Origin of the sequence: Methylosinus sp. Ce-a6, assembly GCF_009811655.1 — a bacterium.
GTDB lineage: Bacteria > Pseudomonadota > Alphaproteobacteria > Rhizobiales > Beijerinckiaceae > Methylosinus.
Window position 1 is genome coordinate 1 of the sequence record NZ_BGJX01000017.1, and the last position, 92,744, is coordinate 92,744.

A 92,744-nucleotide genomic window follows, 5' to 3' on the forward strand; every position below is an offset into this window, starting at 1 on the left:
GGGCAGCATTGTTATCTGGCGCGGCCTCGCGCGCCTAACCGATATCGCTGAGTGCATTTGTGGGTAATTGAAAGCCGCCGTGGGCCGTCTGGCGACAGGGGAATCGCTTGAAACTCAGCGCCAGGGCCGAGTTATTGCTCGGAAGAGGTAGTCGTCGTTCCAGGCGGCTGTTTTCTTTTTGATTTTGAGGCTGGCCTTATCGGGTATGTCCTTGATGAGGTTGAGAGCCGCGTGTTTGATCGTCGCCATGTTGGCGGGTCCGTTCTCGGTGCGAAGACGCATCAGGTCCAGGCCGCTTTGGCCGACGGCATAAGCGACGGCGACGCGGAATGCTCAGAGGCGATCCGGGACTTGGTCGAGACCGTCACCGTCTTTCGGGACGGCGCGCGTCCCGGCGGCGTCCAGGTCGAAATCTCCGGTCGCCTGACCGCCTTGCTCGGCGAGCAGGCGTTTCCCAATCGGGTCAAAGGAGTGTGGGGTAAGATGGTAGCGGAGGAGGGATTCGAACCCCCGACACAAGGATTATGATTCCTCTGCTCTAGCCGACTGAGCTACTCCGCCTCCATGACCGAATTCGGTCGGGCGTCGGCGATATAGTCAACCGCAGCCAAAAGTGTCAAGCCGTCCCAACTCCGCGAAAAGTCCGCGACCCGTGTGGGTCGTCGCCGGCGCGGGGCGGCGCAAGCGCTGCCGGGCGCGGGCGCGGAGATTCTCGAGGGAGGCGAGGGATCCGCTGAGCGGCGGCTCGGGTTCTGCGCCGCCGCTCGACATTCGGAGACAAGCGGCCTGATCGCGCCCTCGGCGCCCCTCGAGAATCGATCGGGGGCCGCTTCGGTGTTGACAGGCCCGTCGCTCGGCTGTCAGCTCGCGTCGCTTCCCGGCCGTCATCCGCGCCGGGGGCGTCGACCGCCGAAAGCCATGCTCCAGTCCTTGCCGGCGCGCGCGGCGCGCGCGCTCATCCTGCTCTATCGGCTCAGCCTGTCGGCGTTCGTCGGCCGCGACTGTCGCTATTTGCCGAGCTGCTCCGAATATGCCGATGAGGCCATCGGCCGACATGGCCTCTGGGCCGGCGGCTGGATGGGTTTCGCGCGCCTCTGCCGCTGCCGGCCGGGCGGCGGCGAGGGATATGATCCGGTCCCCGAAACGACGCCCGCGTCGGCGCATCCGCTCGCGCCCTGGCGTTATGGCGCGTGGCGGCGGCCGGCCGTCTGCGAGGCCGTCGAGCCCGATTGATCAGGAGCGCGCCATCAGCTCCACGGCGAGGCCGTAGATGCGCAGGCGGATCGGCTCGGGCAGCGCGCGCAAGGCCTCGAGATAGGTCTGGCCGAGGGCGCAGGTCTTCTTGTCGTCGAAGGGCGAATCGGGCGTCTTGCCGTCGAGCAGCGAGTCGATCTCCGGCTTGCGCAGCCCGCGCGCGGCGAGCGCCTTCTCGAGCGCGCGAAAATCCTCCTCGCTGGGAGCCGAGCGCTCGAGCTGGCTGGCCCGGCCGCTGGCGATCGCCTCGAGGCCGACCACCGCCATCTCGGCGGCGAGCGCGCGCCGCCGCGCGGCGAAGCTGTGGAAGTCTTGATCCACGCCGCCATAGAGAAACGCCGCGCACAGCTTCTCGTTCTCGGCGGAAATGGCGCGCAGCACGTCGAGCTGCAGATCGAAGACGCGGGAAAGGGCGACGGGCTCCGCCTTGGCGGCGAGCACGCCGCGCGCCTGGCGCAGCCGGCGCACCGATTCGGCGAGATAGAAATCGACGCTCGTCGTCTGCGCGCCCTCCGCCGCCCGTTCATCCGCGAAAGCCTCTATGGCGGCGGCGTAATCGGCCGGAAAGGCCTGACGCAGGCGCAAAAAAAACATCCGATATTCCTGCGCGGCGGCGATCGCCTGCTCGACGCGCGCGCGCGCCGCGAGGCGCGGGTCGACCGGCTCCGGCGCCGGGGCAACGTCGGCGATGGGGATTTCCGGCGCCGGCCCGGCGGCCTTCTTGCCGGGTCCGAGCGCCATCATCACCAGTCCGAGGCCGAGGCAGATCGCGACGATCGCGCCGGTCGCCAAAGCGAGCAGCCTTTCCAAGAACATGGTCGGTCTCTCGATAGCCCGCTCGGCGGGGAATGGGACTTAAGTCTTACGCAATCTACGAACCGAAAGGCTTTTTTAGCCTAATCCTGCGGGGCGGACAAAGGTCGGCGCGCCGCCGCGCCGCGCCACGAGGCTCGAGGCGCGCGCCTGCTTGGCGCGATAGGCGACGAGAAGGGCGATGTGCCGCGTGAGATCATAGGTCCAATGGCCGGCGCGGGCGCGCTCGGCGCGCAGCGCGCGCTCGAGCTCCCTCAGCACGGCGGCGGCCGCCTCCGGCGTCTCGGCGGCGATGGCGGCCGGAGTCAGGCGATGGAAAGAGCGCAGGAAATTCTCGCGGCGATAGGCGCTCGCCTTCTGGCGCAAGGCGATCTGCAGGCTTTCCCGCGCCGCGGCGCGCATACGCTCGGGCGCTCCGGGGCGGTCGGGCTTTCTCGATGTCGGGCGGGGCATGGCGGTCCTCCAACGCGCGAGCATGATCGAGGAGGGGGAACCGGGGATAAGTATTTTGTCCGTTGAATAGGATTAAATTCATGATATCGTCGCCGCAACCTCGGCCGAGGGCCGTGACCTTTCGAACAAGCGATTTGACGAGATGCGCGGCCGACGAAACGCTCCTGTCCGCTCTTCCGCGCTCTGCTCCGCCGCCGCGGCGGCCGCCTGCGGCGTCGCTCCCCGCGAATTGCGCGCGTCGACCCGCGGCCGCGCGCCCGTCGCCGCGGCGCGCCATCTCGCTCTCTATCTCGATCATGTCGCTTTCGGCGCGAGCCTTTCGGCCTGCGCGCGCGCCTTCGCGCGCGACCGCGCGAGCGTGCGCCACGCCTGCGCGCGCATAGAGGATCGCCGCGACGACGAAGATTTCGATCGCGCCGTCGCCGCGCTGGAACAAGCGCTCGGCGCGCAGAAACGGCTCCTCGAATCGCTCGCCCTTTCCTTCACCCTCGATCCGACAGGAGACGATTCATGAGCTTGAACCAGCGGCGAATGAACGAGGATTATGAGCGCCCGCTTCGTCGCCTCCTCGAGGCGATGAGCGAGCCCGGCGCCGAGGCGATGCCCGATCGGCTGGGCGGCGGCTCCGTCGTGATCGCGGCGCCGCGCAAGGGCGTCACCGTCGCGCGGGCGCGGCTTCCCGGAAAGATCGCCGCAGAGGCGGCGGCGCGAGGGCTCGCGCATTGGGAGGGTGTCGGAGAGGCGCGACGGCTTCGGCTGACGCAAGAGGGCCGCGCTCATTTGAAGCGCCTCGCCGCGCCCGCGCAGGCCGATCCGTTTCGCGCGCAGCACGGGGCTCTGACGCCGCGCGTCGTGGAGAAAGGCGCGCGTCCGACGCTCGTCGACGAGGGCGAGAGCCCGCTCGCCTGGCTCGCGCGCCGCAAGGACCGCGCCGGGCGCCCCTTTCTCGCGCCGGAGCAGATCGAAGCCGGCGAACGCTTTCGGCGCGATGTGACGCAGGCCAATATTCTCCAGCGCGTCACCGCCGATTGGGAGGCTTCGATCGGCTCCGCGCGCCAAGGGGGCGCCGGCGCCAATGTCGCCGATGTGGCGATCGACGCGCGCCGGCGCCTGGCGCGGGCGTTCGACGCGGTGGGGCCGGAGCTCGCCGGGCTGCTCACCGACGTCTGCGGCTATTTGAAAGGCCTCGAGCTCGTCGAGAGCGAACGCGGCTGGCCGCAGCGCTCCGCCAAAGTGGTGCTGAAAATCGCGCTGGAGCGCCTCGCGCAGCATTATGGTCTGGCGAGCGAGGCGCAGGGGCCGGAGCGCGCGCATCGCCTGCTGCATTGGGGAACCGAGGACTATCGTCCGCGCGTGTCCTGAGCCGAGGGAAACCGAGCGAAAGCGGCTCGGTTGACAGAGCAGCGCTTTCGGCGCATGAATTGCGTCATATTGCAATGCAATATGACGCGTCGCGCCGCGATGCGGTCGTCACTCTGATCGGGGAGTCGCCATGATGAAATTCATCATGTCTCATCGTTCCCCGGGCCGCGCCTAGAGAGTTCAGGCAATGAGCCCGGTTCTCAGAATTCCGGGCTGTCCTCTCTCGCGCGCCATCCGGCCGACCCCGTCGGTCCCGACGGCTCTCTCACGAAAGACTTTCCGGAACGAATAGCGACAAGGGCCCCGCGCCCCCCTCGCCATTCATCGTTTCTCCATACCAGGGATCGGGACGTTCGCGCGTCCCGCGCGATTCATGTCCGCCTATTTGACCACGTTGCGCTTCGCGCTCCGCTATTGGCTCCTCTCGCCGCGCCTGCTGGCCGCGATGCTCGTCGCGCGCCTTCTCTCCAATATCGTCGACGTCTTCGTTCCCGTGGCGTCCGGCCGCCTCGCCGATGTCGTCGCCGGCGAGCCGCGCGACCTCGGGACGGCGCTCGCCGCTCTCGCGGCGTTTCTCGGCACGGTGCTGCTGTTTCATTGCCTGCGCAATTTCGTCGCCTTCTCTGTCTGCCATGTCGCGGCTCACGCCATGGCGGCGCTGGTGCGCGACGCCTTCGCGCGTGTGCAGCGCTTCTCGGCCGATTGGCACGCCAACGCTTTCGCCGGCGCGACGGTGCGCAAGATCACGCGCGGCGTCTGGGCCTTCGATACGCTGACCGACACGCTCATCTTCGGCATGTTGCCGGCGGCGACGGTCATTGTCGCGATCACTTGCCTCTTGTCCTGGCGCTGGCCGCTGCTCGGCCTCGTCGTGACGATCGGCATATCGCTGTTTCTGGCGCTTGGCGTGGGCCTCTCGCTCGGCTGGATCAGCCCGGCCGCGCAGATCTCGCAGGCGCTCGACTCCACGGTGAGCGCGCGGCTCGCCGATTCGATCACCGGCAATCAGATCGTCAAAGGCTTCGCCGCCGAAGCGCGGGAGGACGAGAGCTTCGCGGCGCTCATCGCCGAATGGCGAAAACGCACGCTCGTCTCCTGGTATCGCGGCTCCACGGTCGGGCTGTTGCAGGCGATCGTGATGATCGCGATGCAGGCGGCGCTGCTCGGCTGTGGGCTCATGCTGTGGTCGCAGGGCGGCATGTCGACGGGCGATGTGGTGAGCCTCATCGGCATACAAGGGCTCATCAACGGCTATTTGCGCGACATTGGCGAGCATGTGCGCAATCTGCAGCGCGCCGTGAACGAGATGGAGGATGTCGTCGAATTCGCCGCGCAGGAGCCCGACGTCGTCGACGCCCCGGGCGCGACGCCGCTCGTCGTGAAGCGCGGCGAGATCGTCTTCGACGATGTGACCTTCGGCTATCCGAATGCGCGCAAGCCGCTCTATGAGAATTTCTCGCTGACGATCCGGCCCGGCGAGCGCGTCGGCCTCGTCGGCGCCTCGGGCGCCGGCAAGACCACCTTCGTCAAGCTGCTGCAACGCCAGTTCGATCTCGACAAGGGCCGCATTCTCATCGACGGGCGCGATATCGCCATGGCGACGCAGGCGTCGCTGCGGCGCGCGATCGGCATCGTCGCGCAGGAGCCGATCCTTTTCCACCGGCCGCTCGGCGAGAACATCGCTTACGGTCGGCCGGAAGCGGCGGCTTACGAGATCGCGGAGGCGGCGCGCCTCGCCCATGCCGACATTTTCATCGAGCGTCTGCCCGACGCTTATGAAACGCTCGTCGGCGAGCGCGGCGTGAAGCTCTCGGGCGGCGAGCGCCAGCGCGTGGCGATCGCGCGCGCGATTCTCGCCGCGACGCCGATTTTGGTGCTGGACGAGGCGACCTCCTCGCTCGACTCCGTCTCCGAATTCCACATTCGGGCGGCGATCGAGCAATTGTCGGCGGGACGCACGACGATCGTCGTCGCGCATCGTCTGTCGACGGTGCGGCGGCTCGACCGCATATTGGTGTTCGACCACGGCCGCATCGTCGAGGATGGCTCGCATGAGGAGCTGATGCGCCTTTCGGGCGGCGTCTATCGCCGTCTGTTCGAGACGCAGATCGGCGCGGGCGACACGCTGGAAGCGGCGATCGAGCGGGCGGGGTGAGACGCCAGCGACGGAAGGGCGCTCATCGCGAGCGGAGCGATCCAGGGGCCGGCCTTGCGGCTCTGGATCGCGTCGCTCCGCTCGCGATGACAGCCGCCTGATCAAACCCACAGGATCGGCGTGGCGTATCGCTCGAAGGCGCGGTCGTGGGTGACAATGGTCAGCTCGCGGCGTCGCGCCTGGGCGATGATCATGCGGTCGAAAGGATCGCCGTGATGCGGCGGAAGGCGCGCGGCCGCGACGGCGTCCTTCGCCTCGATCGACAGAAGCTCGCAGCGGAGCGCGGCGACCGCCTCCAGGAAGTCGAGATTTCCGGGCAATCGGCCGGAGGCCGACTTGATCTCGAACTCCCATACGGAAGCGACGCTCACGAAGAGCATCTGCTTTTCCGCGATCGTCTCGACCGCCTCGGGTGGAAGCCGCGGCTCGCCGAGCATCCACCACAACACGACATGGGTGTCGAGGATCAAGGACAGTCCTTCTCAGCCGAGGCGCCGAAGAACGCTTCTATATCGGCGTCCATCCGCTTCCACGCCTCCCATCCGGGCCAGGCGGCCCGACCCGCCCATGCGCCGATGATCGCCTTGCGGTCGAATTCAGCCGGCGCAGGCTCGACCGCGACGATTTTGACGAGCGGCTTGCCGGCCTTGGCGATGACGACCTCCTCACCTCGCAAAGCCGCATCGATCAGCTTCGAAAGGTTCGTCTTGGCCGCATGGATGTTGGTGACGGACATATAATAAACATAGCATCCGAGCGGCGCATTGTCTAGCTAGGTTAGCTAATACAGGTCAAGCGTCGGTTCCGCCGTCGCCGCCGCCCCAGTCGCTTCCCCCGGAGCCGGAGCTACGCTCGGAGCCGCCGATCGGCCACGACACGCCGACGCCGCCGCCCGACGAGGGCATGCGCGAGGCGATCGCGCCGGCGAGGCGCGAGAAGGGCATGGATTGCAGCCACACATGGCCCGGCCCGACGAGCCGCGCGAAGAAGAAGCCCTCGCCGCCGAAGAACATGGATTTGACGCCGCCGACCGGCACGACGTCGAAGGAGATGCCCGCGGTCTGCGCGACGAGACAGCCCGAATCGACATGCAGCTCCTCGCCCGGCGCGAGCTCGCGCTCGACCACCGTGCCGCCCGCGTGGACGAAGACGATTCCGTCGCCCGAAAGGCGCTGCATGATGAAGCCTTCGCCGCCGAAAAGGCCGGTCATGATCTTCTTCTGGAAGGCGATGTCTATGGCGACCCCGAGCGCGCCGGCAAGAAAAGTGTCGCGCTGGCACATGAGCTCGCCGCCATATTGCGAAAGCTGCAGCGGCAGAATTTTGCCCGGATAGGGCGCGGCGAAAGCGACCTGCGCGGGGCCGTAGCCATTGTTGGCGAAACGCGTCATGAACAAGGTGGAGCCGGAGAGCGCGCGCTTGGCGCCGCGCCAGAGCTTGCCGAGGAGGCCGCTGTCCTGATCGGCGCCGTCGCCGAAGATCGTCTCCATGGCGACCGCGCCGTCCTTGAACATCATGGCGCCGGCTTCGGCGATGCAGGCCTGGCCGGGATCGAGGGCCATCTCGACGAATTGCATCTCATGGCCTTTGACCTCGAAGCGCAGCGCCTCTGCGGGCTCCGAGCGCGCCGGCTCCGCCGAAACCGAGGGCACGGATTGGTAAGGCCCCAGAATACCGCCGCCGCCGAGAAAACCGCCGCCGTCGTTCGAGCTCATGCTGCCCCCTCATCGAGTTGCGACGCTGGAGCTTGCCAGACATTCGCGACCTTTTCAAAGCAAGGGCGCTCTCCTTCTCCCACTCGTGGGAGACGGTGGCCCGCGCAGCGAGGTCGGATGAGGGCGGCTGAGGTTTGCATAGCGGACAGAGGTTTCGAGATCGTCGCCGCGGCTCGAACCCTCATCCGACCCTCGCTGACGCGAGGGCCACCGTCTCCCGCGAGCGGGAGAAGGAAGCGCGCGGCGCGATTACGCTATAGCGGCCGTCTTGCCGCGCGCGCGCTTGCGCTCGTTCGGATCGAGGAAGGTCTTGCGCAGGCGGATCGACTTCGGCGTCACCTCGACGAGCTCGTCGTCCTCTATATAGGCGAGCGCCTTCTCCAGCGTCATCTTGATCGGCGGCGTCAGGCGCACGGCCTCGTCCTTGCCGGCGGCGCGGATGTTGGTGAGCTGCTTGCCCTTCAGCACATTGATCTCGAGGTCGTTGTCGCGCGTGTGCTCGCCGACGATCATGCCGCGATAGACCTTCCAGCCCGGCTCGATCATCATCGGGCCGCGATCCTCGAGCTTCCACATGGCGTAGGCGACCGCCTCGCCCTGCTCATTGGAGATCAGCACGCCATTGCGGCGGCCGGCGATCTCGCCCTTGTGCGGCGCATAGGCATGGAACAGGCGGTTCATGATCGCCGTGCCGCGCGTGTCGGTCAGCAATTCGCCCTGATAGCCGATGAGGCCGCGCGTCGGCGCATGGAAGACGAGACGCAGGCGATTGCCGCCCGAGGGGCGCATTTCGATCATCTCGGCCTTGCGCTCGGACATTTTCTGCACGACGACGCCGGAATGCTCCTCGTCGACGTCGATGACGACCTCCTCGATCGGCTCCAGCGCGTCCCCGGCCTCGTCCTTCTGAAACACGACCTTGGGACGCGAGACGCCGAGCTCGAAGCCCTCGCGGCGCATCGTCTCGATCAGAATGGCGAGCTGCAATTCGCCGCGGCCGGAGACGATGAAGGATTCGCCGCCGGGCGAATCTTCCACGCGCAACGCGACATTGCCTTCCGCCTCCTTGAAGAGACGGGCGCGGATCATGCGGCTCGTGACCTTGTCGCCCTCGGTTCCCGCCAGCGGGGAATCATTGACGAGGAAGGTCATGGACAGCGTCGGCGGATCAATCGGCTGCGCCTGCAGTGGCTCGCTCACCTCGAGCGCGCAGAGCGTGTCGGCGACGTTATATTTCTCGAGGCCCGCTATGGCGACGATGTCGCCGGCCTCCGCCTCGTCGATCGGCTGGCGCTCGATGCCGCGGAAGGCGAGAATCTTCGAGACGCGGCCCTGCTCGACGACCTTGCCAGCGCGGTCGAGCACCTTCACCGCCTGATTGGGCTTCACGCTGCCGGCGAAGACGCGGCCGGTGATGATGCGGCCGAGATAGGGATTGGCCTCGAGCAGCGTGCCGAGCATACGGAAGCCGCCCTCCTCGATCTTGGGCTCGGGCACATGCTTGACAACGAGATCGAACAGCGGCGCCATGCCGTCCTGGGGGCCGGTGGGCTCCTCGGCCATCCAGCCCTGCTTGGCCGAGCCGTAGATGATCGGGAAGTCGAGCTGCTCGTCGGTGGCGTCCAGCGCTGCGAAAAGATCGAACACCTCATTGACGACCTCGCTGATGCGGGCGTCGGGCTTGTCGACCTTATTGATGCAGACGATCGGCTTGAGGCCGATCTTCAGCGCCTTGCCGACGACGAATTTCGTCTGCGGCATCGGCCCCTCGGCCGCGTCCACCAGCACGATGGCGCCGTCCACCATGGAGAGGATGCGCTCCACCTCGCCGCCGAAATCGGCATGGCCGGGGGTGTCGACGATATTGATGCGCGTGTCCTTCCAGGCGATGGAGGTCGCCTTGGCCATGATGGTGATGCCGCGCTCTTTCTCGAGATCGTTGCTGTCCATCACCCGCTCGGCGACGCGCTGATTCTCGCGAAAGGCGCCCGATTGCTGGAGCAGCCGGTCGACGAGCGTCGTCTTGCCGTGGTCGACGTGGGCGATGATGGCGATGTTGCGCAGCTTCATGGGATTAGAGCCGATCGGTTCGCGGGCGAAGCGCGACCCGGCGCTCCTTTCAGGGCGCGAGGCAGGCCGCAGCTTTTTGCAGTGCGGCATCTCATACAGGAGCGCGGCGCGAATGGGAAGCGTGACGGGAGGGCGCGCAATGATTCACCCGCAGGACCGGCTCACTCCGCCGCCGGAACCTCGCGCAGCCCCGGAAAGGCGGTCACCTCCCCCCTCGCCTCGCAGAGCGCGCGGCGACGCGCTTGGATGGCGAAACGCGCCTGGTCCAGCGCCAGCGACACCACATGCAGCGCGGTCCCGTCCATATTGCGCAGCCTCAGGTCCGCGACGGAGCTGACCAGCGCCTGGTCCAGCTCGCGCTCATAGCCGTCGAGCTCGGCGATATCCTGCGCGACGCGGGCGGCGGGCGGGATCTGGAGCAGGCGCTCGATCAGCTTCTCGGAACGCTCATGTGTCTTCGTCCGCATGCGGCTCGCGAGCGCCGCGGCGGCCGAGCCGACGAGCGACATCAGCATCGCGCCGAGATAGAAGAAGTCGCTGTATTTATCGAAGAATCCGTGCTCGTTGCCGTCGATGAAGTCGATCGCGCCCTGATGCGCCGGCACGGCCGAATTCTTGTCGGTGGACGGCGCCTCGATATAATTGGCGAGCGGCGCGAGCGCGGCGATCGTCGATCGATGGACCAGGAATTGGCGCGTCGCCTCGCCGGCCGCGCTCGCCGGTATGGAGCCCCGCCCGACCAGCATCACGGCGACGCTCGTGGTCTCGACCGCCTGAATCGGACGCGGCGGGTCGCCGCCGAAGGCGCCATGGACGATCTCGACGGCATCGAGCGTCGGATAGCGCTTGGCGATGGCCTTGGCCTCCGCCACGGGGAGGAAGACGGGCGGCTTGCCGCCGACGGCGAGCTGATGGAGCACCTCGCTCGCCGGGCCGATCTGGGGAATCGTCACCAGAAAGACCGCATCGATCTTGCGGGCGCGCAGCGCCGCCTCGACCTCGGCGGGCTGGAGCATGACTGTCGTGACGCTCTGCTCGTGAATTTCATATTGGGCCAGGATCGTCTCGAGCAGGCGGACATTGCCGCGCGCGCCGGCGATCTCCTGGACGACGCCGATCCTCTTGCCGCGCAGATCGGCGACGCGCTTGATCTTGGAGCCCCCCGGCGCGACGAGCACGGCGGCGTTGCGGTGCAGGACGACGAGCGCCTGCGCCGAGGGCGGCAGCGCGTCGCTGCGCGCCACGGCGAGCTCGGCCGAGCCCTGCCCGAGCGCCGCCGCGGCCGCCGCGGTGTCGGCGACCGGCACGACCTTCAGCCGCACCGGCTCGTGATGATGGGAGAAGACCTGCGCCGCCGCAGTGAGCAGGCGCAAATCCTGCGTCCCTTGCGCGACCGCGACGCGCAGCTCCGCCGGCCGGTTGTAGAGATAGAGGGCCGTCGCCGCCCCGCCGACGAGGACGAGGCAGGCGATCAGGACCGCCAGAACGGTTCGCAGCATAGGATCAGCCTCGGTTGCGAAGCCGAATGTGCTCATATAGTGCGACCAATTCTCGTTTTCACCGCGGCGAAGTCGTGGAGCCTGGAGCATTTCCGTTCGAAAATGCTCCATTTTCGTCCTGAGCGAATTCTGATCGCTCGAACGTTTCCATTCGAGCGAAAAGCAGCTCTAAGACTTTTCCTTCGCGCCGCGGGCGCTGCGCTTGGCGAGCGTGCGCAGGCGTAGCGCATTGAGCTTGATGAAGCCCTCGGCGTCGCGGTGGTCATAGGCGACCGCGCCCTCCTCGAAGGTGACGAGCTCCTTGTCGTAGAGCGAATAGGGGCTCTCTCTGCCGACGACATGGGCGCTCCCCTTGTAGAGCTTCAGCCGCACGCGGCCGGTGACCAGCTCCTGGCTCTTGTCGATCAGCGCCTGCAGCATCTCGCGCTCGGGCGCGAACCAGAAGCCGTTGTAGATCAGCTCCGCATAGCGCGGCATCAGCTCGTCCTTGAGATGCGCCGCGCCGCGGTCGAGCGTCACGCTCTCTATGCCGCGATGGGCGACGAGCAGAATGGCTCCGCCGGGCGTCTCGTACATGCCGCGCGATTTGATGCCGACGAAGCGGTTCTCGACGAGATCGAGCCGGCCCACGCCATGGGCGCGGCCGAGCTCGTTGAGCCGGGTCAGCAGCGCCGCCGGCGAGAGCGCCACGCCGTCCACGGCGACGGCGTCGCCTTTCTCGAAGTCGATCGTCACATATTGCGCGACGTCCGGCGCCTTCTCCGGATCGATGGTGCGGGAGCAGACGTAGTCGGGCGCCTCTTCCGCCGGGTCCTCGAGCACCTTGCCCTCGGAGGAGGTGTGCAGGAGATTGGCGTCGACCGAGAAAGGCGCCTCGCCGCGCTTGTCCTTGGCGATCGGAATCTGGTTCTTCTCGGCGAAATCGATGAGCGCGGTGCGGGAGGTGAGGTCCCACTCGCGCCAGGGGGCGATGACGTTTATGTCCGGCTCCAGCGCGTAATAGCCGAGCTCGAAGCGCACCTGGTCATTGCCCTTGCCGGTCGCGCCATGGCAGACGGCGTCGGCGCCGAGCTTCCTCGCGATCTCGATCTGCTTCTTGGCGATGAGCGGCCGGGCGATCGAGGTTCCGAGCAGATAGAGCCCCTCATATTGGGCGTTGGCGCGGAACATGGGGAAGACGAAGTCGCGGACGAACTCCTCGCGCAGATCCTCGATGAAAATATGCTCGGGCTTGACGCCGAGCAGCTCGGCCTTGGCGCGGGCGGGCTCCAATTCCTCGCCCTGGCCGAGGTCGGCGGTGAAGGTCACCACCTCGCAGCCATAGGTCGTCTGCAGCCATTTGAGGATGATCGAGGTGTCGAGGCCGCCGGAATAGGCGAGAACGACGCGTTTGATGTCTTTCTTGGAGCGGGTCATTCGAGAATCTTCTTTCGGCGCCGCCTCGCGCGGGCGCAGGTCACACTTCGCATGTCGCGCCGCGACTATAGAGACGCGCCGCCCGCGCGCAAGCCGGAGCGCGCCGTGAGCAGAGCGGATCGGGTGAAGGTTTCCTCATCCTGAGGAGGCGGCGCAGCCGCCGTCTCGAAGGACGAGGAAACCTTCATGCGCCGCCTTCTGGAACTCGCCCTCGTGCTTTTAAGACGGCTCCTGCGGAGCCTCCTCAGCATGAGGGCGAGGGTCGCCGTCCTTCCCCGATCAGCCCGGCGCCGTTAGCCATCGGTCTCGTCATCGCCGTCCCGGCGCGCTACAATGGATCATGAGCACGAAGCGAGTCGCGCCGCGGGCGGCGGCGCGGGGCCTCACGCCGGCGCGCCGCGCCGCGCTGGATATTCTCACCAAGGCAAATCGGCCGGTCGGCGCCTATGAGATGATCGATCTTCTCGCCGACGAGAAGGGAAAACGGCCGGCGCCGATTTCCGTGTACCGGGCGCTCGGCTATCTGCTCGATCAGGGCCTCGCCCATCGGCTGGCGTCCCGCAACGCCTTCGTGGTCTGCGGTCACTCCCATGAGGCGGGCGAGCCGGTGATCTTCCTCATCTGTGACGAATGCGGCGAAGTGAGCGAGGCGACCTGCCCCGAGCTGACTCGCGGCCTCGCCGCCCTCACCGCCTCGGCCGGCTTCGAGCCGCGAACGCGCGTCGTCGAGATCGCAGGGCTTTGCGGGCGCTGCGCCGCAGCGCCGGGAAAGGACGGCCGAGGCGCTCTCGTCGAGTGACTTGCCGAGTGACTTGCCGAGTGACGTGCCGAGCGACTTGCCGAGCGACCCGCCGAGTGAGAACTTTACCATCGGACAAAGGATTGGTGTCGACGCCGTCGCCGATCTTCGTCAATATCGGCGATCGCGCCCCAAGTGATGGGGGGAATCAACCGTCACGTCTACCCTGAGCAGACATCGATGCTCATATTGACTGGAGACAGGCTTCCCGCCGCGGCCGGCACAATCTTTGCCTCGCATGTCCTGAACTCGGTCTTGGACCAGTCGACAGGGGTGGGGCGGTCGACGGCGAAGACGAGAGGCGGCCCGATCGGTTTCGCGCCGCCGGGAATCGTGAGCCATAGCGCTCGAGCGACAGGTGCCCCATGACGAACTCGGACGTTTTTGCGGATTTTGCGCGGTCCTTCAGAGGAAGACGGGCCGTGGAGATGACGCTCTCCGACTACCTCGACCTTTGCCGCGAAGATCCGAAAACCTATGCGAGCGCCGCGGAGCGTATCCTCGACGCCATCGGCGAGCCGGAGCTCATCGACACATCGCGCGACCCGAGGCTCGGCCGCATCTTCATGAACCGCACCATCCGCGTCTATCCGGCCTTCGCCGAATTCTTCGGCATGGAGGAGACGATCGAGCGGATCGTGAGCTTCTTCCGCCACGCGGCCCAAGGCCTCGAGGAGCGCAAGCAGATTCTCTATCTCCTCGGCCCGGTCGGCGGCGGCAAGTCCTCGCTCGCCGAGCGGCTGAAGGCGCTGATGGAGGTCGATCCGATCTATGTGCTCAAGGCGGGCGAGGAGCTCTCCCCCGTCTTCGAGAGCCCGCTCGGGCTCTTCGATCCGGCGACCGCGGGCGAGATGCTCGAGCAGCGCTATGGCATACCGCGCCGGCGCCTCAACGGGCTCATGAGCCCCTGGTGCCTGAAGCGTCTCGACGAATTCGGCGGCGACATCACCCGATTCACCGTGGTGAAGCTCACGCCCTCGCGTCTGCGCCAGATCGGCATCGCCAAGACCGAGCCCGGCGACGAGAACAATCAGGACATCTCCTCCCTCGTCGGCAAGGTCGATATCCGCAAGCTCGAGAGTCTCGCCCAGGCGGACCCGGACGCCTATAGCTATTCGGGCGGCCTCAACCGCGCCAATCAGGGACTTCTCGAATTCGTCGAGATGTTCAAGGCGCCGATCAAGATGCTTCATCCTCTGCTGACGGCCACGCAGGAGGGAAATTACATCGGCACCGAGAACATCGGCGCAATTCCCTTCTCCGGCATAGTGATGGCCCATTCCAACGAGGCGGAATGGCAGAGCTTCAAGAACAATCGCAACAATGAGGCCTTCATCGATCGCATCTATGTGATCAAGGTTCCCTATTGCCTGCGCGTCACCGAGGAGCAGCACATCTATGAGAAGCTCCTGCACGGCTCCGAGCTCGCCGAGGCGAGCTGCGCGCCGAGCACGCTCGAGATGCTCGCCCGCTTCATCGTGCTCTCGCGCCTGAAGCCGCACGAGAATTCGAACCTCTTCTCGAAGATGCGCGTCTATGACGGCGAGAGCCTTCGCGAGGTCGATCCGCGCGCGCGCAGCATGCTCGAGTATAAGGATGCGGCCGGCGTCGACGAGGGCATGGACGGACTCTCCACCCGCTTCGCCTTCAAGGTTCTGGCGGCGACCTTCAACCACGACACGGTCGAGGTGGCGGCGGACCCCGTGCATCTCATCTATGTGCTAGAGCAGTCGCTGCGCCGAGAGCAGCTGCCGGCGGAGACGGAGAAGCGCTATCTCGAGTTCATCAAGGCCGAGCTCGCGCCGCGCTACGCCGAATTCATCGGCAACGAGATTCAAAAGGCCTATTTGGAGTCCTATCAGGATTACGGCCAGAATCTCTTCGACCGTTACATCGACTACGCCGACGCCTGGATCGAGGACCAGGACTTCAAGGACCCGGACACCGGCCAGCTTCTGGATCGTGACCTGTTGAACCAGGAGCTGACCAAGATCGAGAAGCCCGCGGGCATCGCCAATCCCAAGGACTTCCGCAACGAGGTGGTGAAGTTCGCGCTGCGCTGGCGCGCCGCCAATGAGGGACGCAATCCGTCCTGGGCGAGCTACGAGAAGATCCGCGACGTCATCGAGCGGCGCATGTTCTCCCAGGTCGAGGAGCTGCTGCCGGTCATTTCATTCGGATCGAAAAAAGACACGCAGACAGAAAAAAAACATGCAGAATTCGTAAGCCGCATGATGGCCCGCGGCTATACGGAGCGGCAGGTGCGCCGTCTGGTCGAATGGTACATGCGCGTAAAACAGGCCGGCTGAGCCTGAAAGGGCGAGCCGGCTAAGAACGGGTGATGAAACGATGCACATCGTCGATCGTCGGCTGAACCCCGGAGGCAAGAGCTTCGCGAACCGCCAGCGCTTCCTGCGCCGCGCCAAGGACATGGTGGAGAAGGCGGTTCGCGAGGCGAGCAAGGACCGAGCGATCGGCGATCTGGAGAGCCCCGGGGAGATCACCATTCCCTCCGAGGGCACGCGCGAGCCCACCTTTCGTCACACGACGGGCTCGCGGCGCGATCTCGTGCTGCCCGGCAACAAGGATTATGTCGAGGGCGATCTCATCGAGCGCCCGCAGGGCGAAGGCGAGGGCGACGGGGCCGGCGGTCAGGTCGGCCGCGGCGACGGGCAGGAGGACGCCTTCCGCTTCATCCTCACGCGCGACGAGTTCCTGAGCATCTTCCTGGACGATCTCGAGCTGCCCGACCTCGCCAAAAGGCGAGTCGCCCATACGGAGAAAGAGGGGCTGCGCCGCGCCGGCTTCACCACCACCGGAACGCCGGCCAATCTCGCGCTGCATCGCACGCTGCAGACCTCGCTCTCCCGCCGCATCGCATTGAAGCGCCCGAAGCAGGGAGCGATCGACGACCTCGAGCGCCGGCTCGAGGAGGCGCGGCGCCGCGACGACGCGCAAGACGACGCGACCCGAGGCGACGCGACCCGAGGCGACGCGACCCGAGCCGACGAGACCCGAGGCGACGGCGCGCAAGTCGAGCGGCTCGCCGCCGAGCTCGAGGCGCTGCGTCACAAGAGGGCGCGCATCTCCTATCTCGACCCCATCGACCTGCGCTATCGCCGCTTCGAGCGTTTTCCGAAGCCGGTGACGCAGGCGGTGATGTTCTGCCTGATGGACGTCTCCGGCTCCATGACCGAGCATATGAAGGACCTCGCCAAGCGCTTCTTCATGCTGCTGCACGTGTTTCTGGCGCGCCGCTACAAGCGGGTCGAGATCGTCTTCATCCGCCACACGGATCGCGCCGGCGAAGTGGACGAGGAGACCTTCTTCCGCTCCGCCGAGACCGGCGGGACAATGGTGTCCTCCGCCTTGCAGGAGATGCTGAAGGTCATCCGCGAGCGCTACGATCCGGGCGTCTGGAACATTTACGCCGCGCAGGCGTCGGACGGCGACAATCTCTCCAGCGACAATCCGCAGACGCGCGATCTGCTGCAGAACCACATACTGCCGCTCTGCCAATATTTCGCTTACGTGGAGGTGAGCGGGCCCAACGCCGAGACGCATGGCTATGTGCCCCATCACGGCCAGAGCTCGCTATGGCTCACCTATGCCGCGCTGCAAAAGGAGAACGAAAAATTCCAGATGCGGCGCGTCTCGCGGCGCGAGCACATCTATTCCGTCTTCCGGCAATTGTTCCAGCGGCGCGCCGCAAAGACCGCGGAGGCTCCCTGATGCGCGGCGAACTGCTCTATGAAGGCAAGGACTGGGATTTCGGCACGATCCAGCGCGTGCATGACGCGATAGAGACGATCGCGCACAAGGAGCTCGGCCTCGACACTTTCCCCAATCAGATCGAGATCATCACCGCCGAGCAGATGCTCGACGCCTACGCCTCGACCGGCATGCCGCTCTTCTACAAGCATTGGTCGTTCGGCAAGCGTTTCGCCCAGCACGAGGGCATTTATCGCATGGGGCTGCAAGGCCTCGCTTATGAGATCGTCATCAACGCCGATCCCTGCATCAGCTACATCATGGAGGAGAACTCCGCCACGATGCAGACGCTGGTGATCGCGCACGCCGCCTTCGGCCATAATCATTTCTTCAAGCACAATTACCAGTTCCGCCAATGGACCGATCCCGAAGGCATTCTCGACTATCTCTCCTTCGCCAAGGCCTATATCGCCAATTGCGAGGAGCGCTACGGCCATGCCGAGGTCGAGCGCCTGCTCGACGCCGCCCATGCGCTGATGCCGCAAGGCATAGACCGCTATCCGCGCAAGCGCCCGCTCAATCTGCATATGGAGGAGAAGCGCGAGCAGGATCGCAAGGAGGAGCGCGAGCGCCTCTATGACGATCTCTGGCGCACCGTGCCGGGCCGCGCGCGCGGCGCCAAGCAGATGGCCGGCGACAAGCGCCGCGCCCTGCTCGGCCTGCCGCAAGAGAATATCCTCTACTTCCTCGAGAAGGCCGCGCCGCGTCTGAAGCCCTGGCAGCGCGAGGTGCTGCGCATCGTGCGGCTCATCGCGCAATATTTCTATCCGCAGCAGCAGACCAAGGTGATGAACGAGGGCTGCGCCACCTATTGCCACTACCGCCTGCTCAATCGCCTGCACGAGAAGGGGCGGATCGACGACGGCAGCTTCCTCGAATTTTTGACATCGCACACCAACGCCACGCGCCAGCCCTTCTACGACAGCCCCGCCTATAGCGGCGTCAATCCTTATGCGCTCGGCTTCGACATGATGCGCGACATAGAACGCATCGTGCGCGAGCCGACCGAGGAGGACCGCTATTGGTTCCCCGAGATCGCCGGAACCGGCGACGAGATGGAGGTGCTGCGCAATGTCTGGGCGAATTACCGCGACGACAGCTTCATCGCGCAGTTCCTGAGCCCGCAGCTCATCCGCAAATGGCGGCTGTTCCATGTCGTCGACGATCGTGAGCAGCCGCATCTCGAGGTGACGGCCATCCACAATGAGCGCGGCTATCGCGATCTGCGCCGCAGCCTCGCGGCGCAATACGAGGTCGGCGGATATGCGCCGGACATTCAGATCGTCGATGTCGATCTCGCCGGCAATCGCAAGCTGGTGCTGCATCATCGCGTGCGCGACGGCAAGATGCTGGAGCTGACCAACGCCGCCATGGTGCTCGGCCATCTCGCCAATCTCTGGGGCTATGAGGTGCTGCTGCAGGAGATCGACGCCGGCACGGAACAGGTGCTGAAAGAGCATATGGTGCGGCCGGAGGCCGGTTGAGCGTTGGCCCCCGGCCATTGCGGTCGTCATTGCGAACGCAGCGAAGCAATCAGGGCCGCGGGGCCGCTCCTGGATCGCGTCGTCGCTGCGCTCCCGCGATGACGCTCGGGAGACATCTTCCCTTTCCCGCGAGTCTGTGCGACGGCTGCGTGAACGCCACGCCTCCACGCACGCCGCCCCGATGACCATCAAGCGCAAATATCATCACGGCGCCCTGAAAGAAGCGCTGGTCGAGGCGGCGCTCGAGCTTCTGGCGGAAGGCGGGCCGGCCAATCTCAGCCTCGGCGAGGCGGCCAAGCGCGTCGGCGTGACCGCGGCCGCGCCCTATCGCCATTTCGCCAGCCGCGACGAGCTGCTGAACGAGGTGGCGCGGCGCGGCTTCCTCTCCTTCGGCGCAGCGCTCGAAAAGGCCTGGGACGAAGGCAGGCCCGACGCGGCGACGGCCATGTGGCGCATGTGCGCCGCCTATCTCGCCTTCGCCCGCGCGGAGCCCGGCCTCTACGCCGCCATGTTCGGCTCGGCCGCCTCGCTCGCCAGCGAGCCGTCCGCCGACGCCGCCGATCATGCGCTCGAGATTCTCTGGCGCTCCGTCGTCGCCTTTCTCCAGCAGCGCGGCGCGCCGGCGCAGGGCGCCCGCAAGCTCGCTCTCCAGCTCTGGGCGCTCGCCCATGGCGTCGCCATGCTGGCGATCTCCGGCCATCTCGACGCGGCGAAGGGCCTCGATCCCGGCCCCGTGCTCGACGCGGCCGCGCGCAATCTGATGGAAGCCGCCGTCCGCCGCGCGGAGACCGCGCCGGGCTGATCTCACGTTTCCGCCCGCCGCGCGAGGCGGGCGGAGCGATCCTTCAGCGCGTCGTAGATCGGCTCGTTGCGGATGGCCGCGGCGATGGACATGGCCGCAAAGCACGCCGCCAGCATGGGCAGCAGCAATTGCGAATTATCGGTCATCTCGGTGATGAGGATCATGCCGGTGAGCGGCGCGCGCACGACGGCGGCGAAAAAGGCCGCCATGCCGACGAGCGCGAATTTCATTCCCGCGGCCGCCGCGTCCTCGCCCGGAATCAGCAGGCCGAAGAACAGCCCGATCTCGGCGCCGAGGGCGAGCAGCGGCGCGAACAATCCGCCGGGCGTTCCCGCCGCATAAGAGACGACGCCGAGCGCGAAACGCAGCGCGAAGACGAACGGCAGGACCTCGAACGCGAAGGCTCCGTCCAGCGTGCGCTGCGTGAGGACGTCGCCGCCGCCGACGAGATCGGGCGCGAGAAAGCCGAGCGCGCCGACGCCGGCGCCGACGAGCGCGGCTTTCGCCTCCGCCGGCCAGGCCGAGCGATCGGCTATGTCCAGCGCGCCGAGAATGGCGCGATTGTAAGCGAGGCTCGCGAATCCCATCGCCGCGCCGAGGGCGAGGCTCAGCGGAACGTCGAGAGGGCCGGTCGGAAAATGAGCGGCGACGGTCAGCTCCGGCGCCGGCCCGAGCATGAGACGCACGACGGAGATTGCCCCGACCGAGGCGCCGAGCGCGATCGTCGCATGGCGCATGTCGAAGCGGCGCAACAGCTCCTCGAGCACGAAAGCGGCGCCGGCGAGCGGGGCGCTGAAGGCCGCCGCGAGCCCCGCCCCGGCGCCGGCGGCGAGCAGGGACTGCTGGCCGCTCCAGTCATAGCGGAAGAAGCGGCCGAGCCGATGCGCGAGGGTAGCGCCCATCTGCACCGACGGCCCCTCGCGGCCGAGCGCGAGGCCGGCGCCGATCGCCAACACGCCGCCGACGAATTTCACCGGCAGCAGCAGAGGCGGCGCCGGCGGCTCCTGCCCGTCTATGACCGATTCGACATGCGGAATGCCGCTGCCGACCGCCGCCGGCGCGAAGCGCCGCACGAGCCAGGCCGCGAGCGCCGCCGCCAGCGCAGCGCCGAACGCCATCGTCGCGAAGCCGAGAACGGGGCGGCCCTCGAACGCGCCGGGCAGGGCGGCGCGCAATCGCTCTGCCGCATCGAGAATGAGCCGAAACGCGCCACAGAGCGCGCCGACCGCGACCCCGGCCAGCAGAGAGACGAGGCCGAGCGGAAACAATCCCGGCAGTTGCGAAGGTTTTGTCTCGGCGATCTCCTCCGCCGGCCCGGCGTAGGCGGCGACATCGGCTTCGAGGACGACATCGGTTTTATCGCCCAGCAGAAGCAGGCGCTCCGCCCCCGCGGCGTCGAGCAGCACCAGGCGGCGCGTCCGGCCGAGCGCCAGCGCGACCGAGGCGGCGTTGCGCCGCCGGCCTCGGCGCGGGCGGCGCCCGAAGGCGAGACGGCGCAGAAATGGCAGCGCCCCGGCGCCGAGGATCGTCGCCAGGACGAGGAGCGCGCGCCCGTCCTCCTCGGAAATGTCGAACATGCGACCGATTCGCGAAAAAAGACCGGGCGCAGCATAGCGCCGGGGCTTGGCGGAAACGAAATAGCGGAGAGGACGAAATAGGGGAGGCCCTTGGCGAAACAGCGATGTTAATGTATATTACATTCACATCGCGGCAGCGTCGCGCGGATTGTCCGCCCGAGCGCGCGATGAGCGAAGGAACTGGAGAGTCCGATCATGGGCTGTCATCGTCACTACCGCACGGGCTATGATTCGCGCGATCGTTTCGGGGACTGCGGACGGCCGTGGAAGCCGCTCGAGCTTCTCGCAATGATTCTCGGCTTCATCGTCTTCTGGCCGATCGGCCTCGCCATCGTCCTCTTCAAGGTCTGGCAGCGAAAATTTGGCTATGAGGGCGATCTCTTCGCCTTCGCGCAGGAGCGCGCCGCCGATGTGCAGGCGCGTTGGAAGGAGGCGACCGGCGAGGCCCGCGCGGCCGGCGGCTGGCGCGGCCCGGGCTTCATGCGTTCTTCCGGCAATGTCGCCTTCGACGATTGGCGCGAGAGCGAGCTCGCCCGCCTCGAGGAGGAGCGCCGCAAGCTCGCCGAGGCCGAGCGCGAATTCACCGAGCACATTGAGGAGCTGCGCCGCGCGCGAGACCGCGAGGAATTCGAATCCTTCATGCGCGCCCGCCGCGACCGCGGCCAGCCGCAAGGGTGAGCGCAGGAATATCATAAACCACGCCGCGACCGGACAGGGCCGCGGCGTTCTTGTTATTGCTTCACCACACCCACTCGCCGCAACTTCTCCCCCGGTTGAGGCGAGGGGAGTTCAGGGCCTCCTAACACATTGATTATGATTCGAAATCTCGCTTAAAAATCAAACGGTTGCTTTTCAACTCGCGCATGCTATAATTTTATTCGAGGGAAAAGTCCATGCAGTTCGACGTCGAAAAATTAGAAAACTTGGTTATTTATGCCTGTCGTAAGGCGGAACGTTCCGCCTTGGGCGCCGTCAAGTTGCACAAGGTGCTGTATTTCTCAGATATGCTGTTCTATGCGGAACATGGGACCGCGATTACAGGTGCGACATATCGCAAACGTCCTTTCGGGCCGACATGCGACGTTCTGCTCAGCAGCCTTCGTTCCTTGGAAAAGCGCGGCGCAATCCGTATTCATGAGGTTGACTATTTTGGCTATCTAAAAAAAGAGTTCGAGTCGCTCACCCAGCCGGAGCTGTCGCGATTCTCGGAGTTGGAAATCGCGCTCGTCGACGAAGTGGTAGATTTCGTCTGCAATGAGAATTCCGCGAAGACAATTAGCGATTTCAGTCACAATCGAGCGTGGGAGAGTGTAGAGTTCGGCGATGTGATTCGCTATAATAGCGTTTTTTCAATATTCCCTACAGATGTATCGCCAGAAGCTATAGAATGGGCCAAGGCAGAGGTAGAACGTCTTGCAAGTGCGCGATCGTCAAAAGCATCCGTGGCGCGTCACGACTTCAGAGATTTTCGAGACCGCGTTCTTCAGGCGCGGGGCGCATGACGTATTTTATGATCTTTTGGATGGTCTCGAGGATCAGTTAAAGATCGATCCGAAATCCTGTGGAGTTCGGATTCCGGGCCACCCGGCAAATTGCTGGATATATCAAAGCCCTCCATTAAAGCGTTTGCCAATGATCTACGTGATGTACGAAATTGACGACGAAGAAAGAATTGTAACGTTATGGAGCTTTTCTGTTATCTGAGCTTTTTTGTCGAGCCGTTTCCTACTCCGGGGTGCCGCCCTGCTCCGATGTGAGGCCCTTCGATTCCTCGCGTTAACCAAGCTTCTCGACGCCCCGTTAACGCTCCCTCGCCATTGTCGCGGCCATGGCTCGTCGCGTTACGCCATTGCCGCTCCTCGTCCTGACGCCGCTCGTCGCGGCGGGTCTGTCGGGCTGCGGATTTCTGGCGAAGCCGCAGCGCCCGGCCTGGCGCGCGCAGGCGGAGAACGCCTGCCTCGCCGAAAAGCGCGTGCAGCCCTCGGCATACGTACAATTCGCGCAGGAGATCGACGGCCCCGGCATATGCGGGCTCACCCGGCCGCTGAAAGTCACGGCGCTGCAGGGCGGCGCGGTCGCCTTCAACGCCAGGGCGACGCTCGACTGCTCCATGGTCGCCGAGCTCGACCAATGGCTGAACGATGTGGTGCAGCCGTCGGCCATGGCGCGCTTCGGCCAGCCGGTGGCGCAGATCAACTCCATGGGCTCCTACGCCTGCCGCGGCATGAATGCGCAAGCCGGCGCGCCGCTATCGGAACATTCCTTCGGCAATGCGCTCGACATAGGCGGCTTCGTGCTCGCCGACGGGCGCGAAATCTCCATCGTCCGCGACTGGACGCATGGCGACCAGCCGACCAGGGATTTTCTCGCCGAAGTGCACGGCGGCTCCTGCCGGCATTTCACCACCGTGCTGTCGCCAGGCTCCAACGCCTTCCACTACAATCACATCCACGTCGATCTCGCCATGCATGGGCGCAATGGCGACCGGCGCATCTGCAAGCCGGTCCCGCGCGACGTCGCGCCGGCGCCCGGGCAGGACCCGCCTATGACGGACCCGCAGCTCGTCGCCCATGGCCCCGACGACGACGATGTGGATACGCCCGGACCGCCGCCGCTCGCCGCCTTCCAGGCGCAGGCCTCGCGCGGCGTCGACGACAGTCTCATTCTCGCCGCGCCGCTGCCGCCCGTGCGGCCCCCGGCGCGCGCCCTGCAACCGGAAGGCGCCCCCAAGGATTGGGATGTCACTTCGAGCATTGCTCGGCGCGGCCGCTGATCGGAGAATTTTTCCCGAGCTCGACGACTAGAGCCATTTGAATTCGCATGTTCTTTTCCGAAAACCGCTTCGCACTTTTGGGGAGCATGCTCTAAGGAGCGGCGGCCCAGCCTTCAACTCCAGATCATCTCATTCGACTTTGGGCCGCAGCGCATCGCGAGCCGTCGCGAAAGGCAGGACGAGGGAGAGCGGCGCGTCGAGGAGACGCACCGCGTCGTAGAGTTCGCACCAACGGGCGGCGTCTTCATTCTTCGCGTCGATGAGCAACGCCACGCCGCCCGCTTCTTCGGCCACCGCCATGCAGCGTTCCGCGGCGCGGAGAAGCAAGCGTCCGCCCAGCCCCCTCCGCTGGACGCTGCGATCGACCGCCAGCCGTCCGAGCCGATAGACGGGAACTTCGTAACGCCCGAGGCCGCGCGTCGCATTCGCCGGGACGCGGGCGAATGCGAGAGAGGCCGGGCCGAGCGTGTAGAATCCGAGAACGCGCGTCGGAGCGCCCAGTGGCGCCGCGACGAAACATTTCGCTCCGCCGCGCTCATGATTCTGTCGCGCGTAGCGCTTCAAATAGACGTCGAGATTTTCGTCGCCGCAATCGAAGGCGTTCCGATCATGAATTTTCGAAAGGGCGCTGTCTTCCCAGACCGGCGCCGTCATTCGAGCGTGAATCCCGCCTTCGCGGCGCGGCGAAGACGCACGCCCGCTCTCGGGGGATTTTCCAGCAGATCGAGAATATGCGACGTGTCCCGCTCCGAAAGCGCCAGCCTTTCGGCTTCCGCGATCACAGCCTTGGCGTGGGGAAGCGCCAACCGCAGGATGAAGCCTGTCAAATCGACCCGCTCCAATGCGGCCGCGCGGGCCAACACCGCCTTGTCCTCACGCTTCAGCCGCAGCTCGATGCGGCCGCTGTCCGCATGTTCTCGAGGCATAATCTTCTCCCTCGGATTCATTCCGTACAATGCAAGGGCGACATGGAGGCCCAGCGACGGCCTTTTCATCGTACGCTCGATTGCGCGCCATGCATGTTTGTCGATATGAATATAAATGCAGTAGACTAATTGAATATCGGCATTCGAGGAGCGACATGCAGACGACGTCCGGCCTCTTTCCGTCTCGCGCCGTCTCGCGCGCGATCGGCTTGGCCTTTTCCCTGATTTTCGGCGTCGCGGCGCGCGGCGAGACGCTGCTCAACGTCTCCTACGACCCGACGCGGGAATTGTTCAGAGCCGTCGACAAGGCCTTCGCCGCCGAGTGGAAGAAGCAGACCGGGCGGGACATTCAGATCCAGGCGTCGCATGGCGGCTCAGGCGCTCAGGCGCGCTCCGTCATCGAAGGGCTTCCCGCCGACATAGTGACGCTCGCCCTTGCCCACGACATCGACGCGATCGCCGGCAGGACCGGCAAGATCCCGGCCGATTGGCAGAAGCGCCTGCCGAACAACTCCTCGCCCTACACGTCGACGATCGTGCTGCTCGTGCGCAAGGGCAATCCCAAGGCGATCAAGGATTGGGACGATCTCGCCAAGCCCGGCGTCGTCGTCGTCGCGCCCAATCCCAAGACGGGCGGCGGCGCGCGCTGGAACTTCCTCGCCGCCTGGGCCTTTGGTTTGAAGAAATTCGACGGCGACGAGGCCAAAACGAAGGAACTGGTGAAAGCGATCTACAAGAACGCCCCGGTTCTCGATTCCGGCGCGCGCGGATCGACGACCACCTTCGCCCAGCGCGGCTTCGGCGACGTTCTCATCGCCTGGGAGAACGAGGCCTTTCTCGCACTCTCCGAATTCAGCAAGGACAAATTCGAGATCGTCGTTCCGTCGCTCTCGATTCTCGCGGAGCCGGCGGTCGCCGTCGTCGACGGCAATGTCGACGCCAAGGGCGCGCGCAAGGCGGCGGAAGCCTATTTGAATTTTCTCTACACGCCGGCCGGCCAGGCGCTCATCGCCAAGCACTATTATCGGCCGGCGCATCCGGAATTCGCGGCGCCCGACGATTTGAATCGCTTCCATAAATTGGAGCTGGTCACGATCGACGAGAGATTCGGCGGCTGGCCGGCGGCGCAGAAGAAATTCTTCGTCGACGGCGCGCTCTTCGACGAGATGCAGAAGCCCTGACGAAAGCGTTTCCAGCCGAAGTGGACGCCGATTCGGCGTCGGAAACGCGTTAAAATAAGAGCTCAGTGGCTTACGTCGATGAAAGTGAAGACGCTCGAGCCCCTCCCCGGCCCTCCCCCGCTGCGCGGGAGAGGGAGCAGATTCGGCGCTTCATCGAGAGTGCGCGTAGCGTTTGCCGCCCCCTCTCCCGCGCAGCGGGGGAGGGTGAGGGAGGGGGCCTTCAGTTCGGGTGAGGCAGGCCAAGACTCGATCCGCGCACTCATATGAGCGATCCAGAGCCTGCCCGCGACTCTGGATCACTCACATGGGGACGTTCTGGTCAAGAGTTCATCGTCGCATGATCGGCGGGCTCCATTGGTCGGCGGATCCTGGGTCCGAGCCTTCCTCGAGGTTCTGGTTCTCTGGCCAGAACAAACTCACATTCGGTCGTCGCGGCTTTGCGACCGCACCCAGATTCCGCGTTCGGCGGGCAAGGCTCGGGAGGGCGAGACCACTCTTCGCTGCGGCGTCGTGAACGCCATGCGATCCATCGGATCGCCCGCCCCGGATCGGGCCGAGGCCATTTTGCCTCGGCTATTCATGTTCCGCTCGGCCGATCTTCGTCCGGCCGGCGCTCGCGACGGGAAGCGGTCAGGCGGCCTTGGCGACGACGGCGCCCTCGATGACGGCTCCCTGCGTCGCATATCTCCACAAGGCGACCAGCAGCTTGCGCGCCAAAGCGACGATCGTCGTCTTGCGGCGATTCGCGATGACGCCTCGAGGCCCGCCCTCAGCGGAACTTCACCGTCAGATCGGTGCCGACGGCGCCGGTCTCCGAGCTCGGCCCCTGATCGGAGACGATGATCGAGCCGCCGAGCCACAGGCGATCGGCGATCTTCTCGCGCACATCGTCCGAGAGCTCGACGCGGTCCAGAGCGTCGGCGGCGCTGGAGGCCGGGCCGAGCGGCGCCGCGCTGCGCTCCTCCACCATGCCCTTTTTCTTGCCGGCCCGCGCCATAGCGACACGCGGCGGCATCGAGAGGACCGACCATTTGAGCGCGCCGTCGTCGCCGGCCGCCGAGGCGATGTAGAGATGCGAGCCGAGCGGGCGCTCCGGCTCGCGGATCGTCGCCGGCGCCTCGAAGATCGGCGTCAGGCCCTGGCGCACATAGATGCGCTGATTCTTCTTGCTCACCAGTATGGAGATCGGGGCGATCCGCAATTGCGCGTCCTTCTCCGCCTTGGCGGCGGCGGCCGAGACTTCCGCCGCCTCGCGGGAGAGGCGGGCGGCCTCGGCATAGGCCGCGTCGCTGGCGTCATAGGCGGTCTTGGCGGCCTCGCGCCGCGCCTCGGCTTCGGCGAGGGCGGAGCCGGCCTTGGCCTTCGCGGCTTCCGCGGGCGTGGTTTCGGGGGCGGGCAGATCGGGCTTGGCGGCCGCCGCCTCCTGCCGCTTGACGGCGGCGCTCTCGGCGGCCTTTGTCGCGGCCTCCGCCTTGGCGCGAGCGGAGGCTTCGGCGACTTCGGCCGATTTGAGCTCGGCCGAGGCGCGCGCGGCCTCCTGCCGCTTGGCGTTCAGCGCGACGGAGGCCTCCGTCGCCGCTTTCGAGGCCGCCGCCGCATCCGCCGCGGCCTTGGTCTTCATCTGCTCGGCGTAGCGCCGAGGATCGACGAGCGGAGCGGAGCTGTCGGCGAAGCCGTCGCGCAGTCCGGCGTCGGCGAACGTCGCCGCCGAAGCTTCCGAGGGCGAGCGCATCTTGGGCGAAGGCAGGGCCGGATGCGAGATCTCCGAGGGCGAGAGATCGTAAGGCGCGATGACGACGCGCTCGCCGATGCGCGTCATGCCCCAGAGCTTCTGCGCGAAGGCGCCGGGAAGGCGGATGCAGCCATGCGAGGCCGGACGCCCCGTCACATGGCCCTCGTGCATGGCGACGCCCGACCAGGTGACGCGCTGCATGAAGGGCATGGGCGCGCCGGAATAGAGGTTGGAGCGGTGGAAGCGCTCGCGGCCGAGAATGGTGAACACGCCCTCCGGCGTCGGATGGCCGGGCACGCCGGTCGAGATCGTCGAGCGCTCGACGAGGCCGTTGTGATTGTAGATGGAGATATGCTGGCCGCCGAGCGACACCACCGCGAACAGCGGCCGCGCGAGGCTCACATTCTCGCTCGTTCTGGGCGCGGCCGATTTCGCGCGTTTCGCCTTGCGCGGGGCGCGCGGCGCATCGCCGCCTGCCGCCGAATAGCCGAGCGCGGCGGCCGGCGTCGGCTCGAGCGCCAGGGGGAAGGCGAGGGCGGCGACGCTCGCGGCGCAGACCGCGGAAAAAGCACGAGCGCAGACCCTGCGGCTGCGGACCACGGCGACTTGCGACATGACTCGAAAACTCCCCAGGACGCATGAACACGTGCTCGAGCAAATAACGCCCTGATCCGAACCGGACAGAGCGTCGCCCTCGCCTGCATTGCTCTTATTGGTTAACGGGCGGCTGACGCGACATGCGCGGGCGCACGCTGCGATCACATTCGTCGCATTCGAGGCGAAAGCGACGGTTTCGCGCTACCGCGCCTCGAGGTTGTTCGCGTCTTTTTGCTTCGCCCGCGCGGCGCGACCCGGCGCCTGCGCCTTATCTCCTTTCTCGATTCGTCATCGGAGAGAAGCATCGTGGCGGCCCCATTTCGAAAAATGCTCGGCTGGCTCGCGGCCTTGCCTTCGGCGCTCGCTCTGGCGCTCGCGCCGCCGGCCGGCGCCTGCACCAGCTTTCTCCTGAAGGCGGCGGACGGCTCGCGCGTCTATGGCCGCACGCTGGAGTTCGGCTTTCCGCTCGAATCGGAGGCGATCGTCATTCCGCGCCATTACGCCGCGCGCGCGACCGGGCCGGACGGCAAGCCGACTTGGAGTTGGAAATCGCGTTATGCGATCGCCGGGCTCAACGCCTTCGGCCTGCCCGTCGTCGTCGACGGATTGAACGAAAAAGGCCTCGCCGGCGGCATTCTCTATTTTCCCGGCTTCGCTGGCTACGCCGATCCCGAGACGGCCGATCCCAAGATGGCCGATCCCCGCCATGCGCTCGCGCCCTGGGACTTCCTCACCTGGGCGCTCGGCAATTTCGCCAGCGTGGCGGAGCTGCGCGCGGCGCTCGACACGATCAGCATCGTCGATGTCGTTCAGCCGACGCTCGGCGTCGTTCCGCCCTTCCATTACACGCTGCATGACGCGAGCGGGGCCTCGCTGGTCGTCGAGCCGATCGGCGGTCGTCTCGAGGTCCGTGACAATCCGCTCGGCGTCTTGACCAACGCCCCGACCTTCGACTGGCATCTGACCAATCTGCGCAATTATGTGAAGCTCTCGCCCGTCGAGGCGCCGGCGCTGAAGATCGGCGGCGAGACCTTCGCCCCGCTCGGCGCGGGCTCCGGCCTCCTCGGCGTTCCCGGCGATACGACGCCGCCCTCGCGCTTCGTGCGCGCGGTGGCCCTCACCCTCGCCGCCGCGCCGCAGAAGGACGCCGCCGAGACGGTTCGCCTCGCCGAGCATATTCTCAACAATTTCGACATTCCCCTCGGCCAAGCGCGCCCCTCGCCCAAGGAGACGTCGCGTTTCGAATATACGCAATGGACGTCGATCGCCGATCTTTCCGGACGCGTCTATTATGTGAAGAGCTACGACAACCAGACGCTGCGCAGCATCGATCTGGGGAAGGTCGAGCTCGAGGGCCGCAGCGTCCGCGCGGCGCCGCTGCGGCCCTCTTCCCGGGCGGCTCCGGTCGAATTTCCAAAACATTGAGGCCGAGACCCGTGAGAAGCCTTGTCACGGGAAAGTCTTTTTGTTAGACGGGCCGCCTGCCGGCGCTTCTGTTTCGACGGAGGGGCCCCGGCGCGGTCGTGGCGGAATTGGTAGACGCGCTAGCTTGAGGTGCTAGTTGGGCAACCAGTGGAGGTTCGAGTCCTCTCGACCGCACCAAGTCTAAGGGCGAGCCCCCGAGCTGTCGGATGTTGTCGCGAGTCTCGTCCCGCGAGAGCCCCCATCCGAAAATTCCTTAAAAATCGAGCCGTCGCCGCGCGAGCCCCCTCCCCGGCCCTCCCCTGCTGCGCGGGAGAGGGAGCAGACTGGGCGCTTCATCGAGAGTTCGCGAAGCGCCGGCCGCTTCCCTCTCCCGCGAAGCGGGGGAGGGGGAGGGTGAGGGAGGGGGCCTTCGTGTCGTCGGGGCGATTGACTCAGCCCACTAAAAACGTCGCGCGGGCGAAGATTCGGACAAACTCCCGCATCCGCGCGCTGCTAATCTCTGATTTCGAGCGCCGGCGTCGGGTCGGCGGCCGATGAAGCGCATGGATCGAGAGAAATGTCGGGTCGTGTTTTCGATTGGGACCGATTGCTGAAGAGATTTCGCGGCAAAGACCGGACTTTCGATCGTTACGTCGACGCTTTGCCCTCTCACCAGAACGCCATAGACGCGATTCCCGGCTGGAGCACCGCCTTTCCGCAGGATCTCGATTTGAAGGCGGGGATCGTGCCGACCTACGCCGATGCGCGCATCTATTGGGCCGCCGAATGTTTCGGCTCGCTCGAGGGGCGAAAAGTGCTGGAGCTCGGCCCGCTCGAAGGCGGCCACACCTATATGCTGGAGGCGAGGGGCGCCGAGGTGGACGCGGTGGAGGCCAATCAGCTCGCCTTCATGCGCTGCCTCGTCGCCAAGGAGATATTGCGGCTGCAAAAAGCCCGCTTCTGGCTCGGCGATTTCGTCAAATGGCTCGAGCACGCCGACGAGAGCTATGATCTCATCGTCGCCTCCGGCGTGCTGTATCATCTCCATGATCCGCTGCGGCTGCTCGAGCTCGTCGCCCAGCGCGCCTCCGCCGTCTATATCTGGACGCATGTCGTGTCGGATGCGATGCCCGTCTCCGATCCGCGCCGCAGCGTGCTCGCCAATGAGCCAGAGCATCATTCCTTTCACGGCGTCGCCGTGCGCGCCTATCCGCGCAGCTATGTGAAGACGCAGTCCAATCCGGCCTTTTGCGGCGGAATGCGCGACGACCATCGCTGGCTCGACAAGGACGATCTGCTCGCGGCGCTGCGGGCGCTCGGCTTCGACGACATTCGCACCGCCCATGACGATCCCGATCATTTCTTCGGCCCGGCCATATCGATCTTCGCGCGCAAATCGTAGTATCGGGCGGATCGATCGAGTGAAGGACAAAGATGTGCGAGAGGAGGCGCTTCCACCTCCCCTCGAGGGGTGAGACGCGCGAGGCGGCGACAGGGCTGGAACGCGATATGAGAGTGCTGCTGCTCGGCGGATCCAACGCCGGGGTCTATTTCGGCTGGGCCGCCCAATTGCAGGGCCTCATGCCGGAGCATGACATCACCAACAGGTTTCTCGGCGCCGTGGGCTCGCTCTACGGCCTCGCGCGCCTGCAGGAGGCGGAGCGGCGCGGCGAGGCTCCGCCCGATCTCGTCGTCTTCGAATATGCGCTGAACGACGTCATTCTGCTCGACGCCGGTTTTGCGACGACGGCCCTCGTTCACGACGCGCTGACGAGCGTCGCGCAGCATTGCGCCGAGCGCGGCGTTCCGCTGCTCTTCCTGTGCCTGCGTCCGCGGCCGACGGGACGAGCGCGCGTCTACTCCTGCGTGCGGCGCGTCGAGCGCATCTATGACGGCGTCGCGAAGGCGCATGGCATGGCGCGCTGCGTGACGCTCGCGACGATATTCGGGGCCGAGCGTTCCGAGGATTTCGTCGACGCGCATCATCTGACCGCAGAGGCGTCGTCGCGATGCGCGGCGGTCGTGGCGGGGATCATCGCAAGCGGCGATATTCCCGTTCCGAAGCGCAGCCCGTTTCACGCGCCCGTTTTCGATTATGTTCCAGCGACGGAGGCGCAACAGCAGGGACGCTGCCGCAACGTCGAGATTGCGTCGACCGTCTTCTCCGGGACCTTTCTCGAGCTCGCCCGGCCCGGCTCCTGCCGCTGGCCCGGCCGCGGCCGGCTCGCCGGCGCGATGCTGCGCTCGACCGAGGCGAGCGGCGCCTATCGCGTCTCGGCCGGAAGCCGCGCCTACGCCAAGACCGCGCAATCGAGCATGCGCGAGATCGTGCCCAATCTCATTCTCCTGCATTATTCGACGCGCCGGCCCTGGGCCGATGGCGATCTCGAAATCGCCATGCCCGACGACGAGGGCGTCCTGACCGCCCTGCCGGAGGAAAAGACGCTGCTGCCGGCGGAGCCGACGGTCCCCTTCGCCGAGCAGACATTGCAGATCGCCGGGGTCATGTTCTGGCGCCCGTCCTTCCGGCGGCGCTGGCTGATCTTTCTCCAGCTCCGCCTGAGCCCTGTACGGTGAAGCCGCCGCTAGAGCGTTTCCAGCCGAAGCGGACCCCGGTTCGGCGTCCGGAAACGCGTCAAAACAAAAGCCAGGCGTCTCCAGCCGAAGCGGACGCCGGTTCGGCGTCGTAAACGCGTCAAAAACAAAAGCCTAAAGTCTCTCCGTGGTTCAATGAAACATGGAAAGACTCGAGGTCTCGGGCCCGAGGCGCGCGCGGCCAATTCGCGACCACAATTGGGCGGCAGTGTCCGCCGCGCTGACGCGAAACCAAAAGGTCCTGTCATTCATGTCCGACGAGACGAACGACCACACGGTCGATCTGAGCGACCCTTCCGAATATGACGACATCGTCTCTCAGCGCGCCATCGCCTTCTGCCATTTGGCGAAAGTCGCGGATTCGGTGCGTGACGAGCTGGTCAGGGAACAATGCCTCATCATGCTGCGCAAGCTCAACGCCAGCATAAGGGCGCCCTCCACCGCCGAGGTGCGGTCGATCGACGGCGGGCAGGCCTGATCCCACGCGCTCCCTCAGCCTTGCGCGAGCCGGGCGGCGATTGCCTGCTGCGTCTCGAGGAGGCGCGCGTCGAGCGCGCGCAGCCGGTCCGGCGCTTCCACCGTCGCGACGGCGGACTCGTATTCTTCCGCCGCCTGCCCGAGGGAGAAGGCGCCGATGGCGCGGGCCGCGCCTTTGAGCGTGTGGGCGAGGTCGCGGCGCTCCTTGTCGGCCCCCGCCGCCGCCGCCAGCCGCCCGCCGAACGCCCCCGCCTGGGTCGTGAACAGCGCGAGCAGCTCTCTTTCGAGCTCGACGTCGTCCATGGTCTGCCGCGCGAGATACGCCCAGTCGATCGCCGGTCCGCTGGCCTCGGGCGAACCTTCGGAAGAATCGGGATTTTTACGCTCCGTCATTCTACGTCCCCCGTCCGCCCCCGGCCAAAAAACCACGCTTTCCTGTGGATTGCGACGGTCCTCGCGGAAGACGTCGGCATTTGCGCTCGCCGGGCTGAAGCGAGCGGCGTATTCTTAGTGCAATCAAAACAATGTAAGCATTGTTTCCGATTTCGAGCCAAGCTCTCGGTCGCCTGTTTCGTTCCGCTCGAGGCAAACGCGGAGCGTCTTTCTCCGGTCGCGTTAACGACGATTTGCTTTGGCCGCGCGGCCCGGTTTCATTCGGGCGCAGACAGCGGTAATATTTGGTTAATCTTTTCTGCTCGATCTGAACGGCGAAGAAGAGTGAGCGGCGTCATTAAGCGGAACCGTGACCGCTCGGAGAGGTAACGATGGCGAAATCGGGCAAGCCCCAGGACGCGGCGGTCGCTGCGCTGTCGGCGGTCGAAGAGGCGTTGAATCTGGGCGGTGAGCCCGCCGCCGAGGCCGTGACGGAAGCGGGCGAAAAACCTGCGCCTCCCGCCGAAAAGATCGAAAATCCCGCGGTCGAGGCCGACGCCGAAGGCAAGGGCCGGTCCAAGCCCGCGTCCGGCTTCAACTTCAGCCTCCCGTCGCGTCGCCAGGACACGCGTCAAGACGCGCGTCAAGACGCGCGCGAGACGGCGCGCGAATCCGCTCGCCCTCCGGAGCCCGCGCCGCCGCCGCAAGGCCGCGCCGCGGCCAAGCCCCCCGTCGCCCCGGCCGGCGCGCCCGCCAATGACGACCGGCAGACGATCGGCCAATTGCGCCAGGCGTTGCAGTTGCGGCCCAACACGGCGATCCTCGGCTATACTTTCCTGTCCATCGCCGCCTGGGCGATGCTCTGGACTCTCTTCGTTTATTTCAATCAGGGCGAGATTCTCGACCGCGAGAACGGCTCTTTCCTCGCGCCCAAGCCCGTGCTCACGCTGCTGGCGCTCATAGCCCCTATCGTGTTCATCTTCGTGACCGGCGTCATGGCGCGTCGCGCCCATGAGATGAAGCAGGTCGCCAATTCCATGGCGGAAGTGGCGATAAGGCTGATCGAGCCGGAGACGATCGCGACCGAGCAGATGGTGACGCTCTCGCAGGCGATCCGCCGCGAGGCCGCCTCCATGGGCGACGGCATAGAGCGCGCGCTGGCGCGGGCGAGCGAGCTCGAGATCATCGTGCGCACCGAGGTCTCCAATCTCGAGCGCTCCTATTCGGAGAATGAGCGCCGCATTCGCGTGCTCATCGACGAGCTCACCCGCGAGCGCGAGGCGATCCTCGTCAACGCCGACAACGCCCGCACCGCTCTGCTCGGCGCGCGCGAATCTCTGTCGGCCGAGCTGCAGTCGAGCTCCACCCATCTCGCCGAGACGGTGAGCGAGGCCGGCGGCCGCGTGACCGCGGCGCTCGGCTCCAAGGGCGAGGAGATCCGCCTCGCGCTGGAGCGCGTCGGCGACGGCTTCAACTCCACGCTCTCGACGCGGGGGGAAGACATGGTGCAGCGTCTCTCCGTCGCCGGGGAGACGATCGCCGCCAGCCTGACGCTCGCCTCCGAGGAGGTCACGCGCCGCTTCTCCGACGGCGTCGCCGAGGCGGATCGCAAGCTGCAGGAGCGCGGCGAGGCGCTGGCGACCGATTTCGAGACGCGCGGCGTTTCGGTCGTCGAGCGGCTCGACTCGATCGGCGGACGGCTCGTCCAGGCGGTCGGCGACCGCGGCGACGGTTTCGTCGATCGTCTCGCCGAGACGAGCGGGCGGGTCGACTCGGCGATCGAGACGCATGGCGGCGCGATCGAGCGCTCGCTGCTGGCGGCGTCCGAAAATCTGGCCATGCAGCTCGCCGAGAAAGTCGCGGCGACGGAATCCGCCTTCAAGACCGCCGGCGACCGTCTCGCCGAGCTGCTGGAGGAGACGCGCGAGCGCGCCCGCGGCGAGTTCGAGGCGCATGGGACGGGCCTGCACGACCGTTTCGCGCAGAGCCTCGCCGAAAGCGCCGGCGCCTTCACCGAGCAGGCCGACGCGCTGCAGGAGCGTTTCGCCGCGGTGGCCGGCGAGGCGATCGCGGCCATCGCCGCCCATGGCGACCGCGTCACCGAGACGCTCGCCGATCGGCTCGGCGCCTTCGAGGAGAATGTGGTCGTCCATGGCGGCGATATCGCCACGCGCTTCGCCGAGCAGGGCGAGCAGATTCGCGCGGCGCTGACGCAGAGCGCGACGGAATTCGAGCAGAGCGTCGCCGCGCGCGGCGCCGAGGCGACCGAACGGCTCGTCGAAGAAGGCGCGCGCATCGGCCAGACGGTGTCGGAAGGTCTCGCGGCCTTCGAAGAGCGCGTCGTCGGCCATAGCGAAGAGGTCGCGGCGCGTCTTTCGACGCAGGGCGAGGCGATCGGCGCGGCGGTGGCCGTCGGCCTCGCGGCCTTCGAAGAGCGCGTGACCGGCCACAGCGAAGAGGTCGCGGCGCGTCTCGTTCTCCATGGCGACTCCATCGGCTCGGCGGTGTCGGAAGGTCTTTCGATCTTCGAGGAGCGGGTCCTCGGTCAGGGCGAAGAATTGGCGACGCGTCTCTCCGCGCAGGGCGAGACGATCGGCGAGGCCATCGCCGCCGGCCTGTCCGCTTTCGAAGAGCGCGTCACCGGCCACAGCGAAGAAGTGGCGTCGCGCCTCGCCGCGCATGGCGACTCCATCGGCTCGGCGGTGTCGGAAGGCCTCGCGACCTTCGAGGAGCGGGTCCTCGGCCAGAGCGAAGAATTGGCGACGCGCCTCGCGACGCAGGGCGAGACGATCGGCGCGGCGGTGGCCGCGGGCCTTTCCGCTTTCGAAGAGCGCGTCACCGGCCACAGCGAGGATGTGGCGGCGCGTCTCATGCTGCATGGCGACACTGTCGGCTCGGCCGTGTCGGAGGGGCTGGCGGCTTTCGAGGAGCGCGTCATCGGCCACAGCGAGGATGTCGCCAACCGGCTCGTGTCGCATGGCGACGCGATCGGCGCGGCGGTCACCGAGGGCCTTGTCGCCTTCGAGGAGCGCGTCGCCGGCCAGAGCGAGGAGGTCGCCGCAAGGCTCGCCGCCCATGCCGAGGCGATCGGCGCCGCCGTCACCGAAGGCCTCGCGGCTTTCGAGGAGCGGGTCGGCGGCCAGGGCGTCGCGGCGGCGGAGCGCCTCATCGAGGAGGGCGCGCGCATCGGCCTGTCGGTCTCGGAGGGCGTCGCCGTTTTCGAGGCGCGCGTCATCGGCCACAGCGAAGCGGTCGCCGATCGTCTCGTCGCCCATGGCGACGCGATCGGCGCGGCGGTGACGGAAGGCCTCGCGGCCTTCGAGGAGCGGGTGAGCGGCCAGAGCGCGGAAGCGACGGAGCGTCTCGTCGCCCATGCGGAGGCGATCGGCTCCGCCCTTTCGGAGAGCGTCTCCGCCTTCGAGGAGCGTGTCCTCGGCCAGGGCGGAGACGTCGCCTCGCGTCTGTCGACGCAGGGCGAGGCGATCGGCGCCGCCGTCGCCGAAGGCCTCGCCGCCTTCGAGGCGCGGATCGTCGGCCATGGCGAGGATGTGGCGCAGCGCCTCGTCGCCCATGGCGACACGATCGGCGGCGTCGTTTCCGACGGTCTCGCCAAATTCGAGGCCCGCGTGCTCGGCCAGAGCGAGGAGGCGGCCCAGCGGCTCGCCGCCCATGGCGAGGCGATCGGCCTCGCCGTGGCGGAAGGGATCGCCGCTTTCGAGGACCGCCTCTCGCAGCAGCATGAGGCGACGTTGTCGACGCTCGAGGAGCGGAGCGAGCGCGCGACGGCGGCGGTCGCCGGCGGGCTCGCCTCCTTCCGCGAGCAGGTCGCCCAGCAGAGCGAGGAGACTGCGACGCGCTTCCTGAAGCAAGGCGAAACGGTCGGCGCGGCCATCGCCGAAGGGCTCGCCGCCTTCGAGGAGCGCATCGCCGGCCGCAGCGACGAGACCGTGTCGCGGCTCGTCGAGCGCGGCGACGAGATCGGCGCCTATCTCTCCCAGGGCCTCGCGGCCTTCGAGGAGACCGTCGTGCGCCATGGCGACGAGGTGGCGACGCGCGTCACCGAGCAGTCGGATCGCATCGCTTCGGTGCTGTCCGAGCGGCTCACCGCTTTCGAGGATCAGGTCGCGCGCCAGAGCGGCGAGGTCGTCGCCCGCGTCGCCGAGCAGGCGGAATGGGTCGATGGCGTGCTGGTCAGCCGGCTGGACGCGCTGGAGGAAGCCACGGCGCAAGTCTCGCGCACGCTGGAGGAGACGCAGGGCCGCGCCGAATCCGCCTTCGCCGCCGGCGCCGCCGCGCTCGAGGCCGGTCTCGCCCAGGGCGTCGCCGATGTCTCGGCGACGCTCGCCGACCAGTCCGCCGCGCTGCAGGAGCGCTTCGCCGTCACGGCGAGCGAGGCGGCGCTCGCCATCGCCACGCAGGGCGAGCGCATAGAGGAGGCGCTCGCCGGCCGCATCGCCGCTTTCGAGGCGATGGCCCTCGACCAGGGCGGCGCGCTGGCCGCCGCGCTCGCGGCGGGCGGCGAAGGGCTCGCCCGCGACGCGACCGAACGTCTCGCCGCGCTCGACGAGATCCTGCGCGATCATTCGGCCCGGCTCGCGGCGCAGCTCGGCGAGCATTCGCAGCAGCTCGCGACCGAGCTCACCGAGCGGCTCACGGCGGTCGACTCGGCCATTGTCAACGAGGGCGCGGCGCTAGTGGCGGCGATCGCCGCCAATGGCGATGGCTTCACGCGCGAGGTCGGCGAGCAGCTCGCCGCTTTCGACGAGGCGTTGCGCAATCGCGGCAGCGAGCTCACCGCGCAGATCGGCGAGCATTCGCGCGAGCTCTCGGCGGAGCTCGCCGAGCGGCTCACCGCCGTCGATTCGACGATCGTCAACGAGGGCGCGGCGCTGGTGGCGGCGATCGCCGCCAATGGCGACGGCTTCACGCGCGAGCTCGGCGAGCAGCTCGCCGCCTTCGACGAGGCGCTGCGCAATCGCGGCAATTTTCTCGCCGCGCAGATCGGCGAACATTCCGATGAGCTCGCCGCGGCGCTCGCCGAGCGCCTCGCGGCGGTGGACACGACGATCATCGACCAGGGCGGCGCGCTGGTGGCGGCGCTGGCGGCGAGCGGCGACGGCGTCGCGCGCGGGGTCGAGGAGCAGCTCGCCGCCTTCGACGAGCGGCTGCGCCAACAGGGCGGCGAGCTGGCGGCGCAGATCGGCGATCGCTCGCAGCAGCTCGCGGCGGCCCTCGCCGAGGGCCTCTCGGCCGTGGACACGACGATCGTCGAGCGGGGCGGCGCGCTGGTGGCGGCGCTGGCGGCGAGCGGCGACGGCGTGACGCGCGGGGTCGAGGAGCAGCTCGCCGCCTTCGACGAGCGGCTGCGGCATCAGGGCGGCGCGCTGGCGGCGCAGATCGGCGAACATGCGCAGCAGCTCGCGGCGACTCTGTCGGGGCGGCTCGCGGCGATCGATTCGACCATCGTCGAGGAGGGCGGCGCGCTGGCCGATCGGCTGGCGGCGCGCGCCGAGGAGGCCGCCGCCCGCATCGGCGAGCAGTCGCAAAGGCTCGCCGAGGACGTCGGCCAGCGGATCGCGGCGATCGACAAGGCGATTTCCGGCGACGGCGCGGCGCTCGTCGAATTGCTCGGCGCGCGCGCCGACGAGATCGCCTCGGCCATGGCGGCGAAGATCGAGACTTTCGAGACCGTCTCCGACGCCCGCACGCGCCAGGCCGCCGACCGCATCGACGCGCTCGTCGGCCGCGTCGACTCGGGCCTCGAATCGGCGGGCAAGTCCTTCCAGGACACGCTCGCCCGCCACGCCGTCGAGGTCGCCCGCGCCATGGGCGAGGGCGGCCGCGAGGTCATCCGCTCGCTGGACGACAAGGTGAAGGACATCGACGCGGTGCTGCTCGCCCGCTCGACCCAGCTCACCGAGACGCTCTCCTCCAAGGCCGAGGAGATCAACGCGGCCCTCGGCGGCCGCGCGGAGGAGATCGCTGGCACGTTGGACGGCCGCATCGGCGTGTTCGAGAACAATGTCGTCGGCCGCCTCGACGCGGTCTCCAGCGAGATCGGCGAGCGCAGCCGCATCGTCGTCGAGGCGATCAACGCCCGCATCGAGGCGATCAACGCCACCCTCGCCTCGGCGCGGCGCGAGCTCGACACCACGCTGCATGCGCGCACCGGCGACCTCGGCCAGGCGCTGACCGAGCGCGTCGGCGAGATCAGCGCGACGCTCGACCAGCGGCTCACCCAGATTCATGCGTCGCTCGGCGAACGCGGCGGCGAGGTGACGCGCGAGCTCGCCAATGTCGGCGAGCTTGTCGCCCATGCGATCGAAAGCCGCGGCTCGACCATCGTTCAGCACCTCGGCGAGAAGCGCGTGGAGCTCGTTTCGGCGATCGACCAGTCGACGGAGGAGCTCAAAAAGGCGCTCGCCGACGGCGCCGAGGGCTCGGTGCAGGCGCTGCTCGAGGTGAATGAGAAGCTGCGCGCGGAGCTGCCAGAGGTGCTCGACCGGCTCGGCGCGACCAACGCCTCGCTGCGCACGATCATCTCGGCGGCCGGCGGCAATCTCGCGAGCCTCGACAAGGAGCTCGGCGGCAAGGTCGTCGAGTTCCAGACGGCGATCGACACGGTCGCTCGCCAGATCACGCAAATCGGCGAAACCTCGGGCGGCGTCATGCGCGACGCCGGCGCGGTCGTCGGGGCGCTGGAGACGCATCAGCAGAGCCTGACGCAGAGCGCCGAGCGGCTGGCGCAGAGCCAGTCGGAGCTCGACGCCGCGCTCGACGCGCGCCGCCGCTCGCTGGAGAGCCTCGTGCTTCTCGTCGAGGACAAGCGCAAGGATTTCGAGGAGACGGTCGCCGCCTTCTCCGGCCTCGTCGAGGAGAATTTCCGCCGCGTCGAGACGCGGGCCCGCGAGGTGGGCGGCTTCGTCACCCAGGCGACGCGCGAGACGGCGGGACTCGTCGACGAGCGCTTCGCCGCCGTGCGCGACGCGGCGGCGCGGGAGCGCGAGGAGACCGCCACGGCGCTGCGCGCGGCCTATGAGCAGGCCAATGACGAGCTCGCGGAGATTTTCGGCCGGGCGACGGAGAAATTCGCCGCCGCCGCCGCCGACATTCGCGGCATGTCGGTCGAGATCCAGAACGAGCTCGAGCAGACGCGCGCCGAATTGCGCCGCGGCGCTCAGGAATTGCCGCGCGAGACCGCCGAGCAGGCGGCCGCGCTGCGTCGCGTCGTCGGCGAGCAGGTGAAGGCCTTGAACGAGCTCACCGATATTGTCGCGCGTTCGGGCCGCGCCTTCGATATCGCCGAGTCCGTCGCGCCGGCCCAAGCGCCAGCGCGCCGCGGCTTCGAGGCGCCGCCGGCGGCCCCGGCGCCGGTCGCGCCTCCGGCTCCGCCGCCCCCCGCTCCGCGCGCCGAGCCTTCCTGGCCGAGCCGCGCCGCGCGGGAAGAGCCGCCGCGCGTCGCGCGGCCGATCCAGCCCGCCGCGCCGCCGCCGCTTCCGGCACGTCCGGCGGCCACCGGCGCCGAGGATGGCTGGCTCAGCGATCTGCTCGCCCGCGCCTCACGGGACGAAGCGCCCGCCGCCGCGCCGCGCGCCGGCTCCGCCCCCGGAAGAGCCAAGGCGGCCGGCGCGCTGGACAATCTCACGCTCGACATCGCCCGCATGGTCGACCATGCCGCGGTCGGGGAATTCTGGGAGCGCTTCCAGCGCGGCGAGAAAGGCCTGTTCAGCCGGCGCCTCTACACGCCCCAGGGCCAGCAGACCTATGAGGAGATCCGCCGCCGCTATCGCGTCGATCCGGATTTCCACGCCACCGTCGACCACTACGTCCAGGAATTCGAGCGGCTCGTCGGCGAGACCAGCCGCAACGACCGCGACGGCGAGCTGACGCGCGGCTATCTCGTCTCCGACGCGGGAAAGGTCTACACGATGCTCGGCCATGCGGCCGGCCGTTTCGAGTGACGCTTCTGCGCGGGCGCCGCAAAATGCGGCGTCCGCCGGGGCCGTGTTTTTCGGCCCAATGGTCCGTTTTGCTTCAATCGGGCGAATTATCCGCTTCCGCGAGCCGATTCGCCGCGAAAGACGGACAAACTTGTTCGAGTTCGGACAAAAATTGTGACATTTTGGCCACGCCCTCGGAAAAAGGCCTACGTATTTTCGAATCTGCTCAATTAGCAGGCAAATGCTTTGCTGTTCCGCTTGAGTGACCGCAAGCTTCGTCGCAAGAATTGTGGCGAAATCGAATCCAGAGCGGGGAGCCCGATCTATGAAGTTCCAGTTCTTAACCGGCGCCGCCATTGCGCTGCTCGCGGCCAATGCCGCTCCCGCCATGGCGGAGGACCAGACGGGTCCGTCGGCAGTCAAGACGGTGAAGAGCGCCGAGCCGGCCAAGCCGAAGGAAGCCGAGGCGGCCTGGCTCGACACGCTGACGGTCACCGGCTATCTCGACGCAGGAATCGCGGTCAATTTCGCGAATCCGTTCAATGGGCTCAATTGGGGCCATCTGTTCACCGATCGCGCGAGCTGGCCGCAGTTCAACCAGGGCGTGCTGACGGTGCAGCGCCCCTTGGACCCGAAAGCGACCGGTTACGACTTCGGATTTAAAATCCAGGGGATGATCGGCACGGACGCGCGCTACACGCACTTCCTCGGCGAGCTCGATTACGCGATCCGCGACAGGACCCAGCTCGACGTCGTCGAAGCCTATGCCGTCGCCCATCTGCCCTGGTTCCTCGAGAACGGCATCGATGTGAAGGTCGGTCAGTTCGTGACGCTCGAAGGCGCCGAAGTGATCACCGCGCCGGACAATCTCTTCTACACGCACTCCTATATCTTCAATTTCGGCATACCGTTCAAGCATACCGGCGTCATGGTCCACGCCGACCTGACCGACTGGCTTCTCGTCCATGCGGGCGTCACCACCGGCGTGAACACGAGCATCGGCTGGCCCGGCGACAACAATGCGGCCGCGTCTTTCCATGGCGGCGTCGGCCTCAATCTTCTCGACGGCAATCTGAGCATTCTGGCCAGCACCCACATCGGGCCGGAAAATCCCAAGCAGCTCGATCCGCTGGGCGTCGGCTGGCCGAACACTCCCCTGGCTTGCGCGTGCAATCCCAATTCGACGACTCGCTATATCAACGACATCACGGTCACCTGGAAAGCGACCGATGATCTGACCCTCATCACCGACATCAACTACATCCGCGAGGATGGCTGGAACCCGATCTCCGTCACCGGCCTGCCCGGCGCGACGATCGCGTCGCTCGACGCCGCCTTCGGCGCGAATCTCGGGGCTCTCCCCAATCGTCCCCGAGGGGTGGACGGCTATGGCGTGGCGCAGTATGCGTCCTACAAGGTCGATGATCTGTTCAAGATCAATGGCCGCGTCGAGTTCTGGCGCGACAACAAGAATTTCTTCGTCGGCGCCTACCCGGGCTACAGCGATTTCGTAAACGTCCTCCACGGATTCTTCGCGCCGTCGGCGATTTTCCGTCCGGCTGGCGTGGGCACGAGCTATCTCGCGCTCACCGCGGGCGTGACGATCACGCCCGAAATTCCGAAGAACCCGTTGATCACGGGCCTCATTCTGCGACCGGAACTGCGCTGGGACACCTCCGTGAACGGCACGGCGCCTTTCTTCGGGCCGAATGGACCCAAGCGCTCGACCGGAATGTTCGCCCTCGACGTGATCGTTCCGTTCGCGCTGCGGTAAACATTGCACGAGCCTGCGGGCCGAGCGCTCGAAAGATCGATCGTCGCGCGCAACACGCGCGACGATCGGCTTTTTCACTGTGTCAATATCTCGACGTCGTGATCCTGAGTCGACGTCACTTTGAAGGTCGTCTGATAGGTTTTCCCCTCGCGGCGCGCGATGGCGACATATTCGCCTTCGGCGAGCGTCAGCGACGGAAAGGCGCCGATCAATTCGCGGATCACGTCGCCGCCCGGCGTCAGCACCGAAAAAGACGTATTGGCCAGCGCCTCGCCGCCCGGCGCCTTGACCAGCTTCAGCGTCATTGTCGCCGCGCGATGCCGCAACGTGGCCTCTATGACCTTGCCGGCCGGCACGCGCAGATCGGCGGTGACGACCGAATTGGTCGCGTTATTGTCGCCCTGCGATCCCTGGCTCGAATCGAGCAGCGTCGAAACGATGTGATAGGCGCCCTCCGGCAGGCAGATGACCTCATCCGATCTGGCGTTGGCGAGCACCAGCTTCGCCTCCGAATTTCCGCGCTCGGGCACATAGATCGAGACGGAGAGCCGCAGCGCCGGAAGCTGCGTGTCGCCGAGCGTGTCGATGAGCTTCAGCGCGCCGGCGTTCAAGATCAGCTTCTCGCCGATATTGCGGCCCTCGACGACGACGCGCCGCGTCGCGCCGGCGAGGCCGAAGGCGGCGTGCACGATATAGACGCCGTCCGGCAATTGCGCCGAAAAGCTCGCCTCGCGAGATTCGGCGACGAGCCTGCGCGCGCCGTCCGGTCGCGCCGCATCCTCGAAAATCCGCCAGACGAGGCCGCTGCGGATCGGAATCGCGTCATTCTGCGTCAAAGCTGCGCTGAGCCGCAGCATGGAGCCCGCGGCCGGCTTCTCCTCCTCGGCCGGGACGGGTTTCGCCGAGCGGCCCTTCTGCTGGGCGGGCGGGACGGTGGTCTGCGCCGCCGCGCAGCCGGCGCCGGCGAGGAGAATGGCGAAAGCGACGAGAACAGGTGACTTCATGCGCCCTGGAAGGCGCCGGCGCGCGCCCGAATGTCGATTCTCCATTGTGACCTTCGCCGTCCCTTCTGTCATAGAGTCTTTCCGTGTTTCATTGAAACACGGAAAGACTCTAAACTTTTGTTTTAACGCGTTTCCGACGCCGAACCGGCGTCCGCTTCGGCTGGAAACGCTCTAGGTTTTCCTGCCGATCGCTTCGCGCGGCCTTCGCCGCCTCCTTTCTCCCCGCTCGCGGAGAAGGCGTATCACTCCTCGCGGCGATCGAGCAGAGTGGCCGCGGCGGAGGCGAGATTGGCGATGGAAAACGGCCGAAATTGGAATTCGATCCGATGCCGGCCCTTCGTCGCGGGCACGCCGCGGAACAGAATATTGGCCTTGACGATCGGCGCCGGGCTTCCGTCCACCCGCGCCTCCCAGCCGGGATAATAGAGATCGTGAAGGACGAGCAGGCCGTCGCGATCCGATTCGACGTCGACGACGATCCGCTCGCTCTCGTAGGAGACGATCGTCGCCTTGCCTTCCGGCTCGCCGGCTCGCGCCGGATCGGCGAGCGCCGGATCGAGCCGAGAAAGGTCCGACTGGTCGACGAGCGCCTCGCGCGTTCCGTCGAACTCGGGAATGTCGTCGTCGGAGATCGCGGCGTCCGAATCGACTCCCGCCACGCGCGTCGCGAAATAGGCGCGCGGCGCGGCGCGGCCGAGCTTATAGACATAGATTTGATCGGAGACGAAGATCGGCGCGGCGTTGGGGCGCGGCATATGCCGCGGCATTCGCGCGAGCGGGCGGCCGAGCACGAGATAATCGAGGCCGAGCAGACGCGCGAGCTTGCATTTATAGCCGCGGAACGTGCCCGGATAATGCCGCAGATTGGGATCGACGGCATTGTCGCCCGGCCCCACCGCGCGTTCGTAATCGGCGATGCGCAGCGGATTATAGCCGAGCGTGTCCTCGAGGCCGAGGATCATGGAGGCGTTCTGCCAGCCGCCCGGCAGGCCGAGAATCTCGACGCGCGGGCGTTCGCCCTTGGCGGCGCGCTCGGAAATGTCCTTTCGTAGCGCCGCAATGGCGCCGCGCTCGGAGGCGGAGGCTTCGTCGAGGATCGAATAGCGCGTCGCCGGCTCGGCGTTCAGCGGATCGGCGGCGTTGCGCCACAAGAGCTCGCCGCCGGTGGCCATGACGAGGAGGACGGCGACGAGGCCGCGCTTGTCGAATTTTTCGCCCAGGCGGAGCGCGGCCGCCACGGCGCCCGCCATCGCCAGCGCCACCGCGACGGCGACGAGCGCCTCCCTGCCATGGCCATTGGCGAAGGAGAAGGCGAGCCCGCCGAGGATCAGCGCCAGCACGACGCCGACCGTCGCCGCCGATAGACAATGGGCGAGCGCGCGCGGCATTTTCTGGAACGGCCGCGGCGCGCCATGGACGACATAGCGATGCAGCAGATAGGCGGCGCTGAGCGCGAAGCCCGCGTTGAGCACGAAGGCCCCGTCCGCCGGCCGGCGATAGAGCGAAACGCCTGGGAAAAAGTCGTAGATGGCGGCGAAGAAGGGCGTCCAGCGGCCGAGCGTGTAGATCAGCGCGGCGGCGAGCATGTAATGGACGAAGCGCATCTCCTCGGCGAAGCTGCGTCCGCCCGCGAGACCATGCCAGAAGCCGAGCACGACAGGCGCCGCGCCGATGAAGAGATAGTCGATCGCGCGGTCGGTCCAGTCCGGCGCGGCCATCGTGTCATAGCCCGGCCCCCAATAAGCATAGCTCTTGTCGAGCGAGCCGAAAATGTCCGGCGCGAGCAGCGTCGCCAGATTGACCGGCGCGAGCGACCCCGCCGCCGCGACGCCGAAGGCGATGCCCGGCCGATTGGAGGTCGCCAGAAATTGCAGCGTGAGCAGCACCGGCGGGACGAGAATCGCCCCGCCGGTCGCCGCCGCGACGAGCAGAGCCGGCCAGCGGCCGAAGAGATAATCGAGCGGCCGCCGCGAGAGGGCCGCCGCGTGGAGAAAGCGGGCGACGAGAACGAGGCAGAAGAGATAGGCGACCTGATCGCGCCCGAGCGCCATCAGGCTCGCGAGAATTCCGAAGCCGATCCCGTAGATCAGGCGCGGACGCTCCAGCATGACTTCCAGCATCAGCAGAGCGAGCGGGAAGAAGCTGTAGGAGATGATCATCCCCGTATGCTGCAGGCGCGAGGCGGCGACCCCGCCCAGCATGAAGATCAGCCCGGCGAGCACGGAAGCCGAAGGGACGAATCCGCGACGCGCGCAGAGCGCCAGCACGCCCGCGCCGCCCATCAACAGATGCGCCAGCACGAAGACGTCGAATTCCTGCATCGTCGCGGCGGGACGCAGCAGCGCGAAGAGGAAGAATGTCGGCGTGAAGATCAGCGATTGCGGATCGGCGACGGAGGGATGGCCAGCGAAATGATAAGGATTCCATAAAGGAATATCGCCGCGGCGCAGCGCCTCGCCGAGAAAGCGGAACATCGGATAGAAATGATTTTTCGAATCCCAGGGCACGACCGCGCCGCTCGCGAGCCACATTCCGGCCGCGAGCGCCATGAAGAGCGCGATGGCGGCGAAAGCGGCGAGCGCGTCGCGGCGCGTCCAGATATGGGCGTGGGCGCCGTCGGGTCCGGCGAGCGCGCGGCGCGTCTCGGCGAGCGCGAGCGGAGTTTCCTCGGCCCCCAAAAGGCCGAGAGGGCGATCGCTGATCGACATGTTCGAACCTGTCTGGCGCGGTCGTTCGGCGGCGCGCGCCGATCGTCGGCGACGCCGTGCGGCGGCTCGCCTTTCGCGCGGGAAGCCTAAATTGATTGAGCCTTCATGAACTCATGATGAACATTCGAGCGCCGCCTCCTTATAGCTCGGGCCGAGCTCCGGCGAAAGTCTGGTTGATCGCTCGGATTTGTGCGCGGTCGAGGGCGAGCTTGGCGGCGAAGCCGTCCCGCCGAGCGGCGCGACATGCCGCGGCCAGCCCGCGCGCGTCGGCGGGATCGGAGAAGGGTCCGTCGATCGCCGCGACGCCGGCGGCGGCCGCGCCGAGCAGCAGAAAGGCGCGCGCCGCGGCGAATGGCGAGGCGAGGCTCTCCGAGGCGAGGCTCTCCGGCTCCGCCCCGAGGGCGCGGCGCAGCGGCTCGACGTCGAAGGAGAGCGCCTCGAGGCGAAAGGAGGCGCCGGCGTAGCTCGACAGCGCGAAGACTGCCGCCGGCGTCTCGGCCGCCGAGGCGACGATGCGGACGGCGCCGTCCTTTCGGCCGCATTCGGCCTCCTGCACCGCGAGCTTGGCCGAAAGATGCTGCACGCTCGCGCCGCCGCAGGCGCGCGGCAGAAAAACGCCCTGCGCTCCCGCCGCCACGACGGCCGCGAGATCGGCGTCGATCGCCGCGCTCGTCAGCGGCGCGACGCGCGCATAGAGGCGCAAGCTCTCGGGGCGCGGAAGGCGCAGCAGCGCGGCGGCTCGCGCGCGCGCAAAGTCGCGCGCCGGATCGGCAGGGTCGCCGAGGTCGAGGACGAGCGCGTCCGCGCCGCTGTCGAGCGCGGCGGCGAATTCGTCCTCGCGCGGGGCGAGAAGAAGATAGGACCGCATCTGCGACTCTCCTGCCGTGCGACGCCGTGATCTTAAGCGTGCGTTTACCATAAGTGGCGATTCTGCTCTGCAATGCGTCAAGTCCGGTCGAGCACATAGGGCGGAGCCCAGAGCGCCTGATGATCGTAAGAAATTTCCTGAAATGGGCGCAGACCGCGCCGACGGCCCTCAGGGTGGAAGGGGCCGGCGCGCTGGCGAGAGCCTATCTCGAGAGCGATCTCGACGACGTTATGAAGCGCGAGGCGGAGACGGCGCTCGCGGCGCTCCTCGACGATCCCTCGCCTCTGGTGCGCCGCGCTCTGGCCAAGGTCTTCGCGAGCTCGGCCGAAGCGCCGCGCTCCATCGTCTCGGCGCTCGCCAATGACCAGTCGGACATTGCGGCCATGGTGCTGTCGCGCTCGCCGCTGCTCGGCGAGAGCGAGCTCATCGATTGCGCCGCGGTCGGCGACGTCTTCGCCCAGAGCGCCATAGCGCTGCGCGCCCATGTGCCGACCGGTCTCGCTGCTGCGCTCGCCGAGATCGGCGCCTGCGAGGCGGCGATCTCGCTCGCCGTCAATCCGAACGCCGATCTGACGGCCTTCGCCATGCGCCGCATGATCGAGCGTTTCGGCGACGACGCGCAATTGCGCGAGGCGCTGCTCGGCCGGCCCTTTCTGCCGCCGTCGGTTCGCGCCGAGCTCGTCGAGGCGACGGCGGCGAGCCTCGCCTCTTTCGTCATGGATCGCGACTGGCTGTCGCCCGAGCGCACGCGCCGCATCATGCAGGAGGCGCGCGACAAGGCCAATGTCGACATCGCCGCCTCGGCCGAAGAGACGCAGGGCCGCAGAGGCGTGCGCATGCTGGTCGCGCATCTGCGCCGAAAGGCGCGGCTGACGCCGAGCCTCGCGCTCAGGGCGTTGCTCTCGGGCAATCGCGCGCTGTTCGAGGCGACGCTCGCGGAATTGTCGGGCCTCGACGAGGAGAAGGTCGCCGGCCTCACGCGCGATTTTCGCGGCGCGGGCTTTGCGGCGCTCTATGCGCGGGCGGGGATGCCCGCCAATCTTCTGCCGGCCTATCGCGCCGCGCTCGAGGCGCAGCCGGCCTTCGGCTGCGCCAGCGCGCGCCTGTCGCTCGCGATGGTGCAGCGCGTGCTGACCTCCTGCGACGGGATCAATTCCGGCGAGCTCGATCGGCTGATGGCGCTGTTGCGCCGCTTCGAGGCGGAGGCGCTGCGCGAGGACGCCCGCGAGGCGGCGGCGGCGCTGACGCGCGCGCCATTCGTCGACATGGCGGCGCTGGAGGCGCAGCTGCTCGTCGCGGCGTGAGGGTGATCGGAGGAAATGCCGTAGGCGGTCGTCGATCGCATATGCATGCGAAGGCTAGCAGCACAACGGAGTCGCGGATATTGGAGGCGGTAAAACTCTGATGCGAATCGTCAACGACGCCGGAGTGCAAAAAGTCAAGCGTCAATCCTTGATTTTTCTGCGATTAAACGATATACACACAATGTGACCCTTGCTTCGCGAATGGGCCCCTGGGCTCCTCCTCATAGGATAGCGAAGAGTGCGGGTCACATTTTTTTTAATAATAATGGGTGTCGCCGTAAGACCAGAGGTCGTACTCGGTGAAGACTTTCGATTTAATAAGTTCATATGACCTGACGTCGCCTATTTCCCATTTACGTTGTATAGCCCAAGCGCAATAGTCTGCGGCCCATAGGAGCGGGTCTTTCGATGAATCAATAAAACTTACCTCCCACTTATCTCTTGGAGTAGTCTGCTGAAGCGTGTTATTTATTCCTTGTTTAAAGGCGGCCTTTGTTTTCTTTTGCCCAATCGACGCGGCGGTGATAAGCATTTTTCCAGTAGTAGGCAGCAGTTTCCGGCCAACGTGCTTAAAATGATAGTACCAAGCGTATTGATAGAAGGTGGCCTCAGTAATACGTGTTTGAGGCTGAGCCTTTGATTTTTCTAAAAGAGTAGCGTCGACTCGAAATGTATGCGCCTCCAGGCATGCAAAAACTTTGTCGCGAGTAGCTTGCTGGTCTGTAGTAGCATGAAGCTTATCTCGCTCCGAGTCGCCATTTAATACTAACTCGCGGCGAATTTGCAGAAGATCATGTGAAAGGGAGCAATCCTCTGTCGTGAAGGTACAGAGCAAAAAATAGCGGCTGGCTCCCGCCTTACGTTTGAAAGTGAAGCAGCCGGCTTCGTCGGCGAATACGAATTTATCAGCCATGATCGGGGGATTCGACGGGCGCTTCAGCCATCGTTGAAATTCCAAACTGGACTCTTGATCGATCACTGTAACTTATCCGATTCGTACGAATACGGAACCGGTTGCCTGCCTGCGCTCACATTTTTCAATAGCCGAATTGCTCGCGAAGGATGCGTTCTTCCAGCGAATGGCCGGCGTCGTGCAGCAGCATGAGATTGGTCCCGTGATCCATCTCGACGTCGACGCTGAGCGCGTCGCGAAACTCGTCATGGTCGGCGACGACGGAGACGGGGCGCTTCTCCGCCTCCAGAACTTCGAGCCGCACTTTGGCGGCGTCGGGCAGCAGCGCGCCGCGCCAGCGCCGCGGGCGAAAGGCGGAAATGGGCGTCAGCGCCATCAGCGGCGCGTCGAGCGGCAGTATGGGGCCGTTGGCCGAGAGATTATAGGCGGTGGAGCCGGCCGGCGTCGCCACCAGCACGCCATCGGTTATCAGCTCCGGCAGCCGCTCCTTGCCATTGACCAGGATTCGGAGCTTGGCGATCTGCGAGCTCTGGCGCAGCAGCGAGACCTCGTTGATCGCATGGGCGGCGAATTCGTCGCCATGCGTGTTGACGGCCCGCATCAGCAGCGGGTGGATGATCGACGGCTTGGATTCGGCGATGCGCTTGCGTAGCCCGCTCTCGCGATATTCGTTCATCAGAAAGCCGACCGAGCCGCGGTTCATCCCATAGATCGGCTTGCCGGCGCCCATGAAGCGATGCAGCGTGCGCAGCATCAGGCCGTCGCCGCCGAGCGCGACGATGCAATCGGCCTCCTCGGGCGGGACCTCGCCGTATTTGGCGACGAGCCGCGCCCGCGCCTCGTCGGCCTCGGACGTGCCGGAGGAAAGAAAGGCCAGCTTCCGGTGATTATTCGGCGTCTCGCCGGTCTCGGACATGGGTCGACTTGGCTCGGCGGGACCGCGCTCGCGGCGGCTGGGCCGAACTCCATACACCCGGCGAAGTCTAAAGGAAACGGGAGGCGATCCGTAAGACGAAGCCGCGCGGAGCAGAAATTCGCTGTCGCGCCGCGGCCGAAGAACGCGATCGTTCTCCCCATTCGGTTCGTTGAAAAGAACATTCTATTTGACATAACGAACGAATTGCATGAGCCTTTCTGATCCGAGAAGGACGCGCCTCGATCACTTCGTTCCGCTCTGAGGCGGACCCCGCGTCACAGAAAAGGAGGCCGAAAATGTCCGACGCCTATATCATCGAGCTCGGCGAGGAAGCCGTCGGCGTGGTCGCCCGCGACTCGAACGGCTACCGCTTCTATGCGGCGAAACAATCTTTCCGGCCGCTCGAGGGGCGTCTGTTTCATTCGGCCGAGAATGCGCGCAGCGCCGCGCTCGAATTGCGACGCGAGGCGCCGCCGCGCCTTTCCGCGCTGACCTCCCTCGGCCTCGGCGGGCAGCGGGGGCGCGGCTGACTCGCGCCTTCGCCGGGCGTCATTCGCGACGCTCACGACGCGAGCGATCGGGAATCCGTCGGCGGGCCTCGAGTCCCGGTCGGGCCTTCGGCCCGCCGGGAGTCGGTTTCCGGCTGAACGGTTCGGCGCATTCCCCTTATCCCCGCCTGTGGGGAGAGGGCCGGGGCAAGGGGCGCGGGGCGCGAGCCGCAAAGGGGCCGATTTCGACCCCCGATCGGGGGTCAGTTTTGGACACCAATTGACACCATCCGGCCGGCTGTGGTCTCTGCTCTGGGTTAACCATCCTTGCCATGCTGCGACCGTTGAAATTACAGGCCAAGTCAGACGAACGCCGATTAGCCCCCTAATCAGACCAGCGATGTCGCGGGGTGTTTTATGGGACACGCCGCGGCGGGAAAGGGCGTGTGTTCTTCGTTGATCGATTTCAGGATGAGAGCCACAATTGCAAAGCGGCAACCGGCGCGCGACGGTGGCGAGAAAAATCATCGGCGAGCGTGTCTGCGCGCGCAGATCGTGGAGCTGAGAGGCCGCGCAAGCGGCCCATCGAGGACATGCTTCGAGCGGCTCAAATCTAGAGCGTTTCCAGCCGAAGTGGACGCCGGTTCGGCGTTGGAAACGCGTCAAAAACAAAATCCTAGAGTCTTTTCATGTTTCATTGAAACATGAAAAGACTCTAAAGCCTCCGGCTCTGCGGAAGGATACTTATCCAAGGCAACCTTAGAGTGCTCAGATGGCTCAGAGAAATATTGTCGTGGACACTTTGAAGGCTTTCACGAGAAAGCTTGGGTTTAATATTATTCGAAATGATTATATTTTCGATGTGCAAGAGCCAAAATACGTTGGCTCTTCGAGATGGGTTGATTATCTAGAAAATGAGTATAATAAAAATGGCATGAAAATTCTTGAAATAGGATCAAGAAACGTTACAAATGTCAACTTGAGGAGCAAATTCAATAAAGCAGCCTATGTTGGTTTTGATTTTTACGCCGGAGAAAATGTCGATATCGTGGGTGACGCTCATAAGCTGGCGTCGTATTTTAACGAAAACGAGAAGTTTGATCTGATATTCTCATCTGCTGTGTTCGAACATCTTTATATGCCTTGGGTCGTGGCGGAGGAAATACAAAAATTGCTGAAAATTGGGGGATGCGTTTTCGTTGAAACTCATTTTTCATTCAAGGCTCATGAAATGCCTTGGAATTTTTTTCAATTCTCCCACACGGGCCTACGAGCGCTGTTCAACGAGGGGCTTGGTTTTGAGCTGATTGATAGCGGGATGAGCAATCCGATTTGTGGTATTTTCGGTGAAAAAGCAGACAAGCGCTTAAGATACGGAACTCTCTCGAACTTATATTGCAATAGCGAGGTGCTTTGCAAAAAAGTGCGTGAAGTTGATCATTTCGAATGGAGAAGTTTATCTATAGACGAAGTGGTAGACGGCTCACGATATCCAACGCCAAATAAATAAACCGGCAAACTCCAAATCCGCGTATTGCCCAGAAATTGGTGGATAATCGAGCGGCCTGGAAAATCGGAGTTTGGAGGCGCTGCCTCCAAAGCCGGATTGATCGGCGTGGCGGACAAAGCGGCGCACGATCGGAAAACGCCCCGAGTTCCCCATACCTTCCTTCTCCCCGCGAGCGGGGAGAAGGAAGGCGGCGAACGCCGTGCGACGCGATCCGCCGAAACCCTATGACAGCGGCCAGAGAGCCTATTCGCGGCCGACGCTCAGATAGGCGAAGCCGCGTTTGCGAATGTCGGCGGGGCGGTAGATGTTGCGCAGATCGACGATCACCGGCGTCTTCAGCAGCGTCTTGATGCGGTCGAGATCGAGCGCGCGGAAGGCGTCCCATTCGGTGACGATGACCAGCGCGTCGGCGCCTTCCGCCGTCGCATAGGGGTTGTCGCAGAAGGTCACTTCCGGCATCAGCGGGCGGGCCTGCTCCGTGCTCTCCGGATCATAGGCGTAGACCTTGGCGCCGTCGCCGGCGAGCGAGGCGACGATGGCGAGCGAGGGCGCGTCGCGCATGTCGTCGGTGTTGGGCTTGAAGGCGAGGCCGAGCAGGCCGATCTTCTTGCCGCGCACCGAGCCGCCGAGCGCCGAGATCACCTTGCGGGCCATGGCGCGCTTGCGTGAATCATTCACCGCGACGACGGTCTCGACGATGCGCAGCGGCGCGCTGTAGTCCTGGCCCGTCTTCAACAAAGCGAGCGTGTCCTTGGGGAAGCAGGAGCCGCCATAGCCCGGCCCGGCGTGCAGGAATTTGCCGCCGATGCGCTTGTCGAGGCCGATGCCGCGCGCGACGTCCTGAACGTCGGCTCCGACCTTCTCGCAGAGATCGGCGACCTCGTTGATGAAGGTGATCTTGGTGGCGAGAAAGGCGTTGGCCGCATATTTGGTGAGCTCGGAGGTGCGGCGGCCGACGAAGACCAGCGGCGGCTGGTTGAGGCTCAGCGGCCGGTAGATTTCCGCCATCACCTCGCGGGCGCGGTCGTCCTCGACGCCGATGACGACGCGGTCGGGACGCTTGAAATCCTCGATCGCCGCGCCCTCGCGCAGGAACTCCGGATTGGAGACGACGGCGAAATCGGCCTTCGGATTGACCTCGCGGATGATGCGCTCGACCTCGTCGCCCGTGCCGACCGGCACGGTGGATTTGTTGACGATGACGGTGAAGCGGTCGAGCGCCCGGCCGATCGTCTCGGCGGCGGCGTAGACGTAAGAAAGGTCGGCGTGGCCGTCGCCGCGCCGCGACGGCGTGCCGACGGCGATGAAGACGGCGTCCGCGCCGCGCACGGCGGGCGTGAGATCGGTGGTGAAGAACAGGCGGTTCTGTCGCACATTATTGGCGACGAGCTCGTCGAGGCCGGGCTCGTAGATCGGAATTTCGCCGCGCAGCAGCCGCTCGATCTTGGAGGCGTCGCTGTCGACGCAGGTCACGACATGGCCGAAATCGGCGAAGCAGGCCCCGGATACGAGGCCGACATAGCCCGATCCGATCATTGTGATGTTCATCGTCTCTCGTCTCTCGCTCGGTCCTAAGGGTTGTCACTGCAACGTAATTGTTTCGTCGTCATGACAGGGTCGGGGTCTGACGCGTCCTCTGCGCGCTTGGGCGACGGCCCTAACCCCCGACGCCGAACGCCGCCAAGGCGGCCATATTGACGATATCGGCGTCGGTCGAGCCCAATTGAACGATTTGGATCGGCTTGTCGAGCCCGACGATCAATGGCCCCAGCACCGTCGCTCCCCCCAGCTCCTGCAGCATTTTGGTGGAGATGGAGGCGGAGTGAAAGGCGGGCATGACCAGCACATTGGCGGTGTCGCTGAGGCGCGAGAAAGGATAGGCGGCCATTGCGCGCCGGTTGAGGGCGACGTCGGCGGCCATCTCGCCCTCATATTCGAAGTCGACGCGCCGCGCATCGAGCGCGCGCACCGCCTCATGGACGCGGGTCGTGCGCTCGCCCGGCGGATAGCCGAAGGTGGAGAAGGCCAGCATGGCGACGCGCGGCTCGAGGCCGATGCGCCGCGCGACGCCCGCCGCCTCTATCGCTATGTCGGCGAGATCGGCGGCCTCCGGCATTTCCGTGATCGCCGTGTCGGCGACGACGACGATGCGCCCATGCGCGAGCACCAGCGAGGCGCCGATCAGCCTGTGACCCGGCTTCTGGTCGACGACATGGCGCACATCCTCGAGCGCGTTGGAGAAATTGCGGGTGACGCCGGTCACCATGGCGTCCGCGTCGCCCTGCGCCACCATGGCGGCGGCGAAATGATTGCGGTCGGTGTTGATGAGGCGCTGACAGTCGCGGAACAGGAAGCCCTTGCGCTGCAGGCGCTCGAACAGAAATTGCGCATAGACCGAATTGCGCGAGGAGAGCCTGGCGTTGTGCACCTCGATCTGGTCGCCGAGCTCCAATCCGGCGTCGCGCGCCGTTTGCGCCACGCGATCCTCGCGGCCGACCAGAATGGGCCGCCCGAGCCCCTGCGCGACGAAGGAGAGCGCGGCGCGAATGACCTGCTCCTCCTCGCCCTCGGCGAAGACCACGCGCTTGGGATCGCGCCGCACGCGGTCATAGATCGTGTGCATGAGGCCGGCGATCGGATCGCGCCGCGCCGAGAGCTCCGCGCGATAGGCGCTCATATCGACGATGGGGCGACGCGCGACGCCCGAATCCATCGCCGCCTTCGCCACGGCCGGCGACACGATGGCGATGAGGCGCGGATCGAAGGGCGCGGGAATGAGATAGTCGCGGCCAAAGCGCGGCCGCGCGCCCTGATAGGCGTTGGCCACCTCGTCCGGCACGTCCTCGCGCGCGAGCTCGGCGAGGGCTGTCGCCGCGGCGATCTTCATCTCCATGTTGATCGTCTTGGCGCGCACGTCGAGCGCGCCGCGGAAGATGTAAGGGAAGCCCAGCACATTGTTGATCTGATTCGGATAGTCGGAGCGCCCCGTCGCGACGATGGCGTCCGGCCGCGCGGCGAGCGCCTCCTCCGGCGTGATCTCCGGATCGGGATTGGCCATGGCGAAGACGATCGGATCCTGCGCCATCGTCTTCAGCATCTCAGGCGTCAGCGCGCCTTTCACCGAGAGGCCGAAGAAAATATCGGCGCCGTCCAGCGCCTCGGCGAGCGTGCGCGCGCTCGTTTCGACGGCATGGGCGCTCTTCCATTGATTCATGCCTTCGGAGCGGCCGCGATAGACGACGCCCTTCGTATCGCAGAGAACGACGTTCTGCGGCGAAAAGCCCATCGCCTTGACGAGATCGAGACAGGCGATGCCGGCCGCGCCCGCGCCATTGCAGACGAGCCTGGTGTTCCTTATGTCGCGGCCGGTCAGATGCAGCGCGTTCAAGACGCCCGCCGTGGAGATGATCGCGGTGCCGTGCTGATCGTCGTGGAAGACGGGAATGTCCATCAATTCGCGCAGGCGCTCCTCGATGACGAAGCACTCCGGCGCCTTGATGTCCTCGAGATTTATGCCGCCGAAAGAGGGGCCGAGATAGCGCACGGCGGCGATGAAGGCCTCGACCTCCTGCGCGTCGACCTCGAGATCGATCGAATCTATGTCGGCGAAACGCTTGAACAGCGTCGCCTTGCCCTCCATCACGGGCTTGGCGGCGAGCGCGCCGAGATTGCCGAGGCCGAGGATCGCGGTGCCATTGGTGATGACGGCGACGAGATTTCCCTTGACGGTGTAGTCATAGGCGAGGGAGGCGTTCTCGGCGATGGCCAGCACGGGCGCGGCGACGCCGGGCGAATAGGCGAGCGAGAGATCGCGCTGCGTCGCCATGGGTTTCGTGGGCACGACGGCGATTTTGCCGGGCCGGCCGCGCGAGTGGTAGAGCAGCGCCTCCTTGTCGGTGAAGACAGGACGTTCGCGCTTCGGAGGCGTATCGGCCATTTTTCCCCCTCTCTTTCCGAATCATCGGAGAGCCGGCGGCACTTAGCAAGACGTTTGCGACGACAATATGCCGAAGCTCCGGGCGGAGCCATATTCTTCGTGTCCTTTGTGTCTTCGTGGTCGTATTAACCACGAAGACACAAAGGACACGAAGATGAATTACGCCGAGTTGCCTCGTAACATCGAGCCGATCGCGAGAAATATCGTCGATGCGGGATTTTACGTCCATTCGACGCTCGGCCCGGGCTTGCTGGAGTCGGCCTACGAGCATTGCTCGGCTTATGAGCTAGAGACCCGTGGCTGCGCTGTGCGACGTCAGGTGGCGCTGCCGATCGTCTATGGGACCATGAAATCGGACGCCGGATACCGCATCGACATTCTGGTCGCCGGGTCCATCCTCGTGGAGGTCAAGTCGGTCGAAGCGCTCGCGCCGGTCCATCAGGCGCAATTGCTCACCTATTTGAAACTCTCGGGATGCCGGCTCGGTTTCCTGGTGAATTTCAATGTCCCGCTATTCAAACAAGGCTCGAAGCGCATGGCGCTTTGAACTTCGTGTCCTTTGTGTCTTAGTGATGAAAACGAACCACGAAGACACGAAGAACACCAAGGACGAGACATTGGAGCAGTCGTCGCCTACGTCCGCCCGCCCGACGCCGATGATGGCGCAATATATAGAGATCAAATCGGCCAATCCCGATTGCCTGCTCTTCTATCGCATGGGCGATTTCTACGAGCTGTTCTTCGAGGACGCCGAGACCGCTTCGCGCGCGCTCGGCATCATGCTGACGAAGCGCGGCAAGCACCTCGGCGCCGATATTCCCATGTGCGGCGTGCCGGTGGAGCGCGCCGACGATTATCTGCAAAAGCTCATCGCGCTCGGCCATCGCGTCGCCGTCTGCGAGCAGATGGAGGACCCTGCCGAAGCGCGCAAGCGCGGCGGCAAATCCGTCGTCAAGCGCGACGTCGTGCGCCTCGTCACGCCCGGCACGATCACCGAGGAGCAGCTTCTCGATCCCGCCCGTCCCAACGCCTTCGCGGCGCTCGCGCGGCTGCGCGCCGGCGACGGCGGCTGGCGCTATGGGCTCGCCTGCGTCGACATCTCCACCGGAGCCTTCGATGTCGCGGAGGTGGGCGAGGCCGAGCTCGCAGGCGAATTGTCGCGGCTCGAGCCGCGCGAGATCGTCGCGGCGGAGGCGCTCTGCGCAGACCATCGCCTCGCCGCGCTCATCGCCCATCTCGACGCGCCGCTGACGCCGCTCGGCCGCGACGCGGGCGGCGGCGAGAGCGCGGAGCGGCGGCTTCTCGATTTCTTTTGCGTCGCGACGCTCGAGGGCTTCGGCGCGCTCGGCGAGGCGGAAATCGCCGCGGCGGCGGCGGCCATCCTCTATGTCGAGCGCACGCAGAAGGGAAAGCGCCCCGCGCTGCGCCGTCCCTCGAGCCTGCGGCGCAGCGCCACGCTGGAGATAGACGCGGCGACGCGCGTCAATCTCGAGCTGACGCGCACGCTGAAGGGCGAGCGCGACGGCTCGCTGCTGGCGACGATCGACATGACCGCGACGCCCGCCGGCGCGCGCCTGCTCGCCGAGCGCATCGCCGCGCCGGCGACGGAGCCGGCGCTCGTCGCGACGCGTCTCGACGCCGTCTCCTTCTTCGTCGCCGAGCCGGAGCTGCGCGCGCGATTGCGCGCTGCTCTCGCCCGCGCGCCGGATGTGGCGCGGGCGCTCTCGCGACTCTCGCTCCAGCGCGGCGGCCCGCGCGATCTCGGCAATATTCGCGCGGCGCTCGTCGCCGCGCGGGAGATCGCCGCCCTCTTCGCCGCGCGCGATACGGCGCCGCTCGTCGCGCGGGAGATCGAAGCGCTCGCATCTTCCGACGGCGAATTGGAGGGCGCCATCGCCGCGCGGCTCGTCGCCGATCCGCCGCTCGACAAGCGCGCGGGAAATTTCATCGCGCCGGGCTTCGACGCAGAGCTCGACGAAGCGCGCAGCCTGCGCGACGAAAGCCGCCGCGTCATCGCCTCCTTGCAGCAGCGCTATGTCGAGCTGGCCGAGACTCGCCAACTCAAGATCAAGCACAATAATTTCTTGGGCTTCTTCATCGAGGTTCCGCAGGCGCAGGGCGAGAGGCTGCTGCGCGCGCCCTTCGACGCCGTCTTCACGCATCGCCAGACGATGCAGGACGCGATGCGCTTCTCGACGCGCGAGCTCGCCGAGCTCGAGGCGAAGATCGCCTCCGCCGCCGATCGCGCGCAGGAACGCGAGCTGGCGCTGTTCGAGGAGCTCGCGCGGAGCGTGCTCGGCGCGTCCGAGGAGCTGCAACGTCTCGCGGGAGCCTTCGCCGCGCTCGATGTCTTCGCGGCGCTGGCCGAGATCGCTGTGAGGCGCGACTGGACGCGCCCGCATGTCGACGCGTCACTCGATTTCGAGATCATCGGCGGGCGTCATCCCGTCGTCGAAGCGTCGCTGCAGGCGCAAGGGAAGATTTTCGCGGCGAACGATTGCGATCTCGGCGACGCGCGCGCCGGCAGAATCGCCGTCGTCACCGGGCCGAACATGGCCGGCAAATCCACCTATCTCAGGCAGAATGCGCTCATCGCCATTCTCGCCCAGGCCGGCTCCTTCGTGCCGGCGAAGCGCGCGCGGCTCGGCGCCGTCGATCGTCTGTTCTCGCGCGTCGGCGCCGCGGATGATCTCGCGCGCGGACGCTCCACCTTCATGGTGGAGATGGTGGAGACGGCGGCCATATTGAATTGCGCGGGAGCGCGCTCGCTCGTCATTCTCGACGAGATCGGCCGCGGAACGGCGACTTTCGACGGACTCTCCATCGCCTGGGCGACGATCGAGCATCTGCACGAGGTCAATCGCTCGCGCGCGCTGTTCGCGACGCATTTCCACGAGCTGACGCAATTGACGAAGCGCCTGCCGCGGCTCGTCAATCTCACCATGAAGGTGAAGGATCACGCCGGCGAAGTGGTGTTCCTGCACGAGGTGACGAAGGGCGCGGCCGACCGTTCTTACGGCGTGCATGTGGCCGAGCTCGCCGGCCTGCCGGCGAGCGTGGTGGCGCGCGCGCACGCCATTCTCGCGGAGCTCGAGGCGGCGGATCGGCGCGCGCCGGTGACGAAGCTCATCGACGATCTGCCGCTCTTCGCTCATGTCGCGACGAGCGCGCCGCCGAAAGACGAATTGCGCGAGGCGCTGGCGGCGATCGATCCGGACGCGCTCACGCCGCGCGAGGCGCTCGCCGCGCTCTATGAGCTGAAGGCGAAGGCCGCGCGCTGAGCAGGAGCGTCATAAGGCGTCCGCCGCCTTCCTTCTCCCCGCTAGGGTCTTTCCGTGTTTCTTTGAAACACGGAAAGACCCTAGACTTTTGTTTTGACGCGTTTCCGGACGCCGAACCGGCGTCCGCTTCGGCTGGAAACGCTCTATCACCCGGAGGCCGCATCACGCATAGGCGGCATAGGCGGTATTCGCCTGCGCCGGCGTCGAGGCGCTCCTCAACGCTGCGCCGCCGAGGGTGAGATCGCGCAGGCTCGCGAGCAGCGAGTCGATTTGGGCGTAGGGGTCCGCGCTCGCTCCCGTATCATTGTCCATATTCGACGATCGGATGTCGGAGGCGGGGGGGAAGACCTGCGCGCGCTGCGCATCGATCGCGGCGACGTCCGGAGACGACGGCCGACGCTCGACGCTCGGCACAATCGGCAGATCGTGAGGGAGGCTGGAAAGGGCCAGTGACACGACGATTACCTCGTTCTCGATGTTTTCGTGTCCAACTCCTAGCGCGAGGGTTTTAACTCGAGGGAATGAAAGCGCGCGCGATTGGAGGCGCGCCGTCGAGGTTTCGTTCACCATTGTCGCGGCGGCGGCTCGGCGTAGCCGTCTTCCGCCGGCCGCGCGGAACTCGGATCTCTCGAGAAGAGCCAGCGAGCGTGACGCCCGCCGCCAATGAGAGATGCGGCATGACGAATCGTCTTCGAGGTCGATTCGCGCCATTCCAGTCCTGCCCGTTTCTCGCCGAGAAGACACGATGCGCGCGAAGAGCGCTCGGTCGCTGGAATCGTTCGTCGACAGCGCTAGAATAGCGTGACGATTCCCCTCCCGGAGCCTCTTCATGTCCTATCGCGCGCCCGTCGACGATCTGCTCTACGCCATGCGGCGGGCGGCCGGCGCGGCGGCGTTCGAGCCGGGCGGGCTCTATAGCGATCTCGACGAGGCGACCGCCGCCGCGACGCTCCAGGAGGCCGCCAAATTCGCCGAGACGGCGCTGCTGCCGCTCGATCGCGTCGGCGATCGCGACGGGGTGACGCTCACGGGGAACGAGGTCGCGACCGCGCCCGGCTGGCGCGAAGCCTATTCGCTGTGGGTCGAGGGCGGCTGGAACGCCCTCGCCGCGCCGCCCGCCCATGGCGGCATGGGGCTGCCTCTGCTGCTCGCCGCCGCCTGCACGGAAATCTGGAACGCCGCCAATATCTCCTTCGCGCTCTGCCCGCTGCTCGGCCAGGGCGCGATCGAGGCGATGGAGATCCATGCGCGCGAGGAGCTGAAATCCGTCTATCTGCCGAAGATGATCTCCGGCGAATGGACGGCGACGATGAGTCTGACCGAGCCGCAGGCGGGCTCCGATCTCGCCCATCTGCGCACCCGCGCCGAGCGCGCCGGCGACGGCTCCTATCGTCTGTTCGGACAGAAGATATTCATCACTTACGGCGAGCACGACCTCGCCGAGAATATCGTCCATCTGGCGCTGGCGCGGCTACCCGACGCGCCCGCCGGCACGCGCGGAATCTCTCTGTTCCTCGCGCCGAAGTTTCTTCCCGACGCCGATGGGCGTCCCGGCGGGCGCAATGACGTGCGCTGCGTCGGCGTCGAGCATAAGCTCGGCATCCATGGCTCGCCGACCTGCACAATGTCCTATGGCGACAATGGCGGCGCGGTCGGCTTTCTCATCGGCCGCGAGAACGAGGGCCTCGCCTGCATGTTCACCATGATGAACAATGCGCGGCTCTCGGTCGGCCTGCAGGGCGTCGGCCTCGCCGAGCGCGCGACGCAGACGGCGCTGGCCTATGCGCGCGAGCGCCGCCAGGGCCGCGGCGCGTCGTCCGATCCGGCGCCGATCGTCGAGCATCCGGACGTCGCGCGCATGTTGATGGAGATGAAGGCCAAGACCGCCGCCGCGCGGGCCATCTGCTACCTCACCGCCGCCGCGCTCGACCGCGCCCGCCGGCTCGAGGGCGCACAGGCCGAGGCGGCGCAGGAGCGCGCCGGCCTGTTGACGCCGCTCGCCAAGGCCTATTCCACCGACATAGGCGTCGAGGTCGCCTCGCTCGGCGTTCAGGTCCATGGCGGCATGGGCTTCATCGAGGAGACCGGCGCCGCGCAATTGCTGCGCGACGTGCGCATCACCCCCATTTATGAGGGGACGAACGGCATTCAGGCCATCGATCTCGTCACCCGCAAGCTGCGCCTCTCCAAAGGCGCGGCGGTGCGGCGGGAGATCGACGACATGCGCGGCGACATCGAATCGCTCGCGGCGAGCGACGACGCCGTCTTCGTCGACATGTCCCGGCGCGCGGCGACGGCGGTCGACGCTTTCGAGCGGGCGACGGATTTTCTCTGCGCCGCCGCCGATCCGCGCGGCGGCCACGCGCTCGCCGGCGCGACGCCCTATCTGCGGCTCTTCGCGCTGGCGCGCGGCGTCACCCTGCTCGGGGCCGGGGCGCTCGCGGCGCGGCGCGACGGCGGCGAGGCGGCGGCGCGGAACAGAATCGTCACGGCGCGCTTCTTCGCCGATCATCTCGCCGTGGCGGCGGAGGGGCTGGAGCGCGCCGTCGTCGACGGCGGCGACTCCGTCATCGCCGGACTGGCGCTCCTGTCGTCCGGGCGGGATTGAAAGCGAGCGGCCGCGCTCGAAACCAAAGAAAGACGCTCATGCAGCACGCCGAGATCATCGTGCGTCGGGACGGTCCCCTCATGCGGATCGTCATCGACCGGCCGGCCAAGCGAAACGCGCTCAACAAGCCCATGTACGAGGCGATGATCGCCGCTTTCGCGCAGGCGGACGCGGAGGAGGACATTCGCGCCATCGTCCTCTCCAGCTCCGGCGGCGATTTCACCGCCGGCAACGACCTCGAGGATTTCCGCCGCCCGATGGATAATCTGCATGAGTTTCCGGCGCTGCGTTTCGTCCGCGCGCTCGCCGCCTTGCAGACGCCCATCGTCGCCGCCGTCGTCGGCGAGGCGGTCGGCGTCGGCGTGACCATGCTGTTTCACTGCGATCTCGTCTACGCCTCGCATGGCGCGCGCTTCAAAATGCCTTTCGTCGATCTCGGCGTCATTCCGGAGGCGGCGTCCACATTGCTGGTCCCGCAGCGCATCGGCCTCGCCAAGGCCACGGAATTCTTGCTGCTGTGCGAGAGCTTCACGGCGAACGACGCGCTGCGTCTCGGCGTCGTCAACGCCGTCGCAGGCCCAGAGGAGGTGGAGGAGACGGCCGTCGACGCGGCCCGCCGGCTCGCCGCCAAGCCGCGCGCCGCGCTCGCCGCGACGCGGCGCCTGCTGCGGGGCGACGCCGCCGCCATCGCCGCGCGAATGGAAGAGGAGGCGGCGCTCTTCGCGGCGGCGCTGGCGATGCGGGAGACGCGCGCGCGGCTCGAGGCCTTTTTCGCGGGCGTGAAGGAGAGCCCCGAGCGTTAGAGCATGTTCCCGAAAAGTGCGAAGCGGTTTTCGGAAAAGAACATGCGAATTCAAATAACTTTAGAGCGCATTCGGACATGATTTGTCCGAATGCGCTCTAGAATCTGTCCATGTTTCGTTGAAACATGGTTCTACCGCGTTTCCGACGCCGAACCGGCGGCCACTTCGGCTGGAAACGCTCTAGTCGTCGGACAATTTGGCGTAGTTCACGAGGCGGGACGCGCGCAGCAGTATGGCGCGCATTTTTTCGCCCCCACGCGCGCAGGTGGCGGCGAGGCGGTCGGGACTCTGCGGCGCGCCATTGCGATATTGCTGGCGCACGGCGGCCACGCTGGCGACGGCGATCGTGTCGAGCTCGGCGACATAGGCTTCGAAGCGGCGCCTGAAGTCCGGGCTCACCCTGTCATAGGCGGCGAGCGCGGAATTGCGGCCGGAAAGCTGCGATTGCTCGAAATATTCCTTATATGTCACCGGACGCCAGGCGAGCAGATCGTCGATGAGCTCGGGCATGTGCGGCAATTGCTCCAGCATCATCACGAGCTCGTTGAAGAGGTTGAGATAGTCGTTGGCCAGTCCGGACACCGGATTGACCAGCGGCTTGGAGGCGGAAAAAGGTTTCGGCGCTCGAGTGCCGTCGCCTTGATCGAGCGATGCGAATTGCGCGTCTGCCGTCATTGGAAATCCCGATAGGTTGAGGGCCAATATGGGGTCCAATCGATAAGAATCTCTTTCCACCTTGCAGAGGCGATTCCAGGAAAATGCGGAATTTCCGTGGTTTCGAGGCGTCGCGAAAATGGGAGACACGAACGAGACCTATGTGCGGGAGATACGCCATCACCCTGCCGCCGCAGGCGGCGCGCGATTATTTCGGCTATGTGGACCAGCCGAATTTTCCGCCGCGCTACAATGTCGCGCCGACGCAGCCCGTTCCCATCGTGCGCCAGGAGCGCGATCCGCGCGGCGGCGCGCGGCGGCGCTTCCAGCTCGTCCGCTGGGGCTTTCTGCCGGGCTTCGTCAAAGATCCGGCGGGCTTTCCGCTGCTCGTCAACGCCCGCGCCGAGAGCGCGCCGGAAAAGCCCAGCTTTCGCGCCGCGATGAAACGGCGCCGCTGCCTCTTCATCGCCGACGCTTATTACGAATGGCGCCGCGAAGGAGCCAAGGGCCGAGCCCGGGCGAGCCGGCCCTATCTCTTCCGCCACGCCGACGGGACGCCGCTGGCGCTCGCGGGCCTCTACGAGACCTGGATCGGCAGGGACGGCAGCGAGGTCGACACCGCCTGCATTCTCACCGTCTCCGCCAATGGCGCGACGGTCGCCGTTCACGACCGGATGCCGGCGATCCTCGCGCCGCAGGATTTCGATCTCTGGTTGAACGACGACGAATATGCCGCGGGAGCCGCGTGGCGGCTGCTCGCGCCGGCGGCGGACAACGCGCTCGAATTCTTCGAGATCGGCCCGGACGTCAACAAGGCGGCCAATGACGGGTCCTGGATTCAGCAGCCCCGCGCGGGTCTGCTCGCCTGATAGGCGCGGGGGGTGAAAAACCCTTGGCGGCTCGACGGCGAGTGATATGAATCTCGGTCGTCGCCTGTTTCGACGTGAAATTTTCTCGAGGAGAGTTTGTGATGTTCATCGACATGCGCGCCGCCGCCGCGGCGCTCGGGATCGTTCTGATTTCCTCCGCCTGTCTCGCGGGTCCCTATAATCCCGTGACGCAGGCCGCGCAGTCGAAACTCGCCTCTGAAGGCTTCGATCCGGGAACGCTCGACGGCATGGTTGGGGCGAAGACGGCGGCGGCGGTCACGAGCTTCCAGCAGAAATCCGGCCTGCCGCAGAGCGGCGCGCTGGACGCGGCGACGCTGGAAAAGCTCGGGATCGGCGTTTCGACCGCAAAGCCGGTCGCCGATTGGATCGCCCTTCCGAGCCAGGCGGACATCGACAAGCTCGTCGCCGCCAAGAACGATCCGGCCCAGCCCTACAGCGATTATCTGCCCAACGCGCCGGCGGCCGCTCTCTCTCTCCCCGGCGCGGCGATCCTCGCGGCGATGAATCAGAGCGCCGACATCTATGGCGGCCGCCGCCCCGGCGAGCCCAAGCACACGGACCAGGGCTATAAATATACGACCGACTGCCTGAAGACGAATTACGCGCCCACCGACTGGTCGGACATCGCGATCCATTACTATTGCCAAATGTCCAAGCCGCGCGCCTGCTATACTTATGCGCTCTCCGGCAAGTCGACGCCCTCGGGATTCAAATATCAGCGCCCCGCCGCCTATCGCGGCTGCGCCGACGGCGGGCTGAAGGAGGCCGCCGATTTCGTCGCCTTCGTGCCGAAAACGCAGCCGCTCGTCTTCCAATATGTGATGTTCGGCCAGACGCACGCGTTCGATCACGAGCAGGAGCAGGCGATCATCAACGCCTTCTATGGCGTGAAGAATCCCGCCGACAAGGCCGAATGCGCCGCCAAGCGCCCGCGCCGCACCGAGGACCCGACCGACGGCACGCATTGCCTCGTGAGCAAGATCATGTCGCCGCGCCTCGCCGGCAAGGGCGATTGAGACCGGGGAGGCGGGCGAAAGCCCCTCCCTCACCCTCCCCGCTACGCGCTATCGAATGCACACATTTTCCTCGCCCCCGCGACGTCATGGCCGGGCTTGTCGCAGCCATCCACGCCGACACACCGAGGCGTCTCGGAAGTTTGGCGTGACGCAGAAGCTCCGGCGGCGCCCGACGCAGGATGAAATCCGTCGATGGCAGGCGCCTTCCTTTGATTTCTCAGCCGCTTGGCGTGGATGGCCGGGACAAGCCCGGCCATGACGGCCACAGCGTCTCGCGATCTGTGAATCCGATAGCCCGCGCAGCGGGGGAGGGCCGGGGAGGGAGCCTCTCGTCACGGACAATAGGCGTAATATCCGCCCGTCACATCGCCGACGCGCCCGTCCTCGTCGAGAGACCAGCGCACATTGCCGCCGCGCCGACATTTGTCGTCGAAGGAGGCGGCGCGATCGAAGGACGCTTCCTTCAGCGCGGGCCGCGTCTGAAAGCCGTCTTCGGTGAGCGCGCGCGCCAGCGCCGCGGCGTCGGAGCCGGGCGGGAAACGCTGCTTCAGCCGCCGCTGATAGGCCTCTTGATTGCCGCTCTCGCGAAAATCGCCGAGGCCCTGCAGCAGCTGCGGCAGCGTCGGGGCGGAGCGCATCCACCAAATGCGCAGACCAAAGGCGAAGATCAGCGCCGCCGCCAGCAGCCCGGAGGCGACATATCGGAAGGTCGAGCCGCGCATCACAATTTTCGCGTCGCCTGCGTGAGCCATTTGCGCGTCTTGGCGTCGAGATGCGGAGAGAGCTCCGCGCGCACCCGCGCGTGATAGGCGTTCAGCCAGCGCGTCTCCTCCGCGCTCATGAGCTTCGGCTCGACGAGCGCGAGATCGAAGGGCGCGAGGGTGAGCGTCTCGAAGCCGAGCATCTCGCGCTCGGCGCCGGCGATCTCGCGTTTCTCCACGACGATCAGATTTTCGAGGCGAACGCCATATTCGCCGGCGCGATAATAGCCGGGCTCGTCGGAGAGGATCATGCCGGGCTGCAAGGGCGTCGTCCCGAGCTTCGATATGCGCTGCGGCCCCTCATGCACGGAGAGATAGGCGCCGACGCCATGGCCCACGCCATGGTCGAAATCGAGGCCCGCCTCCCAGAGGCTCCGGCGCGCGAAAGCGTCGAGCTGCGCGCCGCTGACGCCCGCGGGAAACACCGCGCGGGCGACGCCGATATGGCCTTGCAGCACGCGGGTGAAATGCTCGCGCAATTGCTTGGACGGCCGGCCGACGCCGATGGTGCGCGTCACATCCGTGGTGCCGTCGAGATATTGCGCGCCGGAATCGACGAGATAGACGCCGCGCGCAATGCGCAGATCACTCGCCTCGGTGACGCGGTAATGCGGAATGGCGGCGTGCGGCCCGAAGGCGGAGATCGTCGGGAAGGAGAGATCGCGGAGCTCGCCGCTCTCGCGGCGGAAGGTCTCGAGCGCCTGGGCGGCGGAGATTTCCGTCAGTCTTCCCTTGGGCGCCGTCTCGGCGAACCAGGCGAGGAAGCGCGTCAGCGCGACGCCGTCGCGCAAATGCGCGGCGCGCGCGCCGTCGAGCTCTATCTCGTTCTTGACCGCCTTCAGCAGCGCGATCGGATCTTCGCCGAGCTTCGGCTGGCCGCCTTTCCCGCGGAAGAGGTCGACGAGCTTCGCCGGCGCCGTCGCCGAATCGAACAAAATCGTCCTGCCCCGCGCGCCCTCGGCGGCGAGATCGTCGGCGACATTCGCCGCCTCGCGAATATCGGCCAGAGCCTCGAGGCCGGCCCTGGTCTTGGGCGAGAGCTTGGCGGGGTCGACATAGAGAAGCGGCCGGCCCTCCTTCGGCAGCAGGGCGAAACCGAGCGCGATGGGCGTATGCGCGACATCGGCGCCGCGCAGATTGAAGAGCCAGGCGAGCGCATGAGGATCGGAGACGAGCAGCGCATCTGCTTCGCCGAGCGCCTTGCGCACGCGCGCGATCTTCTTTTTGGCGGCGACGCCGGCGAGCCGCGGCGGATAGAGCGAGATCGCCCCGCAGGGCGGCGCCGGCCGGTCGCTCCACACCGCGTCGATCGGATTGCCGTCGAGCGGAGCCAGCGTGACGCCCTTGCCCTCGAGGGCTTTGGCGTAGCGGTCGATCTGCGCTTGCGTATGCACCCAGGGGTCATAGCCGATGCGCGCGCCTTTCTTGGCCGTCTCGGCGAGCCAGCGCGAGGGCGCCGTCTCGGCGATGTCGAAGACGGCGACGCGTTTGGCGTCGACTTGCTCGGGCGCCTGCAGCGTGTAGCGGCCGTCGACGAAGAGCGCCGCTTTGTCGGTGAGCACGACGACGACGCCGGCCGAGCCGGTGAAGCCGGTGAGCCAGGCGAGGCGCTCGGCCGATCTCGGCACATATTCGTTCTGATGCTCGTCGGCGCGCGGGGCGATGAAGCCGTCGACCTCGCGGCGCGCGAGCTCCGCGCGCAGGGCCGCGAGCCGCTCCGCGCTGTCCCGCCCGCAGGCGTCGTCGGCGAAGCTCTGGAATCTGCTCTCGAACATGTCTCGAACCTATGCCTTTCCCCGCTCTGCGGCAATATGACGGCTCAGGTCAGCCGCAGCGCCATCAGCGCTTCGTCGAGATAGAGGCCCTCCGCGGTCTTCACGGAAGCCGGCTCGACACCGTAGATCGTAAACCCCCAGCGCTCGTAGAAACGCAACGCCCGGCCATTGTCGCGCATCACGGTCAGCGTGACGATCTCGTAGGTTCCGCGCCCATGGTCCAGCAGCGCGGCCATGAGCGCGTCGGCGACGCCTTCGCCTCTATATCGCTCGCGCAGATACATTCCCCATAGCAGCGCCTTGTGTTTCGTCTTCGTCCCGGCAACGCCGGCGAGTCCGGCGACGCCGACGAGCGTCTCGCCATCGAAGGCGCCGACGACGAAATCACGCGCGAGCCGCGCCGCGACCTCCTCCGTCGTGAGATGCGCCTCGTCCTCCGGCGCGAAGCGAAATTCGCGCTCGTGCAGGCGGAATCCTTCCAGCCTCAGCGTTTGAAAATCGGCGGCGTCGCCGCGCCCGAGCCTGCGGATCGCCAAGGTCATTTTCGATGCGCCTGTCGCGGAATGCAAAGCAAGGTTCACGCCGCCGACGCATGCCGTGTCGGTCCGACAGCGACAGCTTGACGGCAGAAAAAGCTGATTATAACCATAGACTATATCTGTCATATCGAATCAGCGAACAGCTCTTGTCTCGGGGGACCCATGATTCAATCACATCGGCGTCGCGCGTCGCTCGGCGCGCTGCTGGCCGGCGTTTTCGCTTGGACCCCTTTCGGCTGGGCCACCGAGGGCTATTTTCTCGAGGGCTATGGCGCGCGGGAGAAGGCGATCGCCGGCGCGGGCGTCGCCGATTCGCGTGATCCCCTCGCTATTTCGATCAATCCGGCCGGCCTCGTCGACGTCGAACGCCAAGCGACCTTCGGACTGACCGGGTTTTCGCCCGATCGCGGCTACACGACCTCCGGCCCGGGCTTTGTCGCCGAGGGCGACGTGCGCAGCGGACGCGGACTGTTTCCCATTCCCTATGGCGGCTACGCCGCGCCGATCGACCAAGATTCCAGCTGGGGCGTGGCCGTCTATGGCAATGGCGGCATGAACACGACCTATTCGAAAAACTATGCGAGCCAATTCTATCCCAATCCCTTCGCCTGTCCGAAGCCGGGCGTCTTTTGCGGCGAGAACGCCGGCGTCGATCTGAACCAGGCCTTCATCTCGGCGGGCTACGCCCATCGCTTCGGGAGCGTCTCGATCGGCGTCGCGCCCATCCTCGCGATCCAGATCTTCAAGGCCCGCGGCCTTTCCGGCTTCGGCCCTTTCTCGGTCGACCGGACCAATCTCTCCGATCACAGCTATAATTGGTCGGTCGGCGCCGGCGTGCGGGCGGGCGCGCAATGGAGGGCGAGCGAGAGATTGCGGATCGGCGTCGCGGCCTCGACCCCCATATGGATGTCGTCTTTCTACAAATATTCCGGGCTGTTCGCAGAGGGCGGCGGCTTCGATATTCCGGCGACCGTCACGGCCGGCGTCGCTTTCGACCTGCTGCCGAACCTCACCTTGCTCGCCGATTGGCGCCACATCTTCTATTCGCAGGTCGCTTCCGTCGGCAATTCCTCGCAAGCGCCCTATCTCTTCGGCGCGCCGAATGGGCCGGGCTTCGGCTGGCGGGACGTCGACGCCGTCAAATTCGGCGCGGAATGGCGCGCGACGCCAGATTGGACGTTCCGCGTCGGCTATTCGCACAACAATAATCCGATTCCGTCGCGCGATGTGACGATCAACATTCTCGCGCCCGGCGTCGTCACCGATCACTTCAGCGGCGGCCTGTCCTATCGCGTCACATCGAACTGGACGCTCGATCTCGCGGCGATCGTCTCGCCCCGGCATTCGGCGTCGGGAATCGAGGTGACGCCGGCCGGCCCCAATCCCAACCGCAGAATCGCCATTTATCTGAGCGAATTCGAGGTCACCGCCGGCCTCACCTACAAATTCGACGCGGCGCCCGCGCCCGCCGGGATCGCCAAATTCTGACGAAGGGCGCGTTCCCTCGCCACGCCGTCCGTTCGGCGCGCGCGCGGTCGGAGCTCACTCGAAATCGGGACGCGCCGCCGCCCCGCCGCGCCCCAGCAGCAGCGTCGCCCAGCCGTCGATGTCGCGGCGCTCGGCCAGCGCGAAACCCTGCGCGCGATAGGCCGAGAGCACGCCCGCCACATCGCGCGCCAGCAGGCCGGAGAGCACGAGCTCGGCCCCCGGCGCGGCGACCGCGGCGATCTTGGGCGCGAGCAGGCGCAAAGGCTTCGCCAGAATATTGGCGAAGATCAGATCATATCGCGCCAGCGCGAGCGCAGGATGGCGCACGCCCACGGCGACGACCGGCCGCACCCATGCGCCGACGCCGTTGAAGCGCGCGTTCACGCCGGCCGTCTCGACGGCGACCGGATCGATGTCGCCGCAGGCGACGGGAAGCCGCAGCAGCCGCGCGGCGGCGATGGCGAGCACGCCGGTGCCCGTGCCCACATCCAGCACATTCTGCGGGCGCCGCCGCTTGCATATTTCGGCGAGCGTCAGCAGGCAGCCGAGCGTGGTGCCGTGATGGCCGGTGCCGAAGGCGAGCGCCGCTTCGATCTCTATGCCGATGTCATTCGCGCCGACCCGGCCGCGGTCATGCGACCCATGCACGAGGAAACGTCCGGCGCGAACGGGCCGCAGCCCCTCGAGCGAGGCGCCGACCCAGTCCTTCTGCGATATCTCGAAGAAGCGCGCGGCGGCGGCGGCTTCGGCGCCCGCCGCGGCCTCGATCAGCGCTCGGATCTGCGCCTCGTCCGGCGGCGCGCCGAAATAGATCTCGACGGCCCAGCTTTTTTCGTCCGGCTCCTCGAAAGCCGTGGCCGCGGTCTCGGCCGGGTCGAATGTCTCGACGATGAGATCGGCGACCGCGCGCGCGGATTTTTCGTCGCAGACGAGGCGCAGGCCGTGGCTCGCGCCATTGGGGGGAAGTCCTTCGAGCATGTGCGGCCGCTTAACACGCCCGCGCCGCGCCGTCACCAGGTTCGGCCATACGACGGTCGCCAGCCCGTCATCGCGAGCGAAGCGTGGCGATCCAGAGCCGCGGGGCGGCCCCTGGATCGCTGCGTCGCTGCGCTCCTCACGATGACGCCCTTGCCGTCAGCTCTTGAGCGTTCCGATCTCTTTCTTGTTGAAGTTGGAGAGATCGCCCTCGCGCGCCGCGGCCTGCCGCCACGACTTTTTGATGGCGTGATATTTGATCTCGTCGCAGATTTTGGCGATCTGCTGCTCGAGCTTCTCGCTGCCGCAAGAAGGACAGACCGGCGTGTCCGAGGCGCGGACCAGAAGTTCGAACTCCGAATGGCAGTCCTGGCATTCATAGGAGTAGAGCGGCATTCTTTTCCTCGCGTCTGGCATACGCCCCTCTCGGGGCGCCTATATTTGTAGCAACATTCGTGCCGCGGCGCCGTCGCGAGGAGCGCCGCGATTCAGAGCCGCTCCTCGCGACGGCGTTGCTGCGCTCGCGAAAAGACGGATGGAACGGCTTTCGCTTGGCGTAGAATGCCAAAAGGCTTCCTTCGCGCCGGTCCACCATGTCCTCCGCCCGTCTGACCGCCCGTTTCGTCCCTTCGCTCGAGCAGGTCGACGCCGCAGCCTGGGACGCGCTCGCCAATCCGGCCGGGCTCGCAGCCGAGGAGGCCGGCGGCGAGCGTTATAATCCTTTTATTTCCAGCGCCTTCCTGCTGGCGCTGGAGCGGTCGAAATCGGTCGGCCCGCGCACCGGCTGGACGCCGCTCTACACGATTCTGGAGGACGCCGAGGGTCGGCTCGTGGCCGCCGCGCCGTCCTATGTGAAGACGCACAGCATGGGCGAATATGTCTTCGATTTCGGCTGGGCGCAGGCCTATGAGAACGCTGGCGGGCGCTATTACCCCAAGGTGCAGGTCGCGGTTCCCTTCACCCCGGCGACGGGGCGCCGGCTGCTCGTCGCGCGCGACGCGCCGGGGGGCGCGCTGCCGGGGCTGATCCACGCGCTGCGCGCGCTGCGTCAGGCGGCGGAGGCCTCCTCCATCCATGTCACCTTCGCGACAGAGGCGGAGGTCGAAGCGCTCGCCGCCGAGGGTTTCGCGGCGCGCGCCGGCGAGCAGTTTCATTTCCTCAACGAAAACTATCGCGATTTCGACGATTTCCTCGCCGCGCTCTCCTCGCGCAAGCGCAAGACGATCAAGCGCGAGCGCCGCGACGCGCTCGGCGACGATCTCACGATCGACCTTTTGACCGGCGCCGACATAAAACCCGCCCATTGGGACAGATTCTTCGCCTTCTACATGGACACGGGCGCGCGCAAATGGGGCCGGCCCTATCTGACGCGCGATTTCTTCGATCGCATCGGCGAGACGATGGCGAAACGCATTCTCCTGGTCATGGCGCGGCGCGGCGAGGATTATATCGCCGGGGCGATCAATTTTCTGGGCGACGACGCCGTCTACGGCCGCAATTGGGGCGCGCTGGAGGAGCGGCCCTTCCTGCATTTCGAGGTCTGCTATTATCAGGCGATCGAATTCGCCATCCGGCATGGCTACAAGCGCGTGGAGGCGGGCGCGCAGGGCGAGCACAAGCTCGCGCGCGGCTATCGGCCCGTCGCCACCCATTCTGCCCATGATTTCGCCGATCCGCGGCTGCGGACCGCCGTGGTCGAATTTCTGTCGCGGGAGAAAGTGGCGATCGACGAGGCGATCGCCGATAATGAAGCGAGCCTGCCCTTCCGCCGCGACGAAGACAGCGGCGTGGAATGACGCCATTAGAGCGTTTTCAGCCGAAGCGGACGCCGGTTCGGCGTCCGGAAACGCGTCAAAACAAAAGACCCTAGCGCTTCTCGGGCTCCGGGCCGTCGTTCTGTCCATTCTCGGGCGACGACTGTGCGGCCGCCTTGCGCCGGCGCAGATTGGCTTTGAGCGCGGCCGCCAGCGCCGCGGCGTTTTTTTTGGCCGGCGGCCCGGATGGGGCGGCCGGGCGGTGCTTCTTGCCTTCCTCGGTCATAGGGGCGCTCCGATCGGCGACGACGTCATGCGACGCTGCTTCTCCTCTCTTCGTCGCGGCCCTCGTCCCCCGGCGCAAGAGCGTTTCCAGCCGAGGTGGACGCCGGTTCGGCGTTGGAAACGCGTCGAAACAAGCCTGGGGTCTTTTTTCATATTTCAATGAAACGTGAAAAAGACCCCAGGCGGCATGAAACTTGCTGTTTTTCCGCTGCGGCCCTGGCGGGCCGCAAGTTCAATCCAGCATGAGTGGCGACGACGATGCAAACGACTTTCATCAGAAACACCGACGATGGCCGCAAAGTCGAAGTCATTGGTCCTTATGTCTGTGTCGACGGCAAGCCGGTCGCCGACGCGGTCATGGAAGTCAAGGACCATCCCAACAAACGGGCGATTCTGCACACGCTTCCCAACGCCGCCTTCATGGCCGGCCCGGTCGTCCTGACCGCCGAGGAGGCTTCCGTCGTGCGCGGCGCCCTGCTCCAGGCCAAGCCCTCGCCGACCGATCCGGTCGCGATCAACGAGCAGCTGCGCCACGCCATCAACGCCCGCAATCGCGAGGCCGGCATCGAATAATCCTTTCGAAGGCGGGCGCAGCCCCCCTCCCTCACCATCCGCGGGAGAGGGGCCGCGGCCGGCGTCGCGCGAAGCGTCGATGAAGCGCGCAGCCTCCTCCCGTGCAGCGCTCGCGGGGAGCGGGGGAAATGCGCCGAACCAAATCAATCGGACGCCGTATGACCGGCTGCTCGTCCGACCAGCTCATCGCCAGACGGCGAACAAAAAGGGCGCTCCGCTGACCCGCGAGCGCCCTTTTTCCGCATGACCAGCGGTCTGACCGGGAGAAAAGCCGCCTGGCGGCAAGGCGTCAGCCCGTCGTCTGCTCTTCCTGCTCACGCACGGTCATCGCATTGCCGTGCCAGACGAAATCGTCGAAGAGGCAGGCGTCGACGAACATCACCGGCAGCAGAATGTCGCGCGTCAGCAGCGCCAGGGGGCTGAGGCGCGAGACCCGCCAGCCGGCGATGCGGGCGAGCAGAAGCTCCGCGCCATAGAGCGTCGCCAGAATCCCGCCGCCGACCAGCGCCACATTGGCGTCGAGGAGATGCGCCGCATAGGCGCCCGTCACCACCGGCATGAAACTGCCGTTCATGAACTCCGGCGCGAAATAGACGGGGAAGGTCACACGGCGCAGCCGCGCCCAGCGCACATGGCGGGAATAGACCTCACGCGCGCTGCGATGGCCGAGCGGCTGCTCGAAGGGCATGTCGACGAGCCGCACCTTCATCTTCTGCGCGCGGATGATCTTGGTGGAGGCGGCGTCCTCCGCGATCTCGGCGCCGAGCGCGCGAATGCCGCCGGCGCGCTCCAGCACCTCGCGCCGCCACATCATGTTCTTGCCCTGCGCGAAGCCGATGCCGACCGCCTCGGCGCCATATTGCCAGCGCGCCTGGAAGGTGTTGAGGAAGGCGCATTCGACCTCCGCCCAGAAACCCTTGGGCCGCGAGCCGATCGGCATGGAGATGGACAGCGCCGTGTCGTCGCGGAAGGCGGCGAGCATCGTCTGGATATAATCGGGCGGAAGCAGAGCGTTGGAATCGGCGAGCACGACCCAGGCGTGGCGCGCCGCGTCCCATCCCTTCACGCAATTGTTGAGCTTGGGGTTGACGCTCACATAATCGTCGCCGATGAGCAGCCGCGCCGGAATATGCGGATGCGCCGCCATGAGCCGCTCGACGAGCGGAATCACCGGATCATTGGCGCATTGCACGCAGAAGAGAATCTCGTAGGAAGGATAATCCAGCGCGAAGGACGAGCCGAGCGTCTCCTCGCTGAATGTCTCGAGCCCGCGCAGCGGCCGCACGATGCTGACCGGCGGAGCATGGGCCGGAACCGGCAAAGTGCGGGGACGGGCTTTGCAGCGGAAGGCGGCGATGGCGATGCTGGCGAGGTTGAGCGTGAGCAGCGTCGCGCAGAAGGCGGCGCACACATAGGCGATGATCATGCGTGTTCTCTGCCTGTCACTTGCGGGATTCGAGACGGGCGGCGGCGGCGACCTTGGACTGCGCCGGGGAGCGGCGACGGCTGCGCAGTCCCGGAGCGGGCCAGACCGATATTCCGCCTGACAATTCGCTCAGGTCTTGGCAAAAGGGGGCCGGCGCGAGAATCTTGTCGCGTCGCGCGGCCCTCGCAGTCTCCTCCTGGCGAAGTTTGCTCATGACCACTCCGATCGTTCGCTTCGCGCCGTCGCCGACGGGCCGCATCCATATCGGCAATGCGCGGCCGGCCCTGCTGAACTATTTGTATGCCCTGGCCCACCATGGAAGATTCGTGCTGCGATTCGATGACACCGATTTGGCCCGCTCGAGCGAGGAGTTCGCGCGGTCGATCGAAGTCGATCTCGCCTGGCTCGGCGTGCGGCCGGACGCGACCGTGCGCCAGTCGCAGCGCGTCTCCCATTACGAGGCGGCGGCGGCTCGGCTCGAGGCCGCGGGCTTGCTCTATCCCTGCTACGAGACGCCGGAGGAATTGGAGAAGCGCCGTAAGCTTCAGCAGGCGCGCGGCTTGCCGCCGGTCTATGACCACGCCGCGCTGAAGCTTTCGGCCGAGGATCGCGCGCGGCTCGAGGCGGAGGGCCGCAAGCCGCATTGGCGTTTCAGATTGCCGCTCGGCGTCGTCGAATGGCGCGATCTCGTGCGCGGTCCCTGCGCCATCGACTGCGCCACGCTGTCCGATCCGGTGCTGCGGCGCGAGGACGGCAGCTTTCTCTACACGCTGCCCTCGGTCGTCGACGACATAGAGCTCGGGATCACCCATGTGATCCGCGGCGAGGATCATGTGACCAACACGGCGGTGCAGATCCGCCTGTTTCAGGCGCTCGCGCCGGAGCGCTCTATTCCCGTTTTCGCCCATCACAATCTGCTCGTCGGCGGGACCGGCGAAGCGCTCTCCAAGCGCACAGGATCGCTCGCCATCGCCGCGCTGCGCGAGGAGGGCTATGAGGCGCTCGCCGTGGCGGCGCTCGCCGTGCTCACCGGCTCGTCGGATAGCGTCCATGCGGTGCGCTCGCTCGCCGATCTCGCGCGCGAGTTCGATCTCGCGCATCTCTCGCGCAACGCCGCGCGCTTCGATCCGGCCGATCTCGGCCCGCTCACCCATCGCACCCTGGCCGTTCTCGAATATGAGGATGTGCGCGAAAGGCTCGAGGCGCATGACATCGTCGGCTTCAAGGCCGAGCCCTTCTGGCGCGCCGTGCGCGGCAATCTCACGACATTCGCGGATGTGCTGAACTGGTGGCGCGTCGTCGAGGGGGAGATCGCGCCGGTCCGCGAGGACGAGGAATTTTTGGCCGAGGCGCTGGCGTTGCTGCCGCCGGAGCCCTGGGACGAGACGACCTGGTCCGCCTGGACGAGCGAAGCGAAAGCGCGCGCCGGCCGCAAGGGCAGGGCGCTGTTCCATCCGCTGCGCCTGGCGCTGACCGGCGCGGAGAACGGGCCGGAATTGTCGCTGCTGCTGCCGCTGATCGGCCATGCGCGGGCGGCGGCGCGACTCTCGGGCGCGTAAAAAAGCGCGCTCGCCGCATTTTGCGGGAGAGGGGGCGGACGTCATCGCGAGGAGCGCAGCGACGAAGCGATCCAGGAGCCGCCCCACGGCGCTGGATCGCTTCGCCTTCGGCTCGCGATGACGCCCGTGATTATGAAGTGATCAGTCGGAAATCGTTTAACGCCGTTGCTCAGAAGCACCGCACCTGCGCCTCGGCCTGGGCGCGGCGCAGCTCCTCGAGCGCCTCTTTGGCGAGGCGGGAGTTGCGGAACATGGAGCCGATCTGCCCGGGTTGCAGATCCATGCTCGCGACCGTCTCCGCCGCCACATAGCGATCATAAGGCAGGATCGAGGCGACGATGTCGATCGAGCAGGAGCATTGCTCCAGCGCTTGGCGCGTGTCGCCATTGGCTTTCATGCAGCCGAACACATAATCCGCGCGGACGGAGGTCGGGTAATCGTTGAGATCGGCGGCGCGCGCCGGAAGCGCGGCGGCGAGGGCGAGCAGAAGCGCGGCGGCGGGACGGAGCATGGGGACGATTCCTGCGGGAGAGGACATTCGAAGGCGTAGCGCAAGCGCGTGGAGAACCGCAAGCGCGCTGCTCGCTTGACAGAAATGAATAGGAGTCCTAATAATAAAACCCATGACGCCTTTCGACGCCATCTCGACCCCGCTCGCCCGCCGCCTGCGCGAAGGCCTGGACCGCATCGCCGCCGCCATGCGCGCCGATGAATGGGGCGTGGCGGAGGAGGCGGGCCTCACGCCCACGCAATTGCACGCGCTCACCTTCATCGCCGGGCGCGGCGAGGCGGGACTGCGTCTTCGCGCGGTGGCGGAACATCTCGGCGTCACCCAGCCCACCGCCACCGATTCGATCGCCGCGCTCGCGCGCAAGGGCCTCGTCGTCAAGCGGCCCGACCCAGATGACAAGCGCGCCGTCGCCATTCGCGTCACGCCGGCCGGCTGTGACGTCGTGCGCGCGATCGGCCTCGCCATGACGTCGGCCGAGAGGGCGCTGGAGACGCTGACGCCGCAGGAGCAGCAGACGCTTTTGGAGCTCGTCATAAAGACCATCCGCGCCTTGCAGCAGGCGAAGGCCATTCCGCCGCAGCGGCTCTGCGTCACCTGCCGGCATTTTCGCCCCTATGCGCATGAGGATGCGGAGCTGCCGCATCATTGCGCGCTCGTCGGCGCGGCGTTCGGCGGCCGCCATTTGCGGCTGGACTGCCCGGAACATGATCCGGCCCCGCCGCCAGCGCTCGAGGAGGCCTGGCGCGTCTTCGCGCGTCGCGCGCCGCGAGCGGCCGGTTCTTAGAGTCTTTTCATGTTTCATCGAAACATGAAAAGACTCTAAGCTTTTGTTTCGACGCGTTTCCGACGCCGAACCGGCGTCCGCTTCGGCTGGAAACGCTGTTAGCGCCGGAGCCGTCGATGCATCGCTATTTCTCGAGGCGCAAGGGCATATGGCGCCGTCGCCGGAAACCGTTCGCGGCCTCGCAGAAAGGCGGCGCGCCATCCCATTTCGGCGCGCCGAAGGCAGGAGAGAGGAGGACCAAGGCCATGGCGAAGAAAGCGACATTCTACCATGCGGGCTGCCCCGTCTGCGCGGATGCGGAGACGGCCTTCGCGAAATCGCTCGACCCAGATGTCTTCGACGTCGAGATCGTGCATCTCGGCCAGGACAAGGCCCGCCTCGGCGAGGCGGAGGCCGCGGGCGTCAAATCCGTGCCTGCTTTCGTCATCGACGGGCGCGCCTATCACATCAATTTCGGCGCCGATCTCGCCGCGCTGAAATAATCCCGGGGCGCCCCCGCCGCTGTCACTTCGGCGACTCCGAAACTGCCTCGCCGAGCGTAAGCTCGCGCGAGGCCTTTTTTTATGCGAGGCTGCGACCATGTCTGCGATGATCGAAACGATGTTCGCCGCAAAATCGCTCCTTCCGCTCGGCCCGCGCGACGCGCCGAGCGGCATCGTCAAAAGCGCGGCGCGCCCGCCTTGGCGCATTCTGCGCGACGGCCTCGAGGGCGATTCCCAGGGCGATTTGCGCAATCACGGCGGGCCGGAGAAGGCGCTCCATCATTATCCGCGCGACCATTACGACGCTTGGGCGGCGGAAGAGCCGGAACTCGTCGAGGCGCTCTCGGCGCCGCCGGCCTTCGGCGAGAATATTTCGACGATCGGCGTGACGGAGAGCGAAGTCTGCGTCGGCGACGTCTTTTCTTTCGGCTCCGCTTTGCTGCAGGTGAGCCAGGGGCGCCAGCCCTGCTGGAAGCTCAACGCCCGTTTCGCGCGGCCGAACATGGCGCGGCGCGTGCAGACGAGCGGGCGCACCGGCTGGTATTATCGCGTGCTGCGCGAGGGCGTCGCCGCGCCCGGCGATCGGCTGGCGCGAATCGAGCGGCCGCTGCCGGACTGGCCTTTGTCGCGGCTCAATGAATTGCTCTATCTGCGCACGCTCGACTTCGACGCGCTCGCGCAAATGGCCGAATTGCGCGAGCTGGCGCCGTCATGGCGTGAGTTGGCCGCGCGGCGTCTCGCCAAAGGCGCCGTCGAGGATTGGTCCACGCGACTCACCGGCGCATGACCGCGGGAACGCCGCGTGATCTGCGTCGTTCGAAACGAAGACCCGAAGGCTCCTCCTTCCGCGATGCGGCGAGCCGGGCAAAATCGCCGATCATCGAGGTCGCGCCGCGGCGGAGGATCGGGAGGAGGGCGTCCGATCAATAATCGACGGCGACGAGATAGAGCCCATGCGGCGGCGCGACCTGGCCGCAGCGGGTGCGGTCCTTCGCCTCGAGCGCGGCGCGCAGATCGTCGGCGCTCCACTTGCCGGAGCCGATATGCTCCAGCGAGCCCGCCATGGAGCGCACCTGATTGTGCAGGAAGGAGCGCGCGCAGGTGATGATCTCTATGATGTCGCCCGCGCGCCGCACATCGAGCCGCTCCAGCGTGCGCAGCGGCGAATTGGCCTGACATTCCGTCGAGCGAAAGGTCGTGAAATCATGGCGGCCGACGAGCGCTTGCGCCGCCGCGTGCATGGCGTCGGCGTCGAGCGGGCGCTTTACATGCCAGGCGCGGCCGAGTTGCAGCGTGAGCGGCGCGCGGCGATTGTCGATCACATAACGATAATGGCGGCGGATCGCCGAGAAGCGCGCCTCGAATGTCGCGGCGACGCGGCGCGTCGCCAGCACGGCGATCGGGTCCGGCCGCAGATGGGCGTTGAGCGCGTCGCGCAGCCGGTCCTCCCGCCATTCGCGCGTCAGATCGACATGGCCGACCTGCCCCAGCGCATGGACGCCGGCGTCGGTGCGCCCGGCTCCGTGGACGACGCGCCGCGCGCCCGCTTCGAGCGCCGCGACCGCTTCCTCGAGCCGCTGCTGCACGGAGACGCCATTCTCCTGCCGTTGCCAGCCGACGAAGGGCGCGCCGTCATATTCGATGGTGAGAGCGTAGCGATAGGTCGCAGCCGCGCGCGCCCCACCCTCCCCTTCAGGGGGAGGGTCGGACGGTGAAACCGTCCGGGTTGGGGTGAAATCCCGAGACTCGGGCGGCGCCGCCTCCGGCTCGCCTGCAGCGATCGACCTCCCCCTTCCAGCGGGAGGCGGGGCCGCGGCCCCCTGAATTTTCGCCATTGCGGTTACGCCGCCAGCGTCTGGCCCGGCGCGAGCGGGCGGCCGCGCAGAAATTCGGCGATCCCCATCGGCGCCTTGCCGCCGCGCTGCGCTTCCACGAGCCTCACCGCCCCCTCGCCGCAGGCGATGAGGCCCTTGTCGTCGAGCACGGCGCCGGGGGCGCCCTCGCCCTGTTCGAGCTTCGTGCGCAGAACTTTCACGCGCTCGATTCCATGGCCGAAATCGCTCTCGAAGAAAGCGCCGGGGAAAGGCGACAGGCCGCGCACGAGATTGTGAATCTCGCGCGCCGGACGCCGCCAGTCGATGCGGCATTCGCTCTTGTCGATCTTCTGCGCATAGGTGACGCCCTCCTCCGCCTGCGGCGTGAAGGAGAGCGCGCCCTTCCCGAGATCGCGCAACGCCCCGGCCATCAGCTCGGCGCCGGCGGCGGCGAGCGCGTCGTGCAATTCGCCCGTCGTCATATCCTCGTCGATCGCGACGCGCGCGGTCGCGGCGACGGGGCCGGTGTCGAGGCCGGCCTCCATTTGCATCACCATCACGCCGGTCTCGGCGTCGCCGGCCATGACGGCGCGCTGGATCGGCGCCGCCCCCCGCCAGCGCGGCAGCAGGGAACCATGCAGATTGAGGCAGCCGAAACGCGGCGCGTCCAGCGCCGCCTGCGGCAGGATGAGCCCATAGGCGGCGACCGCTGCGACATCGGCGCGAAGATCGGCGAAAGCGCGGATCGTCTCTTCGTTCTTGAAGCTCTTGGGCGTGAAGACGGGGAGCGACAGACGCTCGGCCAGCCGATGCACGGGCGAGAGCTTCAAATCCATGCCGCGACCGGCCGGCGCCGGCGCGCGCGTATAGACGGCTACGACCTCGTGTCCGTCGGCGACGATTTTCTCGAGCAGAGGCGCGGCGAAATCGGGCGTGCCCATGAAGACGACGCGCATGAGGCCGTTACGCCTCGACCTTGTCGGCGACGGCCGGGGCGGCGCGCGCCGCGGCCTTGGCGAATTTCTTCACCACGCGCTCGCGCTTCAGGCGGGAGAGATGGTCGATGAAGAGGCCGCCCTCGAGATGGTCGATCTCGTGCTGGAGCACGGTGGCGAGCAATCCGTCGGCCTCGATCTGTTGGGTCATCCCCGCGCGGTCGAGATAGCGCACGCGCACGCGCGCCGGGCGCTGCACATCCTCGAAATAATCGGGGACGGAGAGGCAGCCCTCCTGATAGACGAAGAGCTCTTCGGAGACCCAGACGATCTGAGGATTGATGAAAAACATCGGATTCTTCGGCTCGTCGCCGCGCGCGGCGTCGACGACGACGATGCGCTTGGGCACGGCGATCTGGATCGCCGCCAAGCCGACGCCGGGAGCCTCGTACATGGTCTCCAGCATATCGTCGAGAAGCTGCTGCAACTCGCCGTCGATCGTCGTCACGGGCTCGGAGACGAGCCGCAGACGCGGATCGGGCAGGGTGATGATGGGACGAATGGCCATTTGCTGTCGCGCCTGAAGCTCTCTCGCGGTCGAGGTCTTTCGCGGTTTCTCGCCGTGGAAATAGGGATGCGCCCGGTCTCCGTCAAATGGACGCCGGCGCGGCTTTGTCGCAGATTATATTCCGCTTCCTCGCGCAATGTAAGCGCGATCGGCGGGCCCGCCGGGGCGATGGGTCGAAGGACAAAAGCCTGCAGCGCAGCGGCGCCATACAATGGCGCGGATTCGCGCCGAATTGAATCGGCGGCCGCCCGGCTTTAGAGATGACGCCGCATGACGAAAGATTTGTCGGAAGATTTCGCCCGCCTCTGTCTCGCGACGCCGCGCCTTGCCGAGGTCGAGGCCTTTCTACCGCGCCTTGCCGCCGCGCTCGCGGCCGCGGAGATCGCGAGCCTCTTGCTTCGCCTCGAGACGATCGCGGCGCCGGCGGCCGAGCGCGCCATCCGCGCGATCGCCGACATGGCGCAGCCGAAGGGCGTCGCTCTCATGATCGAGGGCGATCCGGAGCTCGTCTCGCGCTGCGGCGCGGACGGGCTGCATCTTTCCTATGACGAGAAGCGGCTCGCCGGGGCGGTGAAGCGCCTCTCGCCCGATTTCATCGTCGGCGTCGGCGGCCTTACGACGCGCGACGATGCGATGCGCGCAGGGGAGGCGGGCGCGGACTATCTCCTCTTCGGCGACGTCGGCGAAGAAGGCGAGGCGCTAACGCTGGACTGGACGGCGGAGCGCGTCGCCTGGTGGGCGGAGATTTTCAACACGCCCTGCGTCGCTTGGGCGAGGAGCCTCGCCGAGGTCGGTCCGCTCTCGGCGGCCGGAGCGGAATTCGTCCTTTTGGCGGAAGCGGTCTGGGACGATCCCCGAGGGGAGGCGGAAGCCATGCGCGAGGCGGCGCGGCTCGTCCGGGAGGCCGGCCGATGAACGCTCGCCTGCTCTTCGCGCTCGCGCTCGCCCTTTTCGCCGGCGCGGCCCCGGCCGCCGAGCCGACGCCGCCTTCCGCCGATCTCGCCTTCGGCGCCTATCAGCGCGGCGATTATGTCGCCGCCATGGGCGAGGCCGAGAAGCGCCTCGCCGGAAATCCCAAGGACGCCGCGGCTCTGACTTTGATCGGCAGGCTCTATCTCGACGGACAGGGCGTCGCCCGCGACCGTGCGAAAGCGATGCAATGGTTCCGCCGCGCCGCCGACGCCGGCGGCAAGGACGCGGCCTATTTCTTCGGCGCGGCGGCGCTCACCGGCCGCGACATGGCGAAGGACCGCGCGCTCGCCCGCGCCTATCTCGAAAAGGCGCAGGACCATCCGGCGGCGCTCAATCTGCTCGGCGAGACGGCGCTCGAGAACGACGGCGCCGCGCCGGATTTCGCCAAGGCGCTCGGCTATTTCCGCCGCGCGGCCCAGCTCGGGGATTCCGACGCCGCCTATGCGCTGGCGCTGCTCTATAAGAACGGCCGCGGCGTTCCCGCCGATCCGGCCGAGGCGGCGAATTGGCTGCGCAAGGCCTCGGAGGCCGGCCATACGGCGGCGATGGTCGAATTCGCGATCATGGAGTTCAACGGCGTGGGCGTCGCGCGCGACCGACCCCATGCGGTGAAGCTGCTGCGGCAGGCGGCGGCGGCCGGCAATGTCGTCGCGCAGAACCGGCTGGCGCGACTGCTCGCCGAAGGGCTCGGCGTCGAGAAGAATCATTCCGAGGCCATGCTCTGGAACAGCCGCGCCAAGGCCGCCGGCCTCGTCGACGCCAAGCTCGACGCGGCTTTGGAGGCGACGATCCCGCGGGCGGAAAAGCCGGCGCCGCCGGCTCCGGCCGCGAAATAGACGCCGTGGCGAGCCTTTCGGCGCGTCTTTCGCGCGCATTTCTGCGCCGTTTCCTGCGTCCGCGCGTCAACGGCGACGAGGGCGCCGAGGCGGCGGCGCAGGCGCTGAATATGCGCTGGCCCTGGCCGCCGGCGGGCGTCGCCGAGGGCGATCCCGAGCTCGCCGGCGAATGGATGCGGGCGCGATCGGCGCGAGCGACGCTGGTCTATCTGCATGGCGGCGCCTTCATGGCCGGCGCGCCGCGCCTCTTTCGCTCGACCGCGCGCTTTTTCGCGAAAGCCGGCTTCGACGTCTTCACCCCCGCCTATCGGCTGGCGCCGGCGCATCGCTTCCCCGCGGCGCTCGACGATGTGACCGCAGCCTACGAGCGGCTCGCCGCGCGCGGGCCGCTGGCGCTCGCCGGCGATTCGGCCGGCGGCGGATTGGCGCTGGCGCTGATGCTGCGGCTGCGCGCGCGCGGCCTGCCGCTTCCTCGAGCAGCGGCGCTGTTCTCGCCCTGGACCGATCTTTCGGCGAGCGGCGCCTCCGTGCGCGCCAATGAGGGAAAGGACCCGATCTTCACGCGGCGCGCTTTGCGTCTCGCCGCTCGGCAATATCTCGGCGAAGCGAGCGTTCGCGATCCGGAAGCCTCGCCGCTCCAGGGCGATCTCTCCCGCCTGCCGCCGCTTCTCGTCCATGTGGGCGAGGACGAGCTGCTGCTCGATGATTCGCGTCGCCTCGCCGCGCGCGCCGCGGCGGCGGGAACGGCGGTCGAGTTGAGGATTTTTCCGCTCGTCCCGCATGGCTGGCAATTGGGCGCGGCCTTCATGCCGGAGGCGCGGGAGTCGCTGCGCGAGGCCGCCGGCTTTCTCACGCGGCATATGTGAGGCAGGCTTTCGCGTTCGCCTCCTCGAGGGATCAAAAGGCTTTGCGGCAGACCCAGCGGGTCACCTGGCCGCGCACGCCATAGCCCTCGTCGATCTCGACGGTGACGCGGCGGCAGACATTCTGCGTCGCTTCGGCGGCGGCGAAAGTCGCGGGCTCGGCGATGGCCGCGACAGGCGCGCTCGCGACGGCGGGGGCGGCGACGCTCTGCGCCATGAAGGCCTTGGCGCCGGCGAGCGCGACCGTCGCACCGAGGATCACGAAGGCCATCCGCATGGCGGCGTCGATCCGGACGGGGCGCGAAGCGAATTCGGTAACGGCGAAGGTCATTGTCTTTAACTCCCCCAGTGCGTCGCGGGCTTCATGCCCGGCGAACGATGCTTTTTCTAAGGGAGCGGCGCCCGCGTGTTTGTGCGTAGGCGCACAAGGGAGAAGGTCAGCGCATAGCGCGCGGGAAGAGTGGATCGCTTGCGCCCGAAACCGGCGACCGGGCGCCGTCGACAGGCGCGAGATCGAGACAATAGCGCGGCACTAGGTAGCAAATGCACCAACGTGATTTTTTCAGGCATTTGGATAGCTGCTTTTGGATGATGGATATTTTTGGCACCAAATCTGCGGCCATGCATTTCAGATTTTATATCGCAATGCGCAAAGACGCGTGTCAGTGCGATGCTCTTATCATTTGGCAGGGTTCATTTGATGTGCGCTTTTTGCACGATGGGATCATGCCGACATTCTGATGAAATGCCGATGATAAGTCGCGCGCATTTTATGCGACGAGTGTCTCATGCGCGTTTCGACGCGGATATGATCAGAAGCCAGATATGATACATATATGCTGTGATCGCCCGTGATGTTTCTCTGATTTCCCTTTATTTTCCTTGATATTTTGGTCGCAGCGCGGCTTGCCGAGGCGGCAAGCCGCACCTCAAAAATATATGGCAGCCATACACAAGCTCCTTGACGAGCAATGATGGCTTTGCTACCTCTCGACAAGGAAAGGAATCGTCATATGAGCGACCCGCTCTCGCGCGCCATGGCAGACCTCTCGACGAAGGAAGCTGCCATGAAAGAGTTGCAGGCCGAGATCGACCGACTGCGCTCGTTCGTTGCGATGTACCGCAGCTATGACGATCACGCAGAGGAAGCTGAAGGAAAGCGATCAAAAAAGGATATCATGGGGGATGCGGCGATCGCCCTCATTAAGGAGAATGGGCCGATGTCACTTTCAGCACTCTACGCGGCGATAGAAGGGCAGGGGATTGAGATAGGAACGAAAAATCCAAAACAATATCTTTCGACGACGTTCAATCGAGACAGGAGGTTGAAATTCGTCGATGGGAAAGGATGGATGCTCGCGCGGAACCCTCAATAACGTGAAAGCTCCGGGCTTTCGCCGCGGAGCTTTCATAAGAGATTGGGGATAGCAGGTTTGCCGGCTGGTGCCCTCATCAAGTGCCGCCGACGGGTTCGACTCTCCCGTTATCTCCACCTTTCCACCGTCAGAGGGCCAATCTTGGCCGAGCAACCCTCTGGCTAATCGTCGACCCCTCTCGCGCGACCTTCAGCGCATCGGTCTGAAGGAGACACAGGAGTATCCCGATGTGGCAAGCCGTCAGAAGAACTCAGGCGGGTAACGCCCGCTTCGTCTGAAGCTTTGCTGAGCGCTCCGATTGAAGCGCTCAGCGCCATTTCCCTATCAGAATCGAGAGATTCTGTCCACTACGCTTTGCCTATTTGAGGTTCGGCGTATCGCGACCGGGCGATGCTCGCCCGAATTGTCGCAGAACTCCAGACGATACTCGATGGGTCCATGCGTCCATCACCCCCCGACCACCGTCGTGATCACCTGTCCCTCGCGGGCGAGCGTGATCTTCCAATAATAATGGCGGTTGATCGTCGTCCGCTCGAGGTCGCGGGTCGTGGCGATCTTCTCGTCATTGACCGCGAGAATCACGTCGCCCTTCTGCAGGTTGAGCTGCGCAGCCACCGATACGGGGTCGATCTCCGCCACGACGACGCCATGGGTCGCGCCCTGCACGGAGAATTCCTCGAGCACGGCGGGCGAGATATTGACGACGGTCGCGCCGGCGAAGGGCGAGGGGCCCTTCACTTTCACCGGATCGCGCGCGGGAACCTCGGGCGCGGAGGAGAGCTTCAGCGGCACGGAGACGGTCTTGCCGGAGCGCAGCACGCCGAGCGTCGCCTGGCCGCCGAGCGGCTTGGTGGCGAGGCGATAGCCCACCGCCTCCGGATCGTCGGCCGATTGACCGTCGACGGAGACGATGACGTCGCCGCGCTTCAAGCCCGCCTCCAGCGCCGGGCCTTTGGGATAGAGATCGGCGACCAGCGCGCCGGCCGGGCGCTCGAGCCCCAGGCCGTCGGAAATCTCCTTGGAGAGATTTTGCAGCGTCGCCCCGAGCCACGGGCGCTTCACCTGCCTGCCGCCGCCCTTGGCCGCCGCCACGACGCTCTTGACCATATTGGCGGGAATCGCGAAGCCGATGCCGACCGAGCCGCCCGATTTGGAGAAGATCGCCGAATTTATGCCGACGACGCGCCCGCTCATATCGACGAGCGGGCCGCCGGAATTGCCGGGGTTGATGGCGGCGTCGGTCTGGATGAAGAAGCCATAGTCGGAAATGCCGACCTGCGTGCGGGCGAGCGCCGAGACGATGCCCTGCGTCACCGTCTGCCCGACGCCGAAAGGATTGCCGATGGCGAGCACGAGATCGCCGACCTCGAGCGCGTCCGAATCGCCGAGCTCCATCGTCGGGAAGCCGGAGCCTTCCGCGAGCTTCAGCACAGCGAGATCGGTGCGCGGATCGCGCAGCAGGATTTTCGCCGGTATCTCGCGCTTGTCGGAGAGCGAGACCTTCACATCGGTCATGCCCTCGATGACGTGATTATTGGTGACGACGAGGCCGGTCGGATCGACGATGACGCCGGAGCCGAGCGACTGCGCCGTCGGGCCGCGCGGGCCGCCGCCGCCTTCGCCGAAGAAGCGGCGGAAGATCGGATCGTCGAAGAAGGGATTGGCCGGCCGCTGCTCGACGCGCGTCGCGAAGACATTGACGACGGCCGGCGCCGCCTTTTTGACGATGGGCGCGAAGGAGAGGACGACATCGACGCGCGATTGCGGCAGGGCGCGCTCCGCCTGGGGCGCGAGCGCGCCCTGCGCCATGGCCGCGGGCGCGACGAACACTGCCGCGGCGCCCGACGCACAAAGGAGCACGCCTAAAATGATATCACGAAAGGGAAGTTGCATCGTCGATCCTCAGATGAGCCACCTTCGCAACGATATTACAGCCAAAAGCATCCGGTCGTAAGGAACCCAGGGCTGTTCAACGCTCTACAGTTGGTCCGATGAAGTGGGGTGATTTTCGCTTTTCGAGCCTGGAAGTGTCTGAATCTATGGGGAGCAACCCGAATCGGAGGTTGCCCCGTGACGATGGTCGATCTCGCATCCCGCCTTGCCGCCATCCCGGATCGGCGGCGCGCCGAAGGAAAGATTTACAATCAAGTCGGCGTCATCCTGTTTTCGATCATCGCCATGCTGAGCGGCGCCCGGTCGTATCGGCAAATCCATGCCCTGGTCCGCGCGCGGCTCGACCTGCTCAACGCGACCTTCCCAGACGCCGCGCTGCGACGAGCGTCGGCCTACGCCTCCGTGCGCCATGCACTGTCAAAAAAACCTTCGAGATCGCCAAAGCGACCGGGAATGACCTGATCGTGCAAGTCAAAGGCAATCAGCTGGGCCTGCTACAACGCTGCGAGAACATCGTCGCGACGGCTATTCCGATCGCGCTTCACGACAGCCGCCGCGTTCTATGCGTCATCCGTCATGTCGCCCGCAGAAGCTTCGCGAGCGCCATCCGCGGCCATTGGGCCGTGGAGAACGAAAACCATTGGGTTCGAGACGTGACCCTCGCCGAGGACGAAAGCCGCTTCCGCGTCAATCCCGGCGTCATGGCCCGCCTGCGCTCGCAAGCCTTCGACATCGCCAGAGCAAACGGCGTCAAAAACATCGCCCAAGCCCTCTGGTGCGCCGCCATCGATCCCACCGTCACGCTCTCATATCGCGGCTTGTAATGAGCGTTGAACAGCCCTGGGGATTGAACAGATCGACGGGAATCTCAGCCGGCGCTCTCATCGCCGCCTCCCGCTTCGTTTTCGCGTGACGCCTTCTGGTCCGCCGCGCGCAAAAGCGCCTCCCACCAGGCGAGACCCCAGGGGCCCCAGCGCTTTTGCAGCCGCGCGAAGCGTAGCGCCGCGCATCACCGCGCAGCGTCGCCGACAGCGACAGCAGAACGAGGCGGCGGATCAGATCATTGTCCGCATCCTCCTTCGGCCATAGCGCGGCGTCGCTCTCGATGGCGGATGCGCGAAAGGCGGAACGAGATGCGCCTCGTCCAGCAGCACCAGCGTGTCGACGCCGAGAAAGCCGGCGTGATAGGGGCGCATCTTGCGCGAGACGCCATAGCCCTCGAACAAAAGTCGCGAGCCGATCATGTCGACCGTTCCGACGACGATCGCCGGAGACGAAGGATCGTCGAGCCAAGCTCGGTTGTCGGCGAATTGTCCGCGCAGCGTGGAGATGGGGAGACGCCCGCTCCTGAGCTGGAGACCTTCGCGCAGGGCGGCGGCCTCGTCGCTCGCGAGGGCATCGCGCAGCTTCACGGCTTCGCGCGTCGCCAGCTATCGCGCTGAAGCTTCCGGTCCGCCTCTCACATCGTCCCGGGCGAGAGGCATTTCCGAGAGGCATTTCAATATCCGATTTCGAAACACCGAAATTTCTCGGCCCCGCGCAGGGCGAATTGCCCCTGCTCGCGCCGCCCGCCGCGCGTGACGAGACGCTGGTCCCGGCGCGCACGATCAACGAATGGCTCTATTGCCCGCGTCTCGCTTTTCTGGAATGGGCGCAGGGCGAATGGGCCGGCAGCGCCGATGTCGCCGCCGGCAAGCGCGCCCACCGCGCCAGCGACAAGGGCCGCGCGCCCGCGCTTCCCGCGCCGGATGCGCTCGAGGAAAAGCCGTTCAAGACGCGCCGTCTCGCGCTCGAGGCCGAGGATGGCTTGGTCGTCCCCGTCGACACCAAGGTCGGCAAGCGGCCGCATGTCGCCGACGCGCGCATATCCTCCGGCTTCTGGTTCCTCGGCGCGACGGGCGGGCAGGGGCCGCGCAGCGCGGCGACGCGCACGGCGCAATATGCGGCGGCGGCCGATCCCGCGCGCCGCCTCGCCTTTGCGCGCGAGCTGGTCGCGGTGAAAATCCGCAATCAGAGAACCTTGCTCCGCCGCAATTGGCGCGGCGAGGCGGAGAAGCGCGCGGCGCCACTCGACGCCCTGACCGGCCTCGCCGATCGCGCACTCCTCGCCGCCGATACGAGCCTGCTGCACGGTTTCGAGGGCGAGGCGGCGGCGATCTATTTCCGCAATCTGCCAAATCTTTTCACGCCCGCCGTCAATACCTTGCCGAATTTCGCCTTCGAGCGGCGCAATCGTCGTCCACCGGCCGATCCGGTCAACGCCTGCCTGTCGCGCGGCTATGCGCTGCTGACCCGCAGCGTGACCGCCTCGCTGACGACCGTCGGGCTCGATCCCTGGAAGGGCTTCTACCATGTCGAGCGCCCCGGCCGCCCGGCGCTAGCGCTCGATTTTCTGGAGCCGTTTCGCCCGCTGCTCGCCGATTCGGCCGTGCTGACGGCGCTCGACAATTATCGCCCGGCGATTTCGTCCATGGCGCCGGCGGCTGCAATCTCTCGACCAAGGGCAGGCGGGCGCTGGTCGAAGCCTATGAGCGTCGGCTCGATCAGGAGACCACCCATCCCGTGTTCGGCTATCAGCTCTCGATGCGCCGGCTGCATGCTTAAAAGCAAGAGCGTCGGCAAGCTCGGCGCCTGGCTGAGAGATGCCCAGAAATTGGGCTTGTACGCGATGCAACGTTTCGATCGCACGGCGCAGAGAGACATCGACGCGGTGAGAAATGCGATCACCGAGCCGTGGAGCAACGGCCAGACGGAAGGACAAATCAATCGCCTGAAAGCGCTCAAACGAACGATGTATGGTCGAGCGGGGCCAGAACTCCTTCGTGCGCGCGCTTGCTTCCTGTGTAGCGGCCACCGCAACAGGAAGTGAGGAAGAACCGGCGTGTTCGCTGCCGATGGCGCCGTCATGCCCGATCTTCCGGCTAAGTCGCATACTCTGACGCTGATGGCGAATGCACGGCGGATCGGATCACGATTGGCGCAGAGCGAGCCGTCTCTCAGCGGATCGCGCCGAACCGCGGCGCGTCGTCAGGAGCAATGCCCAGGCTGAAATCGGGCGCCCACACTAGCAGCGCGCGGCGGGGCTGCGCCGGATCGGCGACGACGCGGAACAGAGCAGGCTTTCCGCTGCGCCGAGAGAGAGTCTCGGCGTCGGACACGATCTGCCGCAGCAGGCTCGCCTCCTCGCTCCCGATTCTGTCGACGAGAACCCATCCATAGCCCGCTGTGAGAAGATATTCCGTGAAGATCTCGGGCGATCGCGACGGGCAATTGGCGCCGTTGGACGCATAGAAGCACACATCGCTATTGGTGTATGCGGGCATGAGAAAATAGTGAAAGGCGAAGTTACGAAGATACGCGTTGTCCGCCTCCTTCGAGCTGAGCACCCACACGCGATCGGCGCCGACGATCGGGCGCGCCTCGCGGCTGATCGAATCGACGTCGAAGTCGAACTCGGTAGACACAGGGCGCCAGAAGGCGGTGGGCAGGAGCACGGCGTGAAGCAGAAGAGCGGCGCCGACGATCAGCGCGCTGCAAATCCGAGCGCCATGTTTCGTCGCGGGATACAGAAGCGTGATCAGCGAAGTGGCGAGGAACGGGAAGAGGAAGATGCCGATATAACGCTCGAAGCTCGGGAGCTTCGGATCGCCGTGAAAGAATCCGGCCATCTGTAGCACGATGGCGCCGATCCAAGCCACCATCACGAGTGAGACGCCGAGGACAAGGACCAAAAGACGATCGCGCCGCGGCTCACTCAGAGCCGCTCCGAGCACGCCGGCGGCCATGCCGGCGATGACCATGATGCCGATCGAGACGCCGACACCGTGAAATTGCGGCTTGCCTTCGACGAACAGCCTGCGCGTCACCGCCTGCAGGAAGGCGGGATCGCCTCTGACGGTATTCATGAAGCTTGCGACGAGATCGCTCGGCACGTTCTGGAGCTCGCCATAGAAGGCGAGATAGGCCGATTGATATAGCTGATGGGCGACGAGCGGCGCGAAAATGACGGCCGCATAGGCCGCGACGCGCGCGGGCGCGAGCTGCGCTCGATCGCGTCCGCGCGCGGCATAGTCGAGCCCGACGAGCATCATTGCCAGCAACATCGCCGGCTGCAGGAGCCCGATGCGCAGCAGCGGCGCCGCCGCGAGCGCCGTGGCCGCCAGCACGAGCTTCTCGCGCGAAGGCGCCGTTATGTGATGATAGATCGCGGAAAGAGCGATCGCGAGCACGACTGCCGCGGCGAAATCGGCATAGCCGCTCTGGAGCACGCCGGTGATGCGATAGGCGAGCGCGAGCAAAAGAGGAAACAACGCCCAGCGCATCGCGCTCTGCGCCCGGCTCGTCGACGGCTCGGCGCGCGATCCGAACAGCATCAGCGCCGTCAGATAGGCGAGCAGCAAAATTTTGTGCGTCTGCAGATTATCGGTGGTGAAGGCGAAAATGCCTTGCAGATAGAAGAGCAGGAGCGGCTGTAGCGGCGGATAGGTGGGAAATTTGCTATAGCCATTGCCGATCAGCGGCGCGCCGAAATCGAAGGATTTCGTCATCACCGACCAGTGTGTGTAATTGTCCCATGGCACATGGGTCGTATGGGGCAAGACCGCCGAGACGACGGCGATCGCGACCAGCGCGATGGCTGCCCGCGCATCGAGCGCATTGACGCCCTGCCGAGCGATGCACAGCCCTGCGAGCGCCCAGAATACGCAAAGCAGAATGGCGCGGGCGTAGAGCGGA

80 protein-coding genes, 2 tRNA genes and 3 pseudogenes are annotated in these 92,744 nt (G+C 66.3%); 44 read left to right on the forward strand and 41 right to left on the reverse strand.

Annotated elements, in window-relative coordinates:
* Nucleotides 1–114: 114 nt before the first annotated feature.
* Together Mspo_RS20090 and Mspo_RS11860 are read right to left on the reverse strand one after the other, a co-directional pair.
* Nucleotides 115–249: a hypothetical protein gene (locus tag Mspo_RS20090; RefSeq protein WP_256366355.1), complete on the reverse strand. Its 135-nt coding sequence runs from the start codon at nucleotides 247–249 to the stop codon at nucleotides 115–117.
* Between the two features lie 235 nt (nucleotides 250–484).
* Nucleotides 485–561, reverse strand: a tRNA-Met gene (locus Mspo_RS11860).
* Nucleotides 562–918: 357 nt separating this feature from the next.
* Here Mspo_RS11860 and yidD point away from each other — a divergent pair.
* Complete coding sequence (gene yidD / locus Mspo_RS11865; protein WP_159730011.1) at nucleotides 919–1,233, forward strand: membrane protein insertion efficiency factor YidD; 315 nt, start codon at nucleotides 919–921, stop codon at nucleotides 1,231–1,233.
* On the opposite strand, the gene Mspo_RS11870 is transcribed toward yidD, so the two are convergent.
* Nucleotides 1,234–2,070 carry a hypothetical protein gene (locus Mspo_RS11870; RefSeq protein WP_159730013.1) on the reverse strand — a complete coding sequence of 279 codons (837 nt, stop codon included), beginning with the start codon at nucleotides 2,068–2,070 and terminating at the stop codon, nucleotides 1,234–1,236.
* Between the two features lie 75 nt (nucleotides 2,071–2,145).
* Complete coding sequence (locus Mspo_RS11875) at nucleotides 2,146–2,520, reverse strand: hypothetical protein (RefSeq protein WP_244613377.1); 375 nt, start codon at nucleotides 2,518–2,520, stop codon at nucleotides 2,146–2,148.
* A 142-nt stretch (nucleotides 2,521–2,662) separates the two neighbouring features.
* Here Mspo_RS11875 and Mspo_RS11880 point away from each other — a divergent pair, with 142 nt between their 5' ends.
* From Mspo_RS11880 to Mspo_RS11890, 3 genes are all read left to right on the forward strand, one after another.
* Nucleotides 2,663–3,034 (forward strand): helix-turn-helix domain-containing protein, encoded by a 372-nt coding sequence (locus Mspo_RS11880; protein ID WP_159730015.1) that lies wholly within the window; start codon nucleotides 2,663–2,665, stop codon nucleotides 3,032–3,034.
* Nucleotides 3,031–3,882 carry a DUF6456 domain-containing protein gene (locus tag Mspo_RS11885; RefSeq protein WP_159730017.1) on the forward strand — a complete coding sequence of 284 codons (852 nt, stop codon included), beginning with the start codon at nucleotides 3,031–3,033 and terminating at the stop codon, nucleotides 3,880–3,882. The genes Mspo_RS11880 and Mspo_RS11885 overlap by 4 nt, the downstream gene beginning before the upstream one ends.
* 373 nt (nucleotides 3,883–4,255) lie before the next feature.
* Nucleotides 4,256–6,037, forward strand: coding sequence for an ABC transporter ATP-binding protein (locus tag Mspo_RS11890; protein WP_159730019.1), 1,782 nt, complete (start codon nucleotides 4,256–4,258; stop codon nucleotides 6,035–6,037).
* Nucleotides 6,038–6,138: 101 nt separating this feature from the next.
* Here the strand turns inward: Mspo_RS11890 and Mspo_RS11895 are convergent, their stop codons facing one another.
* The 6 genes from Mspo_RS11895 to Mspo_RS11920 all read right to left on the reverse strand — a co-directional run bounded on the left by Mspo_RS11895 (nucleotide 6,139) and on the right by Mspo_RS11920 (nucleotide 12,737).
* Nucleotides 6,139–6,507, reverse strand: coding sequence for a type II toxin-antitoxin system VapC family toxin (locus tag Mspo_RS11895; RefSeq protein ID WP_159730021.1), 369 nt, complete (start codon nucleotides 6,505–6,507; stop codon nucleotides 6,139–6,141).
* A complete protein-coding gene (locus Mspo_RS11900; protein ID WP_159730023.1) occupies nucleotides 6,504–6,773 on the reverse strand; it encodes a type II toxin-antitoxin system Phd/YefM family antitoxin in 270 nt (89 codons plus the stop codon). The genes Mspo_RS11895 and Mspo_RS11900 overlap by 4 nt, the downstream gene beginning before the upstream one ends.
* Nucleotides 6,774–6,828: 55 nt before the next feature.
* Nucleotides 6,829–7,752 (reverse strand): TIGR00266 family protein, encoded by a 924-nt coding sequence (locus tag Mspo_RS11905; protein ID WP_159730025.1) that lies wholly within the window; start codon nucleotides 7,750–7,752, stop codon nucleotides 6,829–6,831.
* A 249-nt stretch (nucleotides 7,753–8,001) separates the two neighbouring features.
* Entirely contained in the window at nucleotides 8,002–9,822 is a 1,821-nt protein-coding gene (gene typA, locus Mspo_RS11910) for a translational GTPase TypA (RefSeq protein WP_159730027.1), read from the reverse strand.
* A gap of 161 nt (nucleotides 9,823–9,983) precedes the next feature.
* Complete coding sequence (locus Mspo_RS11915) at nucleotides 9,984–11,321, reverse strand: TAXI family TRAP transporter solute-binding subunit (protein ID WP_244613379.1); 1,338 nt, start codon at nucleotides 11,319–11,321, stop codon at nucleotides 9,984–9,986.
* 168 nt (nucleotides 11,322–11,489) lie between these two features.
* Nucleotides 11,490–12,737: an argininosuccinate synthase gene (locus Mspo_RS11920; protein WP_159730031.1), complete on the reverse strand. Its 1,248-nt coding sequence runs from the start codon at nucleotides 12,735–12,737 to the stop codon at nucleotides 11,490–11,492.
* A gap of 340 nt (nucleotides 12,738–13,077) precedes the next feature.
* Between Mspo_RS11920 and Mspo_RS11925 the strand changes: the two genes are divergently transcribed.
* The 5 genes from Mspo_RS11925 (at nucleotide 13,078) to Mspo_RS11945 (ending at nucleotide 19,593) form a co-directional block, all read left to right on the forward strand.
* Complete coding sequence (locus tag Mspo_RS11925; protein WP_159730033.1) at nucleotides 13,078–13,536, forward strand: Fur family transcriptional regulator; 459 nt, start codon at nucleotides 13,078–13,080, stop codon at nucleotides 13,534–13,536.
* A gap of 365 nt (nucleotides 13,537–13,901) precedes the next feature.
* On the forward strand, nucleotides 13,902–15,845 hold the full coding sequence (locus Mspo_RS11930; RefSeq protein WP_159730035.1) for a PrkA family serine protein kinase: 1,944 nt from the start codon (nucleotides 13,902–13,904) through the stop codon (nucleotides 15,843–15,845).
* Nucleotides 15,846–15,885: 40 nt separating this feature from the next.
* The gene (locus Mspo_RS11935; RefSeq protein WP_159730037.1) at nucleotides 15,886–17,268 is read left to right on the forward strand and encodes a YeaH/YhbH family protein; all 1,383 of its coding nucleotides are present in this window, start codon (nucleotides 15,886–15,888) and stop codon (nucleotides 17,266–17,268) included.
* Nucleotides 17,268–18,791, forward strand: a complete 1,524-nt coding sequence (locus tag Mspo_RS11940; protein WP_159730039.1) for a SpoVR family protein — start codon at nucleotides 17,268–17,270, stop codon at nucleotides 18,789–18,791. Before Mspo_RS11935 ends, Mspo_RS11940 begins: the two co-directional genes overlap by 1 nt.
* A 181-nt stretch (nucleotides 18,792–18,972) precedes the next feature.
* Complete coding sequence (locus Mspo_RS11945) at nucleotides 18,973–19,593, forward strand: TetR/AcrR family transcriptional regulator (RefSeq protein ID WP_159730041.1); 621 nt, start codon at nucleotides 18,973–18,975, stop codon at nucleotides 19,591–19,593.
* 2 nt (nucleotides 19,594–19,595) lie between these two features.
* Here the strand turns inward: Mspo_RS11945 and Mspo_RS11950 are convergent, their stop codons facing one another.
* Nucleotides 19,596–21,170 (reverse strand): chloride channel protein, encoded by a 1,575-nt coding sequence (locus Mspo_RS11950; RefSeq protein ID WP_159730043.1) that lies wholly within the window; start codon nucleotides 21,168–21,170, stop codon nucleotides 19,596–19,598.
* 195 nt (nucleotides 21,171–21,365) lie between these two features.
* Between Mspo_RS11950 and Mspo_RS11955 the strand changes: the two genes are divergently transcribed.
* The 3 genes from Mspo_RS11955 to Mspo_RS11965 all read left to right on the forward strand — a co-directional run bounded on the left by Mspo_RS11955 (nucleotide 21,366) and on the right by Mspo_RS11965 (nucleotide 23,943).
* Nucleotides 21,366–21,848 carry a DUF2852 domain-containing protein gene (locus tag Mspo_RS11955; protein ID WP_159730045.1) on the forward strand — a complete coding sequence of 161 codons (483 nt, stop codon included), beginning with the start codon at nucleotides 21,366–21,368 and terminating at the stop codon, nucleotides 21,846–21,848.
* A 215-nt stretch (nucleotides 21,849–22,063) separates the two neighbouring features.
* Nucleotides 22,064–22,672, forward strand: coding sequence for a Panacea domain-containing protein (locus Mspo_RS11960; protein WP_159730047.1), 609 nt, complete (start codon nucleotides 22,064–22,066; stop codon nucleotides 22,670–22,672).
* A 326-nt stretch (nucleotides 22,673–22,998) separates the two neighbouring features.
* Nucleotides 22,999–23,943, forward strand: coding sequence for an extensin family protein (locus Mspo_RS11965; RefSeq protein WP_159730049.1), 945 nt, complete (start codon nucleotides 22,999–23,001; stop codon nucleotides 23,941–23,943).
* Nucleotides 23,944–24,072: 129 nt separating this feature from the next.
* Here Mspo_RS11965 and Mspo_RS11970 read toward each other — a convergent pair whose 3' ends face one another.
* Together Mspo_RS11970 and Mspo_RS11975 are read right to left on the reverse strand one after the other, a co-directional pair.
* The gene (locus tag Mspo_RS11970; RefSeq protein ID WP_159730051.1) at nucleotides 24,073–24,597 is read right to left on the reverse strand and encodes a GNAT family N-acetyltransferase; all 525 of its coding nucleotides are present in this window, start codon (nucleotides 24,595–24,597) and stop codon (nucleotides 24,073–24,075) included.
* On the reverse strand, nucleotides 24,594–24,869 hold the full coding sequence (locus Mspo_RS11975) for a DUF1778 domain-containing protein (protein ID WP_159730053.1): 276 nt from the start codon (nucleotides 24,867–24,869) through the stop codon (nucleotides 24,594–24,596). Before Mspo_RS11975 ends, Mspo_RS11970 begins: the two co-directional genes overlap by 4 nt.
* 155 nt (nucleotides 24,870–25,024) lie before the next feature.
* Here Mspo_RS11975 and Mspo_RS11980 point away from each other — a divergent pair, with 155 nt between their 5' ends.
* The gene (locus Mspo_RS11980) at nucleotides 25,025–26,050 is read left to right on the forward strand and encodes a sulfate ABC transporter substrate-binding protein (protein WP_159730055.1); all 1,026 of its coding nucleotides are present in this window, start codon (nucleotides 25,025–25,027) and stop codon (nucleotides 26,048–26,050) included.
* 630 nt (nucleotides 26,051–26,680) lie between these two features.
* On the opposite strand, the pseudogene Mspo_RS19910 reads toward Mspo_RS11980, so the two are convergent.
* Nucleotides 26,681–26,788 (reverse strand): annotated as a pseudogene (locus Mspo_RS19910) (IS110 family transposase); the annotation flags it as partial.
* Between the two features lie 31 nt (nucleotides 26,789–26,819).
* Nucleotides 26,820–28,397, reverse strand: a complete 1,578-nt coding sequence (locus tag Mspo_RS11985; protein ID WP_244613384.1) for a L,D-transpeptidase family protein — start codon at nucleotides 28,395–28,397, stop codon at nucleotides 26,820–26,822.
* 309 nt (nucleotides 28,398–28,706) lie between these two features.
* On the opposite strand from Mspo_RS11985, the gene Mspo_RS11990 reads away from it, so the two are divergent.
* From Mspo_RS11990 to Mspo_RS12010, 5 genes are all read left to right on the forward strand, one after another.
* Complete coding sequence (locus tag Mspo_RS11990; RefSeq protein ID WP_159730132.1) at nucleotides 28,707–29,804, forward strand: choloylglycine hydrolase family protein; 1,098 nt, start codon at nucleotides 28,707–28,709, stop codon at nucleotides 29,802–29,804.
* A 92-nt stretch (nucleotides 29,805–29,896) separates the two neighbouring features.
* Nucleotides 29,897–29,981 (forward strand) — tRNA-Leu (locus tag Mspo_RS11995).
* Nucleotides 29,982–30,360: 379 nt separating this feature from the next.
* Complete coding sequence (locus Mspo_RS12000; protein WP_159730059.1) at nucleotides 30,361–31,185, forward strand: bifunctional 2-polyprenyl-6-hydroxyphenol methylase/3-demethylubiquinol 3-O-methyltransferase UbiG; 825 nt, start codon at nucleotides 30,361–30,363, stop codon at nucleotides 31,183–31,185.
* 107 nt (nucleotides 31,186–31,292) lie between these two features.
* Complete coding sequence (locus tag Mspo_RS12005; RefSeq protein WP_159730061.1) at nucleotides 31,293–32,360, forward strand: SGNH/GDSL hydrolase family protein; 1,068 nt, start codon at nucleotides 31,293–31,295, stop codon at nucleotides 32,358–32,360.
* A 268-nt stretch (nucleotides 32,361–32,628) separates the two neighbouring features.
* Nucleotides 32,629–32,856 (forward strand): hypothetical protein, encoded by a 228-nt coding sequence (locus tag Mspo_RS12010; protein ID WP_159730063.1) that lies wholly within the window; start codon nucleotides 32,629–32,631, stop codon nucleotides 32,854–32,856.
* A 14-nt stretch (nucleotides 32,857–32,870) separates the two neighbouring features.
* On the opposite strand, the gene Mspo_RS12015 is transcribed toward Mspo_RS12010, so the two are convergent.
* Nucleotides 32,871–33,248 carry an Hpt domain-containing protein gene (locus Mspo_RS12015; RefSeq protein WP_159730065.1) on the reverse strand — a complete coding sequence of 126 codons (378 nt, stop codon included), beginning with the start codon at nucleotides 33,246–33,248 and terminating at the stop codon, nucleotides 32,871–32,873.
* 371 nt (nucleotides 33,249–33,619) lie between these two features.
* Here Mspo_RS12015 and Mspo_RS12020 point away from each other — a divergent pair, with 371 nt between their 5' ends.
* Together Mspo_RS12020 and Mspo_RS12025 are read left to right on the forward strand one after the other, a co-directional pair.
* A complete protein-coding gene (locus tag Mspo_RS12020) occupies nucleotides 33,620–41,188 on the forward strand; it encodes an apolipoprotein acyltransferase (RefSeq protein ID WP_159730067.1) in 7,569 nt (2,522 codons plus the stop codon).
* Between the two features lie 304 nt (nucleotides 41,189–41,492).
* The gene (locus Mspo_RS12025) at nucleotides 41,493–42,941 is read left to right on the forward strand and encodes an outer membrane beta-barrel protein (protein ID WP_159730069.1); all 1,449 of its coding nucleotides are present in this window, start codon (nucleotides 41,493–41,495) and stop codon (nucleotides 42,939–42,941) included.
* A gap of 74 nt (nucleotides 42,942–43,015) precedes the next feature.
* Here Mspo_RS12025 and Mspo_RS12030 read toward each other — a convergent pair whose 3' ends face one another.
* The 3 genes from Mspo_RS12030 to Mspo_RS12040 all read right to left on the reverse strand — a co-directional run bounded on the left by Mspo_RS12030 (nucleotide 43,016) and on the right by Mspo_RS12040 (nucleotide 47,521).
* Nucleotides 43,016–44,017 (reverse strand): hypothetical protein, encoded by a 1,002-nt coding sequence (locus Mspo_RS12030; protein WP_244613386.1) that lies wholly within the window; start codon nucleotides 44,015–44,017, stop codon nucleotides 43,016–43,018.
* Between the two features lie 170 nt (nucleotides 44,018–44,187).
* Nucleotides 44,188–46,653: a YfhO family protein gene (locus tag Mspo_RS12035; RefSeq protein WP_159730071.1), complete on the reverse strand. Its 2,466-nt coding sequence runs from the start codon at nucleotides 46,651–46,653 to the stop codon at nucleotides 44,188–44,190.
* A 139-nt stretch (nucleotides 46,654–46,792) separates the two neighbouring features.
* Complete coding sequence (locus tag Mspo_RS12040) at nucleotides 46,793–47,521, reverse strand: aldolase/citrate lyase family protein (RefSeq protein ID WP_159730073.1); 729 nt, start codon at nucleotides 47,519–47,521, stop codon at nucleotides 46,793–46,795.
* Between the two features lie 119 nt (nucleotides 47,522–47,640).
* Between Mspo_RS12040 and Mspo_RS12045 the strand changes: the two genes are divergently transcribed.
* Nucleotides 47,641–48,825: a DUF2336 domain-containing protein gene (locus tag Mspo_RS12045; RefSeq protein ID WP_159730075.1), complete on the forward strand. Its 1,185-nt coding sequence runs from the start codon at nucleotides 47,641–47,643 to the stop codon at nucleotides 48,823–48,825.
* A gap of 256 nt (nucleotides 48,826–49,081) precedes the next feature.
* Here Mspo_RS12045 and Mspo_RS12050 read toward each other — a convergent pair whose 3' ends face one another.
* Together Mspo_RS12050 and Mspo_RS12055 are read right to left on the reverse strand one after the other, a co-directional pair.
* Nucleotides 49,082–49,738, reverse strand: coding sequence for a DUF3800 domain-containing protein (locus tag Mspo_RS12050; RefSeq protein ID WP_159730077.1), 657 nt, complete (start codon nucleotides 49,736–49,738; stop codon nucleotides 49,082–49,084).
* A 124-nt stretch (nucleotides 49,739–49,862) separates the two neighbouring features.
* Entirely contained in the window at nucleotides 49,863–50,654 is a 792-nt protein-coding gene (locus Mspo_RS12055) for an NAD kinase (protein WP_159730079.1), read from the reverse strand.
* A gap of 296 nt (nucleotides 50,655–50,950) precedes the next feature.
* Here Mspo_RS12055 and Mspo_RS12060 point away from each other — a divergent pair, with 296 nt between their 5' ends.
* Together Mspo_RS12060 and Mspo_RS12065 are read left to right on the forward strand one after the other, a co-directional pair.
* The gene (locus tag Mspo_RS12060; RefSeq protein WP_159730081.1) at nucleotides 50,951–51,184 is read left to right on the forward strand and encodes a hypothetical protein; all 234 of its coding nucleotides are present in this window, start codon (nucleotides 50,951–50,953) and stop codon (nucleotides 51,182–51,184) included.
* Nucleotides 51,185–51,914: 730 nt separating this feature from the next.
* Nucleotides 51,915–52,652, forward strand: coding sequence for a bifunctional 2-polyprenyl-6-hydroxyphenol methylase/3-demethylubiquinol 3-O-methyltransferase UbiG (locus Mspo_RS12065; RefSeq protein ID WP_159730083.1), 738 nt, complete (start codon nucleotides 51,915–51,917; stop codon nucleotides 52,650–52,652).
* Nucleotides 52,653–52,895: 243 nt separating this feature from the next.
* Here Mspo_RS12065 and Mspo_RS12070 read toward each other — a convergent pair whose 3' ends face one another.
* Both Mspo_RS12070 and Mspo_RS12075 read right to left on the reverse strand, forming a co-directional pair.
* Nucleotides 52,896–54,200 (reverse strand): UDP-glucose/GDP-mannose dehydrogenase family protein, encoded by a 1,305-nt coding sequence (locus tag Mspo_RS12070; RefSeq protein ID WP_159730085.1) that lies wholly within the window; start codon nucleotides 54,198–54,200, stop codon nucleotides 52,896–52,898.
* 109 nt (nucleotides 54,201–54,309) lie between these two features.
* Entirely contained in the window at nucleotides 54,310–56,589 is a 2,280-nt protein-coding gene (locus Mspo_RS12075; protein ID WP_159730087.1) for an NADP-dependent malic enzyme, read from the reverse strand.
* A 154-nt stretch (nucleotides 56,590–56,743) separates the two neighbouring features.
* Here Mspo_RS12075 and Mspo_RS12080 point away from each other — a divergent pair, with 154 nt between their 5' ends.
* On the forward strand, nucleotides 56,744–57,136 hold the full coding sequence (locus Mspo_RS12080; protein WP_201281689.1) for a GxxExxY protein: 393 nt from the start codon (nucleotides 56,744–56,746) through the stop codon (nucleotides 57,134–57,136).
* Between the two features lie 109 nt (nucleotides 57,137–57,245).
* Nucleotides 57,246–59,870: a DNA mismatch repair protein MutS gene (gene mutS, locus Mspo_RS12085; protein WP_201281694.1), complete on the forward strand. Its 2,625-nt coding sequence runs from the start codon at nucleotides 57,246–57,248 to the stop codon at nucleotides 59,868–59,870.
* Between the two features lie 162 nt (nucleotides 59,871–60,032).
* On the opposite strand, the gene Mspo_RS12090 is transcribed toward mutS, so the two are convergent.
* Nucleotides 60,033–60,326 (reverse strand): hypothetical protein, encoded by a 294-nt coding sequence (locus tag Mspo_RS12090; RefSeq protein WP_159730089.1) that lies wholly within the window; start codon nucleotides 60,324–60,326, stop codon nucleotides 60,033–60,035.
* A 373-nt stretch (nucleotides 60,327–60,699) separates the two neighbouring features.
* On the opposite strand from Mspo_RS12090, the gene Mspo_RS12095 reads away from it, so the two are divergent.
* Both Mspo_RS12095 and Mspo_RS12100 read left to right on the forward strand, forming a co-directional pair.
* Complete coding sequence (locus Mspo_RS12095) at nucleotides 60,700–62,478, forward strand: acyl-CoA dehydrogenase (RefSeq protein ID WP_159730091.1); 1,779 nt, start codon at nucleotides 60,700–60,702, stop codon at nucleotides 62,476–62,478.
* A 38-nt stretch (nucleotides 62,479–62,516) separates the two neighbouring features.
* The gene (locus Mspo_RS12100) at nucleotides 62,517–63,281 is read left to right on the forward strand and encodes an enoyl-CoA hydratase-related protein (protein WP_159730093.1); all 765 of its coding nucleotides are present in this window, start codon (nucleotides 62,517–62,519) and stop codon (nucleotides 63,279–63,281) included.
* Between the two features lie 180 nt (nucleotides 63,282–63,461).
* Here the strand turns inward: Mspo_RS12100 and Mspo_RS12105 are convergent, their stop codons facing one another.
* Entirely contained in the window at nucleotides 63,462–63,956 is a 495-nt protein-coding gene (locus tag Mspo_RS12105) for a hypothetical protein (protein WP_159730095.1), read from the reverse strand.
* Nucleotides 63,957–64,096: 140 nt separating this feature from the next.
* Here Mspo_RS12105 and Mspo_RS12110 point away from each other — a divergent pair, with 140 nt between their 5' ends.
* Nucleotides 64,097–64,804, forward strand: coding sequence for an SOS response-associated peptidase (locus tag Mspo_RS12110; protein WP_159730097.1), 708 nt, complete (start codon nucleotides 64,097–64,099; stop codon nucleotides 64,802–64,804).
* A 101-nt stretch (nucleotides 64,805–64,905) separates the two neighbouring features.
* A complete protein-coding gene (locus tag Mspo_RS12115) occupies nucleotides 64,906–65,841 on the forward strand; it encodes a peptidoglycan-binding protein (RefSeq protein WP_159730099.1) in 936 nt (311 codons plus the stop codon).
* A 332-nt stretch (nucleotides 65,842–66,173) separates the two neighbouring features.
* Here Mspo_RS12115 and Mspo_RS12120 read toward each other — a convergent pair whose 3' ends face one another.
* From Mspo_RS12120 to Mspo_RS12130, 3 genes are read right to left on the reverse strand one after another with little or no spacing between them, the layout of a single operon-like run.
* Entirely contained in the window at nucleotides 66,174–66,593 is a 420-nt protein-coding gene (locus Mspo_RS12120; protein WP_159730101.1) for a hypothetical protein, read from the reverse strand.
* Nucleotides 66,563–68,377: an aminopeptidase P family protein gene (locus Mspo_RS12125; RefSeq protein WP_159730103.1), complete on the reverse strand. Its 1,815-nt coding sequence runs from the start codon at nucleotides 68,375–68,377 to the stop codon at nucleotides 66,563–66,565. The genes Mspo_RS12120 and Mspo_RS12125 overlap by 31 nt, the downstream gene beginning before the upstream one ends.
* Nucleotides 68,378–68,421: 44 nt before the next feature.
* Nucleotides 68,422–68,919: a GNAT family N-acetyltransferase gene (locus Mspo_RS12130; protein ID WP_159730104.1), complete on the reverse strand. Its 498-nt coding sequence runs from the start codon at nucleotides 68,917–68,919 to the stop codon at nucleotides 68,422–68,424.
* A 159-nt stretch (nucleotides 68,920–69,078) separates the two neighbouring features.
* Here Mspo_RS12130 and Mspo_RS12135 point away from each other — a divergent pair, with 159 nt between their 5' ends.
* Nucleotides 69,079–70,404 carry an OmpP1/FadL family transporter gene (locus tag Mspo_RS12135; protein WP_159730105.1) on the forward strand — a complete coding sequence of 442 codons (1,326 nt, stop codon included), beginning with the start codon at nucleotides 69,079–69,081 and terminating at the stop codon, nucleotides 70,402–70,404.
* Between the two features lie 54 nt (nucleotides 70,405–70,458).
* On the opposite strand, the gene Mspo_RS12140 is transcribed toward Mspo_RS12135, so the two are convergent.
* Nucleotides 70,459–71,382, reverse strand: coding sequence for a 50S ribosomal protein L11 methyltransferase (locus Mspo_RS12140; protein WP_159730106.1), 924 nt, complete (start codon nucleotides 71,380–71,382; stop codon nucleotides 70,459–70,461).
* 156 nt (nucleotides 71,383–71,538) lie between these two features.
* Entirely contained in the window at nucleotides 71,539–71,775 is a 237-nt protein-coding gene (locus Mspo_RS12145; RefSeq protein ID WP_159730107.1) for a zinc ribbon domain-containing protein, read from the reverse strand.
* Nucleotides 71,776–71,972: 197 nt separating this feature from the next.
* Between Mspo_RS12145 and Mspo_RS12150 the strand changes: the two genes are divergently transcribed.
* A complete protein-coding gene (locus Mspo_RS12150) occupies nucleotides 71,973–73,175 on the forward strand; it encodes a GNAT family N-acetyltransferase (protein WP_159730108.1) in 1,203 nt (400 codons plus the stop codon).
* Nucleotides 73,176–73,245: 70 nt separating this feature from the next.
* Here Mspo_RS12150 and Mspo_RS12155 read toward each other — a convergent pair whose 3' ends face one another.
* The gene (locus tag Mspo_RS12155; RefSeq protein WP_159730109.1) at nucleotides 73,246–73,419 is read right to left on the reverse strand and encodes a hypothetical protein; all 174 of its coding nucleotides are present in this window, start codon (nucleotides 73,417–73,419) and stop codon (nucleotides 73,246–73,248) included.
* A 257-nt stretch (nucleotides 73,420–73,676) separates the two neighbouring features.
* Here Mspo_RS12155 and Mspo_RS12160 point away from each other — a divergent pair, with 257 nt between their 5' ends.
* Nucleotides 73,677–73,991, forward strand: coding sequence for a hypothetical protein (locus Mspo_RS12160; RefSeq protein WP_159730110.1), 315 nt, complete (start codon nucleotides 73,677–73,679; stop codon nucleotides 73,989–73,991).
* Between the two features lie 289 nt (nucleotides 73,992–74,280).
* Here Mspo_RS12160 and Mspo_RS12165 read toward each other — a convergent pair whose 3' ends face one another.
* Entirely contained in the window at nucleotides 74,281–75,417 is a 1,137-nt protein-coding gene (locus tag Mspo_RS12165) for a ceramide glucosyltransferase (RefSeq protein ID WP_159730111.1), read from the reverse strand.
* 16 nt (nucleotides 75,418–75,433) lie between these two features.
* Nucleotides 75,434–75,631, reverse strand: coding sequence for a hypothetical protein (locus Mspo_RS12170; RefSeq protein ID WP_159730113.1), 198 nt, complete (start codon nucleotides 75,629–75,631; stop codon nucleotides 75,434–75,436).
* Between Mspo_RS12170 and Mspo_RS12175 the strand changes: the two genes are divergently transcribed.
* The gene (locus Mspo_RS12175) at nucleotides 75,630–76,976 is read left to right on the forward strand and encodes a glutamate--tRNA ligase (RefSeq protein WP_159730115.1); all 1,347 of its coding nucleotides are present in this window, start codon (nucleotides 75,630–75,632) and stop codon (nucleotides 76,974–76,976) included. The two genes, Mspo_RS12170 and Mspo_RS12175, sit on opposite strands and share 2 nt — an antisense overlap.
* A 169-nt stretch (nucleotides 76,977–77,145) precedes the next feature.
* Here Mspo_RS12175 and Mspo_RS12180 read toward each other — a convergent pair whose 3' ends face one another.
* On the reverse strand, nucleotides 77,146–77,487 hold the full coding sequence (locus tag Mspo_RS12180) for a hypothetical protein (RefSeq protein WP_159730117.1): 342 nt from the start codon (nucleotides 77,485–77,487) through the stop codon (nucleotides 77,146–77,148).
* A 112-nt stretch (nucleotides 77,488–77,599) separates the two neighbouring features.
* On the opposite strand from Mspo_RS12180, the gene Mspo_RS12185 reads away from it, so the two are divergent.
* The 3 genes from Mspo_RS12185 to Mspo_RS12195 all read left to right on the forward strand — a co-directional run bounded on the left by Mspo_RS12185 (nucleotide 77,600) and on the right by Mspo_RS12195 (nucleotide 79,540).
* On the forward strand, nucleotides 77,600–78,271 hold the full coding sequence (locus Mspo_RS12185; RefSeq protein WP_244613388.1) for a MarR family winged helix-turn-helix transcriptional regulator: 672 nt from the start codon (nucleotides 77,600–77,602) through the stop codon (nucleotides 78,269–78,271).
* Between the two features lie 245 nt (nucleotides 78,272–78,516).
* Nucleotides 78,517–78,753 carry a thioredoxin gene (locus Mspo_RS12190; RefSeq protein WP_159730119.1) on the forward strand — a complete coding sequence of 79 codons (237 nt, stop codon included), beginning with the start codon at nucleotides 78,517–78,519 and terminating at the stop codon, nucleotides 78,751–78,753.
* A 97-nt stretch (nucleotides 78,754–78,850) separates the two neighbouring features.
* Nucleotides 78,851–79,540 carry an MOSC domain-containing protein gene (locus tag Mspo_RS12195; protein ID WP_159730121.1) on the forward strand — a complete coding sequence of 230 codons (690 nt, stop codon included), beginning with the start codon at nucleotides 78,851–78,853 and terminating at the stop codon, nucleotides 79,538–79,540.
* A gap of 136 nt (nucleotides 79,541–79,676) precedes the next feature.
* On the opposite strand, the gene truA is transcribed toward Mspo_RS12195, so the two are convergent.
* Genes truA through def form a run of 3 tightly spaced genes read right to left on the reverse strand, consistent with a single transcriptional unit; the run spans nucleotide 79,677 to nucleotide 82,070 of the window.
* Nucleotides 79,677–80,588, reverse strand: coding sequence for a tRNA pseudouridine(38-40) synthase TruA (gene truA / locus Mspo_RS12200; RefSeq protein WP_244613398.1), 912 nt, complete (start codon nucleotides 80,586–80,588; stop codon nucleotides 79,677–79,679).
* A gap of 5 nt (nucleotides 80,589–80,593) precedes the next feature.
* Nucleotides 80,594–81,523, reverse strand: coding sequence for a methionyl-tRNA formyltransferase (gene fmt, locus Mspo_RS12205; RefSeq protein WP_159730122.1), 930 nt, complete (start codon nucleotides 81,521–81,523; stop codon nucleotides 80,594–80,596).
* Nucleotides 81,524–81,530: 7 nt separating this feature from the next.
* On the reverse strand, nucleotides 81,531–82,070 hold the full coding sequence (gene def / locus Mspo_RS12210; RefSeq protein WP_159730123.1) for a peptide deformylase: 540 nt from the start codon (nucleotides 82,068–82,070) through the stop codon (nucleotides 81,531–81,533).
* A 270-nt stretch (nucleotides 82,071–82,340) separates the two neighbouring features.
* Here def and Mspo_RS12215 point away from each other — a divergent pair, with 270 nt between their 5' ends.
* The 3 genes from Mspo_RS12215 to Mspo_RS12225 are packed head-to-tail and all read left to right on the forward strand — an operon-like array spanning nucleotide 82,341 to nucleotide 84,744.
* A complete protein-coding gene (locus Mspo_RS12215) occupies nucleotides 82,341–82,985 on the forward strand; it encodes a thiamine phosphate synthase (protein WP_159730124.1) in 645 nt (214 codons plus the stop codon).
* Complete coding sequence (locus Mspo_RS12220) at nucleotides 82,982–83,878, forward strand: tetratricopeptide repeat protein (protein WP_159730125.1); 897 nt, start codon at nucleotides 82,982–82,984, stop codon at nucleotides 83,876–83,878. The genes Mspo_RS12215 and Mspo_RS12220 overlap by 4 nt, the downstream gene beginning before the upstream one ends.
* Before the next feature lie 5 nt (nucleotides 83,879–83,883).
* Nucleotides 83,884–84,744, forward strand: coding sequence for an alpha/beta hydrolase (locus Mspo_RS12225; RefSeq protein ID WP_159730126.1), 861 nt, complete (start codon nucleotides 83,884–83,886; stop codon nucleotides 84,742–84,744).
* Between the two features lie 31 nt (nucleotides 84,745–84,775).
* On the opposite strand, the gene Mspo_RS12230 is transcribed toward Mspo_RS12225, so the two are convergent.
* A complete protein-coding gene (locus Mspo_RS12230; RefSeq protein WP_159730127.1) occupies nucleotides 84,776–85,072 on the reverse strand; it encodes a hypothetical protein in 297 nt (98 codons plus the stop codon).
* Nucleotides 85,073–85,754: 682 nt separating this feature from the next.
* On the opposite strand from Mspo_RS12230, the gene Mspo_RS12235 reads away from it, so the two are divergent.
* A complete protein-coding gene (locus Mspo_RS12235) occupies nucleotides 85,755–86,117 on the forward strand; it encodes a hypothetical protein (RefSeq protein WP_159730128.1) in 363 nt (120 codons plus the stop codon).
* Nucleotides 86,118–86,564: 447 nt separating this feature from the next.
* Here Mspo_RS12235 and Mspo_RS12240 read toward each other — a convergent pair whose 3' ends face one another.
* A complete protein-coding gene (locus Mspo_RS12240) occupies nucleotides 86,565–87,926 on the reverse strand; it encodes a Do family serine endopeptidase (protein ID WP_244613406.1) in 1,362 nt (453 codons plus the stop codon).
* A 267-nt stretch (nucleotides 87,927–88,193) separates the two neighbouring features.
* Here Mspo_RS12240 and Mspo_RS12245 point away from each other — a divergent pair, with 267 nt between their 5' ends.
* Complete coding sequence (locus tag Mspo_RS12245) at nucleotides 88,194–88,472, forward strand: transposase family protein (protein WP_159730139.1); 279 nt, start codon at nucleotides 88,194–88,196, stop codon at nucleotides 88,470–88,472.
* A 2-nt stretch (nucleotides 88,473–88,474) separates the two neighbouring features.
* Nucleotides 88,475–88,834, forward strand: coding sequence for a hypothetical protein (locus Mspo_RS12250; protein ID WP_159730129.1), 360 nt, complete (start codon nucleotides 88,475–88,477; stop codon nucleotides 88,832–88,834).
* 231 nt (nucleotides 88,835–89,065) lie between these two features.
* Here the strand turns inward: Mspo_RS12250 and Mspo_RS19610 are convergent, their stop codons facing one another.
* On the reverse strand, nucleotides 89,066–89,422 hold the full coding sequence (locus Mspo_RS19610) for a hypothetical protein (protein ID WP_201281692.1): 357 nt from the start codon (nucleotides 89,420–89,422) through the stop codon (nucleotides 89,066–89,068).
* Nucleotides 89,423–89,817: 395 nt separating this feature from the next.
* Here Mspo_RS19610 and cas1 point away from each other — a divergent pair.
* Together cas1 and Mspo_RS19920 are read left to right on the forward strand one after the other, a co-directional pair.
* A pseudogene (cas1, locus tag Mspo_RS19915) lies at nucleotides 89,818–90,399 on the forward strand (CRISPR-associated endonuclease Cas1); the annotation flags it as partial.
* Between the two features lie 228 nt (nucleotides 90,400–90,627).
* Nucleotides 90,628–90,879 (forward strand): annotated as a pseudogene (locus tag Mspo_RS19920) (transposase); the annotation flags it as partial.
* A 127-nt stretch (nucleotides 90,880–91,006) separates the two neighbouring features.
* Here Mspo_RS19920 and Mspo_RS12270 read toward each other — a convergent pair.
* The coding region (locus Mspo_RS12270) for a hypothetical protein (RefSeq protein ID WP_159730131.1) at nucleotides 91,007–92,744 on the reverse strand (1,738 nt) is incomplete at its 5' end.

Excerpts from the sequence above, each read along its gene's own strand:
- Mspo_RS12160 (WP_159730110.1), top strand. The coding sequence starts at position 73,677 with ATGCAAACGACTTTCATCAGAAACACCGACGATGGCCGCAAAGTCGAA.
- Mspo_RS12230 (WP_159730127.1), bottom strand. The coding sequence starts at position 85,072 with ATGACCTTCGCCGTTACCGAATTCGCTTCGCGCCCCGTCCGGATCGAC.
- Mspo_RS11970 (WP_159730051.1), bottom strand. The coding sequence starts at position 24,597 with ATGACGGCGCCGGTCTGGGAAGACAGCGCCCTTTCGAAAATTCATGAT.
- Mspo_RS20090 (WP_256366355.1), bottom strand. The coding sequence starts at position 249 with ATGGCGACGATCAAACACGCGGCTCTCAACCTCATCAAGGACATACCC.
- Mspo_RS12190 (WP_159730119.1), top strand. The coding sequence starts at position 78,517 with ATGGCGAAGAAAGCGACATTCTACCATGCGGGCTGCCCCGTCTGCGCG.
- Mspo_RS11940 (WP_159730039.1), top strand. The coding sequence starts at position 17,268 with ATGCGCGGCGAACTGCTCTATGAAGGCAAGGACTGGGATTTCGGCACG.
- Mspo_RS12060 (WP_159730081.1), top strand. The coding sequence starts at position 50,951 with ATGTCCGACGCCTATATCATCGAGCTCGGCGAGGAAGCCGTCGGCGTG.
- Mspo_RS12000 (WP_159730059.1), top strand. The coding sequence starts at position 30,361 with ATGTCGGGTCGTGTTTTCGATTGGGACCGATTGCTGAAGAGATTTCGC.
- Mspo_RS11875 (WP_244613377.1), bottom strand. The coding sequence starts at position 2,520 with ATGCCCCGCCCGACATCGAGAAAGCCCGACCGCCCCGGAGCGCCCGAG.
- Mspo_RS12235 (WP_159730128.1), top strand. The coding sequence starts at position 85,755 with ATGAGCGACCCGCTCTCGCGCGCCATGGCAGACCTCTCGACGAAGGAA.
- Mspo_RS12170 (WP_159730113.1), bottom strand. The coding sequence starts at position 75,631 with ATGAGCAAACTTCGCCAGGAGGAGACTGCGAGGGCCGCGCGACGCGAC.
- Mspo_RS12105 (WP_159730095.1), bottom strand. The coding sequence starts at position 63,956 with ATGACGGCAGACGCGCAATTCGCATCGCTCGATCAAGGCGACGGCACT.
- Mspo_RS12045 (WP_159730075.1), top strand. The coding sequence starts at position 47,641 with ATGATCGTAAGAAATTTCCTGAAATGGGCGCAGACCGCGCCGACGGCC.
- Mspo_RS12030 (WP_244613386.1), bottom strand. The coding sequence starts at position 44,017 with ATGACAGAAGGGACGGCGAAGGTCACAATGGAGAATCGACATTCGGGC.
- Mspo_RS11915 (WP_244613379.1), bottom strand. The coding sequence starts at position 11,321 with ATGCTGCGAACCGTTCTGGCGGTCCTGATCGCCTGCCTCGTCCTCGTC.
- Mspo_RS12040 (WP_159730073.1), bottom strand. The coding sequence starts at position 47,521 with ATGCGGTCCTATCTTCTTCTCGCCCCGCGCGAGGACGAATTCGCCGCC.
- Mspo_RS12100 (WP_159730093.1), top strand. The coding sequence starts at position 62,517 with ATGCAGCACGCCGAGATCATCGTGCGTCGGGACGGTCCCCTCATGCGG.
- Mspo_RS12155 (WP_159730109.1), bottom strand. The coding sequence starts at position 73,419 with ATGACCGAGGAAGGCAAGAAGCACCGCCCGGCCGCCCCATCCGGGCCG.
- Mspo_RS12050 (WP_159730077.1), bottom strand. The coding sequence starts at position 49,738 with ATGGCTGATAAATTCGTATTCGCCGACGAAGCCGGCTGCTTCACTTTC.
- Mspo_RS12125 (WP_159730103.1), bottom strand. The coding sequence starts at position 68,377 with ATGTTCGAGAGCAGATTCCAGAGCTTCGCCGACGACGCCTGCGGGCGG.
- Mspo_RS11950 (WP_159730043.1), bottom strand. The coding sequence starts at position 21,170 with ATGTTCGACATTTCCGAGGAGGACGGGCGCGCGCTCCTCGTCCTGGCG.
- Mspo_RS11870 (WP_159730013.1), bottom strand. The coding sequence starts at position 2,070 with ATGTTCTTGGAAAGGCTGCTCGCTTTGGCGACCGGCGCGATCGTCGCG.
- Mspo_RS12035 (WP_159730071.1), bottom strand. The coding sequence starts at position 46,653 with ATGTCGATCAGCGATCGCCCTCTCGGCCTTTTGGGGGCCGAGGAAACT.
- Mspo_RS12015 (WP_159730065.1), bottom strand. The coding sequence starts at position 33,248 with ATGACGGAGCGTAAAAATCCCGATTCTTCCGAAGGTTCGCCCGAGGCC.
- Mspo_RS11920 (WP_159730031.1), bottom strand. The coding sequence starts at position 12,737 with ATGACCCGCTCCAAGAAAGACATCAAACGCGTCGTTCTCGCCTATTCC.
- Mspo_RS11880 (WP_159730015.1), top strand. The coding sequence starts at position 2,663 with ATGCGCGGCCGACGAAACGCTCCTGTCCGCTCTTCCGCGCTCTGCTCC.
- Mspo_RS12110 (WP_159730097.1), top strand. The coding sequence starts at position 64,097 with ATGTGCGGGAGATACGCCATCACCCTGCCGCCGCAGGCGGCGCGCGAT.
- Mspo_RS12020 (WP_159730067.1), top strand. The coding sequence starts at position 33,620 with ATGGCGAAATCGGGCAAGCCCCAGGACGCGGCGGTCGCTGCGCTGTCG.
- Mspo_RS11980 (WP_159730055.1), top strand. The coding sequence starts at position 25,025 with ATGCAGACGACGTCCGGCCTCTTTCCGTCTCGCGCCGTCTCGCGCGCG.
- Mspo_RS12120 (WP_159730101.1), bottom strand. The coding sequence starts at position 66,593 with ATGGCTCACGCAGGCGACGCGAAAATTGTGATGCGCGGCTCGACCTTC.
- Mspo_RS11960 (WP_159730047.1), top strand. The coding sequence starts at position 22,064 with ATGCAGTTCGACGTCGAAAAATTAGAAAACTTGGTTATTTATGCCTGT.
- Mspo_RS12240 (WP_244613406.1), bottom strand. The coding sequence starts at position 87,926 with ATGGCGCAGGGCGCGCTCGCGCCCCAGGCGGAGCGCGCCCTGCCGCAA.
- Mspo_RS11930 (WP_159730035.1), top strand. The coding sequence starts at position 13,902 with ATGACGAACTCGGACGTTTTTGCGGATTTTGCGCGGTCCTTCAGAGGA.
- Mspo_RS12195 (WP_159730121.1), top strand. The coding sequence starts at position 78,851 with ATGTCTGCGATGATCGAAACGATGTTCGCCGCAAAATCGCTCCTTCCG.
- Mspo_RS12215 (WP_159730124.1), top strand. The coding sequence starts at position 82,341 with ATGACGAAAGATTTGTCGGAAGATTTCGCCCGCCTCTGTCTCGCGACG.
- Mspo_RS12130 (WP_159730104.1), bottom strand. The coding sequence starts at position 68,919 with ATGACCTTGGCGATCCGCAGGCTCGGGCGCGGCGACGCCGCCGATTTT.
- Mspo_RS12135 (WP_159730105.1), top strand. The coding sequence starts at position 69,079 with ATGATTCAATCACATCGGCGTCGCGCGTCGCTCGGCGCGCTGCTGGCC.
- Mspo_RS11905 (WP_159730025.1), bottom strand. The coding sequence starts at position 7,752 with ATGAGCTCGAACGACGGCGGCGGTTTTCTCGGCGGCGGCGGTATTCTG.
- Mspo_RS12165 (WP_159730111.1), bottom strand. The coding sequence starts at position 75,417 with ATGATCATCGCCTATGTGTGCGCCGCCTTCTGCGCGACGCTGCTCACG.
- Mspo_RS12145 (WP_159730107.1), bottom strand. The coding sequence starts at position 71,775 with ATGCCGCTCTACTCCTATGAATGCCAGGACTGCCATTCGGAGTTCGAA.
- Mspo_RS12140 (WP_159730106.1), bottom strand. The coding sequence starts at position 71,382 with ATGCTCGAAGGACTTCCCCCCAATGGCGCGAGCCACGGCCTGCGCCTC.
- def (WP_159730123.1), bottom strand. The coding sequence starts at position 82,070 with ATGGCCATTCGTCCCATCATCACCCTGCCCGATCCGCGTCTGCGGCTC.
- Mspo_RS12245 (WP_159730139.1), top strand. The coding sequence starts at position 88,194 with ATGGTCGATCTCGCATCCCGCCTTGCCGCCATCCCGGATCGGCGGCGC.
- Mspo_RS12005 (WP_159730061.1), top strand. The coding sequence starts at position 31,293 with ATGAGAGTGCTGCTGCTCGGCGGATCCAACGCCGGGGTCTATTTCGGC.
- Mspo_RS11955 (WP_159730045.1), top strand. The coding sequence starts at position 21,366 with ATGGGCTGTCATCGTCACTACCGCACGGGCTATGATTCGCGCGATCGT.
- typA (WP_159730027.1), bottom strand. The coding sequence starts at position 9,822 with ATGAAGCTGCGCAACATCGCCATCATCGCCCACGTCGACCACGGCAAG.
- mutS (WP_201281694.1), top strand. The coding sequence starts at position 57,246 with ATGATGGCGCAATATATAGAGATCAAATCGGCCAATCCCGATTGCCTG.
- Mspo_RS12185 (WP_244613388.1), top strand. The coding sequence starts at position 77,600 with ATGACGCCTTTCGACGCCATCTCGACCCCGCTCGCCCGCCGCCTGCGC.
- Mspo_RS12055 (WP_159730079.1), bottom strand. The coding sequence starts at position 50,654 with ATGTCCGAGACCGGCGAGACGCCGAATAATCACCGGAAGCTGGCCTTT.
- Mspo_RS12150 (WP_159730108.1), top strand. The coding sequence starts at position 71,973 with ATGTCCTCCGCCCGTCTGACCGCCCGTTTCGTCCCTTCGCTCGAGCAG.
- Mspo_RS12095 (WP_159730091.1), top strand. The coding sequence starts at position 60,700 with ATGTCCTATCGCGCGCCCGTCGACGATCTGCTCTACGCCATGCGGCGG.
- Mspo_RS12175 (WP_159730115.1), top strand. The coding sequence starts at position 75,630 with ATGACCACTCCGATCGTTCGCTTCGCGCCGTCGCCGACGGGCCGCATC.
- Mspo_RS12075 (WP_159730087.1), bottom strand. The coding sequence starts at position 56,589 with ATGGCCGATACGCCTCCGAAGCGCGAACGTCCTGTCTTCACCGACAAG.
- Mspo_RS11990 (WP_159730132.1), top strand. The coding sequence starts at position 28,707 with ATGCTCGGCTGGCTCGCGGCCTTGCCTTCGGCGCTCGCTCTGGCGCTC.
- Mspo_RS11890 (WP_159730019.1), top strand. The coding sequence starts at position 4,256 with ATGTCCGCCTATTTGACCACGTTGCGCTTCGCGCTCCGCTATTGGCTC.
- Mspo_RS11885 (WP_159730017.1), top strand. The coding sequence starts at position 3,031 with ATGAGCTTGAACCAGCGGCGAATGAACGAGGATTATGAGCGCCCGCTT.
- fmt (WP_159730122.1), bottom strand. The coding sequence starts at position 81,523 with ATGCGCGTCGTCTTCATGGGCACGCCCGATTTCGCCGCGCCTCTGCTC.
- Mspo_RS12070 (WP_159730085.1), bottom strand. The coding sequence starts at position 54,200 with ATGAACATCACAATGATCGGATCGGGCTATGTCGGCCTCGTATCCGGG.
- Mspo_RS11965 (WP_159730049.1), top strand. The coding sequence starts at position 22,999 with ATGGCTCGTCGCGTTACGCCATTGCCGCTCCTCGTCCTGACGCCGCTC.
- Mspo_RS12180 (WP_159730117.1), bottom strand. The coding sequence starts at position 77,487 with ATGCTCCGTCCCGCCGCCGCGCTTCTGCTCGCCCTCGCCGCCGCGCTT.
- Mspo_RS11945 (WP_159730041.1), top strand. The coding sequence starts at position 18,973 with ATGACCATCAAGCGCAAATATCATCACGGCGCCCTGAAAGAAGCGCTG.
- Mspo_RS11935 (WP_159730037.1), top strand. The coding sequence starts at position 15,886 with ATGCACATCGTCGATCGTCGGCTGAACCCCGGAGGCAAGAGCTTCGCG.
- Mspo_RS12010 (WP_159730063.1), top strand. The coding sequence starts at position 32,629 with ATGTCCGACGAGACGAACGACCACACGGTCGATCTGAGCGACCCTTCC.
- Mspo_RS12115 (WP_159730099.1), top strand. The coding sequence starts at position 64,906 with ATGTTCATCGACATGCGCGCCGCCGCCGCGGCGCTCGGGATCGTTCTG.
- Mspo_RS11985 (WP_244613384.1), bottom strand. The coding sequence starts at position 28,397 with ATGTCGCAAGTCGCCGTGGTCCGCAGCCGCAGGGTCTGCGCTCGTGCT.
- Mspo_RS11975 (WP_159730053.1), bottom strand. The coding sequence starts at position 24,869 with ATGCCTCGAGAACATGCGGACAGCGGCCGCATCGAGCTGCGGCTGAAG.
- Mspo_RS12220 (WP_159730125.1), top strand. The coding sequence starts at position 82,982 with ATGAACGCTCGCCTGCTCTTCGCGCTCGCGCTCGCCCTTTTCGCCGGC.
- Mspo_RS11900 (WP_159730023.1), bottom strand. The coding sequence starts at position 6,773 with ATGTCCGTCACCAACATCCATGCGGCCAAGACGAACCTTTCGAAGCTG.
- Mspo_RS12065 (WP_159730083.1), top strand. The coding sequence starts at position 51,915 with ATGGCTCAGAGAAATATTGTCGTGGACACTTTGAAGGCTTTCACGAGA.
- Mspo_RS12025 (WP_159730069.1), top strand. The coding sequence starts at position 41,493 with ATGAAGTTCCAGTTCTTAACCGGCGCCGCCATTGCGCTGCTCGCGGCC.
- Mspo_RS11925 (WP_159730033.1), top strand. The coding sequence starts at position 13,078 with ATGAGCACGAAGCGAGTCGCGCCGCGGGCGGCGGCGCGGGGCCTCACG.
- Mspo_RS12080 (WP_201281689.1), top strand. The coding sequence starts at position 56,744 with ATGAATTACGCCGAGTTGCCTCGTAACATCGAGCCGATCGCGAGAAAT.
- yidD (WP_159730011.1), top strand. The coding sequence starts at position 919 with ATGCTCCAGTCCTTGCCGGCGCGCGCGGCGCGCGCGCTCATCCTGCTC.
- truA (WP_244613398.1), bottom strand. The coding sequence starts at position 80,588 with ATGGCGAAAATTCAGGGGGCCGCGGCCCCGCCTCCCGCTGGAAGGGGG.